Genomic DNA, 90,440 nt, shown 5'->3' with positions numbered 1-90,440 from the left:
ACAAATAAAGCTCCAGGAGCAATTGGACCATATAGTCAAGGAATTAATGTTGGTGATTTATATTTCTTTTCAGGACAAATCCCATTAAATCCAGAAACTAATGAAATGCCAGAAGGAATCGAAGCACAAGCGCATCAGGCATTAAAGAATGTTAAAGGATTATTAGAAAGTCAAGGATTGGATTTTTCTAATGTTATAAAAACAACAGTATTTTTAGATAACATGGAAGATTTTAATACGGTAAATGAAATTTATGCAACATATTTTGTAGAGCCATTTCCAGCAAGAAGTGCTGTTGAGGTAGGAAAACTACCAAAGGGTGCTTTAATTGAAGTTGAAGTAATTGCTTGTAAATAAAAAGATAGAATTTTGTAATTCTATCTTTTTTTAAAAATAATTTTTTACAAAAATGACTTTACCAATAACTTTAACCGGTAAATCATTAGCTTCTTTTAAAGTATAATGAACATCATTTATTGATGGATTACAGGCTATCAAAGTAATTCCAGTATCATCTTGATAATATTTTTTAATTGTTACTTGATCACCAATTTGAATAACAGCGATATCGTTATTTTTAACTGTATCTTGACTTTTTACATATATTAAACTACCATCAACAATTCCAGCATCTTTCATAGAATCACCAGTTACTTTTAAAAAATAGTCACCTAAATGATATTCTTCTAAAGTGATTCTTTCCTCACCAAGATAGTTATTATCTAAAAATAAATCATATCCGCCTTTAGCTATTCCTAAAATCGGTTTTTTTAAAGTGATTGCAGTTCCGTTCAATAGCGAACCAACATCAAATTCTAAAACCTCTGACATTTTATCAATTGTTTCTTGTTGTAATGATTTAACAGAGCCGTTTAACCAGCGGCCAACGGTAGTATGAGTTACGCCAAATTCTTTAGCGATTTGTTGATTTGTTAAATGATAACGAGATTTATACTCTTTAATAAATTGTTTTAACTCCATCGTTGTCACCTCAATTAAAATTATACCTGAAGATAAATGGAAAATAAAGGATTTCAATTCAATAAGTAGCACACAATTGCATAATTTATTTGAATATGCACATTTTGGATACTATAATGGCATTGAGGTGATTGGATTGAAACGGGTATATTTGTGCATTGATTTAAAAACTTTTTTTGCATCTGTTGAATGTGTTGAACGAAATTTAGATCCCTTTAAAGTAAATTTAGCAGTTGCAGATAAAGAGCGTGGTAAAGGGGCTTTGTGTCTAGCAATATCACCAAAACTAAAAGCGCTGGGAATAAAAAATCGTTGTCGTTTATTTGAAATTCCATCTTATCTTGATCTAATAATTGCAAAACCGCGGATGAAATTGTATATGGAGTATGCAGCTAATATTTATGAAATTTATTTAAAATATGTCTGCGATGATGATATTCATGTTTATTCTATTGATGAAGCATTTTTGGATATTAGCACTTATTTTAAATTATATCGTAAAACGCCATTACAAATGGCTAGAATGATTATTGATGATATTTTTGAAACTACCGGCATTACAGCAACCGCTGGCATTGGCAGTAATTTATATTTAAGTAAAGTAGCATTAGATATTAGTGCCAAACATAATCCTAGTAATATTGGTATTTTAAATGAACCTCTTTATAAGCAGACTCTTTGGCATCATCAGCCAATCACTGATTTTTGGCATGTTGGTAGGGGAATCGCTAAACGATTGGCTAAATATCAAATTTTTGATATGGCAGGCGTTGCTTTTTGTGATGAAAAGATCTTATATCAAGAATTTGGAGTTAATGCCAAATATTTAATCGATCATGCCTGGGGTAAAGAACCAACAACGATTGCCCAAATAAAAAAATATCAGCCAGAAAATAATTCGATTTCACACTCGCAGGTTCTATTTGAAGATTATAGTTATGAAGATGCATTATTAGCGATGAAAGAAATGGTTGAGTTAAAAGTGCTTGATTTAGTAGAGCAGCATTTAGTAACTAGACATATTGCCTTATATGTTGGTTATAGTAATAAAAAAATTAAAGCAACTGGTGGTTCGTTAAAAATAGGGGTTTGTACTAATTCTTATCGAATTTTATTATCGGAGTTTATAACATTATATAAACGAACAACACATTTAAACTGTCCAATTAGAAGGTTAGGAATTAGTTTTGGAGGTGTAATTGATGAAAAATATGAAGCTTATGATTTATTTACTGATTATCAAGAAATTGAAAAGGAACGTAAGTTACAAGAAGCATTAATTAATATTAAAGGACGCTATGGGAAAAATGCTGTTTTTAAAGGGATGGATTTATTAGAAAAGGCGACTACTTTAAAGCGTAATAAATTAATTGGAGGTCATAATGGTGAATAATCTAGAAAAACGAGCGCGCTTATTTCTTTCTTTTGATTCATTAAAAGGGTTTAAAGATTATTTAAAGGCTAAACAAAAAATAACTGTTGATCCAGTTGAGTTAGCCCCTGATGCTTTAGATGAACTAGATTGGAAAATTAAACAGGTACAGCCGGGTATGATGGTTACGGTTGTTTATTATAATCAAGGTGAATATGTTTTACGCACAGGTTTAGTTAGTAAAATTGATTTTGAATGTAAAAGATTAACAATAGTTAATCAAGAAATTAATTTTAATCAGATCATTAAAATTAGTGATTTATAAAAAAAATCCCACCAATAATTATATTGGTAGGATTTTTTTATAGGAATAAAACACATATGATTCCAACAAATAAACAATATACTGAAAAAATATGTAATTTTCTATTACTTAAAAATTTAAATAATAATTTTAAAGAGAAATATGTAACAACTCCACTAACAATAAATGCAATTAAATATGGTAACCAAAGTGTACTTAATGTAGTTGAACTAAAAAAGTCACCTAGTTTTAAAATAATTGCTCCAATACTTACAGGCATAAACATGAAAAAGGAAAAATCTCGAGCGGCTTTTTGTGTTAAACCACCTAACATACCACCAGTTAAAGTAGCACCACTACGGGAAATACCAGGAAGCAGGGCCAATAATTGAAAAAAGCCTAGTCTTAAAGCGTCAAAAAGATTTATCTTACGAGCAGTCCTTTTGCCATGATAGCCAAATTTATGAATTAAAAGCAGAAAGATTGCAGTGACTAAAAGACAACAGCCGACTAATTTTGGGGCAGAAAAAGCAGCCTCAATTTTATCATTAAGGAAAAAACCACCAATAGCAGCTGGGATTGTTGCAACAATTAGTAATACACAATATCTAAATTCGTTTTCATAATAGTTCCTTTTTCTTGAATCAAAAATATAGCTAAAAAACGCGATGAATAATCCGATTATTTGTTGACGATAATAATACATGATTGCAAGTAAAGAGCCAGTATTAACGATGACTTCAAAAGTAATATCGTTTATTGGCACCATTAATCCTAGTTTTTTAAAAATACTTTGAAAAATAACTAAGTGACCACTACTAGAAATAGGGATAGGTTCACTAAACCCTTGAATAGCTCCGAGGATACTATAAACAATGATATTTTTAATTAATTCCATCTTTTCACCTCGCGATTATTATAACTTAATTGAAAATAAAAAGATAGGAAAACATGATTTAACAAAATTAACATATATTTATATGGGAGGAAACTATGAAAGATATTATTGTAAATTGGGTTAAAGAAGATGAAGAACTTTTAGAACCATATGAATGGGATGAAGATGATGATTTAGAAATCATCTCGCGGCTAAAAGGTTATTTAGTTGATCAAGATACATTACATGATTTTATTTATGGTTGTATTAATTTATATGAAAAAAAATATTTTAATCGAATCTTTATAGTCGGTGATGGTAAATATAGTGTTGTTGTTGAAATTAATTCTAATGGTAAACTATCATATCGTTCTTTAACGATGATGAAACAGCGTAATTTAATTAATGACTATTTAAAAAAACAGCCACTTACTAAATTTAATTATCATATGTATGATGAAGGCTTGCTTAAAGAATATGGCTTAACGCGCAATGAACGTATCAAAAAACAGTATGTTGAACATATGATAGATAAAATATACGTGGAAGATTATGACCGGTTTTTAAAAATTTGCAGTCAATTAGAAATTAATGATGAAAAAAGTATTGGTAAATATTTACATTTAAAAAAGAAATTAGAGATAGGCTATTCATTTATCCATGAGTTACTTTATAACCAGTTAGTAAAGAAATAGTGTTGACAAGATTCATAATACGTGTTACTGTATTAGTGTATTAATACAGTAGGAGGTTAGTTATGAGTGAATTGTTGAAAATTGACAACGTTACCAAAAAATATGGGCGTTTTAAAGCATTGGACAATGTGACTTTAACATTACAATCAGGTAAAATTGTTGGTTTATTAGGTCCTAATGGTTCAGGAAAAACAACGTTGATTAAAATAATTAATGGTCTATTAAAAGATTATCAAGGTAATATTTTAGTAGATGGTAATCCAATTGGGGTGGAATCTAGAAAAATTATTTCTTATTTGCCGGATGAAAATTATTTTCAAGATTGGATGTATATTAAAGATGTATTAAATATTTTTAGTGATTTATATCAGGATTTCCAAAAAGATAATTGTCTAGAATTGATGAAACGTTTTAATTTAGAACCAAATATGAAAATTAAATCTTTATCTAAAGGGATGAAAGAAAAGTTTCAATTATGTTTAGTAATGTCTAGAAAAGCTAAATTATATATTTTAGATGAACCGATTGCTGGAGTTGACCCAGCGGCACGTGAAGTGATTTTAGATGTTATTTTAAATAATTATGATGAAGATGCTTTGGTTTTGATTTCAACACATTTGATTAGTGATTTAGAAACAATTTTTGATGAAGTAGTATTTTTAAAGGAAGGAAAAGTTGTCTTACATCAAGAAACTGAACAACTACGTCATGAAAGAAAACAATCAATTGATGAAGCATTTCGGGAGGTATTTAGATGTTAAAGTTATTAAAGTATGAAATAATCGAATCATATCGCCAATATTTATTGACTTTTGTTGTTTTTTTGATGCTTTGTGCAATTACACCATTAGTTCCAGTATTTATCAGTAATATATTGTCAATTTTAGTTGCGATAGCTTTTACGGGAATATTTATTGCGATATTTTTAAATGTAATTATCAGTTTTAATCGTTCAATGTATAAACGACCTGGTTATTTAACTTTGACTTTACCGGTTAGAACGGAAAATTTAATTGGTGCTAAATTAATTGGTAGTTTGATTTGGGTTGTTATTAGTACATTGGTTTTATTGATTGGGATAATGATTTTAGTAATGGCTACTGGTGAAGTGTCATTATTAGAGGTTATAGAGCTTACTAGAAACAGTTTTACTTATATTGTTGATCATTTAGGTAATATTGTAATGGAATTTGTCAACGCGATGATTGCTATGGCAACAATAATTTTATCATTTTATTTAGTTATAACATTTACAAAGACAAAATTTGTCCCTAAATATAAAACAGTATCAGGGATTGCCCTTTATTTTATTGGATGGATCTTAATCGCCAATCTTCTTATGAAGTTACCAATAGCTAGTGATGATATGTTAGTGTCAATTGCCCTTTGTATAGTTTTATCGGTTATTTTCTACATTGCAACAGTCTATTTGATTAATCATCAAATTGAAGTAGAGTAGGTGAAACAATGAAGAATGAATTTGATCCTAATTTACCAATTTATCTGCAAGTAATGGAAGAAATTAAAAAAGATATTTTTGTTGGTAAATATCATTGTGGTGATAAAATTGCTTCAGTACGTGAGCTAGCTTTAGTATATAGTGTTAATCCTAATACCATTCAAAAAGCATTAAGCGAGCTAGAAAGAACGGGAATAATCTATAGTAAACGAGCTCAGGGTCGTTATGTAAGTGAAGATAGTAATTTAATTGATGATTTAAAAAAAGAAGTTAGTGATCAAAAAATCCGGACATTTTTAAATGAAATGATGGAAATTGGTTATGATAAAAGTATGATTATTAAAATGATTGAGGAACTTGATTAACTGATCAAGTTCCTTATTTTCGGTATTATTATTTAAAAAGGATAGAAAAAAAATTAAATTAATGTATAATAGTAAAGGTAAGGGAGATGATATTATGATTCGCATTTACACGGCACCTAGTTGTGCATCATGTCGAAAAGTAAAGGCATGGCTGAAAGAACATAATATTCCTTATGTGGAAAAGAATATTTTTTCAACCTTGCTTAGAGAAGTTGAATTAAGAGAATTGTTAGAGCGAAGTGAAAATGGAACAGACGATATCATTTCTAAAAGAAGTAAAATAATCAAAGAAAATGATATTGATTTAGATAGTATGTCAATCAATGAATTGATAAAATTCATTCAAGCTAATCCATCAGTTTTAAAACGACCAATTATGATTGATGAACGACGTTTTCAAGTTGGATATAATGCTGAAGAGATTAGAGTGTTTATTCCTCGAGAATTACGTAAATTGGCAGAATGTCCAAATAGCGAATCTTGTCCGCAATTTGTTAACAATCCAGATTCGATTAAAGAGGCTTATCGAAGTGAAAAATAGCAGTGAATGTATCGTGGCATCACTGCTTTTTATTTTGGATACTAGTTATTACACGGTTAATTTTACTCATACAGTTTCTAGAATAATCTAAGTGATATTGATTGATGAAATCTAAAAATGCTTGTTTACCTTTTTTATAATCAAGTACTTCATATTCTAATTCATAATCAATAATATTATTATAGACATTATAATCAACACAAATAAGACCATCTGGGGTGCTGATTTCATAACGAGTAGTTGTCAAACTATAATCGGTAATAAACATAGTGCTATTAAGATTTAAGGGTTTTAGTTTATCAAATACTTCATTAGTAACTAATTGATGATTAAGGATTTTTTCTTTTGTTTCTTTATCAATCATTAAATTTGTTTCTAAAGTGCCTTGTTTTTGAGGTTGTTTTAAAGTTAATTCAAATTGATCGTTTTTATCGCGAATTCTTAAAGAATATCTTAGTTTAGATAATCTAGGATGTAATAAATAATGGTTTGTTTGTTTATAACAGCAATCAATTTGATGATCATTAATAATCTGATCAAATATTTCTTTAGTAATTAAGATTTTAAATTCTATTTCTAAGTTTTCTTCCATAGTATCCTCCATTGGTATATAATATATTATAAACGCTAAGGTTGGTGAAAACAATGATACAATATGCATTAGTAACTAAACAAGATGAATTATCAAAAAAAATAGCTCAAGAAATTAAAGATGGGCTAAAAGAAATTGCAAACTATAATCAGGAAAAGCCTGATTTAGTAATTAGTGTTGGTGGTGATGGAACGATGCTAACATCAGTCCACCAGTATTTAAATCAAGATGTGGGGTATATCGGAGTTCATACTGGGACATTAGGCTTTTATACAGATTATTTAAAAGATGAAATAGATGAATTAATTATGGCAATTAAAAATAATCAGTATAAAATCAATCATCGTAATTTATTAGAAGTAAGTGTTTATCGTCATGGAAAAAAAGATACTTATTTAGCGTTAAATGAAATGCGAATTGATTATGGCTTTGTTACGCAGGTAATTAATGTTTATATTGATGATGAACTATTAGAAGTATTTAGGGGTAATGGTTTATGTGTTTCTACACCATCAGGATCAACTGCTTATAATAAATCTATTGGTGGGGCAGTTATTTATCCTGGAACTCCTTTAATGCAGCTAACAGAAGTAGCACCAATTCAACATAATGCTTACCGTAGTTTAGGAGCAAGTATGATTTTAGATGCCAATAGGGTTATTAAATTAGAAAGCAATCATTTTAAATGTGTTAGTATGGGAATTGATAATCTTCATTTTGATTTTAGTGATGTTGAAAAAATAGAAATTCGTATTGCAACAAAGACAGTTAATTTTATCGAATATCGATCAATGTCTTTTATTCAAAGAATTAGAAGGGCGTTTATTTGCGAATGAGATATGTAGCTTGTGAAAGTGGTATTTTATTAAGAGAATTTTTATTTAAACAAAATCTAAGTAAAAAGGCTATTAAGGCGATAAAAACTAAAGGGGATATTTTAGTCAATGGTAGTCATCAAAGTGTTCGTTATATTTTGAATAAAGGTGATATTATTGAATTGATATGGCCATTAGAAAATAATGAATTATCTTCATATGATATAAATTTAAAAATTTATTATGAAGATCCTTACTATTTGGTAGTTGATAAGCCTGCCGGTTTGCCAAGTATTCCGACTCGAAGATATCCAGATAAAACTCTAGCTAATGCCTTAAGTGCATATTATCGAAAAAACAATATAAATGCTGCTATTCATTTAGTTAATCGTTTAGATAAAGATACTCAAGGACTATTATTAGTGGCTAAAGACCGTTATAGTCATTATTTGCTTTCTAAAGATATTAAACAGGTTAAACGGGTTTATCATTGCCTGGTTGATGGAAAATTAGAAGGATTTGGAACAATCGATAAAGCGATAGCTAAAGTAGAAAACAGTGTTAAACGGATTATTAGTGATACTGGTAAAAAAGCTGTCACTCACTTTCAAGTAATTGAAAGTGGTAATCAACAAAGTAAAGTAAGATGTGTTTTAGAAACCGGCCGAACTCATCAAATTAGAGTTCATTTAGCTAGTTTACATCATCCACTTACTGGCGATAGTTTATATGGTTCGAATATAGATATTAAATATTATTTAGATAGTGTTGAATTATCGTTTATTCATCCTTATACTAATCAATTAATAGAGATAAAAAAAGAGGTGGTCTAATATGATTATCATATTAACCATCTCTTTTTAATAACGTTTTTTACCTTCAATTATTCTTGTCTGACGTTCCATATCTAAGAAAATTCCTATTGCGATCATATAAGATAATAATGAAGAACCACCATATGATAAAAACGGCAGGGTGATACCGGTTATTGGTAATAAGCCAAGAACCATACCAATATTCCAAATCTGCTGGAAGATTAAAAGTCCCAGAATTCCAGCGGTCAAATATTTATCACGATTATTTTTAGCTCTAAAACCAATTCTGATAATTATTGCATCTAATGCACAAATAACTAAAATTGTAAAACCACCACCGATAAAACCGAAACTTAAAGAAATAACAGCAAAGATAAAATCGGTCTGGGCTTCTGGTAAAGAAATAACAGCATTCTCTAAGCCATATCCCCATAGACCAGCAGTACCATATGAAAGCATCGCATTAAATAATTGATAACCTTCTTCATTATAAGTACCTTCAGGATCGATCCAGCCATAAAAACGACTTAATTTATGACCGCCACCAATGATACTTGCAAAAACATCATGCTGGTAAACGAAAAGATAAACCATGATTATAATTATAACTAAAGCAATGATACCACCAATAATAAACCATCCCGCTCTTATTCCCGACATAAAGAGAATAAAAACAATTGATGAAAGCATGATCATAGCTACTCCAGAGTCATTTTGAAGATAAACTAGAATACAGGGTGGTAAAGAAATTGCTAAGATCTTACCAATTAAAATCAAATCGTTATGAAAGTCATGAACTAAATAACGATTATTATGTTTATCAATAGTATCAGCCATAACCACAACCATAATAATTTTCATGAATTCTGATGGCTGTAAGTCAAAGCCTGGTAATTTGTACCATGATGTGGCCCCGTTGTTATTTTTGGCTAAGGGTATAATCGAAATACCAAAATGAGTAATTAAGAAATGTTCAATAGCTAATCCTACTAATAAGACCATTAAAATACCATATATAATCCACATAGAAGAATAGATCCGGTCATTTGATACTTTATAAACAATAGCTATTACAACAAAAGATATAGCATAAAATACTAACTGCCTAATCCAATATGTACTTGGATTCCCAACGGTAATTAAAGGAGTAGCACTTTTGATTCCTAAACAGCTAATAAAGCATAGTAATAAAATAACAATCAATAAAGGTTTACAGATTACGGATTTTTCTTTTTCTTCCACAAAATCCCTCCTTATAAAAAAGATAGTTTTTTTATTCATGGTATAGTATACTATAATTAAGCAATAATTAATAGGGGGTTATTTTAATGAATTATTTACCATATATTTTAATTGCAATTATAGTTATTGTTATTTTAGCTTATATTTTTATAAAATCAATGAAAAATAAAGGTCCAAAGCAAGTAACATCAGCTGATATTCCTGTTGATGTTAATAAAATTATTGAAGCAGTTGGTGGTAAGTCTAATATCAAAGAAACTACAGCTACTTCTTCTAAAGTTACTTTCTTTGTAAATGACGATAATTTAGTTGATAATGAAAAGCTTAAGGCTTTAGGAGCTTCGGGAATTGTTCAAACAACTAATAAGGTTACAGCGATATTAGGAAAGTATTCTAAGGAAATATCTCGGGTAATTAATGATCAATAAGCAGATAATTAATCTGCTTATTTTATTAAAGGAGCAAATTTATGGATATAAAAGATCGGATGATAAATTATGAACCGTTGTTTAATCAATGGTTGTTTGATGAACTATTAGAAATCCATGATCAAGAAGCATTAATTAAGGTAAAGCCGCAAGGGATAGAAACTGAAAAAGAAGCATATATCAAAGTAATTACGATTTACAATCAAAATGATAATTTAGAAGAATTAGAACAGCGCATGATGCAGATTAAAACGGGATTGGGACTTGATAATATTAACCAGACTGAATTTCTTGATTATGAACAATATTTAATTGAAAACAATCAAGGAATGATAATTGGAATGGATTTATGTTTGTTATTGGAAAATGATGATTATCAAATAACTGATATAGATAAATTAAATGGGCATTTATTATATGAAGAGGGATTGAAATTATTTGATCGCCGTCAATATCAACAAGCTTTAAAGTATTTTCAAAAAGGTGAAGAACTAGAAAATAGTGATTGTATTTGTATAATAGGATATCTATATGAACGTGGTTTAGCATTAAAACAGGATTATTTTCAAGCGCGCAAATATTATCAGCGTTCTAGTAATTTAGGAAATGTTGTTGCTAGCTGTAATTTAGCTTATTTATATGAACATGGCTTAGGTGGTATCAAGGATTATCAAAAAGCTTTTGAATTGTATCAATACGGAGCAAAAGCTGGTTTTGCAAGAGCTATTTGTAATTTAGGATATTGTTATGAATATGGTCATGGAACTCAAGCAGATATGGATAAAGCAGTTGAATGTTATATTGAAGCAGCACAACTAGGGTATAGTGAAGCACTGTTTTGTCTTGGAACCTGTTTAGAATTTGGTGAAGGAATGGAGCAGGATTACTATCGTGCCTTTAAATGTTATGAAGAAGCAGCCAATCAGGGTCATGAACGTTCAGCCCATCGTTTAGGATACTGTTATGAAACTGGTCAGGGAACGACTCAAGATTATGTTAAGGCGTTTTATTGGTATCAACATGCTTGTCAAGCTAATTATGCCCCAGCCTTTGTTTCTTTGGCTTATTGTTATGAAAATGGTTTAGGAATTGAAGTTGATTTAAAACAGGCAAGAAACAATTATTTAAAGGCGGCAAGATTAGGTTATGTACGCGGCCAATTCTGGTTAGGGTATTTTTATGAAGGGCATCCTGAAATCAAAAATGCCAGCTATCGAAGTACTTATTGGTATCGTCAGGCTTGTAAACAAGGTGATGTTCAGGCAATGGTAGCTTTAGGATATTGCTATGAAAGTGGTACTGGAGTAAAACAGAATCACAATAAAGCTGTTGCTTTGTATCAAGAAGCAGCTGATTTACAGTATGCGCCGGCACAATGCAATTTAGCGTATTGTTATGAAGCTGGAATTGGAGTTGAGGTTGATTTAAAGCAGGCTATTAAATATTATCGTTTGGCTGCAAAAATAAATTATCCTCGTGCTTTGTTTAATTTAGCTTATTTGTACGACCATGGTGAAGGGGTAGAAAAAGATCATCAAAAAGCTTTTGAGTTGTATTTACAAACGGCTAATGATGATTATGCGCCAGGATTGTTTCAAGTAGGGTTAGCTTATGAAATTGGTCGAGGAGTAGAAGAAAATATTGATAAAGCCATGGATTATTATCAAAGAGCAGCTAAGTTAAATCATACTGGGGCATTATATGCTTTAGGATTGATTTACGAAGAAAACTCTGATTACCATGACGATCATCGAGCGATTGAATATTATCAAAAAGGGGCTAAGTTAAATGATGCTCGTTCAATGTATCGACTAGCCTTATATTTAGATGAAGGTGAGTTTATCGAACGTGATTATCAACAGGCTTATAGCTATTTACAAAAAGCGGCTAAAAGTAACTATGGACCAGCCCAAAATATGTTAGGTGTTTATTTAGAAGATGGGCTGGGTTGTAAAAAAGATGCTAATTTAGCGTTTAATATGTATTTATCAGCAGCTAATAGTGATTATTATGCACCGGCAATATTTAATTTAGGACGTTGTTATTTTTATGGAATTGCTACAACTGTTGATAAACAAACTGCTTTTGAAATGTTTTTTAAAGCGGCTAACCTGGATTATCCAGAAGCTAATTTTATGTTAGGATATATGTATAGCTATGGTGATGGGATAGCTAAAGATATGGTTAAAGCTAAAGAATATTTGAAAAAAGCTGCTAACTCAGGGCTTAAAGAAGCTAGTGAAGAACTAGAAAAAATATATCAAAAAACTAAAGGAGATGAATGATAAGATGTCATTTAATGAAAATTTATTAAAATATGCTAGGTTGATTGTTAAAGCTGGTGTTAATGTTCAAAAAGGTCAAATCGTAGTAATCGATGCTCCTGTTGAAAATGCTAAGCTTGCAAGAATGATTGCAAAAGAAGCTTATCTTGCTGGGGCAAGTGAAGTAGTAGTTAAATATAATGATGAAGTGGTATCAAAGTATAAATATGAATATGAAGATATCGATAATTTTGGTAAAGTACCAGAATGGTTTGTACATTTTAGAAATGATTATGCTAAAAAGAATGCTGCAATTATAAGTATTCAAAGCAATGATCCTGAAGGTTTAAAAGGAATTGATCCTAAAAAGATCTCATTGTGGTCTCGTTCTGTGGCAATGGCTTGTAAGCCATTTTACGATGGGATGGATTTAGGAATAAATCCTTGGTGTATTGCAGCAGCAAGTTCAATAAAATGGGCTAATAAAGTCTATCCTGATATGTCAGATAAAGAAGCGGTAGAAGCTTTATGGCAGGCTATTTTTAAAGCTTGTAAAGTTACATGTGATGATCCAATTGATGCGTGGCAACAACATCGTTATAGTTTTGAAAAACGCGTTAATTATTTAAATGATTTAAATTTAAAAACATTGACATATACTAATTCACTTGGAACTAACTTAACAGTTACTTTAAATGATGATTATTTATTTGCCGGTGGTGGAAGTTATAATAATGATGGAGTTTATTATTTTGCTAATATTCCAACTGAAGAAATATTTACTAGTCCATATCGAAATGGTACTAATGGGGTAGTATATAGTTCGATGCCGCTTAATTATAATGGTAATTTAATTGATAAATTTAAAATAGAGTTTAAAGATGGAAAAATTGTAGATTTTGATTGTGAAGTTGGAAAAGATGTATTAAATGAAATCATAAATATTGATGAAGGTAGTCATTATTTAGGAGAAATTGCTTTAGTTCCTTATGATTCAGCAATATCTAATATGAAAACACTTTTCTATAATACTTTGTATGATGAAAATGCTGCTTGTCATTTAGCGATTGGAAAAGGTTTTGGTGAATGTATAAAAGATGGTTTAAAATTAAGCAAAGAGCAGTTACTTGAAAAAGGAATAAATGATTCTTTAACACATGTTGATTTTATGATTGGTACCAGTGATTTAAATATTACAGGAACTACTAAAGATGGTAAAGAGGTCTTAATTTTTAAAGACGGTAATTTTGCATTTTAAATATAATTAAATAACTACTTTGACCATCACTTCAAAAAGAAGTGGTGGTTTTTAATATTATGATTTGTAAACGGGGTAAAATCCGGTTGACAAATCTAGTTTTAATCGATATTATTTATTTTTGCAAGGAGATATAAAGATGTGATATTAAAAGACTATAAATAAGATAGATTGAGTTTGATAAATAATACAAGGAGAATATTGAATGAGTGATATAAAAACAGAAGTTGAAAAAAGAAGAACATTTGCCATCATCTCGCATCCAGATGCTGGTAAAACAACATTAACAGAAAAGTTTTTGTTATATGGTGGTGCTATCCAACAGGCTGGTAGCGTTAAAGGGAAGAAAAATAGTAAACATGCTACAAGTGACTGGATGGAAATTGAAAAACAAAGAGGAATTTCGGTTACTTCTTCCGTTTTACAATTTAATTATAATGGTTTTTGCATTAATATTCTTGATACTCCAGGCCATCAAGATTTTTCCGAAGATACTTATCGAACATTAATGGCTGCTGATTGTGCAGTAATGGTTATTGATGCAAGTAAAGGGGTCGAAGATCAAACTCGTAAATTATTTAAAGTTTGTACAATGCGACACATCCCAATTTTTACATTTATAAACAAAATGGATCGTGAGGCTTTAGATCCATATCAATTAATGGAAGAAATCGAACAGGAATTAGGAATCGACACTTGTCCAGTTAACTGGCCAATTGGTTGTGGTAAAGAATTTAAAGGGGTTTATGAACGTCATGCTAAAGAAGTAATTCGTTTTATCCCAGTTGATGGTGGACGTAAAGAAGTTGATACTAAAGTAATGCATTATGATGATCCAGAATTAATTAATGAACTTGATGAAGAGTTATATAATAAATTACAAGAAGATGTTGAATTATTAGATATGGCTGGTAATGAATTTGATTTAGAAAAGGTTCGTAAAGGGCAATTATCACCAGTTTGCTTTGGTTCAGCTTTAACTAATTTTGGAATTGAACCATTTTTAAAACATTTCTTGGAAATGACAACTTCACCATTACCTAGAAGTACTGGAGAAAAAATGATTGATCCATTTAGTGAGGATTTTAGTGCTTTTGTTTTTAAGATCCAGGCTAATATGAATAAAGCACATCGTGATAGAATGGCCTTTTTTAGAATCTGTTCTGGTAAATTTACCAAGGGAATGGAAGTTTATCATTATCAAGGTAAAAGAAAAATTAAGTTAAATCAATCTAAACAATTAATGGCTGATGAACGTCAGGAAGTTGAAGAGGCATATGCTGGAGATATTATCGGTGTTTTTGATCCTGGTATTTTCTCAATTGGTGATACAATTACTACTGGTAAAGAAAAATTTGCTTTTGAAGGAATACCAACTTTTGCACCTGAGCATTTTTCTTTGATTCGTAATAAAGATACAATGAAAAGAAAGCAGTTTGTTAAAGGTGTAGAACAGATTGCTAAAGAAGGGGCAATTCAGATTTTTACCGAACTTGGCGGTGGAATGGAAGAAATAATTGTTGGTGTTGTTGGGGTACTTCAATTTGAAGTATTAGAACATCGTTTAAAAACTGAATATAATGTTGAAATCATTAAAGAACCATTACCTTATCAATATATCCGCTGGGTAAAAACAGATAAAGATTTAAAATCATTGAATTTATCTAGCGATACTAAAAAAGTACAGGATTTAAAGGGACAGCATTTATTATTATTTACTAATGATTGGTCTGTACGCTGGGCTACTGAAAAGAATCCTGACTTAGAATTATTAGAATTTAGTAAGAATTAAACCCTTGATTTTCAAGGGTTTAATTTATGTTAATAAGTAAATTATTGGGCGAAACAATTAATAACATGCTATAATTACGATGAAAGGGGTGATAACTATTGCAAATATAGGAAAACGTCGCTTGTGTCGTTGTATTAAAACAATGAATATTGTCATCGGTAAGCAACAGCGCGATTTATTTACTAAAGGTGAAGTTTATGATTGTGTTATCCGTGATAGTGGTCACCTGCAAATCAATTATAAAATTTATGGTAAAGAGTTTGATTTATCATGTACTAAAGAAGAGTTTGAAGAAAGTTTCGTACTAATAAATAAAAAAACTGGAGTAAGAAAAAAATAGGAGTAGTACAATGAAATATGAATTATTGAAGTTAGAGGAATTTGATCGATTTTATCAAATATTATCAAATAATTTCCCTACTAAAGAAATTAAAGAGTATAATTATATGAAAGATACATTCCATGCTGGGCTTTATCAGGTACTAACATTAAAAGATAATGATCAAATTGTTGGAATTATGTCATTTTATCAACATGATGATTTTAGATTTATTGATTATTTTGCAATAGATGGTTCTTTAAAGGGAAAAGGTATGGGTAGCAAGATGTTGCAATATTTTATTAATTTAGATGATAAAATGGTTATTTTAGAAGTTGAACATCCTGAAGATGAACAAAGTAAACGGAGAATTGCTTTTTATCAACGCAATGGTTTATATCTAAATGATCAGTTTGAATATTTTGTACCGCCAGTAAGAAATTTAAAACATCGTTTGTATTTTCATTTAATGTCTTCTAAACGAAAAATAAATAATATAGAGTTTGAAAAATATTATCCTCAAATCTTAAAAATGGTTTATGGAATAGAATAATTTGGCAAATCTATGTGGATATGCTAAAATTAAGTGAAAATCAGAAAGGAGATTATAATGGCTAGTAATTTCTATATCGATAATATTAACGATAGTGACAAGTTAAATGAAATTACTCTTTTGTTAAACGGGATGGAAGAAGTATCCCGTATCAAAGTAGGGAAAACGGGTATTTCATTTTATTGTGAAGAACCAGAAAATGTCCAGCAGCTATTAAAAAATGCCGGGGAGGATTTGGTCTTAAAAGAAGAAGTTAATTCTAGAAAAAGAGAATTCGTTCCTACAGAAAAAAAAGTAGAACATATTTTTATGTTTACTAATTTAGAAAGCGAAGAAGATGCTAAACAAATTAAAGAAGTAATTTCACGTTATTCGGCTTATGAAAACGTAAGTCTTTATTTTGCAAATAAGTTGTTAAAAGTAACTACAAATGATAAAAAAGTACTTGTAAGATTAAATCGTTTGGTTGATAAAGTTAATCCCGCAATTGATGTTGAACTTTGGAAAAAACCTTTTAGATCACAAGATTTATTTCAAGAGAAGTATTTAAAAGCAATGATTAGAATTGCTATTTTAGTAGTTGCTTTATCATTAGGAATTGTAACAAGAGAGGATCCTAATATCATAACTAGACTAGGATGGTTAGTAACCTGGTTAGTCGTAAGTGAAAAAACACTAATACAAGCATATAAAGATATAAAAGTTAAACAATTTATTAGTGAAAATATTACTATTACTGTAGCATGTTTATTTGGAATTATTTATGGTGCTTATGTAGAAACGATTTTTGTGGCAATTGTTTATCAATTAGGAGAACGTTTATTATTAAAATTATTAGGATATTCAATTGATAAAGTTGATGATGCTATTAACCCAGTTACTTTAGGAAGACGAGAAATTGGTGAAAACGATTATGAAATGGTTTCGCTAGAAGATGTTGATATTGGTGATATTTTAGTAGTTTTACCTGGAGAAACAATTCCTTTAGGAGGAGTAATTGAATCTGGAACAAGTGAGCTTGATGTTTTTGCTATCAACGGAAGTGAAGTTTTAGAGGAAGTTAAACCTGGAGTTGAAGTTCAAAGTGGTAGTGTTAATGTTAAAGACACTTTGAGAATTAAAATATTGTATACATATGAACGTAGTGCGATGAATAAGATCTTAGAAATCGCGATGATGGCACCAGCTGGAACTTCAAAAACGCATCGAATTGTAGAATTGGTTAGTAAGGTTGATTCAATATTATTTGTTGTTATTGGTATCTTGTGTGCAGTATTTATACCGTTATTAGATTGGGAAAATAATTTTAGATTTATGTATGCTGGGATTATCTTTTTAACAATTTCAGGAACATTTGCTTATAAACAAGCTTCTTCATTTGCAGTTCTAACTGGGGTTGCTAAAGCATTTTCTGAAAACATTATTATAAAAGAAAATAGTGGTTTGGATGCTTTGAATTCTTGTCGAACTATTATTTATGATCGTTTTGATGGTGTTGAGGTTAGTGAAGAAGAAATGGATTTATTTGCTAAGCTTTCAAAATTAAATCGAGATTTAATTATTTTTAATGATGGTCCCGTTGATCTTGAAGATGATCAATATCGAATTTACAATAATTTATCTGTTGAAGAAAAATTAGAGATAATGGATAAGGCAAGTATTGCTGGTCCGGTTGCTTATATTGGTGATAACTCAAAAGATATTGCTTTATTGCAAAAATCATATGTTGGAATTAGTCGTGGTGGAATTAAGGATAAAAAAGTTATTGATAATAGTGATATTATGTTAATGAATTCGGATTTAAATACTGTTATTGAAACATTTATGATTTCTAGAAAACAAAAAGCAATTACTTTAGAAAATATCTTCTTTGGTTTATTTGTTGAATTAGTATTAATGGTTGTGGCAATGGTTAATGTTTTACCATGGTGGTTAGCATTAGTTGTAAATCTATTAATTTCTGTACTATTATTATTTAACACTCATAGAATTTTTAATATGAAATAAATATCTAGCCATTATTAGTATGGAGGTAATATAAAATGGATATGATTGAAATGAGTACAATGGATTATATTCCTGGTTATAAAATAACTAAGAATTTAGGTATTGTTTTTGGTAGTAAGATTCTAAATCAGGCTTTAGAAAGCGATGATAATATTGATATTGAACAATTATTAGATGCAAAACGTCAAGATGCAATGGCTTTAACAGTAGAACAAGCTATGCGTCGTCATGCTAGTGCGATTATTAATGTTCGTTTTACAACTACTAATTTAGGACATAATATGATTGAATGTCAGGTTTCAGGAATGGCAGTAAAGGCTGAAAAGATTGATGAATAACTTAACAGTAAAAAAAGAAAGTATTTTATTTGATTTTTTATTAAATTATTATAATAAAAAGAAAGTAAAGACGTTATTAAAATATAAACAGGTTCAAGTAAATAAGCAGATAATAACGCAGTTTGATTATTTATTAAAACCTGGTGATGTAGTAACGGTAACAAAAAATAATCAAGATTTAAAATTTGAAATAATTTATGAAGATAATCAATTGATCGTTATCAATAAACCAGCTGGGTTATTGAGTATGTCTGGTGGTTTTGAAAAAGAAAAAACAGCCTATCATATGGTTAGTGATTATTTAAAAAGTAAGAACAAAAAAGCTCGTGTTTTTATCGTACATCGTTTAGATCGCGAAACTTCTGGGGTTTTGATGTTTGCTAAAAATGAAACAATAAAAAATAAACTGCAAAACAATTGGAATAAACTTGTTTATAAACGCGGTTATTTAGCTATTGTTGAAGGACATTTACAAAAAAAGCAAGGTACTATTAAAAATTATTTGCAAGAAAGCAAAACACAACATGTTTATATTGCTAAACAAGGGAAATTAGCGATAACTAATTATCAAGTATTAAAAGAAACTAAAAACAATAGCTTAGTAGAAGTTTATCTAGATACGGGGCGTAAAAATCAAATTAGAGTTCATATGCAATCGCTTGGTCATAGTATTGTTGGTGATAAAAAATATGGAGCCACTACTAATCCGCTAAAAAGAATGGGATTGCATGCACACGTTTTTGCTTTTAGACATCCAGATACTAATCAAAAGATGGAATTTAAAGCACCTATTCCTGATGAATTTAACCAATTATTTAGCTCTGTCAAGTAGACAGGGCTTTTATCATAATTTATTAAATGTTTCATATAATAAATATGGTGATATAATGTTTGCATGGCTGGTGATAATTATTCTTTTCTTCTATGAAGGAATTGAATATATAAATTCTCTTGATAAGTCAAAAGGTCATAATCAAAAGTGATTATGACCAATTATTATATTTAGCTATTTAAATTATATTATTTTTTCTACCGTTAATTGTTTTTCAACTTCTTTAATTAAATCTAACTGTGCTAGATCTTCACTAAAAGCAGTTGCACCACCACAAGCACTGCCTAATTTTAAGGCTTCTTTATAATCATGATTTTTTAAATATCCAGCAACAAAACCGGCAACCATACTATCACCACTACCAACACTATTGATTAATTTTCCTTTAGCACTAGGACAATAATAAACTTCTTTATTTTCATCAACTAATAAAGCTCCGTCTTTTCCAAGAGAAACAAGAACATTGATAGCCCCTTGTTTTTGTAGTTTTTTAGCATATTTAATAATATCTTCACGACTATTAATTGTAACCTGATACAATTCTTCTAATTCACGCTGGTTAGGTTTAATTAAAAAAGGATGGTATGGCAATACTTTTTTCAATAAATCATTAGTTGCATCAACAACAATAGCAACATCTTTATTCTTTAATAGTTTCATTATTTGTTCATAGGTATCATTAGGCATGGAACTAGGAATACTACCAGCAAGAATCAAAATATCACCATTTTCTAATTTTTCTAATTTTTTAAATAGTTCAGTAATTTTATCTTTAGGAATATCAGGACCACTGCCATTAATTTCGGTTTCTACTTGGCTTTTTAATTTGACGTTAATTCTTGACATCCCATTATCAAGTATACATAAATCACAGTTAAAACCCCGTTTTAATAGTTGTTTTTGAATTTCTTGACCTGTAAAACCAGCAATGAAACCTAAAGCGGTTGTTGGTAAATTTAAACGCCATAATATTGTTGAAACATTAAACCCTTTTCCACCAGGATAGATTTCTTCTTTAAAAGAACGATTAGTCTCGCCATCTTCAAAGTTGTTTACATACATTAAATAATCTAGAGATGGGTTAAATGTAATTGTATAAATCATTTTTTATTACCTCCATATTTTAAATTAACATTGTAATAATTATATCACTAATATTACTAAAATAGACTAAAAAGCGTTTAGTAGTTTATGATGATTTAAATTTATTGCATAAAATAAAAATACTTAAATATAATATTGTAAATAGTTTAAAAAAATATTGACTTTGATACAATAAGATGGTAATATACAACAGTAAATGAAAAGTAGTGGAAAGAAGAAGTGCCTGCTTCTCGCCCGATTGATTAAGTCGATGGGCAAATGTCACTAAGATATAGTTATCTTAATGTCAGTGTGTGGGTACTTAGTGTGCTCACTTTTTATTTAAACTACAAACTGCACAAGATGGAGGTGGCTTTTATTAGCAGATTTGATAACAGAAAACCAAAACAACCAGATGAGTTAGTAAATGAAAAAATCCGTTTTAAAGAAGTATTGGTAATTGATCAAAATGGTGAACGTTTAGGAGTTAAAAGTCGTAATCAAGCAATCGATTTAGCTTATAACGAAGGTCTTGATTTAGTGTGTGTTGCTCCAAATGCAAAACCACCAGTATGTAGAGTTATGGATTTTGGAAAATATCGTTTTGAACAGCAAAAGAAAGCTAAAGAAATGAAACGTAATTCTAAAGTTGTTGCTTTAAAAGAAACTCAATTGTCAGTGACAATTGATGTACATGATAAAAATGTTAAATTAAAAAGAACATTGAAATGGTTAGAAGAAGGAAATAAAGTTAAAATTGCAATTAGATTTAGAGGACGTCAATTGGCTCATACGGAACTTGGTAAAAAAGTTATTGATGACTTTGTAGCTGAATGCGAGGAAGTAGGGCAAATTGAAAAGCCTGCAAAGCTTGAGGGTAGAACCTTAACTGCAATAATTGCACCAAAGAAAAAATAATTCAGGAGGAATATATTATGCCAAAAATGAAATCACACAGTGGTCTTAAAAAACGTTTAAAAAGAACAGGTAGCGGTAAATTGAAACGTAGTCATGCTTACACTTCACATTTATCACACAATAAAACTCATAAACAAAAGAAACATTTGGCTAAATCAGGATTAGTTAGTGCTTCAGATTATAAGAGAATTAAATCAAGATTACCAAAATAATTGATGTAGGAGGAATGAATAAATGGCAAGAGTAAAAGGTGGATATACTACTAGACATAGAAGAAAAAAAGTATTAAAATTAGCCAAAGGGTACTATGGTTCTAAACATAGATTATATAGAACAGCAAATGAACAAGTAATGCATTCATTAGCTTATTCATATCGTGATAGAAGACAAGTTAAAAGAGATATGAGAAAATTATGGATTGCACGTATTAATGCTGCAGCTAGATTAAATGATATCTCATATTCTAAATTAATGCATGGTTTAAAATTAGCTAATGTTGAAATCAACCGTAAAATGTTATCTGAAATTGCAATCAGCGATCCAAAAGGATTCACTGCAATCGTAGATACAGCTAAAAAAGCTTTAGCTAAATAATTTAATCGATTATTAAAAGTTCCGTTAGGAACTTTTTTTGTACTTTAATTCGAATTTAATGATAATTATTTATAAAATGGATTTTTTAATTGTGCTATAATTGAACTATGGAGGTGCTTGATGATGAAAAGGATCGATATGCAGGTTGATTTTAAAAGTGATGTGGAAAAAGTATTTAACGCTGTTAGTAATATTGAAGATTGCTCATGGCGAAGTGATTTATCACGGGTAGAAAAAGTAGATGATAATAAGTTTATTGAATATGATCGAAAAAATAGAGCAACTAAAATCTTGATTACTGATTGTCGTCAAAATATTCAATTTGAATATGATGTTCAAACTAATAATTATTTAGGACATTGGAGTGGTCAATTTGCACCATTACCAGATGGTGGCTGTCGTTTGTTTTTGGTGTTTTATTTTGAACCTAATTCTGTATTAGGTAAATTTGTGCGTGTAGATCGTTTTGAAGAACGTTATATAGAAGATTTAAAAAAAGAGTTGCAAGAAAGTTAATATAATAGTAAGTAATTAGAAATTTTTAAATTTGTTGATTATATCAATGATTTATAAATTTCTTTTTTTTAACAAATAATAGTAATAAATCTATGTTTTTTTGCTACAAATAATCATAATTATCCACAAATTATCTAATTGACTAAATATGAAAGCGCTATTATACTAGTATTTATACTGTCAAATGGAGGTGTAAAATGGGGAATTTTAAATTTGCAATGAAAATGCTTGTCAAAGAATATAAAAACAGCTTATTTTATTGTTTAACACTAGTTTTTGCAATAGCGGTATGTTTTATTTTCTTTAATATAATAAATAATGATTTATTAAAAGATCCAGGAACAGTTTCAGGTGGCGTCTCTTGGCAACAAGTAAAAGTTCCATTTTCAACATCCTTATCATTTATGATTATCTGTTTTTGTTGTTTTATGATCTTTTTTGCTAATAATTTCTTTATTTCAAGAAAAACTAATGAAATTGCAATTATGTCGCTTTCTGGTAATAGTTCAATCGCATCAACATTATATCTGATATATCAGACTTTTACATTATTAATTATAGCTACGCCATTAGGGATTGGAATTGGCGTTTTAGTAGCACCATTATCCAATTATTGGATGTATCAGTATTTAAATGTTGAAGCTTCAATATATCAAATATCTATCAATACATATATTGAAACAATTGTCATAGTGGCTATTGTTTTATTAACGTTATCAGTCTTTGCAAGTGGTTATATTTATCGCAATGATATTGCTTATTTATTAAAACAGGAAAAAGCGATGGATTATAATTCATCAGGAAGTAGTAAAATTGCTCCGATTTTTAATGTTACTTTGTATGTATTAGGGATTGTAATGATTTTTATGGCAGAACATTCTTCAATGAATTATGTTGCACCAATAGTTGTTGGGATTGCTGGAATGGTTAGATTGATTAAATCTTTTTTACCCGAATTTATAAAGACATTTAAAGATAAATATTTGTTAGAAAAAAGATATGCTTTAATTTACTTTTCTAATTTAGCTTATTCAATTAGAAGATCGGTATTGTTATTTTCTTTAATAGCTGGATCGGTTACTGGGATGATTGTTATTATTGCTACTTACTATAATTCACCACGGGAATATATTACCGCAATAATTGGCTATATAGTAATTGTTGTTTTATTGATTACAAGTATTGTTTATAAATATTGTATGGAAGCCCAGACAAGAGCTAATTTGTTTTATAATCTTTGGAAAATCGGTTATACCAGAAGTGAATTAATTAAAATAGTTAATCGGGAAGTGTTTTATTTTTATTTATTGTTATTAGTAGTTCCAATGATCTACATTGTTATTATTATAGGACGGTTTATATATTATGGTCAGATGACAATGATGTTTTCATGTGTTTTGGTGCTGATTTATGTAATACCAGTGATCATTTCAGGTTTTCTTACTAGATATAATTATCGTAAGCTGGTAATAAAAGGAGGAAAGTAGAGTGGAAAAAAATAAAATTTTGATTGCTAAAAATGTAACAAAAATCTATGGGGTTGGAACTAAAAATCCCTATACGGCTTTAAAAGATGTATCGTTAGAAATGGAAGAAGGCGAATTTATTTGCGTAATGGGTCCTTCAGGGGCTGGGAAGTCTACTTTTATTAATAATTTATCGACAATCGATTTACCTACTAAAGGATTTGTTTATATTAATGGTAAGGAAGTTAGACAAATGAGCGAAAGAGAGATAGGACGATTTCGTTATGAAAATTTAGGCTTTATTTTTCAGGAATTTAATCTATTAGATTCATTAACTATTTTTGAAAATATTGCTGTTCCTTTAACACTAGCTGGAAAGAAGAAAAAGGATATCCAAGAATCAGTAAATCAAATTGCTAAAAAACTAGGTGTTGAAATGATTTTAAATAAATATCCTAGTGAATGTTCAGGTGGTCAGCGTCAAAGAGCAGCAATTTGTAGAGCTTTAGTAACTAAGCCAAAATTAATCGTAGCTGATGAACCAACTGGTAATTTAGATAGTAAGAACTCTCACGAATTATTATCGTTATTTAGAGATTTAAATGTAAATAGTGGTGTTTCAATATTGATGGTTACTCATGATCCTAAAATAGCTTCTTATTCATCTAAGTTATTATATATAAAAGATGGTGTAATTGATGAAACGATTGAACGGCAAAATATGAGTCAAAAAGAATATTTTTATAAGATAGTCGATATTAACTCTACTGAATCGCAGGCTTTATTTGACTAATGGGATTATTTAAATTAGCACTTCAATCGTTAAAAAGTGACTTATTAAAGACCATATTTTATTTTTTATCGTTTTTGTTGACGACAGTTTTTATCTTTTTGTTTTTTAATTTAGCGATGAATCCTGCTGCTGGTATCAATCTCGGTGGTCGTGATAAAACAATTGTAACTCCAATTGCTGTTTTTGTTATTTTGATTGCTATGATTTGTGTTTTTATGGCTAATGATTTCTATGTTTTAGCTAAAAGCAAAGATATATCGATCGTATTGATGTCAGGTGCTTCAGTTTATAAAGTAGGTATGTATTTATTGTTGCAAAGTTTGATTGTTATGTTTTTTGCGATTTTGCTTGGTTTATTACTAGGATATTTATTAGTACCGGTTTTAAATAGAGTCTTCTTTATTACATTTAATTATTCAGGAGATTTTTATTATGTAAGTGATCGTGCTTATGTGGCAACTACAATTATTTTGTTATTTGAAGTTGGCTGGTGTACTTATCTAAACATGGGTTATTGTTATCGAACTAGTATTAATAAATTGATCAATGATAGTGTTAAAATTGAAACTTTTGGCTTTAAATTAAGGAAACCTTCTAATTTGTTTTATATACTAGCTTTTATTATACCTTTAATAATCTTTCCCTGGTTAAAAAGCGTTGAAGATTATTTGCTTTTATCAATAGTAGCAATGATTGGTTTATATGGGGTTATTAAACATATTATTCCAGAAATTATTGAACGCTTTCAAGAAAGATATGGTATTGAAAATCAATACTTATTAATTGTATTTGGAAATGTTAAGTATGATTTACAACGAGTACGAATGCTCGTATTATTGGTGATGATGTCAGCACTAGTTTTGATGTGTAGTATTTTATATACTTTAAATACACCGCTTATTAGTACGATCGTTTTGTTTTCTTATTTAAGTGTAATGATTTTATTGGCATTAACATCATTATTTAAATTAGGGATGGAGTTAAAGGGACGGAAAAAGTCGTTTGCTAATCTATATTATCTTGGTTATAGTTTAAAGGATTTAAAAAAGATAATCAATTTAGAAATGATTATCTTTTATGGGATGATAATTTTAATACCATTAGTTTATCAAATTGTAATTATTATTAGATTATATAGTCTTGGATTAATTAATTTTTATTTAATAGCTTTAATGTTGATAATTTCAATTATACCGATGTTATTTTGTATGGTGGCTTGTATCATTATGTATCATCATATTTTACCAAAAAGTATTATTTGAACCATTTTTTAAAGAATGGTTCTTTTTTTCTTTTGTTAGATTGATTTTGGTTAAAAGGATCACATGGTTCTAGTGTTTTTACTTGATAAAAAGTTGCCTTTTTTTCTTTAGTATCAAATATACAATATGTAGGAAAACGATACTGACCTCGAGGGTATGAAACACTGCCAGGATTAATAATTATTGTACCGTCAATTTCATCGTAATATGGTCGATGAGTATGACCATAACAGATAACATCAGCTTTTTTTTCTTTTGCGCTTTGATATAAATAATCCATATTATAATCAACATCATAAAGATGACCATGGGTAACGAAGAATTTTAAATTATCAAAAGAAGGGCAGATTTCATTTGGAATATTACCATAATCATTATTGCCGCGAACAAGATAAAAATTGTTTAATGGCAAATTATCATAACCGATGAAAATATCACCGCAGTGAATATAATAATCAACGGGATTAGCTTTTAATAATTTTAATAAATCTGATTTAGACATTGCATGGGAATCAGATAGAATCATTATTTTCATTGGAATACCTCCTGAATAAATTCTAACACGAAAAGTTAAAAAAATCTGCTTATCATGGATAAAAGTTAATGATTTTTGATTCTAAAATAATATTTTTTTTACTTTTATTCGATTAAAAAATAAAGTCGTTTCTTGATGAAAAAGGGGATTGGAGGTTTAAAATGGCAATTATTTCATGATATAATATTATATATGATAGAAAAGAAAGGTTGTGAGGTGATGAATTGCTTTATAACGTTTGAAGATGTAAAAAAGATATATAAAGTAGGTGATGTTGAGATTCCGGCATCAAACGGTGTTAATTTCGAAGTTGAAAAAGGCGAGTTCGTTGTAATCGTTGGACCCTCAGGAGCCGGAAAGACTACAATTTTAAATCTTTTAGGCGGAATGGATAAAGCAACAAGTGGTAAAATAATTGTTGATGGTCAAGATATTGCTAAATATAATGAAAAGCAATTAACACAATATCGTCGAGATGATATTGGTTTTGTTTTTCAATTTTATAATTTAGTACAAAATTTAACTGCATTAGAAAATGTTGAATTAGCTTCACAAATATCAAAAAATCCTTTAGATGTAAAAATGGTTTTAGAGCGAGTTGGATTAAAAGATCGAATGAATAACTTTCCAGCTCAATTATCTGGTGGTGAACAACAAAGAGTGGCGATTGCAAGAGCGATAGCTAAAAACCCTAAACTGCTTTTATGTGATGAACCAACTGGTGCTTTGGATTATCAAACTGGTAAGTCCATTTTAGGATTATTAAGAGAGATGTGTGATAAGTATTCTATGACAGTTGTTGTTATTACTCATAATAGTGCTTTAGCTCCAATGGCGGATCGGGTCATTAGACTAAAAAATGGTCGTGTTGATTCAATGAAGATGAATGAAACACCTAAATCAATAGCTGAAATCGAGTGGTAAAATGAAGAAAAAAGCTTATGTAAAAAATCAAATTCGAACTATCTTTAATACTAAAGCACGTTTTCTTTCAATTTTTTGTATTGTATTTTTAGGGGCTGCATTTTTTGCTGGATTACGGCATACGCCATTGATCATGGAACAATCAATGAATGATTATTTGAAAGAATATCATTTTAATGATTTGAATTATGTGGCAACTTTGGGATTTACTGAAGAAGATCTTAAATTAGTCAAAGAAATTGATGAAGTTGAAAATGTTGAATCTGGTAATCGGTTTGATGCTTTAGTTGAGTTTGATGAAAATGTTAAAGGAGCTACTGTATATACTAATGAAACTTTTGATAATCAAGTAAATAAGGTGGAGTTGGTTAGTGGTAAATTACCAAAAGATGATGATGAATGTCTTATTGATAATAGTTTTGCAAGTCAAAATGGAATTAAGGTCGGTGACCAGATTACTTTAACTAATGACAATGCCACTAAAAAATTTACTGTCACTGGTTTGATTAACGATACCCGTTATTTAAGTTCAGTTGAGCGTGGTACTAATACTCTTGGTGATGGTACTAATGAAGCTTATTTTCAAATTTTATCAAAGGGTAATGAAGGTTTAGCTTTACCGCAAGAACTTTATGATTTACGTGAGCAAACAGTATTTAATGAGTTAAGAATAACGTTAAAAAATGAAAATAATTATAATTATTTCAGTGATGAATATTTAGATTATGTTGATGATGTTAATTCTAAAATTGAAAAGATTTTAAATAAACAGATTGACTCGTTAAATGAAGATCTTGTAAATGATGCTAAAGAACAATTAGCTAAAGGTGAAGCTGATTATAATGATGGTTTAAATCAATATCAAGATGGTTTAAGTGCTTATAATGATGGTGTCGTACAATATGAAGACGGTATGCAGCAGTATCAAGATGGTTTGGCTGCATATAACAGTGGTTATCGACAATATCAAGATGGTTTAAATGCATATAACAGTGGTTTAGCTCAATATGAAGCGGGATATCAGGATTATTTAGCTGGTAAAAGTGAATATGATACTGGATTAGCGAGTTATAATCAACAGTTAAGTCAGTATGAGACTTATAAAAGTCAATATGAACAGTTAGCACCATATTATGATGAGTTAGTTAAACAATATCAAGATGCAATAGCAGCTGGAGTTCCTGAAGATCAATTAACAGAATTAAAAGCTAAAATTACTCAAATTGAACAATTAGCATATGCTGTAAGTCAATATGAAGCTAGTTTACCAGCAGCTAAACAGGTTTTAGATCAATCGGCTGTCGAATTAGAATCAGCCCGTGTTACTTTAGAAAACACAAAAGCAACTCTTGATAGTTCTAAGGCAACATTAGATGCTACTGGTTCTACTTTAGCTGCTTCAAAAGAAAAACTTGATAGTAGTAAAGTCACTTTAGATGATACTAAAGCATTACTTGATCAAACTAAAATAGACTTAGATAATGCCCAAATAGAATTGCAACAAGCACAAGTAGAATTAGAAGATGCTAAAAAAGCTATTGACGATATTCCTAGCGGTGAACTAATTAGTTTAACTCGTGAAGAAAATGCAGGAATTATTAGTTTTAGTTCTGCAAGTGATTCAATTGCCGCAATTGCTGCAATATTTCCACTGATATTCTTTTTAGTAGCTGCCCTTGTTAGTATGACAACAATGACAAGAATGGTTGAAGAACAAAGAGTTCAAAGTGGTACTTTTAGAGCATTAGGTTATCATCGCCGTGATATTATTAAACAATATATCATTTACGGCTTTTTGGCGACTTTTGTTGCTAGTATAATTGGTATTATTGCAGGAGTTTATTTCTTCCCTGCTATTATCTATTATTTATACCGAAAAGTTTTGTTTAGTGTTGGAGCTGATATTAGTATTCTTTTTGATGCTTTTATTTGTATTCAAACATTTATAATATCGGTAGCAATTATATTATTAGTTACTTATTTAGTTGCTCGTCGTGAAGTTAGCGAAATGCCTGCTAGCTTACTTAGACCTAAGGCACCAAAAACAGGTAAACGAATCGTACTTGAAAGAATAACGTTTATTTGGAAACGATTATCTTTTAATCAAAAAGTTACTATGCGTAATATTTTTAGATATAAAAAGCGTTTCTTTATGTCAATTGTTGGTATTGCTGGGTGTACAGCATTAATTGTAACGGGATTTGGTATTCGTAATTCTGTTTCAACACTAGCAGATAAACAATATGGCGAAATTTATACTTATGATGGATTAGTAGTTTTTAATAATCAATTGACTAATGAACAGTTAGAAAACGAAATTAAGGATTTTGAAGATCTTGATGAAATTAAGGATACAAGCAGTTTTTACCGTCAAACAATTACTATTCATGGTGATAAAGACCACTATGGAACTTTAGAAGTATTTGATAACAATAAAGAATTAAGCAAATTTGTCAATCTTGAGGACTATCATAGTCATGAAAAAATAACACTGGATAATCAAGGTGTAGTAATTTCTGCCAAATTATCAGAATTATTAGATGTAAATGTCGGTGATAAAATTAAAATCACAATAGATGAAAAAGATTATGAAGTAAAGGTTACTGGATTAATGACGTTATACTTCCAGCACCAGTTATATATGAGTGAGGAGTTTTATCAAGAACTTACTGGTAATGAAGCAATATCTAATTATGCTTACTTTGATATCGGTGATGAATCAATGGAAGCTAAGATTGATGATTATTGTAAAAATGATGGTAATATTTCTTCAGTTAACTATACTGATGGTATATCGCAAAGCTTTAGAGATCAAATGGTTAGTATCGATAGTGTGGTAGTTATTCTTATTGTTTGTGCAGGAGCTTTAGCGTTTATTGTTTTATATAATTTAACTAATATAAATATTCAAGAGCGTAAAAGTGAGATTGCAACAATTAAAGTATTAGGTTTTTATCCACGTGAAGTCTATGATTATGTCTTTAGAGAAAATACGATTCTTTCAATAATCGGTTCTATTCTAGGATTAGGATTAGGGAAAGTTTTACACTTATTTATTATCTATACAGTTGAAGTTGAAATTGCAATGTTTATTAGAAGTGTCAATTTAATGAGTTATGTTCTTGCTGTGATTTTTACGTTATTATTTACTTATTTGATTGATTTTGGAATGCGTAGAGTGTTACGTAAAATTGATATGGTAGAATCGCTAAAAAGTATTGAATAGGCAATAAAATTGATAAATTTTATTTATGAATATGCAAATTTTAGTTTAGGACTTAAGAAAATATTAAGGATTTCTTAAAAAATCTTAAAAAAATTCATTTTCTTTAACTTAAGCTATCATGGGGGTTATAGACGATTGGAAGGAATGTAAGAAGCTTTCAGGGGTGGATTTTTCCTTTGAAAAATATTATAATAGTCCTTGGATATGTTATTGAAAGGAGGTAACGAATGGAAAGAGATATAAAAGAAGGCGTGAAAAGAGTGATGGATGAATACATCACAAATCGCAAGGCTATGTTTATTCCGATTGCAGCTGTTGCTAGTTTTATGTTAGTAGGTTATGCTGCAACTGACAAAGAAAAACCAGAAATTATTTCAAATCAAATTGATTTAGTTTATGGTGAAGAATTTGATGCCGATAGTATTGATATTAGCGACAACAAAGATAGTCGTGAAGATATTTTAGTATCAGTTGAGACTGCATCATTAAATGAGAAACAAATTGGTAGTTATGATGTGGAGGTAACAGCAACTGATGCTGGATCTAATGTTGCAACAAAGACAGTAACTGTTAATGTTGTCGACAACGAAGCACCTAAAATTGAAACTTTAGGTTCTAGTCAAGGGTACATTATTGAAGTGCCAATTAATGGAAGTGCTGATTTAGCAAGTTATGTTAAAGCAAGTGATAATGTAGATGGTGATGTTACACCATTTATCAAAAGTAGTGAAACTTTAAACACTACAGTTAAAGGACAACAAGATATTACTTTAACAGTTGATGATACTTCAGGTAACACAACTGAAGAAACTTATACTTTCGTTGTAAGTGATTTAGAAGCACCAGTAGTTAATTTTACTCAAGGTGCTAATGTAACTGTTGATTATGGTAGTGTATTTGATATTAATGCTTATGTAAATGTAACTGATAACGTTGATGGTGTTATGGCACCAGTTGTTGAAGGTTCTGTTGATACATTAAAATTAGATGAGACTCAACCATTAAAAATTAGTGCAACAGATAGTTCTGGAAATCCTACTGAAGCAACTTTAAATGTTGTTGTAAAAGATATTTCTGCTCCAGTTATCACTTTAAATAAAAGTGAAATTACAGTTAATACTGGAGAATCAGTTGATTTTAGCAGTTATTTAGCTTCTGCGGTTGATAACAAGGATGGTGATGTTCGTGCAAACGTTCAAATCGATGCTCCTAGTACATCTAAAGCAGGAACTAAGACAGCTACATATACTGTAACTGATGCTGCTGGTAATACTGGAACTGCAAGCTTAACAGTTAAAGTTAATAAAAGAGCTTCAGGTGGTGGAAGTTATGCCGGATCAGCTCCAAGTAATAGTTATGGAAATACCGTACTTTCTGCAGCTTATTCAAGATTAGGATGCCCATATAAATGGGGTGCTGCTGGACCAAATGCTTTTGACTGCTCTGGATTTGTACAATGGTGTTATGCTCGTGTCGGAGTATCATTACCACACTCATCTTCAGCACAAAAGAATGCTGGTACACAAATTAGTGTTTCTGCAGCACAACCAGGAGATATCTTATGGAAATCTGGTCACGTAGGAATCTACATTGGTAATGGAAAATACATCCATGCACCTCAAACTGGTGATGTAGTTAAAATTTCATCAGTATCTGGTTCAGGGTTTGTATGTGCGGTTAGAGTAAAATAAGAATAACAAAAAAGATTACGAATTTTGTTCGTAATCTTTTTTTGTGTTTTCTTTAGATTCAGTATATAATTATATAAAAAGAACTAAGATAAAATTGATTGTATTTAATATTATAATAATTAAAAATACAAATATATTCTTAGAATATTAGTGATAGAAAGATAAGGTGGATTTATGTTTGTAGCAACAAGTAGACAAATGAAAGCCTATGACCAGGCACTATTAAATGAAGGGTATAAAATAGAAGAATTAGTGGATAAAGCAAGTGATGTTATTTTACCGCATTGTTTAAAATATTCACATATCATTATTGTATGTGGTCCCGGAAATAACGGGGCTGATGGAATAAGTTTAGGAATAAAGCTTCATATTCGAGCTCGTGAAGTAAAATTATATTGTTTTGGTAATCCTGATAAGTTTTCTGATGCCAATAATTATTACGTACAACAGGCTCAGGAAATGGAAGTGCCAATCGTATTTATGGCTCAAGAAGATATGGGATTGTTTAAAAGTGATTTACAAAAAGCTGATTTGATTGTTGATGCGATGTTTGGCTTTGGTTTAAATAGTCCAGTTAGGGGACTAGCAAAAAATTTAATAGATGAGATCAATACTTTAGTTGATACTGATGTTATTGCTATTGATATTCCTACAGGTTTAAACCCAGATAATGGTATTCCTTATGGTAGTGTTATTCAAGCTACTAAAACAGTTACTTTAACTGCTATTAAGCAAGCTTTTTTAAATGAAGAATGTCACCAATATACAGGTGAAATTGCAATTGAATTATTGCGAGTTAAGGATTTAAGAAAGGATCAAAAACTAGCTAGATTGGTAAGTCCAGCTTGGGTTAAACGTCATTTAAAACAACGTGACTATTATGGGTATAAAGGAGTTTATGGTAAGGTGTTACATATAACTGGATGTAATCATTATCGCGGTGCTGCTTTGATGGCCGCTAAAGCTTCGGTATATACGGGAAGTGGTATTGTTTGTGTTAACTCAACTGAAAAAGTAATTGATGGATTAACTGTATTCGTTCCTGAAAGTACTTCGATGTTACGAAACGATAAATTAGATCATGAGATGTTTGATGATTATAATGCTATTTTAATTGGTTCTGGTTTAGGATTAAATGAACAAAGTGAACAATATGTAATAGACGTTTTAACTAATGCAACTTGTCCAGTAATAATTGATGGCGATGGTTTAACAATACTTGCAAGACATCTAGAATTGTTGAAAGAAACAAAGGCTAAAGTTATTTTAACGCCACATGCTGGGGAATTTAAACGTTTATTTAATTATGATGATGAATTAGATATGATTGAAAAAGCAACTCAATTTGCTTTAGAATATCAAGTTGTTGTAGTGTTAAAAGGACCAAATACTTTAATTACAAATGGAACTAATATTTATCGTAATATTACTGCTAATAAAGCAATGGCAACTGCTGGTATGGGTGATGTTTTAGCAGGAATAATTACAAGTTTTGCAGGTCAAGGGTATGATGTAAAAGATGCGGCTATTTTAGGAACTTATATCCATGGTGCTTGTGGTGATATTTTAGGTGATGATGTTTATACAGTTATTCCTAGTGAGATGATTAAATTAATTCCTAAAGTAATGATGGATGTAATCAATGAATAAAAAGAATTCTTGTTATTCAAGAATTCTTTTTATTATTGTAATATTGCGCCCACTATCTTTATTTTTACGATAACTATAAAATAAATCATCGTTTTCTACTGTACAATATGGAGAAACAGTGATATTGCTTTCCAATAGTCCCAAATTTAATAGCATTTGTTTATTTAAGCCTTTATTATCAAGCTGATAATGAAGTTCGTCGCTTTGGTAATAGAAAGGACTAGTATCAAAGTCCATCTGTTTAACTAAATCAATAACATTATCCATGACTTCTAAACAATCCTGGCAAATGCAAGGACCAATATATGCTAACATTGTTTTTGGATCACAATTTTCATGTTCAATTAAATGCTTAGTAACTTTAGAAACAATTTGTTTAGTTGTTCCTAGCCATCCTGAATGAATAGCGGCAATTATTTTTGTTTTAGGACAATAAAGTAATACTGGCGTGCAGTCAGCATGAAATGATAATAAATATAAATTGGCATCTTTAGTATAAAGAGCATCAGTATCTTTAAAAGCTGTTTCTTGTTCATACATTCCTTTACCACCATCAGTGGTAGTAACTTCTTTAAAATTGGCAGAATGTACTTGCCGTGGCGCTACCATGTGATCTAAGTCAGTATTTAAAATTTCAGCTAAATGTTGACGATTTTTTAATATCAATTCTTTATCATCGTTATTAAAAGACATATCGCCCAATTCTTTTGTAACAGTATAGGCTTCAATTGCTTGATTAGTATTCCATTTAATTAATTTCATTTTTTTCCCTTTCTGTGTAATTTGTCTAAGTTTTTGATTTATTAAAACATATAGTATACTAAAGGAGGTGGAAGTGATGTTTGGTAATTCTTGTTGCAATTGTAACTGCAACTGTAATTGTAATAATAGCTGTCGTGCAACACCAATCGTAGCTCCTAGAAAAGTTTGTACTAGATGTACAAATAAATATGTAGAACAACCAATTATTTGTCCAATTGAATGTCGTCATGTGTGCAATGTAGTATACTATCCACGCTATTATCCACGTTATGAACAAACTTTTATGACTCAGGATAATGCTAATCCATATGCAAATAATAATGGATTTATGTCAGGAAATTCTGGGTTCATGTCTGGAAACTCTAACTATATGAATAGTAGCAATAATGTAATGAATGGAAGTTGTAATTGTGGTAATTAGAAAAGATAGATGCCTTAGGCATCTATTTTTTCGTTAATTCATTAAAACATGCTTCATCAGGATCAATATAAATAGTTTTATAGCTGTCTAATAATACTTGTCCTGGTTTACTCCCATGAGGCTTTTTTAGAGTTTTTACTAAAGTATAGTTAACAGGGACACTGCTACTATTTTTTCCTTTAGAAAGACATGCGGCCATATTACTAGCTAGACGGATCGTATATTCGTCTAAATCATTTCCTTTGACAATAACATGACTACCTGGCATATCTTTTACATGGAACCAGGTATCATAACGATGGGCATGTTTAAATGTTAAATAGTCATTTTGTAAGTTGTTTTTTCCTACCCAGATTTCAATTCCATCTTTTGTATAATAAGTTTCAAAAGATGGATGTTTCTTTTTACGGATAGAATTAGTTTTTGTTTTCTTTTTTAAATATCCTTGCTGTTCTAATTCTTCTTTGATTTCTAAAGCATCATAATAAGAAGCATTATTCATTAAAGTAATTAAACTATCGAAATAATTAATTTCTTTTTTAGTTAATTCAATTTGTTCATTTAAAACATTAATTGAATTTTTTGCTTTTTGATATTTATTATAGTATTTTTGAGCATTAGCTTTAGGATCAAGCTTTTCATCTAAATCCACCATAATTTTAGTATTGTCATAATAGTTATCTAATTCAATATGACGCATTCCTTTTTTTAAAAGATGTAAATTAGAATATAATAAATCACCAATAATTCGATATTCATCACTGTTTTTAGAATCCTCTAATGTAGCTTCCAGTTTAGCTAGTTTATTAACATTTTTTTGATATTCATTTTGAATATATTTTGTTAAGTTTGATGTTTGCTGTTTGATTCGTTCTTTTTGATCAATTAAGTTAAAATGCTGATCTAATCCTTCAAATAAAGGATAAGATGCTGGTTCAACATTTAAATGTGTCAATGGAATCAAATGAAAATATTCACGATCATCAACTTTACTAATATAAATGGTTTCACTACTGTTAAGTTCTTGCATTATATTTTTAAAATCATCCCCATTATCATGGCGATAGATAATTTCTTTTGATAATATCGGTGACATTCCCTGATACACTTTAGTAAGATTATTATTTTCAATAAAATCACTAGTAAAAGGATTCACTTTATTACCATTCATTGGTGGCAAACGATAGATTGCACCAGGTTGAATAAAACGTTCACTATTGATATTTGGGGTAATTCTTTTTAAACAGTCAATAATTTTATTTTCATGATTACATAAGATTATATTTGAATGTTTACCCATGATTTCGATATAACAGTTATACTCTACATAATCGCCAAATTCATTGTATGAACCAAAGATGATATGACAAATACGATCAAGTTCAATCTGTTTAACAGCCTTTATATAGCCACCATCTAAATGCTTACGAAAAAGCATAGTTAATGGATTAGGACTATCAGGAGTTGGGTAATTTAAGTTTGTAAGTTGAATTCTTGCATACATAGGATGACAAGATAACAATAATTTATAATTTGTTCGATTACTACGAACATTTATTAATAATTCGTATTTAGAAATCTGGTAGATTTTATTGATTCTACCACCAGTAATTGTATTGTTTAAAGCACCGATTACCTGGTGCATCATTATTCCATCATAAGACATTTTTATCACCGCAATTAGTATAACATAGATTGTAGATAAATGACACGAAAATAATTGACAATATTAGAGCGATTTTGTATGATGAACATATCATAAAAAAAGGGGTGTAAGCTGTGCAAAAAGGAATGCTGATTATTTTAAGTGGGCCTAGCGGTGTAGGTAAAGGAACTGTAAGAGAACAGTTATTTAAAGATGAAAGTTTAAATCTTGCATATTCTATTTCAATGACAACTAGAAAGCCACGTCCTGGTGAAAGAGACGGGGTTGATTATTTTTTTGTCGAAGAAACTGAGTTTGAAGAAAAAATTAAAGAAGGAAAGTTATTGGAATGGGCTAAATTTGTTGGTAATTATTATGGAACACCTAAGGATTATGTAGAACAACTATTAGCTCAAGGAAAAAATGTTGTTTTAGAAATTGAGGTTCAAGGGGCCCTTCAGGTAATGGAAAAGTGTCCTGATGCAACTACTATTTTTATAGTACCACCTAGCTTTGAAGAATTAGAAAGAAGAATTCGCGGTCGGCGAACAGAAGATGAGGCTATTGTTCAAGAACGTTTAGCTAAAGCGCGTAAAGAAATTGCAACTAAAGATGAATATAAGTATGTAGTTGAAAACGATGACGTAATGTTAGCTAAAGAACAAATTGCTACAATAATAAAAAATCATTGCACTAATCAGGATTAATCATCCTGATTTTTTATTTGAATTTTCTATGGTATAATTTGATTAATTGTTTGGAGGAATAGAGATGAAAGTAGGATTAGTTTTAGAAGGTGGCGCTATGCGGGGAATGTATACCGCAGGCGTTTTAGATATTTTTTTAGATCATCAAATCCCTGTAGATGGAATTATTGGAGTTTCAGCCGGAGTGCTTTTTGGGGTTAATTATGTTTCTAAACAGCGTGGTCGGGCTTTAAGATATAATCTAAAATATGCTGGCGATAAACGTTATATGGGCATCCATTCTTTAATTACGACTGGTAATATTGTTAATAAGGATTTTGCTTATTATGAAGTTCCATTTAAACTTGATCTTTTTGATCAAGAAACTTTTGCTAATTCTAAAACAGATTTTTATGCAACAGTAACTAATGTCGATAGTGGAAAAGCAGAATATATTAAAATTACAGATGTTTATAAACAGATGGAAGTTTTTCGGGCTACTTCAGCAATGCCATTTGTATCAAAAATTGTTTCATTAGATAATAAAAAATATCTTGACGGGGGTATTGCAGATAGTATACCGGTAGATAAATGTCATGAGCTTGGTTATGATAAAATTATTGTTGTTTTAACTAGACCGTTAGAATACCGCAAGAAAAAAACCAATACTTTAGTTCCAAAACTTGTTTATTATAAATATCCAAACTTTGTGGAGGCTATCAATCAACGCTATCAAAAATATAATCAAACAGTGGCTAAAATTGCTAAGTTAGAAAAAGAAAATAAAATTTTTGTTATTAGACCTAGTCGAACAGTTCCAATCAAGCGCTTAGAAAAAGATCCTGAACGATTACAAGAACTTTATGATTTAGGGGTTGTTGATAGTAAAAAAAGAATTGATGATTTAATTAATTATCTTAATGATTAATTGTATAAAATGATGCTTTAATAAACTTTGTTTTAATGAAAAAGTTAGCTATAATATAAGTGCTAGAATAAAAACACATTGTGGTTGGTAGTCCACAAGCAGCAAAGCTGTCAGTAACCTGCCTCCTTAGGTTGTCCGTTTCTAGAGATAAATAATTAAGGAGGACGCTTTATGTCAGGTGCAGTTAGTTTAGAGTTAAATGTTTATTTTGAAGAACCTTTTTGGGTTGGAATGTTTTATTTATCAATAGATAATAAAACAAAGATTTGTCGGATTGTTTTTAAAACAGAACCAACTGATAGTGAAGTTTATCAATTGATTTTAACTAAGTATCATAAGTTAAAATATAGTAATGGTTATAAAAACAAGGAAAAAGATAAACCTAAAAATTATAAAAGGTATCAGCGATTAATCAAAAAGCAGAGTTCTAAATTAGAAACTGGTACAAAATCAATGCAGATATTGAAACAAGAATATTTGATCAATAAGGAATTAAAAAAGAAAGAAAAACGAATTAATCGTCAAAAAAAACAAGAAAGATTGTATCAGCTAAAAAAACAAAAACGTAAAGCAAAACATCGGGGTCATTAAGACCCTTAGTTTTTTGGAGGCAAAGATGGTAATAATATTGATAATAGGATTATTTATAATTGTAAATGGGATTATTTTCTTTACAGTTTTTAAAAATCCTAATAAAAAGATAAAAAATATTGTTTATGATTGTGGAATAGTTTGTGGCTTTCCCGCAAACAATGATGGCACTCCTTCAAAAATCATGCAATCAAGGATTGATGCTGGAATATGGTTATATAAAAATAATAAGATAAAAAAATTGATATTATCTGGTGGTGCTGTAAAAAATGAATTTGTAGAAGCACAAGTAATGAAAGATTATGCTTTGAATCTGGGAGTTAAAAGTAAGGATATTATTGTAGAGACTAAGTCGCGCAGTACTTATCATAATTTAATGTATTGTAAGGATATTGTAATTGAAAATAATTTTAAGGATTGTTTAGTAATTACTAATAGCTGGCATTTACGAAAAGCTGATCATTATGCCCGAAAGTTTAAATTGAATTATAGTATGTATCAAGCTAAAAAGCCTCAGGAATATTCAATGTTTAAAGTTTTAATGTTACATTTGTATACTAACGGCGTCATGTATAAAAACTTTTTTAAAGGGCTATCTTGATTTTGTGCTATAATTAAGGCTAATAGGAGGTGTTTTTATGAATGAAACAATTAACAATTTAGTTAATCGTCGCAGTGTGCGTAGTTATCAAAATAAACAAATTGACGAAGAAGCTTTGCAACAGATTTTACAAGCAGGTTTATATGCTCCTTCAGGAATGGGAAGACAACCAACTATCATGGTCGTAATTCAAGATGAAGCAACTATCAAAGAGGTATCTCGTTTAAATGGAGCTGTTATGAATAGTGATAGTGATCCTTTTTATGGCGCTCCAACAGTAATCGTTGTTTTAGCTGATTCAACAGTTCCTACTTACCGTGAAGATGGTAGTTTAGTTATGGGAAATTTAATGAATGCAGCCTGGGCAGTGGGAGTAGATTCTTGCTGGATCCATCGAGCTCGCGAAGTTTTTGATAGTCCCGAGGGAAAAGCTTTGCTTAAAAAATGGGGTATTGATGAAAAATATGTTGGAATCGGTAATTGTATTTTAGGTTATTGTCAAGGTGAAAAACCAGAAGCAAAACCACGAAATGAAAATCGAATTTATCGCATTTAAAATAATGTATTATAAATGTATCAATGATGAAAATTGATACATTTTGTTTTATTATTTATTTGTGGTAAAATAGGAAAAAAATGAGGTGATAAAGTTGTATATAGTGCAAGTATTAGTTGAACATCCTACTCATGCATTGGATACTAATTTTGATTATTTATCCAAAGAAGAGTTAAAACCAGGTGTTAGAGTAGCGATAGTATTTGGTTATCAACGAATTATTGGTTATGTTACTGGATGTAAATATAGTGAAAAATCTAAGGAAGATTTAGAAGAAGAAGCTGGTTTTAAATATCGCTATATTAGTGAAGTAATTGATAAACAGCCATTATTAAATGATGAATTACAACAATTATCGATTACTCTTGCTAAACTAACTTTATCGCCTCGAATCAGTTGTTTACAAGCGATGCTACCACCGCAATTAAAACCAAGTAGTAACAAAGCGGTAGGGATAAAATATCAAAATGTAATTGAAGTAATTGATAAAGATGCTGTTTTAAAAACCGTAAAACAACAAGAAGCTTTGCAATTTTTAAACCAGCATCCCCATACGCTATTAAAAGATTTTCCTTATAGTAAATCAGTATTAGATAAAATGGTTGAACAAAAAGCGGTAATAATAAAAAAAGAAGAAGTATACCGTGATCCTTTTGTCGATGATCAAAAAAAACCAATAGAATATGCTTTGACAAGCGATCAACAAAAAGTTGTAAATGGCATTATGGCAAAAATAAACGTTTATCATACGGCTTTGATTCATGGGGTAACTGGCTCTGGAAAAACAGAAGTTTATTTACACTTATCTAAATATGTGATTCAAAATAATCGAACAGTTTTAATGTTAGTACCAGAAATTTCATTAACACCAATGATGGTCAATGCTTTTAAACATAAATTTGGTAAAGAAGTTGCAATTATTCATTCAAGACTATCACCTGGTGAACGATATGATGAATATCGGCGTATTTTAAATCATGAAGTCAAAATAGTAGTTGGAGCACGTAGTGCTATCTTTGCACCTTTAGAAAATATTGGCTTAATTATTTTAGATGAAGAACATGATCCTAGTTATAAACAAGAAAGTAAACCGCGCTATCAAACTGCGCAGATAGCTAGGATTCGTGCTAAATATCATCACTGCCCAGTTGTTTTAGGAAGTGCAACGCCTTCACTAGAATCATATAGTCGCGCTATTAAAGGGGTATATGATTTATATGAATTACCAAAACGAATTAATCAGTTTCCATTACCAGAAATTGAATTAATAGATATGGCTAAAGAAATGCGACAGCAGAATTATTCACTTTTTTCTAGAGCAATGCAAAAGCAGATTCAAGCTCGTTTACAAGCTAAAGAACAAATAATTTTATTATTAAATAAGCGTGGTTATGCTTCATTTGTTCGCTGCTTAGATTGTGGCGAGGTAATTAAATGTCCGCACTGTGATGTGACCTTAACTTATCATAAACAAGAACGGATGTTAAAATGTCATTATTGTGAATATCAAATTCCAATTATGAAACATTGCCCTAATTGTAAAGGTACTAATTTAAAACATTTTGGTACAGGAACTCAAAAAGTCGAAGAACAGTTAGAAAATCTTTTTCCAGGAGTTAAAGTAATTCGTTATGATGTCGATACAACTAAAAATAAAGATGGTCATCAAAAGTTGTTACAGCAATTTGAAAACCATGAAGCTGATATTTTGCTAGGAACGCAAATGATTGCTAAGGGACTAGATTTTGAAAATGTAACCTTTGTCGGTGTTTTAAATGCTGATTTAAGTTTAAATATTCCTGATTTTCGCTCTAATGAACGAACTTATCAGTTATTAGAACAGGTTTCCGGGCGCGCCGGTCGTGGTAAAAAGAAAGGAACAGTAATGATTCAAACCTATAATCCAGATCATTTTGTTTTACAGTGTGTTAAAACGCATGATTTTAATCGTTTTTTTAATGAAGAAATGAAAATTAGGCGATTGGCCAAATATCCACCGTATGTTCATTTACTTAGTATTATAATTCAAGGTAAAAATGAACAGGCAGTGTCTAAAAACGCTAATCAAATCAAGACTTATCTTCAAAAACAATTGCCACAGATTTTAATTCTTGGCCCGGCTAACAGTTTAATTTATCGGATGCAGGATATTTATCGTAAAAGAATTTTAATCAAATTTACAGATAGTAAAAAACTATATCCTGTACTTGAAACAATGAGTGATTTTTATAATAAACAAGGAACTAAAGTTCATGTAGTTTGTGACTTTAATCCGTATAGTCAAATATAGAAAGGACAAATTATGGCACGAAATGCAGCATTAAAAATATTATTAAAATACGAAACAGAACAAAGTTATTTAAATATTACTTTAAATGAATATTTAGAAAATAGTACTTTGTCAAGAAATGATAAAGACTTGACAACACGGATTGTTTATGGAACAATTCAAAACAAGCTCTATCTTGAATACCAATTAGCACCATATATAGAGGGAAAAAAGGTGAAACAAAGAGAAAAAATCATTTTATTGATGTCTTTGTATCAATTGATATTTTTAGATAAAATTCCTCAATATGCAGTAATTGATGAAGCGGTTAAACTAGCTAAACAAAAGAATCTTTATGCTGGTAAATTTGTTAATGCGATATTACGTAATTTTATCCGTCATGGTAAACGCGAGGTTGTAAAAAAAGATCCATTAGAAAAATTAGCGATTGAAACTAGTCATCCATTATGGTTGGTAAAGATGCTAAATAAACAATATGATTTTGCAACAACTCAAAAAATATGTTTTCATGATAATACACCACCAGTTAGAACGGCACGAGTTAATACATTAAAAACAACTAAAGAAAATATTCTATCTGATAAAAATTTTGTAAGTGGAAATTTAGCTAGTGATAGTGTGTTATATCGCTCTGGTAATATAGCTAGTACTAGTTATTTTAAAGAAGGATTAATTACTATTCAAGATGAGTCAAGTCAGTTAGTAGCACCGTTATTGGCACCAGAAAGTGATGATTTAGTTTTAGATATGTGTTGTGCTCCTGGTGGTAAAACAGCACACTTAGCAGCAATTATGAAAAATCAGGGTAAAATTATTGCTTATGATTTATTTCGACATAAAATTGATTTAGTTAAAGCTAATTTGAAACGTTTAGGTGTTAAAAATGTAGAGTTATATGAAAATGATGCAACTAAGCTAAAAAAAAGTTATGCGCCAGAAACGTTTGATAAAATTTTACTAGATGCTCCTTGTAGTGGGTTAGGAGTTTTAAAAAGAAAACCAGAAATTAGGTATCATGATTCGAAAATAATGGATTCAATCATGATAATCCAGACAAAATTATTAGACAATGCCTACTATTTATTGAAGAAAAATGGTAAAATGGTTTATAGTACATGCACTATAAATAAAAAAGAAAACGAAATGATGGTAAAAAAGTTTATTGAAAAATATCCTGATATGAAAATTATTGAGGAAAGAACTATATTACCATATGAATTTAATAGTGATGGATTTTATATGTGTAAATTAGAAAAAGGGAATTAAAATGGAAAATATTTATAATTATTCTTTAGAACAACTAACAAACTACTTTGCTTCAATTAATCAAAAGCCGTTTCGAGCTAAACAGGTGTTTAGCTGGCTTTATCAAAAAGAAGCTAGTTCTTTTGATGAAATGTCTAATTTATCAAAAGAATTAAGAGAACAGTTAAAAGAACATTTTACATTTGATATTTTAAAGATTGTTGAAAAACAAGAATCTAAAGATGGAACGATCAAATATTTATTTGAAATGTTAGATGGCAGTTTGATTGAAACTGTATTGATGATTCATGACTATGGTAAATCATTATGTGTTACAAGTCAGGTTGGTTGTAATATGAAGTGTAGTTTTTGTGCTAGTGGTTTACTAAGAAAACAACGTGATTTAACACCGGGTGAAATCGTAGCTCAGGTAATGAAAGTGCAGCTGGATACTAAACAGCGGATTAGCCACGTTGTTGTTATGGGAACTGGTGAGCCGTTTGATAATTATGATAATGTCATGGAGTTTGTCCGCATTATTAATCATCCTAATGGACTTGCAATCGGTGCTAGACATATTACTATTTCAACTTGTGGATTAATACCAGGAATACAAAGATATAGTGACGAAGGCATTCAAACTAATCTAGCAATATCTTTACATGCACCTAATGATGAAATTAGAAATCAATTAATGCCGATTAATCGTCGTTATCCACTTGATGATTTACGACAGGCCATTAGTGATTATATTGATAAAACTAATCGTCGCGTTACGTTTGAATATATTTTATTAAAAGATGTTAATGATAGTCTTGTTGATGCTAGACAGTTAGCACATTATTTAAGAGGATTAAATGCTTATGTTAATTTGATTCCTTATAATAGTGTTGATGAACATGGTTATCAGCCAAGTGATCAAGAAACGATTGAAAAATTTAAAAGCGAGTTATTAAGATTACATATTAATGTAACTTTAAGAAAAGAACATGGTCGAGATATCGACGGTGCTTGTGGTCAGCTTAGAGCCAAAAGAGGTAGGGTTAAATAATGAATTATTATGCAAAAACGGATATTGGAAAAGTAAGAAATAAAAATCAAGATCAGGCAGCAGTTAATGCCAATATAAAAGATCAGGTAATTGCTGTAGTCTGTGATGGCATGGGTGGTCATCGCTCTGGTGAAATTGCTTCACGAGTAGTGATGGATCATGTCTTAAGCTGTTTTGATATTATTCCACCGTTTGATACACCCGAAGAGTTAAAAAAATGGCTTCAAGAAACAATCGTTGAATGTGATCAAATTGTAAAAAGAATGGCGATGCAAAATGTTGAACATCAAGGAATGGGAACAACCATTGTTGTTGCTATTTTTATGGATAACAAACTATATGTATCACATGTAGGTGATAGTCGGGCATATATTTTAAAAGATGGTCAATTAACACAAATAACTAAAGACCACACTTTAGTTAATGAATTAGTTGATCGAGGAGCTATAACACCTGAAAGTGCTAAGCACCATGTTCAAAAGAATGTTTTAACCCAGGCTATAGGAGCCCCAACGGAATTGAAACCTTCTTTAATAGAAATGGATTTTGAAAATAGTTTATTAATGTTATGTAGTGATGGATTATATAATTGTTTGGATAATGAAGCAATTAAAGAAATTTTGCTTAAGAATACTAAAGTAGTAGAAAAAGTGATTGAATTAATTGACCAGGCGAATGAAAATGGTGGCCGTGACAATATTGGTGTGGCAATCATAGATAACCAGGGAGGAAGATAAAATGGCAAAAATAATTGCAGAGCGTTATGAATTGTTAGAACTTATTGGTCAAGGTGGTATGGCCGATGTTTATTTGGCTCAAGATATTATTTTAAATCGGACTATTGCAATTAAGATTTTAAGAACTAGTTTAGCTAAAGATCCGATTTATGTGACAAGATTTCAGCGAGAAGCAAGTGCTGCCGCTGCTCTTTCTCATCGTAATATTGTAGAAATATACGATGTTGGTGAAGATGAAGATAAATATTATATTGTTATGGAATATGTTCCTGGAACAACTTTAAAAGAATTGATTTTAAAACGCGGGGCTGTTCATTATATTGAAGCAATTGATATCATGAAACAAATTGTTAGTGGTATTGCTAAAGCTCATCAATTAGGTATTATTCATCGTGATTTAAAACCACAAAATATTTTAGTTACTGATAGCGGGGTAGCTAAGATTGCTGATTTTGGGATTGCTTCAATGCAATCATTAGCTCAAGTTACCCAAACAGATGTAATCATGGGATCGCTTCATTATCTGGCACCAGAATTAGCTCGTGGTGAAAAGGCGACAGCTCAAAGTGATGTTTATGCATTAGGAATTGTTTTTTATGAGCTTTTACGTGGTGAGGTACCATTTAATGGGGAATCACCAGTAAATATTGCTTTAAAGCATATGCAGGAAGATTTGCCATCATTATTGGATTTCAATCCATCGATTCCGCAATCAGTAGAAAATATTGTTATTAAAGCTACTGCAAAAAATTTGAACGATCGTTATCAAAGTGCTGCAGAGATGTTAGATGATATTAATACTTGCTTAGACCGGCCAAATGAAGAAAAGCTGGTTTTCTCATATGATAGTGATGATGAACCAACTATTGTTGTTGATCCACGAACTGCTTTTAGTTCAAATGATACATCTGAAGTTAAAACAAGAGAAGAAAAACCAGTTGAAGAAGAGGAAAATGATAACTTCTTTAAACGATTTGTAAAAAAAATCAAAGGATTAAGTACGCGAAGTAAAGTAATTATTGGAGCAGTGACTGCGCTAGTAATTTTAGGGATAGCATTTGTTATTTATTTAAATACTGGATCAGATGCTAATTTAATGCCGGATTTAGCTGGAAGAACAGTTGATGAAGCTAGAGAATTGCTGGATGATTATGGAGTTACTATTAGTGATAATATTGTTGAAGAATTGTCTGATGAGTATGATAAAGGCGAAATAATTGAAACTGATCCTAAAGCTGGTACATCAATTAAAGAGGGTGATGTAATATCACTTACGGTGTCTAGTGGTAAGTATATTGTATTAGAAGATTATGTTGGAATGACGCAAAGTGAAGCGGAAAAAGCAATCGCTGATTTAAGTGATGATGTTGAAATTGAAGTTGTTATTGAAGAAGAAGTTTCATCTAGTCCTAGAGGAGAGGTAATTGATCAAGATAAGGATAGTGGAACTAAACTGGATCCTAATGATGAATCAAATTTAACGATAACTCTTACTGTTTCTAAAGGTGACTATATTGTTGTTGATAATTATATAGGAATGAGTCAAAGTGAAGCGGAAGCTGCTTTGAAAAAATTAGGTTTTACAGTTACAATTGAAACTGAAGAATCTGAAGAAGCTAAAGGAACTGTAATTGATCAAAGTTATAATAAAGGATATCGTCTTGATCCTGATGATGATGATCGTAATATTACTTTAACTGTTTCAAGTGGAAAAACTTATCAGGTTAGAGATGTTTTTGATCGTAACATTAATTCTGCCAAAACAATTTTGGAAAATAATGGATTTAAAGTAAGATTGGTTGACTTATCAAATTCTACTGATCAGACTTTATTAAGTAATTATCCATTTAGATCAGTAAATACTGTTGCTGGACAAAGCCCAGAGGCAGATACTACAGTAAATGAACAAGGAACAACAGTTACTTTATATTATTATTCAAGTCAGCCAGAATCTGCAAATGAAGAAGATTAGGAGATAATAATGCCACAAGGAAGAATTATAAAAGCGTTAGCAGGATATTATTATGTAGAAGATAATCAAGAGATTATTCAATGTCGGGCTAGAGGTAAATTTCGTAAAGACGAAATTAAGCCTCTAGTTGGCGATTTTGTTGAATATCAAGTAGATGGCATTAATGATGGTTATATAATGAAAATATTACCACGAAAAAATGCCTTAACAAGACCGTTGATTGCCAACGTTGATCAGGCCTTGATAGTTTGTTCATGTAAAGAACCAGATTTTTCATCAGCTTTATTAGATAAGTTTTTAATGGTGATTGAACATTATAATATTAAACCAATAATTGTCTTTTCTAAGGCTGATTTGTGTGAAGATGATTCAATTGAACAATATATAAAAGATTATCAAAAAGCTGGCTATACTGTGTATAAAACAAGTTCTAAAAATAATCATGGTATTGAAGAGATAAAAACAATTTTTAAAGATCAAGTAACCGTTTTTACCGGTCAAAGCGGGGTTGGTAAAAGCAGTTTATTAAATGCTTTAAATATTAATTTAAATTTAAAAACAAGTGATATTTCTAAAGCGCTAGGGCGTGGTCGTCATACTACTAGACATGTTGAGTTAATTAAAATGTATGATGGATATTTAGGTGATACGCCAGGTTTTTCGTCTTTAGAATTGGAAATGACACCTCAAGAAGCTGCTGTTGCTTATCATGATTTTGCAAGTTTTAGCCAAGAATGTAAGTTTAGAGGCTGCTTACATGATAGTGAACCAAAATGTCGGGTAAAAGAGGCAGTTGAAGAGGGTTTGATTACTAAAGAACGTTATGAACATTATTTGTTAAATTTACAAGAAGTTAAAAAGAAAGAGGAACGAAAATATGGTTAAAATAGCACCGTCATTATTATCAGCTGATTTTGGCTGTTTAAAAGATGAATTAGCAGCAATTAGTAAGGCTGATTGGCTTCATTACGATGTAATGGATGGGCACTTTGTACCAAATATTTCATTTGGTTATAGTGTATTAAAAGATGTTAGTAAGGTTACTGATTTATATTTAGATGTTCATTTAATGATCAGTGAACCGATGAAATATGCTGGTAATTTTATTGATAGCAAGGCTTCTTCAATTACTTTCCATTATGAAGCAATCGAAGAAAATAAAATTAATGAATTTATCAATTATTTAAAAGAACACCAGGTAGCAGCTGGAATCTCTATTAAGCCAGATACTGATGTATCAGTTTTAAAACCATATTTAGATTCTTTGGATCTTATTTTAGTGATGTCAGTTGAGCCAGGATTTGGTGGTCAAAAATTTGATGATCGCGCATTGGCTAAAATTGCCTGGCTTGCAAAGATGAAAGAAGAAATGGGTTATCATTATCTTATCGAAGTTGATGGTGGTATCAATGAAGAAACTGGTAAATTATGTAAAGATGCCGGTGTTGATGTATTAGTTGCTGGAAGTTACATTTTTGGTAGCGATAATTATCAAGAAAAGATTGATTCATTACGATGAAAATTGGGATTTGTAGCGCTTTAGCTAATAATATTGATTTGTCAATTGATTATATTGGTGTTGATCGTGGTGTTGAAGTTTTACTAGCACATAATAAAACACCAATCTATGCCATTGGTGATTTCGATTCTATTAATAATCCTGATGTTTTAAATCAAATTGAAGTTACACGGTTACCAACACGAAAAGATGTAACGGATACCCATGCTGCTGTTGAATATGCAATTGAACAAGGATATGATGAAATCGATATTTATGGAGTTACCGGTGGAAGACTAGATCATTTTTTTAGTGCTGTTTGTTTATTGGAAAAATATGCTAATCTTAAAATTAGAATTATTGATGATCAAAATATTATTCAGCTTTTATTACCAGGAAGACATTTAGTTAATAAAGATCAATATAAATATTTTTCTTTATTTGCATTGGATAAAAGTTATTTAGATATTACAGGAGCACATTATCCTTTAAATCACTATTTATTGTATCGCTATGACCCTTTATGTGTTTCAAATCAAGTTAAAGATGATCAGGCAGTAATTACTACTACAGATAAAATTATTTTAGTTAAATCTAATGACATAAAACTTTTTTAAGGATTTAGACAATTAAAAAGATTTATTTTCACCGGTATTTATTTCCGGTGATTTTTAGTAATTAAAAAATGATATTTGGAGGGAACTTATGAAAAAATAACTAAAATAGGGATTGGTATCTTGTTGCTTTCTTTTATAGTATTAATAGGTTATTTAAAAATCAATGATCATATCACTCAAAATGATCAGGAAAAACATTAACAAGCAAAAAAGTAAAACAAGAAGATTTAAAAACTAATGAACCAGTAATAATAGATGGCAATTGGTCAAATTATTTTAATGGACTAAATGGAAGTGCTGTTATTTGTGATCCTAGTGCTAATCAATATCAAATATATAATCAGGAATTAGCTCATACTCGGCAATCACCTTGTTCTACTTTTAAAATTATTTCTTCGTTAATTGGTTTAGAAAATGGAATAATAGATCCATAAAATTCTGTTCGTAAATGGAATAATGAAATATTCTGGAATGAACAATGGAACCGTGACATAGATTTTTTTAATGCTTTTCGTAATTCATGTGTCTGGTATTTTCGTCAAGTCATTGATGAAATCGGACCAGATATGATGCAAAAAAAATTAGAAAACTTAAATATGGAAATTGCGATATTTCTGATTGGTCAGGTAAGTTAAATACTAATAATGATAATCCGCTTTTAACAGGTTTTTGGATTGAATCATCATTGTTAATTTCTCCTAAGGAACAAGTGGAGGTAATGGAACATATTTTTGGTGATGATACCGATTATAGCCAAGAAACTGTTGAACAATTAAAGCAGGTGATGTTGTTATCAGAATTGAATGATGAAGATACTTTAATTTATGGGAAAACTGGAATGGGTAAGGATTATGGTATTACTGCTGATTCGTGGTTTACCGGTTTCTGCAAGTCAGATAATAAAAAAGTTTTATTTTTTAGCACTCGGTACTTGACTGTGCTAAAAAGAAGTGTATAATATAGTTAGCACTTAGGAAAAGAGAGTGCTAAAGGAGTGATAGATATGAATATAGATAAGTGGACGGCAAAAATGCAAGAAGCAATTCAAAGAGCTATTACAATGGCTAGTGAAATGGGACATCAGGTTGTTGACGTTGAACATTTCTTATTAGCACTTTTAGAAGATAGCGCTGGTATTTTGTATCGTGTATTAACTAAAGCAAATGTTAATATTGCTGATTTACAAAATAAATTACACGCTAGATTGCAAAGTAAGCCAGTGGTAAACAATGTAGATATAAATAGTATTAGAATCTCATATGATTTTAATCAATTAATTAATCTTGCCAATAAACAGATGCAGGATTTTAAAGATGAGTATTTAAGTGTTGAACACATTATTATGGCTTTATTTGAATTGAATAGTACTTGGGTAAAAGAGTTATTAAAAGAATATAATTTAAATAAGCGTAATGTAAGAAAAATTATTGATGAAATGCGAGGTGGTAATATGGTAAATAATCAAAATCCTGAAAATCAATACGAAGTATTAGAAAAATATGGACGTGATTTAACAAAGGATGTTGCTGAAGGCAAATTAGATCCAGTAATTGGTCGTGATGAAGAAATTCGACGGGTAATACAAATCTTATCACGTAAGACTAAAAATAATCCGATTTTAATTGGTGAACCTGGTGTTGGTAAAACAGCAATTGTTGAAGGATTGGCATGGCGTATTTTTAAAAATGACGTTCCTGTTTCAATTCAAAATAAGACTTTATACGAACTAGATTTAGGTTCATTGGTTGCTGGCGCTAAATATCGTGGTGAATTTGAAGAAAGATTAAAAGCTGTATTGAATGAAATCAAAAAATCTGAAGGCGATATCATCCTATTTATCGATGAAATTCATCAATTGGTTGGTGCTGGTAAAACTGATGGGGCAATGGATGCTGCTAACTTATTAAAACCAATGTTAGCTCGTGGTGAATTGCACTGTATTGGGGCCACAACATTAGATGAATATCGGATGTATATTGAAAAAGATGCTGCTTTGGAACGTCGTTTCCAAAAAGTTCAAGTTGATGAACCGGATAGTGATGATACTATTGCCATCTTACGTGGTTTAAAGAATTCATTTGAATCTCATCATGGGGTACAAATTACTGATAGTGCTATAATTGGGGCAGTAAATATGTCACAACGTTATATTACTGATCGTTTTTTACCAGATAAAGCTATCGACTTAATCGATGAAGCTTGTGCTTCAATTCGAATGGAAATTGATTCTCTTCCAGAAGAACTTGATACGATTACTCGTGAAAAGAATCGTTTGGAAATGGAACGAATTTCTATTGAAAAAGAAGATCGTAATGAAGATAATGAAAAACGTTTAAATGAAATTAAAGGACGTATTGCTTCATTAGATGAACAAATTAATGGTTTGACTGATAAATGGCAAACTGAAAAGAAATCTTTAGACCATATCAAAGAATTAAAAGATCAAAAGGTTCGCTTGGAAAATCTAAAAGATAAATATCAAACTGAAGGTAATTTAGAAGAAGCTTCTAAAATTATGTATCAAACTTTACCTCAAATTGAAAGAGAAATTCAAAACTTTGAAGCTTCTAAAAACGAAGATGATTTATTACAAGAAAAAGTTACTGTTGATACCGTTAGTGAAGTAATTTCACGTTGGACTGGTATTCCAATTAGTAAACTTAAAGAATCTGAACGTGATAAATTATTGAAACTTGATGATGCCTTAAAAGTTCGCGTAATCGGTCAAGATGAAGCTATTACAAAAGTTACTGATGCCATTTTAAGATCACGTGCTGGTATCAATGATGAACAACGACCAATTGGAAGTTTCTTATTCTTAGGACCAACTGGTGTAGGTAAAACTGAGGTTGCTAAATCACTTGCAGAACAGTTATTTGATACCGAAAAGAATATTGTTCGTATTGATATGTCTGAATATATGGAAAAATTCAATGTTTCTCGTTTAATTGGGGCTCCACCAGGATATGTTGGTTATGAAGAAGGAGGTCAATTAACTGAAGCGGTACGTCGTCATCCTTATTCAATTGTTTTATTAGATGAAATTGAAAAAGCTCATCCTGAAGTTTTCAATATTTTATTACAAGTATTGGATGATGGACGAATCACTGATTCTAAAGGTAACGTAGTAAGCTTTAAAAATACAATTATCATTATGACTTCTAATATTGGATCTAATTACTTATTAGAAGGTAATAATAGTGAAACTCAAGCGGCTGTTGATAATGAATTGAAAGCGCACTTTAAACCTGAATTCTTGAATCGTATTGATGAAATCGTATACTTCAACTCATTGAGTCAAGAAGTTGTAAATAAAATTATTGATAAATTTATTAAACAATTACAAGATCGATTAGTTGACCGTAAGATTACAATTACAGTTAGCGATCGTGCAAAAGAAATTATTAGTCAACAAGGATATGATGTTACATTTGGAGCTCGTCCATTAAAACGTTTTATCCAATCTAATATTGAAACACTTGTAGCTCGAGAAATGATCAAAGGTGATATTAAACATGGTAGTCATGTAACTGTTGATTATGATAATAATTTCTTTATAACAGTTAACTAACAAAGATGAAACCAGATAGCTGGTTTCATCTTTTATTTTGTTATTTATTAACTTAATGGTTATAATAAAAATATCTACATATTCTAGAAAGGATGAAAATTGTGAAAAGGCTGGTAAAGGTCATCAAAAAATTCATTTCACCACAGAGCAATTTATTTCGTTATTCATTAAGTTTTTGTTTACTTTTAGCATTATTACCAGCATTAATCGTTATTTTAAAAGTTTTTCAAAGTGATCTATTAGATGCTAATAAACTAGCAAGTCTATTATATGGCTATGTACCTAAAATATTATTAGAGCCATTTATTGAATATGTTTTATCTCAAGAATATACAACTTTTATTTCTTTGATTGTTTCATCGGTTTTTTCTATTTATTTAGCGAGTAATGCTTTTTACTCATTTATGTTGATTTCTATGACTGATGAAAAATTTGAAACTTATTCAATATTGATTAGAATAAAAGCAATAATGTTATTTGTATTGCTGGTTTTAGGAATAGTAGCACTAGCTTTTTTTAATTATTTAATAGGTATTAATACTACAATTGTAATGTTGGGTGGATTGTTTATAGTTTTTTATTTTTTTTATCGATTTTTGTCTTTTGAAAAACGGCCTTTATCATATGGTTTGTTAGGTGCTGGTTTTACAAGTACTGGAATTGTTTTAATTGGAGTATTTTTCTTTTATATTGTAGATCATTATACTCGTTATTATGCTTTATATGGACCGTTAGCTAGTCTGGTTATTATGTTGATTTCTATTTATTTGATATCTAATGTTATTTATTTTGGATATTGTTTAAATCATGAATATGGAAAGTCGTATGATAATATTGAATATAAGCATTTGCGTTATTATCAATCTGGTAATAAGTTAATTGATCAAATATTAACAAGGTTAAAAAAACGGTTTTAAAATTATCTTATTTGTCTTTTTATATACAATCTAGAAAAAATAAGTTAGAATATTTTTATCTATTTATTATTCATGATAGAATGGAAAGTGGAGGTTTAATAATGCAGCGATATTTTATAAATGAAATTATTGATAATTCAATAATAATTAATTTAAATGAGGATGATGTTCATCATTTAAAAAATGTAATGCGTAAAAATAATGGTGATCAGATTATTTGTGTTGATCTTAAAGGAAAAGTTTATCTTGGCAAGATTGTCGATATTAATACTGGGTCAATAGAAGTAATTGAATATCTTGATGAAAATAATGAATTGGATGTAGATGTTACTTTAATTTATGCATTGCCAAAAGGTGATAAATTTGAACTGGTCTTACAAAAAGCAACAGAACTAGGAGTAAAAAGAATTGTACCTTTATTATCACGACGCTGTGTTGTTAAAACAAATGAGCAGAAGTTTGCTAAAAAGATGATTCGTTATCAAAAAATATTAAAAGAAGCAAGCGAACAGTCACATCGTAATATTATTCCAGAGATTACTAATGTAATTAATTTAAAGCAGCTAGGTGATTATTTAGGGGATTATAATTTAGTTGCCTATGAAGAATTAGCAAAACAAGGTGAGCATATGGTTTTAAAAGAAACCTTGAAACAATTGCATTCCGGTGCTAAAATAACGATTATTGTCGGCTGTGAAGGTGGGTTTGATCAAGATGAAATTACCCAAATGGAGCTACTAGGAGTTAAAGCGTGTTCTTTAGGAAAACGTATTTTACGTAGCGAGACAGCACCGTTATATTTTTTAAGTGTGATTGGCTATAGCAGGGAGATAGAAAGATGAAAATTTTAAAATTACTGGAAAAAAACCGGTATGAAATAAAATTAAATAAAACCGGGTTGTATCGATTTGTTGAAGAGGGGAGCAAAGAACTTGTTGAATATGGTTTTAGCTATAAAGTTAAATATCCACAAGATTTATTTGCTTATGAGGTTATCTTAAATGGGATTAGAAATAAACAGGTTATCGATGAATGTTATAATCAGTTTGTGGCAGTAAATTATGATATTTTTGAATATGTCACTTATAAAGAAAGGCAAAGAATGATTAACCAGGATGAAGAAAAAGTAATTGCAAATCTACCACATTTTAAGGATAATCAAAGTAAAGAAGAAATTTATATTCCTTTTTTAGAACCATTTATAAATAAATATTATACAACAGATTATCAATTAGTCACATTAAAAAAACATAAAGAATATATCGCAAATTATCCTCGAAATATAAAAAATATGTTTGAATTGTATGGTATTCAACCATATAATTCACATTTATCATCATTACAGTTAGTAGGAGTAGATGATGAATATTATTATTTTTATCATTTTGATTTTAAAACAGTTTATCAATTTGATAAAAAGGGAATTGTTGTTGATGAATTCCCATTAATCGATAAATATACAAAAGAATATCCTGATTTAAAATTAATTAAAGAAGCTTTGGCTTTATTAGCTAATAGTGATGATGAAGCTAAAGTAGTTGAATTTTTACATACCAATAAATTTATTGGTGAAAAAACATATAAAAAATTAGTAAAAAAGGTGAGTAAATGAAAACAGTAGCATTCCATACATTAGGTTGTAAAGTAAATACATATGAATCAAATGCCATGTTAAAAATATTTCAAGATGCTGGCTATCAAGAAGTTGATTTTAAAGAAGTAGCTGACGTTTATGTTATTAATACATGCACAGTTACTAATACTGGTGATAGTAAGTCTAGACAGATGATTCGAAAAGCAATAAGAAAAAATCCAGAGGCAGTTGTTTGTGCAGTAGGATGTTATAGTCAGGTAGCCCCTGAAGATATTGAACAGATTGAAGGAATCGGTGTCGTTTTAGGAACACAATATCGAAAAGAGATTGTGGATTTAGTTGAAGAATATCAAAAAACAAACCAAAAAATTGTTAAAGTTGATAGTGTAAAAAATCTGCGTAAATTTGAAGATTTAAATATCGATCGTTTTAAAAATACCCGTGCATTTTTAAAGATACAAGATGGCTGCAATAATTTTTGTACATATTGTATTATTCCTTATGCTCGTGGAAGAGTTCGTTCTCGTAAACCAGAAAGTGTTTTGAAGCAAGCTGAGCTTTTAGTGAGTCGTGGCTATGTTGAAATTGTATTAACAGGAATTCATACTGCTGGTTATGGGGAGGATTTAGAAAATTATAGTTTTTATGATTTATTAGTTGATTTAGTGAAAATAAAAGGTTTGAAACGTTTACGAATTTCTTCAATTGAAACTAGTCAGATTACTGATGAGATAATCGATTTAATTGGTTCAAACGATATTATTGTTGATCATCTTCATGTCCCTTTACAATCAGGATGTGATGCTACATTAAAAAGAATGAATCGTAAATATACTACTGAACAGTATTTAGAAAAAATTAATAAGATTCGTAGTTATTTACCTAATATAGCTTTTACTACTGATGTTATTGTTGGATTCCCAGGTGAAACTGATGAAGAATTTCAAGCGACTTATGATTTTATTAAAAAAGTTAATTATAGTCAGCTCCATGTTTTTCCATATTCGCCTAGAAAAAACACACCTGCTGCTAAAATGAAAGATCAAGTAAATGATCAAGTAAAACATCAGCGAGTTGAACGATTATTGGAATTATCTAAACAGTTAAATTATGATTTTGCAATGAAACAAATTGATAAAACTTTAAAAGTTTTATTTGAAAAACGTTTAGGTGATTATTTAATCGGTCATGCTAGTGACTATCTTCAAGTAAAAGTAAAAACTAATGAAAATTTAATTGGTGAAATTGTTAATATTAAAATTGAAAAATATAGTGATATGTTAGAGGGGAGCATCGCCTCATGAAATACTTAAACGAATTGTTTGATACAGATATTGATATGAAAATATACTCAATCCATAGTGATTCCCGATATGTTAAACCGTATTCAGTATTCTTTTGTATTGAAGGATTAAGTGTTGATGGTCATCGTTATGTTGAAGATGCTATCTTTCAAGGTGCTAAAGTAATTGTTCATTCTAAAGAACTAGACTATTATCATGATAAAATTATTTATTTTAAAGTAGCTGATACATTAGCAGAATTAAATCGTGTCTCTAATGTATTTTATGATAATCCTAGTTCTAAGATGAGAATTATTGGTGTTACTGGAACAAGTGGAAAAACAGTTGTTGCTTCAATGATTAAAGATGCGATGTCGAAGTTTTGCAGTACCGGATACATTGGTACAATTTCTCTTGAATACAATGGTCGAAAAGAGGATTGTCCTTACACGACTCCAGAATCGTTATTTTTACAAAGAAAGCTATTTGAAATGAATCGTGGTGGGGTAAAAGTTGTAGCGATGGAAGCTTCAAGTCATGGTTTAGCACTTGGAAGGGTTGATGGTATTAATTTTAATATTGCTGTTATGACTAATATTGGAGCTGAACACTTAGACTTTCATGGAACTAAAGAGCAATACGTTCTAGCAAAACAAAAACTATTTGAAAAAATCAAACCATCAGGATGGGCAATTTTAAATAGTGATGATCTAAATTTTCCTCAAATCAAGGATAGCACTCAAGGGCGAATTTTAACTTATGGAATTGAAAATGAAAGTGATGTTATGGCTAAAAATATTAAATTATTTTTAGACCATAGTGAATTCGATATTTCTTTTAAAGGCAATACATTCCATGTAAGTTCACCAGTACTGGCATTATTTAATGTTTATAATGTTTTAGCGCTTGTCAGTGTTTTAATTGCTATTGGTTGTGATGATCAAATGATCATTGATGCAATTGAAAATGTTAAACCGATTGAAGGAAGAATGGAATTAATTGAAACCGGTCAGGATTTTACTGTAATAGTAGATTATTGTCAGCATATTGCTAATTATGAAGCGGTATTTGAATATGTTGATAGTGTCCGTCAAAATCATGGTCGTTTAATTGCCGTTTTGGGAGCTCCTGGTAAACGAAATTACAAATTGCGTAAAGAATTAGGTAAGCTCGCTAATAAATATTTAGATCACGTTATTTTAACTAGATTAGATGATCGTGGTGAAGATGTACAAACAATTTGTGAATCAATTCAAGAAGAAATTACCGATATTAGTAGTGTGATCATTGAATCTCGTCAGGTTGCTATTGAACAGGCAGTAGAATTAGCATGTAAAGACGACATTATTCTTGTTTTAGGTAAAGGGCATGAAAAGTTTATTTCTTTAGAAGTTGGTCAGGTTGATTATCCTGGTGATAAAGAAATTATCCAAGAGGCCATAAAACGAATCTATGGAGGTAGTGATGATGAAATATAATAAACTGATAGACCATACTATTTTAAAACCAGATGCAACAAAAGAAATGGTAAAAAAAATTATTGAAGAAGCAAAAGAATATCAATTTGCTTCAGTTTGTGTAAATCCTTATTGGGTTAGTTATTGTGCCAAAGAACTAATTGATAGTGATGTAAAAGTATGTACAGTAATTGGTTTTCCTTTAGGAGCTAATACTAGTAGAGTTAAAGCTTTTGAAACTAAAGATGCTATTGAAAATGGTGCTGATGAAGTTGATATGGTTATTAATATTGGGGCATTAAAAGATGGTAATGATGATGTGGTTTTAAACGATATTAAAGCTGTGGTTCAAGCGGCTAATGGTAAATGTGTTAAAGTAATTATTGAAACATGTTTACTAACTGATGAAGAAATTATAACGGCTTGTAAACTTGCTCAAGAAGCTAATGCTGCATTTGTAAAAACATCTACTGGTTTTTCAACTGGTGGGGCTACTGTTGAAGCTGTTGCTTTAATGAAGCAAACGGTTGGCTCAAATCTTCAAGTCAAAGCTTCAGGTGGTATTAAAACTAAAGGAGATTTAAAATCAATGGTAGATGCAGGGGCTAATCGAATTGGTACTAGTAATGGAGTTGTTTTAGTAAAATAATTTTGGAAGATGATTTTTAATCATCTTTTTTTGAAAAAAAGTAAAATAAAAAGGAAGGTTTACTTCCTTAAATATTATTTTAATCAATTCGATTATTAGCAACAACAAAATGTAATGCAAGAAATGCTAATTCATCATCATCAAATGATAAATTTAATTGTTGTTTAACTACTTGGTTTAAAACTTGGCTATATTCAAATTCTGTTGGATGCCGTTTAATGATTTTTTCTTTTAAAGGGTTTTTTACAGGTTCATTTTTTGATAAGCGTTCTAAAGCTGGTTCTAAATGTAAACCGATAGCAACAATTAGTTTATTGTCACTGCGATAGTCTTGCTGGTATTCTTTATATATATTTTCCATTGTTTGATTTAAAATTTGATAAACATGATCATCTAATAAATCTAATCCTGAATTAAGTTCAAAATCCAGTTTTTGATTTTTTGATAAATACATAGATACTAACGAAACTTCAGCTTCAGGAAAACTAATACCAAATTCTTTTTCTAAACGATCACAAAGCATTTTAGCATATGGATAACTATATTGTTGTTTGTATGAAGAAATTTGACTATTGCTTAATGGAATATAGTTATCAGATTTAATTCTAATAATTGCAATAGATAAATGAACTGCTAAATTATTAATTGAATTATCAGAAAGAGTAAAATCATAGTCATTAATTGTGTCGTTTATGATATTGGTTATATGAGCTTTCGTTTGATTAAAAGCTTCATCAGAGTTGATTGTTAAATCCATTATGAAACCTCCTACAACATTGATAATACTATATAATAAAATGAAAAAAAAATCTACTATTAAATTAATTAATTTTATTAATAAAAAACAATATTATTTATTTTAAGTTTATGGCAATCGGATAATAAAAATTCTTTTTATTAATTAAAAAAAATATGTAAGCGCTTACAATTAGAGCGTTTTTTTGCTTATTAATTGCGAGTATGGATTTGTTAAAAATAATTTGTTTTTTTGGTGCAAATTACTTGAATTGTAAAATCATTTTATAATATAATGCAGACGTGGATAACAAAGGGAAAATAAAAAATTTCCCCAAATATAGTGTGTGTTATTCTTAAAATGTAAATGCTTACGGTAAGTAGATAATAATCTGAAATATCCCTTGCTTGAACAGAAAATTATTTTGCTTATGTAAGATTGCATTTAAAAAATTTCAAGGAGGAAAAAATTTATATGTTAAAGAAAGAACAATGGAATGGCTTTAAAGGTAGACTTTGGAAAGAAGAAATTAACGTTCGTGATTTCATCCAAAATAACTATAAACCATACTATGGTGATGAATCATTCTTAGCCGGACCTACTGAAGCAACAAATAAGTTATGGGGTAAACTTCAGGAATTACAAAAAGAAGAACGTGCTAATAACGGGGTATTAGATATGGAAACTCATGTAGTTTCTGGATTAACTGCTTATGGGCCTGGATATATTGATGAAGAACTTAAAGATTTAGAAAAAGTTGTAGGTCTTCAAACTGACAAACCATTAAAAAGAGCATTTATGCCTTATGGTGGTATCAGAATGGCTGAACAAGCTTGTGAAACTTATGGATATACACCAGATCCAGAATTACACAAAATTTTTACTGAATATCACAAAACACATAACCAAGGTGTATTTGATGTATACACACCAGAAATTAGATTAGCTCGTCGTAACAAAATTATTACTGGTTTACCAGATACTTATGGACGTGGACGTATCGTAGGAGATTATCGTCGTGTTGCATTATATGGTATCGATGAATTAATCAATTTCAAACAACATGATTTAGCTATTTGTGGTAGTGGATCAATGACTGATGATATTATTCGTCGTCGTGAAGAAATCGCAGAACAAGTAAAAGCTTTACAAGGTATGAAAAAAATGGCAGAAATTTATGGATATGATATTTCTGAACCAGCAAAAAATGCTCATGAAGCTGTTCAATGGTTATATTTTGGATATTTAGCAGCTATTAAAACTCAAAACGGTGCTGCAATGTCTGTAGGACGTATTTCTACATTCTTAGATATCTATATTGAAAGAGACTTAGCTGCAGGAGTACTTACTGAAGAAGAAGCTCAAGAATTAATCGACCATTTCGTAATGAAATGTAGAATGGTTAAATTCGCACGTATTCCTTCATACAATCAATTATTCTCAGGTGACCCAGTATGGGCTACACTAGAAGTTGCTGGTATCGGTTGCGATGGTCGTCCAATGGTTACTAAAAACTGTTTCCGTTTCTTACACACATTAGAAAACATGGGACCTTCACCAGAACCAAACTTAACAGTATTATATTCTTCTAGATTACCTGAAAACTTTAAGAAATATACATCAAAAATTTCTATTGAAACAAGTTCAGTTCAATATGAAAATGACTGTGTAATGCGTCCTGTATGGGGTGACGATTATTCAATTTGCTGCTGCGTTTCTGCAACTCAAACTGGTAAAGAAATGCAATTCTTCGGAGCTCGTGCTAACTTAGCTAAATGTTTATTATATGCTATTAACGGTGGTATTGATGAAAAAACAAAACAACAAGTAGCTCCTGAATATCGTCCAATTACTTCTGAATATTTAGATTATGATGAAGTAATGAGAGCTTATGATCAATGTATGGATTGGTTAGCTGATATTTATGTAAATACACTTAACTTAATTCAATATATGCATGATAAATATTACTATGAAGCAGCTCAAATGGCTTTAATTGATACAGATGTTAAACGTACATTTGCAACTGGTATTGCTGGATTCTCTCATGTAGTAGACTCTTTAAGTGCAATCAAATATGCAAAAGTTAAAACAATTCGTGATGAAGATGGAATCGTTGTTGATTACGAAACTGAAGGAGATTTCCCTCGTTATGGTAACGATGATGATCGTGCAGATGATATCGCAGTATGGTTATTACAAACTTTCTTAGAAAAAATCAAAAAACATCATACTTATCGTGATTCAGAAGCAACTACTTCTATCTTAACTATTACTTCTAACGTAGTTTATGGTAAAGCAACTGGTTCATTACCTGATGGACGTAAAGCTGGTGAACCTTTATCTCCAGGTGCTAACCCATCTTATGGTGCTGAAAAATCTGGTTTATTAGCTTCATTAAACTCTGTAGCTAAATTACCATATGAATGGGCATTAGATGGTATTTCTAATACTCAAACAATCAGCCCTGATACTTTAGGACATGATCTTGAAGAACGTAAAAATACATTAGCAAGAGTATTAGATGGATACTTTGATCAAGGTGCTCATCACTTAAATGTTAACGTATTTGGAACTGAAAAATTAATTGATGCTATGGAACATCCAGAAAAAGAAGAATATGCAAACTTCACAATCCGTGTATCTGGATATGCTGTTAAGTTCATTGATTTAACTCGTGAACAACAAATGGACGTTATTTCAAGAACTTGCCATAAATCAATGTAATTTATTCAAGAATATTGAAATAAAACAGCCTCTTAGTTAAAGAGGCTGTTTTGATAAATAATATGTGAAATGGAGAATAATATGGACAATGTAATAAAAGGACAAGTACATTCAATTGAAAGCTTTGGTTCTGTTGATGGTCCTGGAATTAGATATATTTTATTTTTATCTGGATGTCCATTACGTTGTAAATATTGCCATAATCCAGATACTTGGGCTAATGCTAAGCCAACAATGGAAATGACACCACAAGAAGCTTTAGAAAAAGCGATGAAGTATCAAAGCTATTGGGGTGAAAATGGTGGTATTACTATTAGTGGTGGAGAACCTTTATTGCAAATTGATTTTTTAATTGAGTTATTCAAATTGGCTAAAAAAGAAGGAGTTAATACTTGTATCGATACTAGTGGAGGTAACTTTACACGTGAAGAACCTTTCTTTTCTAAGTTCAATGAATTAATGAAATACACTGATTTGTTATTAGTAGATATTAAACATATCAACGATCAAGAACATCGTGAATTAACAGGAAGAAGTAATGCTAATATTTTAGATATGGCTCGTTATTTATCGGATATTGAAAAACCAGTTTGGATCAGACATGTTTTAGTTCCTGGAATAACTGATAAAGATGAGTATTTAATGGAATTAGATAAATTTATTAGTTCATTGAAAAATGTAAAAAAAGTAGAAGTATTACCATACCATACATTAGGTACATTTAAGTGGGAAGAATTAAATATTCCTTATCAATTAGAAGGAGTTAACCCACCAAGTAGCGAACGTGTTGAAAATGCTAATAAAATTCTACATACTGATAAGTATAAATAATGATGGATAAACTTTAATGGTTTATCCTTTTTTATTCATTTATAATTAAATTTAAGTTATAATATAAGAGGTATATGACAAGGAGGAAAATTGAAAATGAAATTAGGTGCAATTGAAGCCGGAGGAACAAAATTCGTCGTATGTATCGGTGATGAAAATGGTAATGTTTTAGAAAGAGATTCATTTCCAACTGAAACGCCAGAAAAGACATTAGCAAATATCTTTAAATTTTTTGATGGTAAAGATATTGAAGCACTAGGGGTAGGATGTTTTGGACCAATCGATCCTGATTTAAATAGTCCAACTTATGGATATATTACTACTACACCAAAACCTGGTTGGGGTAATTTTAATATCATGGGTGCTTTAAAAGAACGTTATAATATTCCTATGGGATTCGATACTGATGTAAATGGAGCTTGTTTAGGAGAAGCTTATTTTGGTGCTGCTAAAGGATTAGACAGTGCTTTATATATGACTATTGGAACTGGAATCGGTTGTGGAGCTATCGTAGAAGGAAATTTAGTTCATGGTTTATTACATCCAGAAATGGGACATATGAAAATGATTGTTCGTGAAGATGATAATTACGCTGGAAAATGCCCTTTCCATGGAACATGCTTTGAAGGATTAGCTGCTGGACCAGCAATTGAAGCTCGTTGGGGTAAAAAAGGACAAGAATTACCAGAAGACCATCCAGCTTGGGATTTAGAAGCATATTATATTGGACAAGCATTAGCTACTTACGTGTTAGTATTATCACCAAAGAAAATAATATTAGGTGGTGGGGTATCAAAGCAAAAACAAATGTTCCCAATGATTTTTAAATATTTAAGAGAATTCTTAAATGGATATATCCAAAAAGATGAAATCTTAACTGATAAAATTGAAGATTATATTGTTTCACCAGCTTTAGGTGATAATGCAGGTGTATGTGGTGCCTTAGCACTTGCAAAACAAGCTTTAAGTAAAAAATAACAGGAAATTCCTGTTATTTTTTATTGAAACCAGTAATCATTATAATCATATTTGAAAACTCGATACCACCAGGTAGCTCCAGTACCTTTAACAGTTTGAATAAGCTGATTATTGCTATCGTATTCAGATGCTTCAAAAGCACCACCACTATCGATTAAAACATTATCACCTAATTCCTGGACAGAACTAACATATCCAGAATAAGTAACTGGAATTCTTTCCACCAATGAAAAAGTTCTATTGTTTTCATCAATTAAATATTTGTCATAATAAGAAGTTTCTCCATCGGAACCAACACCAGTATTATAATAACTGTTGTCTGATGAATAGTTATAATCTCTAGTAGAACAAATAGTATTATTGTTATTGTAGAAATACAAATAATATTGACCTGCTGGTAGGCTTTGATCTTCTTGATAAACTACACAGTGTTGACCAGCATTTATTGAAAAATCACCAATTTGATTTAATACTAAATTATCGTAATTACTTTCCTGCCAGAATTGTTTTGAACCAATAATATAATCAATTTCTGGTTCATCATAGATATTGTTAATTTTTATGATTGATGATGTTTCTCTCGAACTGATAATTATTGTATCGTCACCAACTAATTCAATAGAATTAATATGAATCCAATCTAATGGTTCATCATCACTGTTATTTGATAAATTAGAATAATAATTTTTAAATAATTCTTTTAAATCAATAAGTTCTCTTACTTCGCCACTAGCTTTATCAATGCTAACGATGATATCTTCTTCAGTAGAACTATCTTCCTTTGACGCTAATACTAAAAAGTTATTATCATTTCCGAAAATGTAGTCATGATGTAAATTGTAATTAGAAGTATCATAGATAGCAGTAATTTGACCAGTTTGATTCATAGCAGCAATTTTACTAGCGCTAATGCTAAAATACATCGTATTATCTTCAAATAATAAACGACAACTGCGATAACTAATAATCGGTATTTCACTGCGGATAGTACCATCGTTATCATAGATCAAAATAAAATCAATTTCTTCGTTATCTTCGGTAGTGCGATTACCTAGCATTGTATAAAGACCATCATCTAAAGCTTGTGTACTTTCCCCGCTAGTAACATCAAGCTGGATGTTATCTTCACTACCAACTAACTCTGGTGCATCGTAGCTCCAGCTTAAGGTGTCAATAACTTCATCGTTTTGATTAGTTAATGTTACAGTTATGAAATTTTTGACCCCTGGAATACTGCCAACTAACAAATATTCATGTTCATTAGTATAGCCATCTTCACTATTGTTGTTTAATGTTTTTGAAAAAGTGCTATAACCATCAGCTTCTATTGTATAACTGGCTTTACAAGCTTCATCACTTGAAAAATACATATAAATACCAGTTGTGTTAGTACCGTAAGGATTAGCAATTAATAATGGTTTTTGCAAAGTATAATCATTTTTATCGATTAAATTACTTATCTGCTCATTAATTTCATTTTGATAATCTAAATCATAGATATCTTCAATATCATCATAATCTTTATTTAGATTTATATAAGTGATACTGTTATTGTCATCACTAGATTGTTCGCTAGTAATTGTTTCTCTATTTAGTATCAAAACGGCTCCTGCAACAATCACTACAACAATAGCTAAAATAAATATTTTCTTTTTTGCCCTCTTCATTTTTACCTCCTTGTATTTATTATCAAATTGAATTATGAGAAAAATATCACTTAATTAACTAAAAAAACCAAATATTAAAATATTTTATTAGATATGTATTATAAATCTATAACAATATAATATTAATTGACAGATAATATTATACGTCATATAATATTATTGAAATAAAAGTTAGGAAGGGGTTTGACTAATGATATTTAATACTGGAGCGGCATTATTAGATACAATTGTTTTATCAGTTATATCTAAAGAACCTGAAGGTACTTATGGTTATAAGATTACTCAGGACGTAAGAATGGCTTTAGATGTATCTGAGTCAACTTTATATCCGGTTTTAAGACGTTTATTAAAAGATAATTGTTTAGAAACATATGATCGACAATATCAAGGTCGTAATCGTCGATATTATAAAATAACACCTCAGGGGAAGGTTCAATTATCTTTGTATAAAGAGCAATGGTATATCTATGTAAACAAAATTAATAAAATTATAGGTGGGGGAAATTAAAATGAATCGTAAGGAGTTTATAGAGCAGTTGTCTTATTTACTGCAAGATATTGAAGATGAAGAACGTCAGGCTGCTTTAGAATATTATGAAGATTATTTTGATGAAGCGGGAATTGAAAATGAAGCATTGATAATTGAAGAATTAGGGTCACCTGAACGAGTAGCGGCTATAATTAAAGCGGGTTTGGAAAATCGCTTTGATCAGGATATTGAATATACTGAAAGTAAGATGGATAATGCTTATTATCAACAAAATCAAGAAATTATTGAAGCCAAGATTGTAGATGACAAAACTAGCCAAACAAAAGATAGTCATTTTAAAGGCGATCCTGAACGAAATCGGATATTATTAATAGGTATAATTGTTGGAGCAATATTTCTTTTTGGAATAGCAGGCAGTGCTTTAATATCGATAGCTTTTGCCTTATTCATGGCTATATTAGGAGTTTGCTTTGGTATCTTGATAGGTGGTTTTGCTTGTCTTATTGGTGCTGTTGTTTGTTTTATTAAAGGAATTATGCTATTAGGAAGTTATTTAGGTGCTGGATTGCTTATATTAGCAACAGGATTTGGATTATTAGCGTTATCATTATTGTTTTTCTATCTTGATGGCTGGATCATTAAGTTAATTCCAAGAATTTTTAAAGCTTGTGTAAAATTGGCTCGAGAAGCGTTATATTTTTTACAACAATTTTTTAATCGGGGAGGGCAAACAGAATGAAAAAATTAAAGTATTTCATTTTAAGTTCGATCATAATAGCTGTTGTTTTGCTTATTTCGGGATCAATATTGGGAGGCTTTGATCAATTGGAAACTTTATATCAACGTGGTGAGTTTGATATCGAAGTACCATTTGTTGAAACTGTAGACATAAAAAATGAATATAGTAATATTGAGAACCTGGAAATTGATTGTCAAATTGGAACTGTTGATATTGTTGAATATGAGGGAACAGTTATTAAAGTAGAAGGCAAAAATATTAGTTCAACAATTAAAGTTGAAAAAGATAATGACACATTAGTTATTAAAGATGGTTCGCAGGTAAATCGCTTGATAAATTTTAATAATGATGATACTGGAATTACTATATTTGTACCATTTAATTATCATTTTGATAAAGTGGAATTAGAAGTTGATGCTGGTAAAATGAATGTAGCTAATATTTATGCTCGTGATTTAGAAGTGAATGTTGATTTAGGATCTTTTGATGCTGATAATCTAGTTGTTGAAAATGCTAAAATTGATGTTGATGCTGGAGATATCATGATTAATTATCTTGATAGTCTTGATAGTGAATTTAAATGTGATTTAGGGGATATTGATGTCACCCTAGCTGGTTTAGAAAGTGATTATGATTATAAAACAGATTGTGATTTAGGTGATATCACGATCAGTAACTATGAAAGTGATATTTTAAAAGATAGTAATCAGCGTGGTAAGCGCAGTTTTACGGCCGATTGCGATGCTGGTAAAATAACGATTAATATGGGGGTGTAGTAAGTGAAAAGATTATATCGTTCAACTCATGATCGAATGATATTTGGTGTTTGTGGTGGTTTAGCTGAGTATTTTGATGTTGATCCTACTTTAGTAAGATTGGCTTGGGTTATTTTTTGTGCATTTGCTGGTAGTGGCATTTTGGCTTATATTATTGCTGCAATTATTATTCCAAATCGTTAAAGATAATAAAAATAGTGCCCGTATGAAGCACTATTTTTTATAGATAGTAAAATTAGTATTACTATTAATGTCATTTGATAAGTTGTAAACAATATTTGATAAAACATATTCACCATTATTAATATAGATTTCAATAATGTGCTGGTCATAGAAAATTTTTAACTCACATTTATCTAATTTGGGTGATGATAATTGTTTTAAACCAGCATCATAATTATAAACTAAGCTTCGATCAATATTTAATTTACCATCAAAACTGATTTGATAACCACCAATATTTAAATAATCCCCGATATCTAATTTAGTTGTAATTTTACATGCAATTTCATTATTAAAATCATTTGTTTCACTAACAAAAAGGTTATCGACATTAGGATGTATATCACTATAGATATGATTGTTTCGATACGTGATTATTCGAGGATAAGTAATTAATCCAATCCAGTTTTCATCATCTGGTGCAGGCATCCGCATCCAGGCAACATAAATTCTACGACCATCTTCATCAATTGTTGATTGTGGAGCGTAAAGATCCAAACCATAATCTAAATAATTTAATGGACCAGTAATTTCTAACTTACAATTTTCATGATCAAAATTAATAGTTGTAATTCGACCATGTGATGGGTAACCATCTTTATTAGTTCGTTCTGGAGACATAATTAAAATATCCTGACCATCAACATTAAATATATCTGGACACTCCCACATATCACCGTATTTAAGACCACGATAATTATTTACATATTTCCAATCTTTACCATCGGTAGAATTATAAAATAACAATTGACCATTGTAATTATTTGTTTCATCTAAATACTTACTTGCAAGAACCATATAATATTTATTGTCATGATACCAGACTTTTGGATCACGGGTGTGAGTAGGATGTCCGATTTGACCTTCTTTAAAAACAGGGATAATCATTTTTTTACTATTTAGATTATCGAATTTAAACCCATCTTCACTAATGATCATACTCTGACTTGATAAAAATTCATCACCGGTAAGAGTAGTATGGATATTTTCAGGATTTGTTTTAGTATATCTTACTGAAGTATAATAAATATACATTTTACCATCTATTTTAATGCTTGAACCAGAAAAACAACCATTAGCGTCAAAGTTTTTGCTTGGGTATAAAGCAATTCCTAAATCTTGCCAATTAATTAAGTCTTTACTTATCGCATGACCCCAGTGCATTGTTCCCCAACGGTTTTCATAGGGAAAATATTGATAAAATAAATGGTAATTACCTCGATAGTAGATAAAACCATTAGGATCATTGATCCAATGTTTAGGGGCTGTTAAATGATATTTTGGATGCATAAGTTCCTCCTTTTTATATAATATTTTCAGTTTTTATTTTACTATAGATAAAAAATAATTTAAATCTTATCTTTAATATTACAAAAAAATTACTGACTATATTATAAAATTAAAATGAATTTTAATACGTCGATATTATCATGATAATAATTTTATGTTGACTAATAATCCGTTTTGTAGTATTCTATAACTATACTAAGAATTGTATACATGTATGAAGTGATACAATTTGGAAGAAGGGGGATAAAAATGAAGAAATTTTTAGCAGTTCTTGCTAGTCTAGCAATGATGGTTTCACTAACAGGCTGTGGTGGTGGAAGCGATGAAAATGTTTTCTACTATGCTCTAGATACTGAAGCTAGTTCACTAGATTCTACAGTAGCTACTGACGGGGCATCATTTACTGCAATTCATCAATTTATTGATGGTTTAACTTGCCGTGGTGAAGATGGTGAAATTACTAAAGCTTTAGCTGAAGATTATAGTACTAGTGAAGATGGTCTTACTTGGACTTTTAAAATTAGAGATGATGCTAATTGGGAAAATGGAGACCCAGTTACAGCAAATGATTTTGTTTACGCTTGGACAAGATTACTTAAAAATGGTGGCGAATATTCATCAATGTTTGGACCAGATGGTGCCAACATCGTAAACGCTACAGCTATTATGGAAGGTACTATGGAAGCCGACCAATTAGGTGTAAGCGCAGTTAATGATAAAACTTTAGAAATCCATTTAGTTACTCCATGTACATTCTTCTTAGAATTAATGAACTTTGCGGTATTCTATCCACAAAATCAAGCATTTGTCGAAAAAGTTGGGGAAGATAAATATGCAACTTCTGCAGATAACTTATTATCTTGTGGAGCTTTCAAAGTAACAGATTATCAACAAGGTTCTCGTATTACTTATGAAAAGAATGAAGAATATTATGATGCAGATTCAGTACAGTTAGATGGTGTGGAAATTTATCAAGCAGTTGAATCTGATACAGGTACAATGGGATTTGAAAATGGTGATTATGACTTTGTACCAATTAGTTTTGAAATGGTAGATAAATATACAGATTCAGATGCTTACTACACTTACCAACAAGGATATATGCACTTTATCATGTTCAATTATCAAAATGAACAATTACAAAACATTAACTTACGTCGTGCTATTTCATTAGCAATTGATCGTAATGATTTTGCAAAGAACGTCTTAAAAGATGGTTCAGTTGCTGCTCAAGGTTTTGTACCTAGTAATTTAACAGAAAATTCTGATGGAACTGATTTCCGTGATGCTTCTGGAAATTATTTAAGCTATGATTTAACACAAGCTCAACAATATTTAGATGCTGCTTTACAAGAATTAGGAGTTTCTGAAATCACATTAGAATTATTATATGGTAACAATGAAGCACCTAACGATACTTGTGCAGAATATTTGGAAAGTGCTTTAAGTAAATTAAATGGCTTAAAGATTGAAATGAAAGTAGAAACAAAAACTGCTCGACTTGATGATATGACAAATGGTAATTTTGATCTTGCAGTAACTCGTTGGGGACCAGATTTTGCCGATCCAACAACATATTTAACATTATATAACTCTACAAATAGTAATAATGATGGTAAATATTCAAATCCTGAATTTGATGCTATTTTAGAGCAAATCACTAATGAAAACGATGCTAATGCTCGTTGGCAATTAATGATTCAAGCTGAAAAAATGTTAATGGATGATTGTGCTATGGTACCTATCTTTGAAAAAGGTGGTACAGCTTTAATGAATACAGATTATGAAGGTTTAGTAATTAGAGTAACTGGACCAAACGTATTAAAATACGTTCATAAAGCTAAGTAATAAATAAAAAAGTAGGTAGAAACACATTATAAATTTATCTATAATGTGTTTCTTTATTAAAGGAGGAAAAAGATATGGATAAAGCAATGACTAAATATATAGCTAAGCGATTAGCCATTTCTCTAATAACTCTGTTTGTTATTATCATTGTATTGTTTGTGATGATCAGATCACTACCCGGTACTCCTTTTAATTCAGAAAGGATGACAGATGCCCAGCTTGCTGCGGCTAATGCTAAATATGGTTTTGATCAGCCGTTATTAGTACAATTTGTTATGTATTTAAAAGATATGGTAACTGGGGATTTTGGTATTTCATTTACATTATATAAAAATGTGTCAGTTGCTTCTTTAGTAGGTAATGCTGCTAAAATTTCATTTATTTATGGTATTGCAGCTTGTATTTTTGGTACTTTAGTAGGAATGCTTTTAGGTGTTATTGCTGCATTAAAAAAGAATACAATCTGGGATACTTTAACTACTACGATTTCAGTATTAGGGGTTTCTATTCCATCATTCGTTTTTGCGTTATTGATGGTTATGATTTTTGCTTATGAATTGAAAATTTTACCACTCCAATATAGTAATCGAAATCCGTTTTTTAGTTCGATACTGCCGGTTTTAGCCTTGTCTATGAGTGTTATTGCCAATGTGGCTAGGTTTACAAGAACCGAGATGATTTCGGTGTTAAATAGTGATTATATCACTTTAGCTAAGGCTAAAGGGTTAGATGGTAGAACTTTAATTTTAAAACATGCTTTAAGAAATGGGTTAATTCCAGTAATTACAATTTTAGGACCTATCTTAGTTAACTTGATGACTGGGACAATGGTCGTTGAACAGATTTGCGGGGTACCTGGTTTAGGTAAATTGTTGATCAATGGTATTTCAGCAAATGACTATGATATTGTTTTAGCATGTGCATTCTTATATGCAGTTATGTATATAGTAATTGTTTTTGTTATTGACGTTTCTTATGGATTGATCGATCCAAGAATTCGTTTAGGAAGGGGGTAAGCTATAATGACTGAAAAATATGAATTTTTAGCTGATGATTTTGAATTTGTTAGTGAAAATAAAGATGATATTAAAGACGTCGTTATGCCAGCTAAACCTTTTTGGAAAGATTCAATAGGACGTTTTATTAAAAATAAAGGATCAGTAATTGGAATAATCTTTATTGCTGTATATATTCTTTTAGCAATAGTTGTACCAATGATAAGCAGCTGGGATTATGCGACAATTGATACATCACTTGCTAATATTGAGCCTAATGCAACGCATCTTTTTGGTACTGATAACTTCGGACGTGATTTATTTGTACGTTTGTGGCGTGGTGCTCGTGTTTCATTGATGATTGCTTTTTTAGCAGTATTTATTGATGTTATTGTGGGAATGACTTATGGTTTAATTTCTGGATATTTTGGTGGTAAAGTCGATATGATTTTACAAAGAATTCAAGAAGTTTTAAACTCAATTCCAACATTAGTAGTTTTAACATTATTATTAACAGTAATGAAATCATCATTATTCACGATTGTAATTGCATTGTCATTTACTGAGTGGATACCGATGTCACGAATTACTAGAGCTCAGGTTCTAAAAGTAAAAGAAGATGAATTTGTTTTAGCTTCAAGAACACTAGGAGCTTCAAATTTCTTTATCATTTTTAAAGAAATTTTACCAAATATTATTAATCAGTTAATTATCATGTGTATGATGACAGTTCCAAATGCGATTTTCTATGAAGCATATTTATCATTTGTTGGATTAGGATTACCAGTTCCAGAAGCTTCACTTGGAACATTGATAAATGATGGTTTTGAATTCTTCTTGATCTATCCTTATCAAATGTTAATTCCTGCTGTTGCCTTAGCAATCTTGATGTTATGCTTCAACTTAGTTGCTGATGGACTTCGTGATGCATTAGATCCAACGATGAAGGAGATGTAATGATGGAAGCAAGTAAAAAAAGAGAAAGAATTTTAAAAGTTAGAGATTTGCATATCTCTTTTAAAACAGATTCCGGTAAAGTAAATGCAATTCGTGGTGTGGATCTTGATTTATATAAGGGTGAAACAATAGCTATTGTTGGTGAATCTGGTTCAGGTAAAAGTGTTACTACAAAAGCTATTTTAGGTATTTTAGCAAACAATGGTACTATTGACAGTGGTTCAATTGAATATGTCTGGTATGATGAATATACTGGTGAACGTCAAGAACGTGATATTGTTCAAATGAGCGAGCGAGAAATGCAAAAAGAAATTCGTGGTCGTAAAATTGCCATGGTATTCCAAGATCCAATGACTTCATTGAATCCAACAATGACAATTGGAAAACAAATTATGGAACCAATGATTTATCACTATAAACGTTCTAAAGAAGAAGCGTATGCTAAAGCAATTGAATTATTAGAATTAGTTGGTATCACTGATGCCCAAAAGAGAATGAAAAACTATCCGCATCAATTATCAGGAGGGATGCGTCAAAGAGTTGTTATTGCTATTGCTCTTTCATGTGATCCTTATGTATTGATTTGTGATGAACCAACAACTGCGCTTGATGTTACCATTCAAGCAAAAATCCTAGAATTAATTAAAGAAATCCAAACTAAAAAGGATTTATCAGTAATTTATATTACTCATGACTTAGGTGTTGTTGCAAAAGTAGCGGATTTTGTTAATGTTATGTATGCTGGTAAAATAGTTGAACAAGGAACTATTGATGAAATATTCTATGATCCACGTCATCCATATACATGGGGATTATTATCATCGATGCCAGATCTAGATACAAATGATGATGTTTTATATACAATTCCTGGAACACCACCAAACTTAGCTTATGAAATAGTTGGGGATGCTTTTGCTCCTCGTAATCCATATGCTTTAAATATTGATTTACGATTAGAACCACCGATGTTCGATGTACCTGGTTCAAAAACTCATAAAGTAGCCAGCTGGCTAATGCATGAAAAAGCACCAAAGGTAGAAATGCCAGAATCATTGAAAAAAAGGTTAGAAAAAATGAAAGTTGAGGGACTGTAAGATGGAAACAAGAGAACCTGTATTAGAAGTTGAAAACTTAAAACAATACTTTCGAATCAATCGTAAATTTACAGTTAAAGCAGTCAACGGTATTTCTTTTAAAATTTATCCAGGGGAAACATATGGTTTAGTAGGCGAATCTGGTTCTGGAAAATCAACTACAGGTCGGAGTATTATTAGATTATATAAGCCAACTGATGGTAAAGTACTATTTAAAGGTAAAGATATTTCTGGTAAGATGTCTAAAAATGATTTGAGATTATTAAGAACTAAGATGCAGATGATTTTTCAAGATCCAATGGCTTGTTTAAATCCTCGTAAAAAGGTTTTAGATATAATTGCTGAAGGTTTAGATATCCACCACTTGTATAAAACTACTGAAGAAAGAAATCAAAAAGTATATGAAATTTTGGAACTGGTTGGGTTATCTAAAGAACATGCTAGTCGTTATCCGCATCAATTTTCTGGTGGACAACGGCAAAGAATCGGGATTGCTCGAGCATTAATTATGGATCCTGATTTAGTTATTGCTGATGAAGCTATCTCTGCTTTAGATGTTTCAATTCAAGCTCAAGTGGTAAACTTGATGAAGAAAATTCAAAAAGAAACTAATACTGCTTATTTATTCATCGCTCATGATTTGAGTATGGTTAAATATATTTCGGATCATATTGGTGTTTTACATTTAGGGCACTTAGTAGAAACAGGAACTACTGATGAAATTTTCAATAATCCGATTCATCCATATACTAAATCATTATTAAGTGCAATTCCTATTCCTAATCCAAGGGTAGAAAAAACACGTACTTCAATCAGTTATGATTATGATAATAATGATATTGATTATGAAAAAGGAACTGAACATTTAGTTGAAGGAACTCATATGGTTTTAGCAACTGATGAAGAATTTGAAGAATGGACAAAACGGGTTTAGTTATTAGAATGCCTCGATCAAATTAAAAGATTAAATAATCAAAATTGTATTCCTACTAGTTTACTAGTAGGAATATTTTTTTATTTAGTAATTATATTGATTGCTCATTTTTCCAAATAAAAATCTCCTAGTAAATAGTATTTGCTTTTACTTTTTTCTAGGAGATTATCAAATTAAACTTAAGTTATACAATAAAGATTAAGGAATTAAGATATTAAGAGCTTGAGGAACAACTTCGATAGTAACTGGCAATGGTGAACCTTCTTCACCATCAATATCAATTACTAACTCTTGTTTAGTACTGATAGTAATTTTTTTGGCTTGAGTATAAAAAATAAACGGACTTTTAGCGTGTTTATGCAACAAATAATCTTTAGATAAAGCCATTAAATCAGTAACTGAACATTTTTTTATAATAATTAAATCCAATAAACCATCTTGAACATCGGCATAAGGAATAATACGATCAAAGCCACCCACGCGATTAGTATTACTAACCATAAACATTTTTGCTTCAAACTCTTTAGTTTCGTAATTGTCAATAACGACTTTTAAATCAATATTAGTGTTTAACTGACTTGGTAAATTAGCAATTCCATTAATGTAATATGCTAACGGACCTAATCTTTTTTTATCTGCTTTGCTAACGGTAAAAGAAACATCGCTAAACATTCCCCCTGCAGCAACATTCATAAAATAACGATCATTAATTTTACCAACATCTAAGCATAATGTTTTAAATTGTTTGATCATGGCACATACTTTATCAACCTGATTAGGAAGATTTAAGTAATTAGCAAAATCATTTACTGTTCCAGCTGCCAAAATACAAAGTGGAATTTTCTTGTTGGTGCTTACCATACCGCTAACAACTTCGTTAATGGTGCCATCACCACCGACAACAATGATAAAATCATAATTTTTTTCATCGACATTTAATACATGATTGTAAGCATCATCTTTTTTCTGGGTATAAAAGACATCAATGTGATTTACTAATTGTTGTAAAATCAGTTGACCGGTAAGTTTATCTAGTGAATTTTGAATTGTTCTTTGACCAGAAGAAGGATTAATAATTAATAAACAACGTTTCATTTAGTTATTCTTTTATTAATTCTTTTAAAACTTCTACTGCTTGTTTCATCATTGTCAAGGAAACAAATTCAAAAGGACCATGGAAATTAGCACCACCAGTTCCGATATTAGGACAAGGTAGTCCCATAAAAGTTAAACGAGCTCCATCAGTACCACCACGAATTGGAGTTGCCTGGGCCTTGATGCCTACTTTAGTCATTGCTTGATTTAAATTATCAATAATATAATAATTATCTTTAATTATCTTTGCCATATTAAGATATGATTCCTGAATATCTAATTTTACTAATTCATAACCATATTTTTCATCAAGATATGTTTTGATTCGTTTAAAATCAGCAATTTGTTTTTGAGCAATATCGTAGTCGTGGTTACGGATGATATATTCCATTGTTGCTTTTTGGCAACCACCTTCTAAATGATGAAGATGATTAAAACCATCGTAATTATCAGTGTAATATGGTTTCATTTGTTCTGGTAACATATTTTCAAATTCAATTGCAACATTAATGGCACTAACCATTTTATTTTTAGCATCACCAGGATGAATTGATTTTCCAGTAATTTCTACCTTTGCGCTATAAGCATTGAAGTTTTCATAATTATATTCTTCAATATCACCACCATCTAAAGTATAAGCATATTGAGCGTTAAATTTTTTAACATCAAAGTTATCAGGTCCCCGACCAACTTCTTCATCAGGCGTAAAAGCTATTTTTATATCATTATGTTTAACTTCAGGATGTTCGTATAAATAATTAGCTAAATCCATAATGATTGCAACACCAGCTTTATCATCAGCACCTAATAATGTCGTACCATCAGTAGTGATTAAATCATGACCAATCATTTTATTTAAAATATTAAATTTATCAGGATCTAGTGTTAATCCTAATTCTTTGTTAATAGTAATGATTGAACCATCATAATTAGTTATTTTTTGTGGTTTTATGTTTGTACCACTAGCATCAGGTGAGGTATCCATGTGGGCGATAAAACCAATGACATCACCTTGACCACCATTGCCTTTAATAGTTCCATAAACGATTCCATACTCATCTAAATGGGCATCACTAATACCAATTTCCAACATTTCTTTAACTAGTTCTTTTCCTAGTTCTAATTGTTTTAAAGTTGATGGGGTAGTATTTGAGTATTCATCTGATTGTGTATCAAAACTTACATATTTTAAAAATCTTTCTTCAATATTCATTTTTAGTACTTCTCCCTTATTTGATATTTAATAATAATTATACTCATAAATTGATTTTTTAACAATGTTTAGATTTTTTTTATATATAAATTTGATGAGAAGTGGTAGTTTTAAAAGAAAAGTTAATTTTTTTTAAAATATTATTTTAAGTTGTATTCTGATATTGTTGTATACAAATAAGTGGAAATAAATGATTATTTTAGGATTTTAATAAAATATGTGGAATAAAATTGTGTTTTATAGTAAAGGTTATGTAAAATTCAAGTAATTTTTGTGGGATATTGTCGCAATTAAAGGTTGACAAGAAAAAAATTTTTTATTACACTAGAAAAAGGCAATATCATATTTGATTGCTTAAAAAAAGGAAGGGGAATAGATATGAAACTAAAAAAACTAGTTGCCTTAGCATTAACAGCAACTATGTTGGTTGGTTGCGGTGGCGGATCTGGTTCTAGCGATGAAAATGCTATTAGTATCGATTTGACACAAGAACCACCACAAATGAATTCGATTCTGACTTCAAGTACAGGATCAGGAAACGTATTAAGACATTGTATGGAAGGTTTGGTTTCATTAGATGAAAATAATGAACCTGTTCCAGGAATGGCTGAAAGCTGGGACGTAAGTGCAGATTACAGAACTGTAACTTTCCATTTAAGAAAAGGAGCTAAATGGTCTTCTGGTGAAGAAGTAACTGCAAAAGACTTCGTATTTGCCTTAGATCAATTATTTACTACTTCTAATGCAGCACCTTATTCTGGTAGTTGGGCACCTAGAATCGTAGGAGCTGAAGATTATATGGCAGCAACTGAAAAACTTGCTGAAGCTGAATCTGCATTATCTAAAGCTAAAAAAGATAAAGGAGATACATCATCAGCAGAAGCAGCTGTAGCAGCAGCAGAAGCAGAAGTTGCAAGAGTACACGAATCAATCGGTTATAAAGCTGTAGATGATTATACTTTAACATTTAATTTAACTGGACCTTATGAATATTTTGTTGCTTTAACAGCATTCTATAATTTCTTACCTGTTAATGAAGAAGAATTCAACAAATTAGGTGGAGTTGAATCATATGCTACTGAAGCAGATAAAATGGTTTATAACGGACCATTCGTTATTACAGATTGGACTCATGAAGATTCAATCGTTCTTGAAAAGAATCCAGATTACTGGGATGCTGATTCTATTAAATTAGATAAAATCACATTCAGAATGATCAAAGATTCAAATACTCGTTTAAATGAATATCAAGCAGGTTCAATCGATGTTATTGAATTAACTGGAGATCAAGTACAAGATTTACAAAAAGAAGATCAATATAAAGACTTAATTAAAGAATTTGATGATGGTTCAAACTTCTATTTACAATATAATGTAACTAGACCTGGTTTAAACAATGCTAATATTCGTAAAGCAATCACTTATGCAGTAGATGCTCAACAATTTATTGATAGTATTGTTAAAAATGGTTCAACTGTAGCAAACTCATTTACACCACCTGCAATTAATAATGGTGAATTTACAGCTTCAGTTGGAGATGTTTATCATCGTGATAGTGTTGATCCAAAAGCTTTATTAGAACAAGGATTAGCTGAAACTGGATTAAATGTTGATGATTTAAAATTCACAATGATCGCTGATGATACTGATTCAGCTAAAACTTATGCTGCTTTCGTTCAAGAACAAGTTAAATCTAAATTAGGTGTAACTATTGAAGTTAAAGCAGAAACTTATAAAGCACGTATTAATGATATGAACAATCATAACTTTGATATCGTATTCGCTGGATGGGGACCTGATTATAACGACCCAATGACTTTCTTAGATTTATTTGTTACTGGAGCTGGAAATAACTCTGGATTATATAGCAATCCAACTTATGATAGTTTAGTAGAACAAGCAAATGCAGAAGCTGATCAAACTAGACGTAATGAATTAATGGTTCAAATCGAACAAATTCTAGCTCAAGATTGCCCAATCGGTTATGTATATAATAGAAAGAAAAGTTATATTACTTCTGAAAGAGTAAAAGGATTAGTACGTACTGCATTCTCTGATATTGATGCAAGACATGCTAGTGTAAAATAATTAATTGATTAAAGTTTGTGTGCAAAATTGTTTAAGTGGGCTGTATGTATCCATACAGCCCGCATATGTTTATTACTTAAATTTTTAAAGGATGTGAATTTATGGCGAAATATATAGCTAAAAGAATTTTTTACGCACTAATTACAATCTTTGTATTAATTTCCCTAACCTTTTTAATGATGCATTTATTACCGGGTGAACCATTTTTAGGTGATAAAGCGATGTCTGAAGCCACAAAGCAAGCAATGCGTGTAAAATATGGCTTAGATCAGCCGGTACTAACGCAATATATTAACTATATTGGTAGTGTATTACATGGTGATTTAGGAACTTCTATTACTTCAAATCGCCCTGTATCTACAATTATTATGGAATCATTCCCAATTTCATTTGATTTAGGTGTTCGTGCTATTATTTTAGCAGTTGTATTTGGAATTGGTTTGGGATCATTAGCTGCGATCAAACGTGGTCGAAAAGCTGATACATTTGCTATGTTAGTTGCAGTTATTGGTGTTTCTGTACCAAGTTTCATTATTGCTGCCTTATTGCAATTCTTTATTGCTTTAAAATTAGGTCAATCTTTAGGAACGTACATATTTCCAGTCAGTGGCTGGACAACGTTTGCTTCTAAGATTTTACCGCCAATTGCCTTATCATTTGGTTCAATGGCAACCATTTCTCGATTAATGCGTACAAGTATGTTAGATGTTTTAAGTTCGGATTATATTAAAACAGCTAAAGCAAAAGGATTATCACAAAAATTAATTGTTTGGCGTCATGCTATTCGTAATGCTGTTATGCCAGTTATCACTGTATTAGGTCCAATTACTGCTAGTGTACTTACTGGGGCTTTTGTTGTTGAAAAAGTCTTTGTAATTCCTGGCTTAGGACAGTTCTTTGTTAACTGTGTAACTCAATTAGATTATCCGATGATTTGTGGTAGTACAATTTTCTATGGCGTATTTTTAATTATTGCAACATTAATTGTTGATATCTTATACGGTGTAATCGACCCAAGAATCAAAATTCAAGGAGGTAAGAAATAATGGATATGAAAAAAAATCAAGATTTAATTGATGAAAATATTGCAGCCGATGAATTTGAATGGGTTGGTCAAGATAAAGATGCAATGAATGCAATCTCTCGTGAAAGTATTAGTTTCTGGAAAGATTCATTGAGACGTTTAAAGCAAACAAAATCTGCATTAGTGTTTTTAACTATCTTAATCATTATTACTTTGTGTGCAATTTTTATTCCAATGTTCTATCCAATTGAACAATCAGTTCAACATTATGATTGTATGAATTTAGGGATGTTTTCTTCTTGTAACGAAGGTGGATTTATGCATATCTTTGGTACTGATTCATTAGGTAGAGATATCTTTATTCGTATTTGGGAAGGAGGACGTGTTTCTCTTACAATTGCCTATTCTGCAATCGCTATTGACTGTGTAGTTGGTGTTATCTATGGTGGTATTGCTGGATACTTTGGTGGTATGGTTGATAATGTTATGATGCGTATCGTTGAAATCGTAACTGGTATTCCATATATCTTAGTTGTTATCTTGTTTATGATGGTTATGTCTCCTGGGATTGGAACATTAATTATCGCTTATGCTATTACTGGTTGGGTTAGTATGGCTCGTCTGGTTCGTGGACAAGTTATTCAATTAAAAGAACAAGAATTTGTTGTTGCTTCACAAACCATGGGTGCTTCAACAAAAAGAATTATTTTGAAACATTTAGTACCTAATTTACTTTCTATTATTATTATTCAATTAACATTAGAGATTCCTTCTGCAATCTTTACAGAAGCATTCTTGTCATTTATTGGTTTAGGTGTACCTATTCCAAATTCATCTTGGGGTACTCTTGCAAACGATGGTATTCAAGTATTTAGAAATTACCCAACACAATTGCTTATCCCAGCATTCTTTATTAGTATTACAATGTTAAGTTTCAACTTATTAGGGGATAAATTAAGAGATGCATTTGACCCTAAATTAAGGAGGTAATTAAATGGCTAAAAATGTTTTAAATATAAAAGATTTATATGTATCATTTGATACATATGCAGGTGAAGTCCAAGCAGTGCGTGGGGTTTCTTACCATGTTGATGAAGGAGAAGTTTTAGGAGTAGTAGGTGAATCAGGATGTGGTAAATCAGTAACTGCTCAAACTATTATGAAATTAAATCCAATGCCACCTGCAAAAATCAAATCTGGAGAAATTACTCTAGATGGTATTGATATTATCGCTACATCTGAAGATAAGATGCAAGAAATTCGTGGTAAGGAAGTTAGTATGATTTTCCAAGACCCAATGACATGTTTGAATCCAACAATGAAAGTTGGTCGTCAAATTACCGAAGCAATTAAGCATCACCAAAAATTATCTAAAGAAGAAGCTGAAAAAAGATCAATTGAAATGTTGAAATTAGTGCAAATTCCAAACCCAGAAGAAAGAGCACAACAATATCCTCATGAGTTTTCAGGAGGAATGAGACAAAGAGCGATGATCGCGATGGCTTTATCTTGTAATCCAAAATTATTGATTGCCGATGAACCAACAACAGCGTTAGACGTTACAATCCAAGCGCAAATTATTGATTTATTAGGTGATATTCGTAAAAAAACTGGTACAGCAATTATTTTGATTACTCATGACTTAGGAGTTGTAGCTTCATTAGTTGATCGTGTTGCTGTTATGTATGCTGGTAAAATCGTTGAGACTGCAAAAGTAAATGATATCTTTAAAAATGCAGCTCATCCATATACAAAAGCACTTTTAAGTAGTTTACCTTCTCATGATACTTCAAAAGAAGATAAATTAACATCTATTCCAGGAACACCACCTGATTTGATCAAACCTCCAGTTGGTTGTGGTTTTGCAAGCAGATGTGAAAAATGTATGAAAATTTGTAAAGCAAAACAACCACCTGTATTTGATTTAGGTGATGGTCACAGTGCATCTTGCTGGTTATTACATAAAGATTGCCCTCAAGGAGGTAATAAATAATGGCAGATAATATTTTAGTTAAAGTAGATAATGTTTCTAAACATTTCCATACTGCTGGTGGAGTAGTAAAAGCTGTTAATAATGTTTCTTTTGAAATCGCTAAAGGTGAAACAGTAGGTTTAGTAGGTGAATCAGGATGTGGTAAGTCAACTTTAGGACGTACTCTTATGGGAATCTATCAACCAACTGAAGGTAAAATTTATTTTAATACCGAAGAAATTAATATTAAAAAAGCTAAAGATCGTTATAAATACGCTAAAAAAGCTCAAATGATCTTTCAAGATCCATATGCTTCATTAAATCCACGTATGACAGTAGGAAGTATTATTTCTGAAGGTATGGAAATTCACAACATGTATACTCCAGAAAAGAGAAAAGAACGTGTTGGTGAATTATTAGACTTAGTTGGGTTAAATAAAGAATATGCTAACCGTTTCCCACATGAATTCTCAGGTGGACAACGTCAAAGAATTGGAATTGCTCGTGCTCTTGCAATTGAACCAGAGTTTTTAATCTGTGATGAACCAATTTCAGCATTAGATGTTTCAATTCAATCACAAATCATTAACTTGTTAATTGATTTACAAAAAAGATTAGGATTAACATATTTATTTATTGCCCACGATTTGGACATTGTGAGATATATTTCTGATCGTATTGTTGTAATGTATCTTGGACATGTTGTGGAAATTGGTGAAAGTGATGAAGTTTATTCAAATGCATTACACCCATATTCACAAGCATTATTATCAGCAGTACCTATTCCAGATCCAGAATTAGAACGTGAAAAGAAAAGAATTATCCTTGAAGGTGATATTCCAAGTCCAATTAATTTACCTAAAGGATGTCCTTTTGCAGGTCGTTGTCATTATGCAAAACCTGAATGTAGTGAATCTATGCCTGAATTAAAAGAAGTTTCTGCTGGTCATTTTGTGGCTTGTCATAACATAAATAAATAAGATATTGTTTTTAAATAAGCAATATCTTTTTTTTTGCAAATAAAAAAGCAGCGAACTGCTTTTAATGATTATTATTTACTATTTTTTAATAAATGATTAAATAGTTGTTTAGAGTTTTTGTATTTTGGTGAGATTATCATATTTAACTTACCATCTAAAAATTTATTACTTTCATGATCTTTTTCACGAATATCTAAACAGACTAATTGTTTTTTTTGCTTTAATAAAGTTGCTTTTTTAATGATACGGACATTAACTCCTTCAAGATAACGATTACTATTTAATACTTTTTCATAAGCCTGTTTTTCATTTAAAAAGTCACCAAGATATTCATTTTCATCAAAATACCGTTTTAACATCGGACCAGCAATTGGTTCTTGATTTTCATTGTAGACAAGATAAAAGTTACCATTAGTATCTTCAACAAATACAAATAAATAAGCTAGAAAATCATATTTATTACGATTTAAAATAAAATATGTTATTGCTATAACAAATAAAAAAGCAATCAAATAACTAACTATATATGGAAATGGAGCAAATAACATCAATAAAGTAAGTAAAATAATTGTTAAAGCGACGATAATAATTATATGAGGAATTTTAATACCAGACATAATATTTGGCTCATCATATAGCCTTAAATCATAAGTGTAAATTTCTTCTATTTCAACAGGTGATTTTTCTAAATAATATAATGATTTCATATAATACTCCCTTTACTATTTTTATATAAAGTATATACTTTTAGTCTATTTTTCGCAACTAACATTTTAATATCTTTCGAAGTTTAATTTAGTTTATATTCTATTTAATTTAGTGTATAATGATGTCCTGTACTTGGATTGTAAAATAAAAGGAGTGAATTAGATGGCAAAATATTATGCAGTAAAAAAAGGACACAAACCTGGTATTTATACTAGCTGGGATGAGTGTAAAAAACAGGTAGAAAAGTTTAGTGGAGCTGTTTATAAGTCTTTTACATCATTAGAGGATGCTAAAAACTTTATCAAATTAGAGGAAGAAAAAATAGTTGATTATGGCTTGATTGCTTATGTTGATGGTAGCTATAATATTAAAACTAAAGAATATGGATTCGGCTGTATTTTAATTGAAGGGCAAAAAGTCATTAAGGAATTATCAGGAAAAGGAGATAAAGAAGCTTTAGTATCAATGCGTAATGTTGCCGGTGAAATTTTAGGTAGTTTAGCTGCGATGAAATTTGCTTTAGAAAATGGCTATCCAGGAGTTTGTATATATTATGATTATGAAGGAATCGAAAAATGGGCTAATGGACTTTGGCGTGCTAATAAGATTGGAACACAGAATTATCAAAAACTAGTCAATGAATATCGAAAAAAAATCAATATTTCATTTATAAAGGTATTAGCTCATAGTGGTGACTTTTTTAATGAACGTGCTGATAAATTAGCTAAAAAGGCGGTGGGAATCAATGGCTAAAAAAATTAAGTTGACTAAAAGAAAAAAACGCTATTTAGCTAAAAGCTGGTTAGGGCTATTAGTTTTAGCAATTATTGCGGGTTATAATTTTTATCAAGATCATAAAACAATTAAGCCTGGAGAACGCTTCGAAGTTACTTTAAATGAATGTATTGATGGTGATACAGCCTGGTTTGATGTTGATGGCAAAAATACTAAGGTTCGTTTTTTATACATCGATACCCCTGAATCTACTAATCAGATTGAAGCTTATGGAAAAGAGGCGAGTGAATATACTAAAAATGAATTAACTACTGCTAAAACTATTGAGTTAGAATTAAACAATGATGGTGATCAAACTGATAAGTATAATCGATTATTGGCATGGGTTTTTGTTGATGGTGAATTATTACAAGAAAAACTAGCTCGTGAAGGTTTAGTGGAAAAATTTTATGACTACGGTTATGATTATACATATAAACAAAAAATAATTGCTGCTGATAATCAGGCTAAAGAGGAACATTTAGGAATTTATAATAAATAAAAAGAACTGAAATAATTAACAGTTCTTTTTATTATTTTTTATTTTTCTTTTTTGCTCTTCTATTGCAAAAATAGGCAATACCAATAGTAATTACAGCAACAATTGGTAAGATCCAAAGGAAATTTGAATTAATATAACGATAATCTCCTGACCAGATTGAAGTCCATTCACCAATCTTTTTAATTAAAATGGCAATTGCATAAGAAGTTGTAACTACTTGTACTGCTCCAACAATAAACTTAATTATTTTTGGGAATACTTCTGCAAATAGAATTAGTGAGATAATACATACTGCACTAATAAAACAGTTTATTACAAAATACATAGCGATTCTCCTTTTATAAGTACCTAAATAAAATACCATAAAATGATAAGAAATGCAATATCAACTACATATTATCAAATAAATATGCTAAGATATAATCATTAGGGGGTTATTAATCGTGAAACTATTAACAATTTGTATTCCTTGTTATAATGCAATAAATTATATGCATAAAGCATTAGGATCTTGTTTATTATTAAAAAATGAATTAGAGGTCATTGTTATTGACAAAAATTCAACTGATGATACATATCTAGCAGCATTAGAGTACCAAAGAGACTATCCAGATACATTTAAAGTAATTAAAAATACAAATAATGAAGATGATATAAAATTAGCTTACCAGCATGCTACTGGTTTATATTTTAAATTATTGAATAGTTATGACTGGCTTGATCGCGCCTCATTAGTTAGAGTTATTGAAACTATCAATGATGTTATCCGAGTTCAAGCTAATTTAGATGTAATTGTGACGGATTATTGTTATCATTATGGCAAGAAACCACAAAAAGTTAATTACCATAAATTATTGCCAACAGATAAGATATTTGGCTGGCATGAAATTAAACGTTTTAAAAAGAATCAATATTTATTAAGTCCAGCTTTAATTTTAAAAACACAAATAGTAAAAAACATTATTGATCATTTTTCAATGGACACTAGTTTCCATATGGAAATGTTAGCTTATGCACCACTTCCATATATTAGATCTTTTTGTTATATCGATATGCCACTATATTGTTTCGGTAGAGATCCTTTTAGATGGGTTAAAAATAATTCTTTAAAAAGTGATGAATTGTTGAAGGTAGCTCGATTATACTATGATTATTTTGATATTTATAGTTTACGTTCACGTAAACAACGTAATTATATGATTAAATATCTGGCGATGGTTAGTTTAGTAGTTTCTATTTTGTTATGTAAAGAAAACAGTGAGGAAAGTATGCAGGCTAGAGAAGACATGTGGAATTATTTAAAATATACTAATGCTCGCTTGTATAATGATTTAAAAGGTACTTTATATGGTAAGTTATCAATTGTTGATGGACAGCTTCCAAATAAGGTTATTAGCAAAGGTTATGAGCTTATCGCTAAGGTTTATGGGCGCTAATTGTATACATATTTATGATTTTACCTTTATAATTTAGGAAATAGCTAAATATAGATAAAAAAATTAGATTTTTTCAATATTTATGTTGACATTTTTTAAATGATAGATATAATCTATATATAAATCAGAAATGGTTTATAGGTAGGGGAAGAAAGATACACACTATAATAGTATCTAATAATCATAGACAGAACTCATGGGGGATGGGCTCTGTTTTATTTTTGCCTAAAAGAAATGTATTTTAAAACATAAATATATACTATATTAGTTGCAATATTTTAAAAATATCAGTATAGTAACTAGAAGGAGTGAAAATTATGAAGAATAAAAGTTTGATAAAAAAGGTTATTGAAACTGATCCAGCTGCTCGATATGCCTTGAATGTAATCATTAATTATCCAGGAGTCCATGCGATGTTTTGTTATCGTATTAATCATTTTCTGTGGACTAAATTGCATTTAAAACTATTAGCTCGCTTATTAAGTCAGGTTGCTAGATTTTTAACAGGAATTGAAATTCATCCAGGAGCAACAATTGGAAAACGGTTATTTATTGATCATGGTATGGGAGTTGTAATTGGTGAAACAACGATTATTGGTGATGATTGTGTTTTATATCAAGGGGTAACTTTAGGTGGAGTAGGTACTGGTGAACATAAAGTAAAGCGTCATCCAACATTATTGAATAATGTTATGGTATCAGCAGGTGCTAAGGTTATTGGTGATGTAACAGTTGGTAATAATTCTATTGTCGGGGCACAGACAGTTGTTTTAAAAGATGTTCCTGATAATTGTACGGTTGTTGGTGTTCCAGCGTTTATAGTTAAAGAAAATGGTATCAAAGTTAAAAAAGAATTATAGACGTTATCTATTTTTAATACCATTAGTTTTATTTATCGCTGATTATTTATTGATCGTTAATGGCTGGATGAAAATAATTGATCAGTTTGTTTTTGAATCATTGCGTTTTTTTGCTAGTGATCAATTAAAAGAAATTTTTAAAATTATCACCAACTTAGGTAGCTTTTGGGGAATTTTAATTGTAATCTTCTTAGTTTTTTTGGTTAATAGAAAAGTAAGTTATATTTGTTTAGGTGCTTCGATAATCCAAACATCTTTAAACAGAGTGATTAAAGCAATTGTTAGACGCCCTAGACCAAATGTAGATGTTTTTATTAGAGAGAGTAATTTTAGTTTTCCTAGTGGACATGCTATGGCTATTACGTGTTTGTATGGTTTATTAATATATTATTTATATAAAAGTGAAATAAGATATCGAAAATTATTAATAGTCATTTGTGTTTTAATAATTGTTTTAGTATCATTAAGCAGAGTATATTTAGGAGTACATTATTTTAGTGATATTATTGGTGGTATTTTGTTATCATCAAGTTTAGTTTTATATATTAGTGATATTCCCTCTTGTCAGGCATAAGGTTATGATAAGAGGTTTTTTATGTTTTAATATCTAGAACAAAATGAAGAAATGTCTAAAAAAATGTGATATAATATTACTACTGATTTAAGGAGAAAGGTTAGCGATGCAAAAATTTAATTTAAAACAATATAGTAGTTTTTTAATACTAGGTATTCTTTTTATAGTTTTATTTAAGGTGTTTGATCCGTCATGGTTTTCAACTATCTTAAATGCTTTTTATCCAGTAATTATTGGAGCTGTACTTGCTTATTTTTTAGATCCAATAGTTAAAATAATTGCACGCTTATTAAATAAAAGTCAAAATAGTTTTTTGATAAAACATCAACGAGTAATCAGTGTTTTAATTGTATTTATTGGGTTAATTTTGTTGTTGATACTATTATTAAACTGGTTGATTCCTACTATGATGGGTTATGTAGTGGAGTTAATTAGTAATATTGATACATATGTTCTAAATTTTGAAAATACGATTAGAAGCACTTTTGAAGATGAAAAAGTAGTTAATTTTATTATAATGGCTGCTGATAAATTTGGTGATTCGATAAAAGTATTATCAACTAATGATTATGTAGAAATGATTGCTTTTGCTGGTAAAACAGGTAGTACGTTATTAACAATATTAATGGGTTTGATTTTTTGTCCATATATTTTAGTAGAAACAAAGAAATTATTAAATATTTTTGATCGCTTGATGTTGTGTTTTATTAGTGAACGAAAACTAGCATTAATTCATGAATATGCTTATAAATCGCATCAGATTTTTGGTAGTTTTGTTTATGGAAAGTTTATTGATTCATTAATTATTGGAATAATTGCTTTAATTGGATTTGGATTAATGGATTTACCGTTCTTTCCATTATTGGCTTTTGTAATTTTCATAACTAATATTATTCCATATTTTGGACCGTTTATCGGGGGAATTCCAGTTACATTTGTTGTATTTTTAATCGATGGTTTAATGACTGGAATTGCAACAGGATTATTCATCTTTGTTTTACAACAATTTGACGGTTTATTACTTGGCCCTTATATATTAGGTGATACGGTTGGTATTTCTCCATTTTGGATTATTACTTCAATAACTGTTTTTGGTAGTTTATTTGGTTTTTTTGGAATGTTTTTGGGAGTACCAATGATTTGTGTAATTAGAATGTTTTTTGATGATTTTGTAGCTTATCGAAAAAAGAAAAAAGCTACTTAACCTTTGCATTAGCAAAGGTTATTTTTGTATAAAAAAAGGGGCTGTAACGACCTATAGAGAAAAAAAGTAGTAAAAAACGCAAAAATGTACGAGGAATCGTACATTTTTTTGGTATAATTGAAATATGAAAACTAATAAATTATACAAG

89 protein-coding genes, 1 pseudogene and 1 other annotated feature are annotated in these 90,440 nt (G+C 30.2%); of the genes and pseudogenes, 75 read left to right on the top strand and 15 right to left on the bottom strand.

Going from position 1 to position 90,440, the window contains the following annotated elements:
• A partial coding sequence (locus tag B5E92_RS02980) for a RidA family protein (RefSeq protein ID WP_087299065.1) occupies positions 1-357 on the top strand: 357 nt, incomplete at its 5' end.
• A 30-nt stretch (positions 358-387) separates the two neighbouring features.
• Here B5E92_RS02980 and B5E92_RS02975 read toward each other — a convergent pair.
• Positions 388-981, bottom strand: a complete 594-nt coding sequence (locus tag B5E92_RS02975) for a LexA family transcriptional regulator (RefSeq protein WP_087299063.1) — start codon at positions 979-981, stop codon at positions 388-390.
• A gap of 136 nt (positions 982-1,117) precedes the next feature.
• Between B5E92_RS02975 and B5E92_RS02970 the strand changes: the two genes are divergently transcribed.
• Together B5E92_RS02970 and B5E92_RS02965 are read left to right on the top strand one after the other, a co-directional pair.
• On the top strand, positions 1,118-2,374 hold the full coding sequence (locus B5E92_RS02970; RefSeq protein ID WP_087299061.1) for a DNA repair protein: 1,257 nt from the start codon (positions 1,118-1,120) through the stop codon (positions 2,372-2,374).
• Positions 2,367-2,678 carry a YolD-like family protein gene (locus B5E92_RS02965; protein ID WP_239406376.1) on the top strand — a complete coding sequence of 104 codons (312 nt, stop codon included), beginning with the start codon at positions 2,367-2,369 and terminating at the stop codon, positions 2,676-2,678. Before B5E92_RS02970 ends, B5E92_RS02965 begins: the two co-directional genes overlap by 8 nt.
• Before the next feature lie 37 nt (positions 2,679-2,715).
• Here B5E92_RS02965 and B5E92_RS02960 read toward each other — a convergent pair whose 3' ends face one another.
• The gene (locus B5E92_RS02960; RefSeq protein ID WP_087299057.1) at positions 2,716-3,555 is read right to left on the bottom strand and encodes an undecaprenyl-diphosphate phosphatase; all 840 of its coding nucleotides are present in this window, start codon (positions 3,553-3,555) and stop codon (positions 2,716-2,718) included.
• 95 nt (positions 3,556-3,650) lie between these two features.
• Here B5E92_RS02960 and B5E92_RS02955 point away from each other — a divergent pair, with 95 nt between their 5' ends.
• The 5 genes from B5E92_RS02955 (at position 3,651) to spx (ending at position 6,594) form a co-directional block, all read left to right on the top strand.
• Positions 3,651-4,229 (top strand): hypothetical protein, encoded by a 579-nt coding sequence (locus tag B5E92_RS02955; RefSeq protein ID WP_087299055.1) that lies wholly within the window; start codon positions 3,651-3,653, stop codon positions 4,227-4,229.
• A gap of 62 nt (positions 4,230-4,291) precedes the next feature.
• Complete coding sequence (locus B5E92_RS02950) at positions 4,292-4,990, top strand: ABC transporter ATP-binding protein (protein ID WP_087299053.1); 699 nt, start codon at positions 4,292-4,294, stop codon at positions 4,988-4,990.
• The gene (locus tag B5E92_RS02945) at positions 4,984-5,688 is read left to right on the top strand and encodes a hypothetical protein (RefSeq protein WP_087299051.1); all 705 of its coding nucleotides are present in this window, start codon (positions 4,984-4,986) and stop codon (positions 5,686-5,688) included. The genes B5E92_RS02950 and B5E92_RS02945 overlap by 7 nt, the downstream gene beginning before the upstream one ends.
• Positions 5,689-5,696: 8 nt before the next feature.
• Positions 5,697-6,053: a GntR family transcriptional regulator gene (locus B5E92_RS02940; RefSeq protein ID WP_087299049.1), complete on the top strand. Its 357-nt coding sequence runs from the start codon at positions 5,697-5,699 to the stop codon at positions 6,051-6,053.
• 94 nt (positions 6,054-6,147) lie between these two features.
• Positions 6,148-6,594 carry a transcriptional regulator Spx gene (spx, locus tag B5E92_RS02935; RefSeq protein WP_087299047.1) on the top strand — a complete coding sequence of 149 codons (447 nt, stop codon included), beginning with the start codon at positions 6,148-6,150 and terminating at the stop codon, positions 6,592-6,594.
• A 19-nt stretch (positions 6,595-6,613) separates the two neighbouring features.
• On the opposite strand, the gene B5E92_RS02930 is transcribed toward spx, so the two are convergent.
• Positions 6,614-7,186 carry a CYTH domain-containing protein gene (locus B5E92_RS02930; protein ID WP_087299045.1) on the bottom strand — a complete coding sequence of 191 codons (573 nt, stop codon included), beginning with the start codon at positions 7,184-7,186 and terminating at the stop codon, positions 6,614-6,616.
• A gap of 53 nt (positions 7,187-7,239) precedes the next feature.
• Between B5E92_RS02930 and B5E92_RS02925 the strand changes: the two genes are divergently transcribed.
• Complete coding sequence (locus B5E92_RS02925) at positions 7,240-8,022, top strand: NAD kinase (protein WP_087299043.1); 783 nt, start codon at positions 7,240-7,242, stop codon at positions 8,020-8,022.
• The gene (locus tag B5E92_RS02920) at positions 8,019-8,834 is read left to right on the top strand and encodes an RluA family pseudouridine synthase (protein ID WP_087299041.1); all 816 of its coding nucleotides are present in this window, start codon (positions 8,019-8,021) and stop codon (positions 8,832-8,834) included. The genes B5E92_RS02925 and B5E92_RS02920 overlap by 4 nt, the downstream gene beginning before the upstream one ends.
• A 27-nt stretch (positions 8,835-8,861) precedes the next feature.
• On the opposite strand, the gene B5E92_RS02915 is transcribed toward B5E92_RS02920, so the two are convergent.
• Positions 8,862-10,058, bottom strand: coding sequence for an FtsW/RodA/SpoVE family cell cycle protein (locus tag B5E92_RS02915; RefSeq protein ID WP_087299039.1), 1,197 nt, complete (start codon positions 10,056-10,058; stop codon positions 8,862-8,864).
• 86 nt (positions 10,059-10,144) lie between these two features.
• Here B5E92_RS02915 and B5E92_RS02910 point away from each other — a divergent pair, with 86 nt between their 5' ends.
• From B5E92_RS02910 to B5E92_RS02870, 9 genes are all read left to right on the top strand, one after another.
• Entirely contained in the window at positions 10,145-10,486 is a 342-nt protein-coding gene (locus tag B5E92_RS02910) for a PTS transporter subunit EIIB (RefSeq protein WP_087299037.1), read from the top strand.
• 41 nt (positions 10,487-10,527) lie between these two features.
• The gene (locus tag B5E92_RS02905; RefSeq protein WP_087299035.1) at positions 10,528-12,771 is read left to right on the top strand and encodes a tetratricopeptide repeat protein; all 2,244 of its coding nucleotides are present in this window, start codon (positions 10,528-10,530) and stop codon (positions 12,769-12,771) included.
• Positions 12,772-12,775: 4 nt separating this feature from the next.
• Positions 12,776-14,008 carry an aminopeptidase gene (locus tag B5E92_RS02900; protein WP_087299033.1) on the top strand — a complete coding sequence of 411 codons (1,233 nt, stop codon included), beginning with the start codon at positions 12,776-12,778 and terminating at the stop codon, positions 14,006-14,008.
• A 205-nt stretch (positions 14,009-14,213) separates the two neighbouring features.
• The gene (locus tag B5E92_RS02895) at positions 14,214-15,800 is read left to right on the top strand and encodes a peptide chain release factor 3 (RefSeq protein WP_087299031.1); all 1,587 of its coding nucleotides are present in this window, start codon (positions 14,214-14,216) and stop codon (positions 15,798-15,800) included.
• Between the two features lie 79 nt (positions 15,801-15,879).
• Positions 15,880-16,140 carry a hypothetical protein gene (locus B5E92_RS02890; protein ID WP_204215184.1) on the top strand — a complete coding sequence of 87 codons (261 nt, stop codon included), beginning with the start codon at positions 15,880-15,882 and terminating at the stop codon, positions 16,138-16,140.
• Positions 16,141-16,150: 10 nt separating this feature from the next.
• Positions 16,151-16,672: a GNAT family N-acetyltransferase gene (locus B5E92_RS02885; protein WP_087299029.1), complete on the top strand. Its 522-nt coding sequence runs from the start codon at positions 16,151-16,153 to the stop codon at positions 16,670-16,672.
• A gap of 57 nt (positions 16,673-16,729) precedes the next feature.
• Positions 16,730-18,679: a hypothetical protein gene (locus B5E92_RS02880; protein WP_087299027.1), complete on the top strand. Its 1,950-nt coding sequence runs from the start codon at positions 16,730-16,732 to the stop codon at positions 18,677-18,679.
• A gap of 35 nt (positions 18,680-18,714) precedes the next feature.
• Positions 18,715-19,017, top strand: a complete 303-nt coding sequence (locus tag B5E92_RS02875) for a YbjQ family protein (RefSeq protein ID WP_087299025.1) — start codon at positions 18,715-18,717, stop codon at positions 19,015-19,017.
• Complete coding sequence (locus B5E92_RS02870) at positions 19,010-19,849, top strand: RluA family pseudouridine synthase (RefSeq protein WP_087299023.1); 840 nt, start codon at positions 19,010-19,012, stop codon at positions 19,847-19,849. Before B5E92_RS02875 ends, B5E92_RS02870 begins: the two co-directional genes overlap by 8 nt.
• Before the next feature lie 183 nt (positions 19,850-20,032).
• Here the strand turns inward: B5E92_RS02870 and pfkB are convergent, their stop codons facing one another.
• On the bottom strand, positions 20,033-20,953 hold the full coding sequence (pfkB, locus tag B5E92_RS02865; protein ID WP_087299021.1) for a 1-phosphofructokinase: 921 nt from the start codon (positions 20,951-20,953) through the stop codon (positions 20,033-20,035).
• Between the two features lie 205 nt (positions 20,954-21,158).
• Positions 21,159-21,281, top strand: a sequence feature (ribosomal protein L20 leader region).
• A 14-nt stretch (positions 21,282-21,295) separates the two neighbouring features.
• On the opposite strand from pfkB, the gene infC reads away from it, so the two are divergent.
• The 7 genes from infC to B5E92_RS02830 all read left to right on the top strand — a co-directional run bounded on the left by infC (position 21,296) and on the right by B5E92_RS02830 (position 26,481).
• Positions 21,296-21,850, top strand: a complete 555-nt coding sequence (gene infC / locus B5E92_RS02860) for a translation initiation factor IF-3 (protein WP_087299019.1) — start codon at positions 21,296-21,298, stop codon at positions 21,848-21,850.
• 17 nt (positions 21,851-21,867) lie between these two features.
• Positions 21,868-22,062, top strand: a complete 195-nt coding sequence (gene rpmI, locus B5E92_RS02855; RefSeq protein ID WP_087299017.1) for a 50S ribosomal protein L35 — start codon at positions 21,868-21,870, stop codon at positions 22,060-22,062.
• Between the two features lie 22 nt (positions 22,063-22,084).
• Positions 22,085-22,444 carry a 50S ribosomal protein L20 gene (rplT, locus tag B5E92_RS02850; protein WP_087299015.1) on the top strand — a complete coding sequence of 120 codons (360 nt, stop codon included), beginning with the start codon at positions 22,085-22,087 and terminating at the stop codon, positions 22,442-22,444.
• A gap of 120 nt (positions 22,445-22,564) precedes the next feature.
• Entirely contained in the window at positions 22,565-22,960 is a 396-nt protein-coding gene (locus tag B5E92_RS02845; RefSeq protein WP_239404223.1) for an SRPBCC family protein, read from the top strand.
• Positions 22,961-23,157: 197 nt separating this feature from the next.
• Entirely contained in the window at positions 23,158-24,447 is a 1,290-nt protein-coding gene (locus B5E92_RS02840; protein ID WP_087299013.1) for an FtsX-like permease family protein, read from the top strand.
• A gap of 1 nt (position 24,448) precedes the next feature.
• On the top strand, positions 24,449-25,219 hold the full coding sequence (locus tag B5E92_RS02835; protein WP_087299011.1) for an ABC transporter ATP-binding protein: 771 nt from the start codon (positions 24,449-24,451) through the stop codon (positions 25,217-25,219).
• Positions 25,219-26,481, top strand: a complete 1,263-nt coding sequence (locus B5E92_RS02830) for an FtsX-like permease family protein (protein WP_087299009.1) — start codon at positions 25,219-25,221, stop codon at positions 26,479-26,481. Before B5E92_RS02835 ends, B5E92_RS02830 begins: the two co-directional genes overlap by 1 nt.
• On the opposite strand, the gene B5E92_RS02825 is transcribed toward B5E92_RS02830, so the two are convergent.
• The gene (locus B5E92_RS02825) at positions 26,474-27,016 is read right to left on the bottom strand and encodes a metallophosphoesterase (protein ID WP_087299007.1); all 543 of its coding nucleotides are present in this window, start codon (positions 27,014-27,016) and stop codon (positions 26,474-26,476) included. The two genes, B5E92_RS02830 and B5E92_RS02825, sit on opposite strands and share 8 nt — an antisense overlap.
• Before the next feature lie 219 nt (positions 27,017-27,235).
• Between B5E92_RS02825 and B5E92_RS02820 the strand changes: the two genes are divergently transcribed.
• The 4 genes from B5E92_RS02820 to B5E92_RS02805 all read left to right on the top strand — a co-directional run bounded on the left by B5E92_RS02820 (position 27,236) and on the right by B5E92_RS02805 (position 34,507).
• Positions 27,236-27,940 carry an ABC transporter ATP-binding protein gene (locus B5E92_RS02820; RefSeq protein ID WP_087299071.1) on the top strand — a complete coding sequence of 235 codons (705 nt, stop codon included), beginning with the start codon at positions 27,236-27,238 and terminating at the stop codon, positions 27,938-27,940.
• A 1-nt stretch (position 27,941) separates the two neighbouring features.
• Complete coding sequence (locus B5E92_RS02815; RefSeq protein WP_087299005.1) at positions 27,942-31,166, top strand: FtsX-like permease family protein; 3,225 nt, start codon at positions 27,942-27,944, stop codon at positions 31,164-31,166.
• A gap of 227 nt (positions 31,167-31,393) precedes the next feature.
• Entirely contained in the window at positions 31,394-32,857 is a 1,464-nt protein-coding gene (locus B5E92_RS02810) for a C40 family peptidase (protein WP_087299003.1), read from the top strand.
• A 174-nt stretch (positions 32,858-33,031) separates the two neighbouring features.
• On the top strand, positions 33,032-34,507 hold the full coding sequence (locus tag B5E92_RS02805) for an NAD(P)H-hydrate dehydratase (protein WP_087299001.1): 1,476 nt from the start codon (positions 33,032-33,034) through the stop codon (positions 34,505-34,507).
• A gap of 12 nt (positions 34,508-34,519) precedes the next feature.
• Here B5E92_RS02805 and pgeF read toward each other — a convergent pair whose 3' ends face one another.
• The gene (pgeF, locus tag B5E92_RS02800) at positions 34,520-35,269 is read right to left on the bottom strand and encodes a peptidoglycan editing factor PgeF (RefSeq protein ID WP_087298999.1); all 750 of its coding nucleotides are present in this window, start codon (positions 35,267-35,269) and stop codon (positions 34,520-34,522) included.
• A gap of 76 nt (positions 35,270-35,345) precedes the next feature.
• Here pgeF and B5E92_RS02795 point away from each other — a divergent pair, with 76 nt between their 5' ends.
• Positions 35,346-35,690, top strand: coding sequence for a hypothetical protein (locus tag B5E92_RS02795; protein WP_087298997.1), 345 nt, complete (start codon positions 35,346-35,348; stop codon positions 35,688-35,690).
• A 22-nt stretch (positions 35,691-35,712) separates the two neighbouring features.
• On the opposite strand, the gene B5E92_RS02790 is transcribed toward B5E92_RS02795, so the two are convergent.
• Positions 35,713-37,356 (bottom strand): NFACT family protein, encoded by a 1,644-nt coding sequence (locus B5E92_RS02790; RefSeq protein ID WP_204245222.1) that lies wholly within the window; start codon positions 37,354-37,356, stop codon positions 35,713-35,715.
• Positions 37,357-37,469: 113 nt separating this feature from the next.
• On the opposite strand from B5E92_RS02790, the gene gmk reads away from it, so the two are divergent.
• From gmk to deoC, 21 genes and pseudogenes are all read left to right on the top strand, one after another.
• Complete coding sequence (gene gmk / locus B5E92_RS02785) at positions 37,470-38,042, top strand: guanylate kinase (protein WP_087298995.1); 573 nt, start codon at positions 37,470-37,472, stop codon at positions 38,040-38,042.
• 64 nt (positions 38,043-38,106) lie between these two features.
• Positions 38,107-38,949 carry a patatin family protein gene (locus B5E92_RS02780; RefSeq protein WP_087298993.1) on the top strand — a complete coding sequence of 281 codons (843 nt, stop codon included), beginning with the start codon at positions 38,107-38,109 and terminating at the stop codon, positions 38,947-38,949.
• A gap of 171 nt (positions 38,950-39,120) precedes the next feature.
• Positions 39,121-39,540, top strand: a complete 420-nt coding sequence (locus B5E92_RS02775) for a YjdF family protein (protein WP_087298991.1) — start codon at positions 39,121-39,123, stop codon at positions 39,538-39,540.
• A 25-nt stretch (positions 39,541-39,565) separates the two neighbouring features.
• Positions 39,566-40,141: a YdcF family protein gene (locus B5E92_RS02770; RefSeq protein ID WP_087298989.1), complete on the top strand. Its 576-nt coding sequence runs from the start codon at positions 39,566-39,568 to the stop codon at positions 40,139-40,141.
• A 37-nt stretch (positions 40,142-40,178) separates the two neighbouring features.
• Positions 40,179-40,697, top strand: coding sequence for a nitroreductase (locus B5E92_RS02765; protein ID WP_087298987.1), 519 nt, complete (start codon positions 40,179-40,181; stop codon positions 40,695-40,697).
• Between the two features lie 94 nt (positions 40,698-40,791).
• Positions 40,792-42,987 carry a primosomal protein N' gene (gene priA, locus B5E92_RS02760; RefSeq protein WP_087298985.1) on the top strand — a complete coding sequence of 732 codons (2,196 nt, stop codon included), beginning with the start codon at positions 40,792-40,794 and terminating at the stop codon, positions 42,985-42,987.
• 12 nt (positions 42,988-42,999) lie between these two features.
• Positions 43,000-44,253, top strand: a complete 1,254-nt coding sequence (gene rsmB, locus B5E92_RS02755) for a 16S rRNA (cytosine(967)-C(5))-methyltransferase RsmB (protein WP_087298983.1) — start codon at positions 43,000-43,002, stop codon at positions 44,251-44,253.
• Between the two features lies 1 nt (position 44,254).
• Positions 44,255-45,283 carry a 23S rRNA (adenine(2503)-C(2))-methyltransferase RlmN gene (gene rlmN, locus B5E92_RS02750; RefSeq protein WP_087298981.1) on the top strand — a complete coding sequence of 343 codons (1,029 nt, stop codon included), beginning with the start codon at positions 44,255-44,257 and terminating at the stop codon, positions 45,281-45,283.
• Positions 45,283-46,020: a Stp1/IreP family PP2C-type Ser/Thr phosphatase gene (locus B5E92_RS02745; protein WP_087298979.1), complete on the top strand. Its 738-nt coding sequence runs from the start codon at positions 45,283-45,285 to the stop codon at positions 46,018-46,020. Before rlmN ends, B5E92_RS02745 begins: the two co-directional genes overlap by 1 nt.
• 1 nt (position 46,021) lies before the next feature.
• Positions 46,022-47,992 (top strand): Stk1 family PASTA domain-containing Ser/Thr kinase, encoded by a 1,971-nt coding sequence (pknB, locus tag B5E92_RS02740; RefSeq protein ID WP_087298977.1) that lies wholly within the window; start codon positions 46,022-46,024, stop codon positions 47,990-47,992.
• A gap of 9 nt (positions 47,993-48,001) precedes the next feature.
• Positions 48,002-48,877, top strand: a complete 876-nt coding sequence (rsgA, locus tag B5E92_RS02735; RefSeq protein WP_087298975.1) for a ribosome small subunit-dependent GTPase A — start codon at positions 48,002-48,004, stop codon at positions 48,875-48,877.
• Positions 48,870-49,511, top strand: coding sequence for a ribulose-phosphate 3-epimerase (rpe, locus tag B5E92_RS02730; protein ID WP_087298973.1), 642 nt, complete (start codon positions 48,870-48,872; stop codon positions 49,509-49,511). Before rsgA ends, rpe begins: the two co-directional genes overlap by 8 nt.
• Positions 49,508-50,107, top strand: coding sequence for a thiamine diphosphokinase (locus B5E92_RS02725; RefSeq protein ID WP_087298971.1), 600 nt, complete (start codon positions 49,508-49,510; stop codon positions 50,105-50,107). Before rpe ends, B5E92_RS02725 begins: the two co-directional genes overlap by 4 nt.
• A 248-nt stretch (positions 50,108-50,355) precedes the next feature.
• Positions 50,356-51,065 (top strand): annotated as a pseudogene (locus B5E92_RS16005) (penicillin-binding transpeptidase domain-containing protein).
• 45 nt (positions 51,066-51,110) lie between these two features.
• Positions 51,111-53,678 (top strand): ATP-dependent Clp protease ATP-binding subunit, encoded by a 2,568-nt coding sequence (locus B5E92_RS02715; protein ID WP_087298967.1) that lies wholly within the window; start codon positions 51,111-51,113, stop codon positions 53,676-53,678.
• Positions 53,679-53,770: 92 nt separating this feature from the next.
• A complete protein-coding gene (locus B5E92_RS02710) occupies positions 53,771-54,595 on the top strand; it encodes a YihY/virulence factor BrkB family protein (RefSeq protein WP_204215190.1) in 825 nt (274 codons plus the stop codon).
• Between the two features lie 101 nt (positions 54,596-54,696).
• Positions 54,697-55,437, top strand: a complete 741-nt coding sequence (locus B5E92_RS02705; RefSeq protein ID WP_087298963.1) for a 16S rRNA (uracil(1498)-N(3))-methyltransferase — start codon at positions 54,697-54,699, stop codon at positions 55,435-55,437.
• Positions 55,434-56,207 carry a hypothetical protein gene (locus tag B5E92_RS02700; protein WP_087298961.1) on the top strand — a complete coding sequence of 258 codons (774 nt, stop codon included), beginning with the start codon at positions 55,434-55,436 and terminating at the stop codon, positions 56,205-56,207. The genes B5E92_RS02705 and B5E92_RS02700 overlap by 4 nt, the downstream gene beginning before the upstream one ends.
• Positions 56,204-57,493, top strand: a complete 1,290-nt coding sequence (gene mtaB, locus B5E92_RS02695; RefSeq protein WP_087298958.1) for a tRNA (N(6)-L-threonylcarbamoyladenosine(37)-C(2))-methylthiotransferase MtaB — start codon at positions 56,204-56,206, stop codon at positions 57,491-57,493. Before B5E92_RS02700 ends, mtaB begins: the two co-directional genes overlap by 4 nt.
• On the top strand, positions 57,490-58,950 hold the full coding sequence (locus B5E92_RS02690) for a UDP-N-acetylmuramoyl-L-alanyl-D-glutamate--2,6-diaminopimelate ligase (RefSeq protein WP_087298956.1): 1,461 nt from the start codon (positions 57,490-57,492) through the stop codon (positions 58,948-58,950). The genes mtaB and B5E92_RS02690 overlap by 4 nt, the downstream gene beginning before the upstream one ends.
• Positions 58,940-59,578: a deoxyribose-phosphate aldolase gene (gene deoC / locus B5E92_RS02685; RefSeq protein WP_087298954.1), complete on the top strand. Its 639-nt coding sequence runs from the start codon at positions 58,940-58,942 to the stop codon at positions 59,576-59,578. The genes B5E92_RS02690 and deoC overlap by 11 nt, the downstream gene beginning before the upstream one ends.
• 79 nt (positions 59,579-59,657) lie before the next feature.
• On the opposite strand, the gene B5E92_RS02680 is transcribed toward deoC, so the two are convergent.
• Positions 59,658-60,335, bottom strand: coding sequence for a transcription antiterminator (locus tag B5E92_RS02680; RefSeq protein ID WP_087298952.1), 678 nt, complete (start codon positions 60,333-60,335; stop codon positions 59,658-59,660).
• 453 nt (positions 60,336-60,788) lie between these two features.
• Here B5E92_RS02680 and pflB point away from each other — a divergent pair, with 453 nt between their 5' ends.
• The 3 genes from pflB to B5E92_RS02665 all read left to right on the top strand — a co-directional run bounded on the left by pflB (position 60,789) and on the right by B5E92_RS02665 (position 64,850).
• Positions 60,789-63,041, top strand: coding sequence for a formate C-acetyltransferase (gene pflB, locus B5E92_RS02675; RefSeq protein ID WP_087298950.1), 2,253 nt, complete (start codon positions 60,789-60,791; stop codon positions 63,039-63,041).
• Between the two features lie 81 nt (positions 63,042-63,122).
• Positions 63,123-63,872, top strand: a complete 750-nt coding sequence (gene pflA, locus B5E92_RS02670; RefSeq protein ID WP_087298949.1) for a pyruvate formate-lyase-activating protein — start codon at positions 63,123-63,125, stop codon at positions 63,870-63,872.
• Between the two features lie 96 nt (positions 63,873-63,968).
• Positions 63,969-64,850 carry an ROK family protein gene (locus B5E92_RS02665; protein ID WP_087298946.1) on the top strand — a complete coding sequence of 294 codons (882 nt, stop codon included), beginning with the start codon at positions 63,969-63,971 and terminating at the stop codon, positions 64,848-64,850.
• 20 nt (positions 64,851-64,870) lie between these two features.
• Here the strand turns inward: B5E92_RS02665 and B5E92_RS02660 are convergent, their stop codons facing one another.
• Positions 64,871-66,517: an aryl-sulfate sulfotransferase gene (locus B5E92_RS02660; protein WP_087298943.1), complete on the bottom strand. Its 1,647-nt coding sequence runs from the start codon at positions 66,515-66,517 to the stop codon at positions 64,871-64,873.
• A gap of 190 nt (positions 66,518-66,707) precedes the next feature.
• Between B5E92_RS02660 and B5E92_RS02655 the strand changes: the two genes are divergently transcribed.
• Genes B5E92_RS02655 through B5E92_RS02640 form a run of 4 tightly spaced genes read left to right on the top strand, consistent with a single transcriptional unit; the run spans position 66,708 to position 68,705 of the window.
• Positions 66,708-67,025, top strand: a complete 318-nt coding sequence (locus B5E92_RS02655; RefSeq protein WP_087298941.1) for a PadR family transcriptional regulator — start codon at positions 66,708-66,710, stop codon at positions 67,023-67,025.
• 1 nt (position 67,026) lies between these two features.
• A complete protein-coding gene (locus B5E92_RS02650) occupies positions 67,027-67,746 on the top strand; it encodes a DUF1700 domain-containing protein (protein ID WP_087298939.1) in 720 nt (239 codons plus the stop codon).
• Positions 67,743-68,522, top strand: coding sequence for a DUF4097 family beta strand repeat-containing protein (locus tag B5E92_RS02645; protein WP_087298937.1), 780 nt, complete (start codon positions 67,743-67,745; stop codon positions 68,520-68,522). Before B5E92_RS02650 ends, B5E92_RS02645 begins: the two co-directional genes overlap by 4 nt.
• Before the next feature lie 3 nt (positions 68,523-68,525).
• Positions 68,526-68,705, top strand: a complete 180-nt coding sequence (locus B5E92_RS02640) for a PspC domain-containing protein (protein WP_087298935.1) — start codon at positions 68,526-68,528, stop codon at positions 68,703-68,705.
• A gap of 30 nt (positions 68,706-68,735) precedes the next feature.
• On the opposite strand, the gene B5E92_RS02635 is transcribed toward B5E92_RS02640, so the two are convergent.
• The gene (locus B5E92_RS02635; protein WP_087298933.1) at positions 68,736-70,034 is read right to left on the bottom strand and encodes a glycoside hydrolase family 32 protein; all 1,299 of its coding nucleotides are present in this window, start codon (positions 70,032-70,034) and stop codon (positions 68,736-68,738) included.
• 249 nt (positions 70,035-70,283) lie between these two features.
• On the opposite strand from B5E92_RS02635, the gene B5E92_RS02630 reads away from it, so the two are divergent.
• From B5E92_RS02630 to B5E92_RS02610, 5 genes are all read left to right on the top strand, one after another.
• Entirely contained in the window at positions 70,284-71,882 is a 1,599-nt protein-coding gene (locus B5E92_RS02630; RefSeq protein ID WP_158095181.1) for a peptide ABC transporter substrate-binding protein, read from the top strand.
• A 74-nt stretch (positions 71,883-71,956) separates the two neighbouring features.
• Positions 71,957-72,898, top strand: a complete 942-nt coding sequence (locus tag B5E92_RS02625) for an ABC transporter permease (RefSeq protein ID WP_087298929.1) — start codon at positions 71,957-71,959, stop codon at positions 72,896-72,898.
• Positions 72,899-72,904: 6 nt separating this feature from the next.
• The gene (locus tag B5E92_RS02620; protein ID WP_087298927.1) at positions 72,905-73,834 is read left to right on the top strand and encodes an ABC transporter permease; all 930 of its coding nucleotides are present in this window, start codon (positions 72,905-72,907) and stop codon (positions 73,832-73,834) included.
• Positions 73,835-73,836: 2 nt separating this feature from the next.
• Positions 73,837-74,928 carry an ABC transporter ATP-binding protein gene (locus B5E92_RS02615; protein WP_204215192.1) on the top strand — a complete coding sequence of 364 codons (1,092 nt, stop codon included), beginning with the start codon at positions 73,837-73,839 and terminating at the stop codon, positions 74,926-74,928.
• Between the two features lies 1 nt (position 74,929).
• Positions 74,930-75,862 carry an ABC transporter ATP-binding protein gene (locus B5E92_RS02610; protein WP_087298923.1) on the top strand — a complete coding sequence of 311 codons (933 nt, stop codon included), beginning with the start codon at positions 74,930-74,932 and terminating at the stop codon, positions 75,860-75,862.
• 198 nt (positions 75,863-76,060) lie between these two features.
• Here B5E92_RS02610 and B5E92_RS02605 read toward each other — a convergent pair whose 3' ends face one another.
• Both B5E92_RS02605 and pepT read right to left on the bottom strand, forming a co-directional pair.
• Complete coding sequence (locus B5E92_RS02605; RefSeq protein ID WP_087298921.1) at positions 76,061-76,957, bottom strand: diacylglycerol kinase family protein; 897 nt, start codon at positions 76,955-76,957, stop codon at positions 76,061-76,063.
• Between the two features lie 4 nt (positions 76,958-76,961).
• A complete protein-coding gene (pepT, locus tag B5E92_RS02600) occupies positions 76,962-78,170 on the bottom strand; it encodes a peptidase T (protein WP_087298919.1) in 1,209 nt (402 codons plus the stop codon).
• Positions 78,171-78,548: 378 nt separating this feature from the next.
• Here pepT and B5E92_RS02595 point away from each other — a divergent pair, with 378 nt between their 5' ends.
• From B5E92_RS02595 to B5E92_RS02575, 5 genes are all read left to right on the top strand, one after another.
• Positions 78,549-80,258 (top strand): peptide ABC transporter substrate-binding protein, encoded by a 1,710-nt coding sequence (locus tag B5E92_RS02595; protein WP_087298917.1) that lies wholly within the window; start codon positions 78,549-78,551, stop codon positions 80,256-80,258.
• Positions 80,259-80,359: 101 nt separating this feature from the next.
• Positions 80,360-81,304: an ABC transporter permease gene (locus B5E92_RS02590; RefSeq protein WP_087298915.1), complete on the top strand. Its 945-nt coding sequence runs from the start codon at positions 80,360-80,362 to the stop codon at positions 81,302-81,304.
• Positions 81,304-82,272, top strand: coding sequence for an ABC transporter permease (locus tag B5E92_RS02585; protein WP_204215194.1), 969 nt, complete (start codon positions 81,304-81,306; stop codon positions 82,270-82,272). Before B5E92_RS02590 ends, B5E92_RS02585 begins: the two co-directional genes overlap by 1 nt.
• A 4-nt stretch (positions 82,273-82,276) precedes the next feature.
• Complete coding sequence (locus B5E92_RS02580) at positions 82,277-83,275, top strand: ABC transporter ATP-binding protein (protein ID WP_087298913.1); 999 nt, start codon at positions 82,277-82,279, stop codon at positions 83,273-83,275.
• Positions 83,275-84,234: an ABC transporter ATP-binding protein gene (locus B5E92_RS02575; RefSeq protein WP_087298911.1), complete on the top strand. Its 960-nt coding sequence runs from the start codon at positions 83,275-83,277 to the stop codon at positions 84,232-84,234. Before B5E92_RS02580 ends, B5E92_RS02575 begins: the two co-directional genes overlap by 1 nt.
• A 71-nt stretch (positions 84,235-84,305) precedes the next feature.
• Here the strand turns inward: B5E92_RS02575 and B5E92_RS02570 are convergent, their stop codons facing one another.
• Positions 84,306-84,941: a hypothetical protein gene (locus tag B5E92_RS02570; protein WP_087298909.1), complete on the bottom strand. Its 636-nt coding sequence runs from the start codon at positions 84,939-84,941 to the stop codon at positions 84,306-84,308.
• Positions 84,942-85,104: 163 nt separating this feature from the next.
• Here B5E92_RS02570 and B5E92_RS02565 point away from each other — a divergent pair, with 163 nt between their 5' ends.
• Positions 85,105-85,695, top strand: a complete 591-nt coding sequence (locus B5E92_RS02565; RefSeq protein WP_087298907.1) for a viroplasmin family protein — start codon at positions 85,105-85,107, stop codon at positions 85,693-85,695.
• On the top strand, positions 85,688-86,218 hold the full coding sequence (locus B5E92_RS02560; protein ID WP_087298905.1) for a thermonuclease family protein: 531 nt from the start codon (positions 85,688-85,690) through the stop codon (positions 86,216-86,218). Before B5E92_RS02565 ends, B5E92_RS02560 begins: the two co-directional genes overlap by 8 nt.
• Before the next feature lie 31 nt (positions 86,219-86,249).
• Here B5E92_RS02560 and B5E92_RS02555 read toward each other — a convergent pair whose 3' ends face one another.
• The gene (locus B5E92_RS02555; protein WP_087298903.1) at positions 86,250-86,543 is read right to left on the bottom strand and encodes a hypothetical protein; all 294 of its coding nucleotides are present in this window, start codon (positions 86,541-86,543) and stop codon (positions 86,250-86,252) included.
• 118 nt (positions 86,544-86,661) lie between these two features.
• On the opposite strand from B5E92_RS02555, the gene B5E92_RS02550 reads away from it, so the two are divergent.
• From B5E92_RS02550 to B5E92_RS02535, 4 genes are all read left to right on the top strand, one after another.
• Positions 86,662-87,654, top strand: coding sequence for a glycosyltransferase family 2 protein (locus tag B5E92_RS02550; protein WP_087298901.1), 993 nt, complete (start codon positions 86,662-86,664; stop codon positions 87,652-87,654).
• Between the two features lie 317 nt (positions 87,655-87,971).
• Positions 87,972-88,514 (top strand): serine O-acetyltransferase EpsC, encoded by a 543-nt coding sequence (epsC, locus tag B5E92_RS02545; RefSeq protein WP_087298899.1) that lies wholly within the window; start codon positions 87,972-87,974, stop codon positions 88,512-88,514.
• Positions 88,486-89,088, top strand: coding sequence for a phosphatase PAP2 family protein (locus B5E92_RS02540; RefSeq protein WP_087298897.1), 603 nt, complete (start codon positions 88,486-88,488; stop codon positions 89,086-89,088). Before epsC ends, B5E92_RS02540 begins: the two co-directional genes overlap by 29 nt.
• A gap of 106 nt (positions 89,089-89,194) precedes the next feature.
• Positions 89,195-90,292, top strand: coding sequence for an AI-2E family transporter (locus tag B5E92_RS02535; RefSeq protein WP_087298895.1), 1,098 nt, complete (start codon positions 89,195-89,197; stop codon positions 90,290-90,292).
• Positions 90,293-90,440: the final 148 nt, after the last annotated feature.

This window comes from Erysipelatoclostridium sp. An15, from assembly GCF_002160675.1.
Lineage (GTDB): Bacteria > Bacillota_I > Bacilli_A > Erysipelotrichales > Coprobacillaceae > Thomasclavelia > Thomasclavelia merdavium.
This window is presented reverse-complemented; position numbering and strand designations above follow the sequence as displayed.

What these genes read in the sequence shown, in the direction of transcription:
- B5E92_RS02605 (WP_087298921.1), bottom strand. Translation starts at nt 76,957, where the DNA reads ATGAAACGTTGTTTATTAATTATTAATCCTTCTTCTGGTCAAAGAACA.
- B5E92_RS02770 (WP_087298989.1), top strand. Translation starts at nt 39,566, where the DNA reads ATGGTAATAATATTGATAATAGGATTATTTATAATTGTAAATGGGATT.
- B5E92_RS02960 (WP_087299057.1), bottom strand. Translation starts at nt 3,555, where the DNA reads ATGGAATTAATTAAAAATATCATTGTTTATAGTATCCTCGGAGCTATT.
- B5E92_RS02885 (WP_087299029.1), top strand. Translation starts at nt 16,151, where the DNA reads ATGAAATATGAATTATTGAAGTTAGAGGAATTTGATCGATTTTATCAA.
- B5E92_RS02920 (WP_087299041.1), top strand. Translation starts at nt 8,019, where the DNA reads ATGAGATATGTAGCTTGTGAAAGTGGTATTTTATTAAGAGAATTTTTA.
- B5E92_RS02765 (WP_087298987.1), top strand. Translation starts at nt 40,179, where the DNA reads ATGAATGAAACAATTAACAATTTAGTTAATCGTCGCAGTGTGCGTAGT.
- B5E92_RS02925 (WP_087299043.1), top strand. Translation starts at nt 7,240, where the DNA reads ATGATACAATATGCATTAGTAACTAAACAAGATGAATTATCAAAAAAA.
- B5E92_RS02680 (WP_087298952.1), bottom strand. Translation starts at nt 60,335, where the DNA reads ATGGATTTAACAATCAACTCTGATGAAGCTTTTAATCAAACGAAAGCT.
- B5E92_RS02805 (WP_087299001.1), top strand. Translation starts at nt 33,032, where the DNA reads ATGTTTGTAGCAACAAGTAGACAAATGAAAGCCTATGACCAGGCACTA.
- B5E92_RS02625 (WP_087298929.1), top strand. Translation starts at nt 71,957, where the DNA reads ATGGATAAAGCAATGACTAAATATATAGCTAAGCGATTAGCCATTTCT.
- B5E92_RS02620 (WP_087298927.1), top strand. Translation starts at nt 72,905, where the DNA reads ATGACTGAAAAATATGAATTTTTAGCTGATGATTTTGAATTTGTTAGT.
- B5E92_RS02610 (WP_087298923.1), top strand. Translation starts at nt 74,930, where the DNA reads ATGGAAACAAGAGAACCTGTATTAGAAGTTGAAAACTTAAAACAATAC.
- B5E92_RS02975 (WP_087299063.1), bottom strand. Translation starts at nt 981, where the DNA reads ATGGAGTTAAAACAATTTATTAAAGAGTATAAATCTCGTTATCATTTA.
- B5E92_RS02830 (WP_087299009.1), top strand. Translation starts at nt 25,219, where the DNA reads ATGGGATTATTTAAATTAGCACTTCAATCGTTAAAAAGTGACTTATTA.
- B5E92_RS02575 (WP_087298911.1), top strand. Translation starts at nt 83,275, where the DNA reads ATGGCAGATAATATTTTAGTTAAAGTAGATAATGTTTCTAAACATTTC.
- pfkB (WP_087299021.1), bottom strand. Translation starts at nt 20,953, where the DNA reads ATGATTTATACAATTACATTTAACCCATCTCTAGATTATTTAATGTAT.
- B5E92_RS02810 (WP_087299003.1), top strand. Translation starts at nt 31,394, where the DNA reads ATGGAAAGAGATATAAAAGAAGGCGTGAAAAGAGTGATGGATGAATAC.
- B5E92_RS02690 (WP_087298956.1), top strand. Translation starts at nt 57,490, where the DNA reads ATGAAATACTTAAACGAATTGTTTGATACAGATATTGATATGAAAATA.
- B5E92_RS02875 (WP_087299025.1), top strand. Translation starts at nt 18,715, where the DNA reads ATGGATATGATTGAAATGAGTACAATGGATTATATTCCTGGTTATAAA.
- B5E92_RS02585 (WP_204215194.1), top strand. Translation starts at nt 81,304, where the DNA reads ATGGATATGAAAAAAAATCAAGATTTAATTGATGAAAATATTGCAGCC.
- B5E92_RS02815 (WP_087299005.1), top strand. Translation starts at nt 27,942, where the DNA reads ATGAAGAAAAAAGCTTATGTAAAAAATCAAATTCGAACTATCTTTAAT.
- B5E92_RS02570 (WP_087298909.1), bottom strand. Translation starts at nt 84,941, where the DNA reads ATGAAATCATTATATTATTTAGAAAAATCACCTGTTGAAATAGAAGAA.
- B5E92_RS02705 (WP_087298963.1), top strand. Translation starts at nt 54,697, where the DNA reads ATGCAGCGATATTTTATAAATGAAATTATTGATAATTCAATAATAATT.
- B5E92_RS02700 (WP_087298961.1), top strand. Translation starts at nt 55,434, where the DNA reads ATGAAAATTTTAAAATTACTGGAAAAAAACCGGTATGAAATAAAATTA.
- B5E92_RS02955 (WP_087299055.1), top strand. Translation starts at nt 3,651, where the DNA reads ATGAAAGATATTATTGTAAATTGGGTTAAAGAAGATGAAGAACTTTTA.
- B5E92_RS02745 (WP_087298979.1), top strand. Translation starts at nt 45,283, where the DNA reads ATGAATTATTATGCAAAAACGGATATTGGAAAAGTAAGAAATAAAAAT.
- B5E92_RS02945 (WP_087299051.1), top strand. Translation starts at nt 4,984, where the DNA reads ATGTTAAAGTTATTAAAGTATGAAATAATCGAATCATATCGCCAATAT.
- B5E92_RS02590 (WP_087298915.1), top strand. Translation starts at nt 80,360, where the DNA reads ATGGCGAAATATATAGCTAAAAGAATTTTTTACGCACTAATTACAATC.
- B5E92_RS02930 (WP_087299045.1), bottom strand. Translation starts at nt 7,186, where the DNA reads ATGGAAGAAAACTTAGAAATAGAATTTAAAATCTTAATTACTAAAGAA.
- B5E92_RS02775 (WP_087298991.1), top strand. Translation starts at nt 39,121, where the DNA reads ATGTCAGGTGCAGTTAGTTTAGAGTTAAATGTTTATTTTGAAGAACCT.
- epsC (WP_087298899.1), top strand. Translation starts at nt 87,972, where the DNA reads ATGAAGAATAAAAGTTTGATAAAAAAGGTTATTGAAACTGATCCAGCT.
- rlmN (WP_087298981.1), top strand. Translation starts at nt 44,255, where the DNA reads ATGGAAAATATTTATAATTATTCTTTAGAACAACTAACAAACTACTTT.
- B5E92_RS02710 (WP_204215190.1), top strand. Translation starts at nt 53,771, where the DNA reads ATGAAAATTGTGAAAAGGCTGGTAAAGGTCATCAAAAAATTCATTTCA.
- B5E92_RS02580 (WP_087298913.1), top strand. Translation starts at nt 82,277, where the DNA reads ATGGCTAAAAATGTTTTAAATATAAAAGATTTATATGTATCATTTGAT.
- B5E92_RS02725 (WP_087298971.1), top strand. Translation starts at nt 49,508, where the DNA reads ATGAAAATTGGGATTTGTAGCGCTTTAGCTAATAATATTGATTTGTCA.
- B5E92_RS02940 (WP_087299049.1), top strand. Translation starts at nt 5,697, where the DNA reads ATGAAGAATGAATTTGATCCTAATTTACCAATTTATCTGCAAGTAATG.
- B5E92_RS02840 (WP_087299013.1), top strand. Translation starts at nt 23,158, where the DNA reads ATGGGGAATTTTAAATTTGCAATGAAAATGCTTGTCAAAGAATATAAA.
- B5E92_RS02845 (WP_239404223.1), top strand. Translation starts at nt 22,565, where the DNA reads ATGATGAAAAGGATCGATATGCAGGTTGATTTTAAAAGTGATGTGGAA.
- B5E92_RS02660 (WP_087298943.1), bottom strand. Translation starts at nt 66,517, where the DNA reads ATGAAGAGGGCAAAAAAGAAAATATTTATTTTAGCTATTGTTGTAGTG.
- pflA (WP_087298949.1), top strand. Translation starts at nt 63,123, where the DNA reads ATGGACAATGTAATAAAAGGACAAGTACATTCAATTGAAAGCTTTGGT.
- B5E92_RS02895 (WP_087299031.1), top strand. Translation starts at nt 14,214, where the DNA reads ATGAGTGATATAAAAACAGAAGTTGAAAAAAGAAGAACATTTGCCATC.
- pepT (WP_087298919.1), bottom strand. Translation starts at nt 78,170, where the DNA reads ATGAATATTGAAGAAAGATTTTTAAAATATGTAAGTTTTGATACACAA.
- rpe (WP_087298973.1), top strand. Translation starts at nt 48,870, where the DNA reads ATGGTTAAAATAGCACCGTCATTATTATCAGCTGATTTTGGCTGTTTA.
- spx (WP_087299047.1), top strand. Translation starts at nt 6,148, where the DNA reads ATGATTCGCATTTACACGGCACCTAGTTGTGCATCATGTCGAAAAGTA.
- deoC (WP_087298954.1), top strand. Translation starts at nt 58,940, where the DNA reads ATGAAATATAATAAACTGATAGACCATACTATTTTAAAACCAGATGCA.
- B5E92_RS02615 (WP_204215192.1), top strand. Translation starts at nt 73,837, where the DNA reads ATGGAAGCAAGTAAAAAAAGAGAAAGAATTTTAAAAGTTAGAGATTTG.
- mtaB (WP_087298958.1), top strand. Translation starts at nt 56,204, where the DNA reads ATGAAAACAGTAGCATTCCATACATTAGGTTGTAAAGTAAATACATAT.
- rsgA (WP_087298975.1), top strand. Translation starts at nt 48,002, where the DNA reads ATGCCACAAGGAAGAATTATAAAAGCGTTAGCAGGATATTATTATGTA.
- B5E92_RS02665 (WP_087298946.1), top strand. Translation starts at nt 63,969, where the DNA reads ATGAAATTAGGTGCAATTGAAGCCGGAGGAACAAAATTCGTCGTATGT.
- B5E92_RS02820 (WP_087299071.1), top strand. Translation starts at nt 27,236, where the DNA reads ATGAATTGCTTTATAACGTTTGAAGATGTAAAAAAGATATATAAAGTA.
- B5E92_RS02645 (WP_087298937.1), top strand. Translation starts at nt 67,743, where the DNA reads ATGAAAAAATTAAAGTATTTCATTTTAAGTTCGATCATAATAGCTGTT.
- B5E92_RS02535 (WP_087298895.1), top strand. Translation starts at nt 89,195, where the DNA reads ATGCAAAAATTTAATTTAAAACAATATAGTAGTTTTTTAATACTAGGT.
- B5E92_RS02905 (WP_087299035.1), top strand. Translation starts at nt 10,528, where the DNA reads ATGGATATAAAAGATCGGATGATAAATTATGAACCGTTGTTTAATCAA.
- B5E92_RS02655 (WP_087298941.1), top strand. Translation starts at nt 66,708, where the DNA reads ATGATATTTAATACTGGAGCGGCATTATTAGATACAATTGTTTTATCA.
- B5E92_RS02870 (WP_087299023.1), top strand. Translation starts at nt 19,010, where the DNA reads ATGAATAACTTAACAGTAAAAAAAGAAAGTATTTTATTTGATTTTTTA.
- B5E92_RS02910 (WP_087299037.1), top strand. Translation starts at nt 10,145, where the DNA reads ATGAATTATTTACCATATATTTTAATTGCAATTATAGTTATTGTTATT.
- B5E92_RS02890 (WP_204215184.1), top strand. Translation starts at nt 15,880, where the DNA reads ATGAAAGGGGTGATAACTATTGCAAATATAGGAAAACGTCGCTTGTGT.
- infC (WP_087299019.1), top strand. Translation starts at nt 21,296, where the DNA reads ATGGAGGTGGCTTTTATTAGCAGATTTGATAACAGAAAACCAAAACAA.
- rsmB (WP_087298983.1), top strand. Translation starts at nt 43,000, where the DNA reads ATGGCACGAAATGCAGCATTAAAAATATTATTAAAATACGAAACAGAA.
- B5E92_RS02565 (WP_087298907.1), top strand. Translation starts at nt 85,105, where the DNA reads ATGGCAAAATATTATGCAGTAAAAAAAGGACACAAACCTGGTATTTAT.
- B5E92_RS02795 (WP_087298997.1), top strand. Translation starts at nt 35,346, where the DNA reads ATGTTTGGTAATTCTTGTTGCAATTGTAACTGCAACTGTAATTGTAAT.
- B5E92_RS02630 (WP_158095181.1), top strand. Translation starts at nt 70,284, where the DNA reads ATGAAGAAATTTTTAGCAGTTCTTGCTAGTCTAGCAATGATGGTTTCA.
- rplT (WP_087299015.1), top strand. Translation starts at nt 22,085, where the DNA reads ATGGCAAGAGTAAAAGGTGGATATACTACTAGACATAGAAGAAAAAAA.
- pknB (WP_087298977.1), top strand. Translation starts at nt 46,022, where the DNA reads ATGGCAAAAATAATTGCAGAGCGTTATGAATTGTTAGAACTTATTGGT.
- B5E92_RS02635 (WP_087298933.1), bottom strand. Translation starts at nt 70,034, where the DNA reads ATGCATCCAAAATATCATTTAACAGCCCCTAAACATTGGATCAATGAT.
- B5E92_RS02650 (WP_087298939.1), top strand. Translation starts at nt 67,027, where the DNA reads ATGAATCGTAAGGAGTTTATAGAGCAGTTGTCTTATTTACTGCAAGAT.
- rpmI (WP_087299017.1), top strand. Translation starts at nt 21,868, where the DNA reads ATGCCAAAAATGAAATCACACAGTGGTCTTAAAAAACGTTTAAAAAGA.
- B5E92_RS02780 (WP_087298993.1), top strand. Translation starts at nt 38,107, where the DNA reads ATGAAAGTAGGATTAGTTTTAGAAGGTGGCGCTATGCGGGGAATGTAT.
- B5E92_RS02950 (WP_087299053.1), top strand. Translation starts at nt 4,292, where the DNA reads ATGAGTGAATTGTTGAAAATTGACAACGTTACCAAAAAATATGGGCGT.
- B5E92_RS02880 (WP_087299027.1), top strand. Translation starts at nt 16,730, where the DNA reads ATGGCTAGTAATTTCTATATCGATAATATTAACGATAGTGACAAGTTA.
- B5E92_RS02900 (WP_087299033.1), top strand. Translation starts at nt 12,776, where the DNA reads ATGTCATTTAATGAAAATTTATTAAAATATGCTAGGTTGATTGTTAAA.
- pgeF (WP_087298999.1), bottom strand. Translation starts at nt 35,269, where the DNA reads ATGAAATTAATTAAATGGAATACTAATCAAGCAATTGAAGCCTATACT.
- pflB (WP_087298950.1), top strand. Translation starts at nt 60,789, where the DNA reads ATGTTAAAGAAAGAACAATGGAATGGCTTTAAAGGTAGACTTTGGAAA.
- B5E92_RS02540 (WP_087298897.1), top strand. Translation starts at nt 88,486, where the DNA reads ATGGTATCAAAGTTAAAAAAGAATTATAGACGTTATCTATTTTTAATA.
- B5E92_RS02715 (WP_087298967.1), top strand. Translation starts at nt 51,111, where the DNA reads ATGAATATAGATAAGTGGACGGCAAAAATGCAAGAAGCAATTCAAAGA.
- B5E92_RS02555 (WP_087298903.1), bottom strand. Translation starts at nt 86,543, where the DNA reads ATGTATTTTGTAATAAACTGTTTTATTAGTGCAGTATGTATTATCTCA.
- B5E92_RS02595 (WP_087298917.1), top strand. Translation starts at nt 78,549, where the DNA reads ATGAAACTAAAAAAACTAGTTGCCTTAGCATTAACAGCAACTATGTTG.
- B5E92_RS02790 (WP_204245222.1), bottom strand. Translation starts at nt 37,356, where the DNA reads ATGTCTTATGATGGAATAATGATGCACCAGGTAATCGGTGCTTTAAAC.
- B5E92_RS02825 (WP_087299007.1), bottom strand. Translation starts at nt 27,016, where the DNA reads ATGAAAATAATGATTCTATCTGATTCCCATGCAATGTCTAAATCAGAT.
- B5E92_RS02560 (WP_087298905.1), top strand. Translation starts at nt 85,688, where the DNA reads ATGGCTAAAAAAATTAAGTTGACTAAAAGAAAAAAACGCTATTTAGCT.